The sequence below is a fragment of the Vibrio wakamikoensis genome, from assembly GCF_050337275.1.
Lineage (GTDB): Bacteria > Pseudomonadota > Gammaproteobacteria > Enterobacterales > Vibrionaceae > Vibrio > Vibrio chaetopteri.
This window is the reverse complement of record NZ_JAKJST010000013.1, coordinates 57,672-173,014: the sequence shown is the minus strand read 5'-3', so window position 1 is coordinate 173,014 and position 115,343 is coordinate 57,672. Positions and strand designations below refer to the sequence as shown.

Annotated in this window: 101 protein-coding genes and 2 tRNA genes (2 of these 103 cut by a window edge); 44 read left to right on the top strand and 59 right to left on the bottom strand. The window is 45.3% G+C overall.

The annotated features are described in order from the left end of the window. Window positions 1-67, top strand: partial view of an L-cystine transporter gene (locus L4C42_RS03870; protein WP_353496372.1) — the 3' end only. The gene continues 1,301 nt to the left of window position 1, outside the view; the window shows 67 of its 1,368 coding nt (coding positions 1,302-1,368); its start codon lies beyond the left edge, outside the window; its stop codon occupies window positions 65-67. Window positions 68-225: 158 nt separating this feature from the next. Beyond that, on the top strand, window positions 226-1,365 hold the full coding sequence (locus L4C42_RS03865) for a permease (RefSeq protein ID WP_429759388.1): 1,140 nt from the start codon (window positions 226-228) through the stop codon (window positions 1,363-1,365). Window positions 1,366-1,462: 97 nt separating this feature from the next. Here L4C42_RS03865 and L4C42_RS03860 read toward each other — a convergent pair whose 3' ends face one another. The 6 genes from L4C42_RS03860 to xylB form a co-directional block, all read right to left on the bottom strand. Next, the gene (locus L4C42_RS03860) at window positions 1,463-2,296 is read right to left on the bottom strand and encodes a carbohydrate ABC transporter permease (RefSeq protein ID WP_353496374.1); all 834 of its coding nucleotides are present in this window, start codon (window positions 2,294-2,296) and stop codon (window positions 1,463-1,465) included. Next, on the bottom strand, window positions 2,296-3,276 hold the full coding sequence (locus tag L4C42_RS03855) for a carbohydrate ABC transporter permease (RefSeq protein WP_353496375.1): 981 nt from the start codon (window positions 3,274-3,276) through the stop codon (window positions 2,296-2,298). Before L4C42_RS03855 ends, L4C42_RS03860 begins: the two co-directional genes overlap by 1 nt. A 59-nt stretch (window positions 3,277-3,335) precedes the next feature. Beyond that, entirely contained in the window at window positions 3,336-4,589 is a 1,254-nt protein-coding gene (locus tag L4C42_RS03850; protein ID WP_353496376.1) for an ABC transporter substrate-binding protein, read from the bottom strand. A 14-nt stretch (window positions 4,590-4,603) separates the two neighbouring features. After that, on the bottom strand, window positions 4,604-5,644 hold the full coding sequence (locus L4C42_RS03845) for an ABC transporter ATP-binding protein (protein ID WP_353498702.1): 1,041 nt from the start codon (window positions 5,642-5,644) through the stop codon (window positions 4,604-4,606). A gap of 115 nt (window positions 5,645-5,759) precedes the next feature. Next, the gene (locus L4C42_RS03840; RefSeq protein ID WP_353496377.1) at window positions 5,760-6,842 is read right to left on the bottom strand and encodes an ABC transporter ATP-binding protein; all 1,083 of its coding nucleotides are present in this window, start codon (window positions 6,840-6,842) and stop codon (window positions 5,760-5,762) included. Between the two features lie 546 nt (window positions 6,843-7,388). Next, the gene (xylB, locus tag L4C42_RS03835; RefSeq protein WP_353496378.1) at window positions 7,389-8,840 is read right to left on the bottom strand and encodes a xylulokinase; all 1,452 of its coding nucleotides are present in this window, start codon (window positions 8,838-8,840) and stop codon (window positions 7,389-7,391) included. Between the two features lie 231 nt (window positions 8,841-9,071). On the opposite strand from xylB, the gene L4C42_RS03830 reads away from it, so the two are divergent. After that, window positions 9,072-10,277: a XylR family transcriptional regulator gene (locus L4C42_RS03830; protein WP_353496379.1), complete on the top strand. Its 1,206-nt coding sequence runs from the start codon at window positions 9,072-9,074 to the stop codon at window positions 10,275-10,277. A gap of 111 nt (window positions 10,278-10,388) precedes the next feature. Here the strand turns inward: L4C42_RS03830 and L4C42_RS03825 are convergent, their stop codons facing one another. After that, a complete protein-coding gene (locus L4C42_RS03825) occupies window positions 10,389-12,782 on the bottom strand; it encodes a glycoside hydrolase family 3 N-terminal domain-containing protein (RefSeq protein ID WP_353496380.1) in 2,394 nt (797 codons plus the stop codon). A gap of 160 nt (window positions 12,783-12,942) precedes the next feature. Then, window positions 12,943-14,331, bottom strand: coding sequence for a glycoside-pentoside-hexuronide (GPH):cation symporter (locus tag L4C42_RS03820; RefSeq protein WP_353496381.1), 1,389 nt, complete (start codon window positions 14,329-14,331; stop codon window positions 12,943-12,945). 330 nt (window positions 14,332-14,661) lie between these two features. On the opposite strand from L4C42_RS03820, the gene xylA reads away from it, so the two are divergent. From xylA to L4C42_RS03805, 3 genes are all read left to right on the top strand, one after another. Then, window positions 14,662-15,981, top strand: coding sequence for a xylose isomerase (gene xylA, locus L4C42_RS03815; RefSeq protein ID WP_353496382.1), 1,320 nt, complete (start codon window positions 14,662-14,664; stop codon window positions 15,979-15,981). Window positions 15,982-16,068: 87 nt separating this feature from the next. Continuing rightward, the gene (locus L4C42_RS03810) at window positions 16,069-17,679 is read left to right on the top strand and encodes a glycoside hydrolase family 43 protein (RefSeq protein WP_353496383.1); all 1,611 of its coding nucleotides are present in this window, start codon (window positions 16,069-16,071) and stop codon (window positions 17,677-17,679) included. 63 nt (window positions 17,680-17,742) lie between these two features. Continuing rightward, a complete protein-coding gene (locus L4C42_RS03805) occupies window positions 17,743-18,747 on the top strand; it encodes a glycoside hydrolase family 43 protein (RefSeq protein WP_353496384.1) in 1,005 nt (334 codons plus the stop codon). Between the two features lie 136 nt (window positions 18,748-18,883). Here the strand turns inward: L4C42_RS03805 and L4C42_RS03800 are convergent, their stop codons facing one another. From L4C42_RS03800 to L4C42_RS03785, 4 genes are read right to left on the bottom strand one after another with little or no spacing between them, the layout of a single operon-like run. Then, window positions 18,884-20,674: an IlvD/Edd family dehydratase gene (locus tag L4C42_RS03800; RefSeq protein WP_353496385.1), complete on the bottom strand. Its 1,791-nt coding sequence runs from the start codon at window positions 20,672-20,674 to the stop codon at window positions 18,884-18,886. Next, window positions 20,661-22,271, bottom strand: a complete 1,611-nt coding sequence (locus tag L4C42_RS03795) for a glycoside hydrolase family 43 protein (protein ID WP_429759381.1) — start codon at window positions 22,269-22,271, stop codon at window positions 20,661-20,663. The genes L4C42_RS03800 and L4C42_RS03795 overlap by 14 nt, the downstream gene beginning before the upstream one ends. Window positions 22,272-22,281: 10 nt before the next feature. After that, window positions 22,282-23,670: a glycoside-pentoside-hexuronide (GPH):cation symporter gene (locus L4C42_RS03790; protein ID WP_418642147.1), complete on the bottom strand. Its 1,389-nt coding sequence runs from the start codon at window positions 23,668-23,670 to the stop codon at window positions 22,282-22,284. A 3-nt stretch (window positions 23,671-23,673) separates the two neighbouring features. Beyond that, window positions 23,674-24,588: a dihydrodipicolinate synthase family protein gene (locus L4C42_RS03785; protein ID WP_353496388.1), complete on the bottom strand. Its 915-nt coding sequence runs from the start codon at window positions 24,586-24,588 to the stop codon at window positions 23,674-23,676. A gap of 527 nt (window positions 24,589-25,115) precedes the next feature. On the opposite strand from L4C42_RS03785, the gene L4C42_RS03780 reads away from it, so the two are divergent. Next, window positions 25,116-25,319: a hypothetical protein gene (locus L4C42_RS03780; RefSeq protein ID WP_353496389.1), complete on the top strand. Its 204-nt coding sequence runs from the start codon at window positions 25,116-25,118 to the stop codon at window positions 25,317-25,319. A 318-nt stretch (window positions 25,320-25,637) separates the two neighbouring features. Here the strand turns inward: L4C42_RS03780 and L4C42_RS03775 are convergent, their stop codons facing one another. From L4C42_RS03775 to L4C42_RS03760, 4 genes are all read right to left on the bottom strand, one after another. Beyond that, window positions 25,638-25,859 (bottom strand): hypothetical protein, encoded by a 222-nt coding sequence (locus L4C42_RS03775; RefSeq protein ID WP_353496390.1) that lies wholly within the window; start codon window positions 25,857-25,859, stop codon window positions 25,638-25,640. A gap of 333 nt (window positions 25,860-26,192) precedes the next feature. Then, window positions 26,193-27,092 carry a LysR family transcriptional regulator gene (locus tag L4C42_RS03770; protein ID WP_429759378.1) on the bottom strand — a complete coding sequence of 300 codons (900 nt, stop codon included), beginning with the start codon at window positions 27,090-27,092 and terminating at the stop codon, window positions 26,193-26,195. A gap of 94 nt (window positions 27,093-27,186) precedes the next feature. Then, window positions 27,187-27,699 (bottom strand): hypothetical protein, encoded by a 513-nt coding sequence (locus L4C42_RS03765; protein WP_353496392.1) that lies wholly within the window; start codon window positions 27,697-27,699, stop codon window positions 27,187-27,189. Window positions 27,700-27,817: 118 nt separating this feature from the next. After that, on the bottom strand, window positions 27,818-28,816 hold the full coding sequence (locus tag L4C42_RS03760) for an AraC family transcriptional regulator (protein WP_418642146.1): 999 nt from the start codon (window positions 28,814-28,816) through the stop codon (window positions 27,818-27,820). A 109-nt stretch (window positions 28,817-28,925) separates the two neighbouring features. Here L4C42_RS03760 and L4C42_RS03755 point away from each other — a divergent pair, with 109 nt between their 5' ends. From L4C42_RS03755 to L4C42_RS03725, 7 genes are all read left to right on the top strand, one after another. After that, window positions 28,926-29,252, top strand: coding sequence for an MFS transporter (locus L4C42_RS03755; protein WP_353496394.1), 327 nt, complete (start codon window positions 28,926-28,928; stop codon window positions 29,250-29,252). A gap of 1 nt (window position 29,253) precedes the next feature. Further along, complete coding sequence (locus L4C42_RS03750; RefSeq protein ID WP_353496395.1) at window positions 29,254-30,477, top strand: HlyD family secretion protein; 1,224 nt, start codon at window positions 29,254-29,256, stop codon at window positions 30,475-30,477. A gap of 572 nt (window positions 30,478-31,049) precedes the next feature. Further along, window positions 31,050-32,330 (top strand): carbohydrate porin, encoded by a 1,281-nt coding sequence (locus L4C42_RS03745; protein ID WP_353496396.1) that lies wholly within the window; start codon window positions 31,050-31,052, stop codon window positions 32,328-32,330. Window positions 32,331-32,450: 120 nt separating this feature from the next. Beyond that, entirely contained in the window at window positions 32,451-34,484 is a 2,034-nt protein-coding gene (locus L4C42_RS03740; RefSeq protein ID WP_429759374.1) for a methyl-accepting chemotaxis protein, read from the top strand. Between the two features lie 244 nt (window positions 34,485-34,728). Then, window positions 34,729-35,748: a LacI family DNA-binding transcriptional regulator gene (locus L4C42_RS03735; protein ID WP_353496398.1), complete on the top strand. Its 1,020-nt coding sequence runs from the start codon at window positions 34,729-34,731 to the stop codon at window positions 35,746-35,748. A gap of 315 nt (window positions 35,749-36,063) precedes the next feature. After that, a complete protein-coding gene (locus tag L4C42_RS03730; RefSeq protein WP_429759371.1) occupies window positions 36,064-37,623 on the top strand; it encodes a cellulase family glycosylhydrolase in 1,560 nt (519 codons plus the stop codon). Window positions 37,624-37,749: 126 nt separating this feature from the next. Beyond that, window positions 37,750-38,793 (top strand): substrate-binding domain-containing protein, encoded by a 1,044-nt coding sequence (locus L4C42_RS03725; RefSeq protein ID WP_429759573.1) that lies wholly within the window; start codon window positions 37,750-37,752, stop codon window positions 38,791-38,793. A gap of 57 nt (window positions 38,794-38,850) precedes the next feature. On the opposite strand, the gene L4C42_RS03720 is transcribed toward L4C42_RS03725, so the two are convergent. Continuing rightward, window positions 38,851-41,925, bottom strand: coding sequence for a GH116 family glycosyl hydrolase (locus L4C42_RS03720; protein WP_429759369.1), 3,075 nt, complete (start codon window positions 41,923-41,925; stop codon window positions 38,851-38,853). 61 nt (window positions 41,926-41,986) lie between these two features. On the opposite strand from L4C42_RS03720, the gene L4C42_RS03715 reads away from it, so the two are divergent. Further along, window positions 41,987-42,931 carry an aldose 1-epimerase gene (locus L4C42_RS03715; RefSeq protein WP_353496403.1) on the top strand — a complete coding sequence of 315 codons (945 nt, stop codon included), beginning with the start codon at window positions 41,987-41,989 and terminating at the stop codon, window positions 42,929-42,931. Window positions 42,932-42,975: 44 nt separating this feature from the next. Here L4C42_RS03715 and L4C42_RS03710 read toward each other — a convergent pair whose 3' ends face one another. The 8 genes from L4C42_RS03710 to L4C42_RS03675 all read right to left on the bottom strand — a co-directional run bounded on the left by L4C42_RS03710 (window position 42,976) and on the right by L4C42_RS03675 (window position 52,657). Then, window positions 42,976-45,387, bottom strand: a complete 2,412-nt coding sequence (locus tag L4C42_RS03710; RefSeq protein WP_353496404.1) for a glycoside hydrolase family 94 protein — start codon at window positions 45,385-45,387, stop codon at window positions 42,976-42,978. A 72-nt stretch (window positions 45,388-45,459) separates the two neighbouring features. Beyond that, on the bottom strand, window positions 45,460-46,554 hold the full coding sequence (locus L4C42_RS03705; protein ID WP_353496405.1) for an ABC transporter ATP-binding protein: 1,095 nt from the start codon (window positions 46,552-46,554) through the stop codon (window positions 45,460-45,462). Then, the gene (locus tag L4C42_RS03700; RefSeq protein ID WP_353498703.1) at window positions 46,547-47,902 is read right to left on the bottom strand and encodes a GH1 family beta-glucosidase; all 1,356 of its coding nucleotides are present in this window, start codon (window positions 47,900-47,902) and stop codon (window positions 46,547-46,549) included. Before L4C42_RS03700 ends, L4C42_RS03705 begins: the two co-directional genes overlap by 8 nt. A 3-nt stretch (window positions 47,903-47,905) precedes the next feature. Beyond that, on the bottom strand, window positions 47,906-48,766 hold the full coding sequence (locus L4C42_RS03695) for a carbohydrate ABC transporter permease (protein WP_418642273.1): 861 nt from the start codon (window positions 48,764-48,766) through the stop codon (window positions 47,906-47,908). A gap of 34 nt (window positions 48,767-48,800) precedes the next feature. Beyond that, a complete protein-coding gene (locus L4C42_RS03690; RefSeq protein ID WP_042499607.1) occupies window positions 48,801-49,790 on the bottom strand; it encodes a carbohydrate ABC transporter permease in 990 nt (329 codons plus the stop codon). 64 nt (window positions 49,791-49,854) lie between these two features. Next, a complete protein-coding gene (locus tag L4C42_RS03685) occupies window positions 49,855-51,096 on the bottom strand; it encodes an ABC transporter substrate-binding protein (RefSeq protein WP_112461087.1) in 1,242 nt (413 codons plus the stop codon). Window positions 51,097-51,114: 18 nt separating this feature from the next. Next, complete coding sequence (locus L4C42_RS03680) at window positions 51,115-52,122, bottom strand: LacI family DNA-binding transcriptional regulator (RefSeq protein WP_353498704.1); 1,008 nt, start codon at window positions 52,120-52,122, stop codon at window positions 51,115-51,117. A 262-nt stretch (window positions 52,123-52,384) separates the two neighbouring features. Next, complete coding sequence (locus L4C42_RS03675; RefSeq protein WP_353496406.1) at window positions 52,385-52,657, bottom strand: hypothetical protein; 273 nt, start codon at window positions 52,655-52,657, stop codon at window positions 52,385-52,387. Window positions 52,658-53,037: 380 nt separating this feature from the next. On the opposite strand from L4C42_RS03675, the gene L4C42_RS03670 reads away from it, so the two are divergent. Both L4C42_RS03670 and L4C42_RS03665 read left to right on the top strand, forming a co-directional pair. Next, the gene (locus L4C42_RS03670) at window positions 53,038-55,329 is read left to right on the top strand and encodes a glycoside hydrolase family 9 protein (protein ID WP_429759364.1); all 2,292 of its coding nucleotides are present in this window, start codon (window positions 53,038-53,040) and stop codon (window positions 55,327-55,329) included. A 74-nt stretch (window positions 55,330-55,403) separates the two neighbouring features. Continuing rightward, a complete protein-coding gene (locus tag L4C42_RS03665) occupies window positions 55,404-56,192 on the top strand; it encodes a family 16 glycosylhydrolase (protein ID WP_353496408.1) in 789 nt (262 codons plus the stop codon). 91 nt (window positions 56,193-56,283) lie between these two features. Here the strand turns inward: L4C42_RS03665 and L4C42_RS03660 are convergent, their stop codons facing one another. The 4 genes from L4C42_RS03660 to L4C42_RS03645 form a co-directional block, all read right to left on the bottom strand. Continuing rightward, window positions 56,284-56,976, bottom strand: coding sequence for a hypothetical protein (locus L4C42_RS03660; RefSeq protein WP_353496409.1), 693 nt, complete (start codon window positions 56,974-56,976; stop codon window positions 56,284-56,286). 260 nt (window positions 56,977-57,236) lie between these two features. Beyond that, window positions 57,237-57,313 (bottom strand) — tRNA-Val (locus L4C42_RS03655). Between the two features lie 38 nt (window positions 57,314-57,351). Beyond that, a tRNA-Val gene (locus L4C42_RS03650) sits at window positions 57,352-57,428 on the bottom strand. Between the two features lie 180 nt (window positions 57,429-57,608). Beyond that, a complete protein-coding gene (locus tag L4C42_RS03645) occupies window positions 57,609-58,274 on the bottom strand; it encodes a DUF2726 domain-containing protein (protein ID WP_353496410.1) in 666 nt (221 codons plus the stop codon). 139 nt (window positions 58,275-58,413) lie between these two features. Between L4C42_RS03645 and L4C42_RS03640 the strand changes: the two genes are divergently transcribed. Continuing rightward, window positions 58,414-58,950 carry a lipocalin family protein gene (locus L4C42_RS03640; RefSeq protein WP_353496411.1) on the top strand — a complete coding sequence of 179 codons (537 nt, stop codon included), beginning with the start codon at window positions 58,414-58,416 and terminating at the stop codon, window positions 58,948-58,950. 10 nt (window positions 58,951-58,960) lie between these two features. Here L4C42_RS03640 and L4C42_RS03635 read toward each other — a convergent pair whose 3' ends face one another. Continuing rightward, window positions 58,961-59,722 carry an MBL fold metallo-hydrolase gene (locus L4C42_RS03635; protein WP_353496412.1) on the bottom strand — a complete coding sequence of 254 codons (762 nt, stop codon included), beginning with the start codon at window positions 59,720-59,722 and terminating at the stop codon, window positions 58,961-58,963. Between the two features lie 110 nt (window positions 59,723-59,832). On the opposite strand from L4C42_RS03635, the gene L4C42_RS03630 reads away from it, so the two are divergent. After that, complete coding sequence (locus tag L4C42_RS03630) at window positions 59,833-60,540, top strand: glycerophosphodiester phosphodiesterase family protein (RefSeq protein WP_353496413.1); 708 nt, start codon at window positions 59,833-59,835, stop codon at window positions 60,538-60,540. A 41-nt stretch (window positions 60,541-60,581) separates the two neighbouring features. On the opposite strand, the gene L4C42_RS03625 is transcribed toward L4C42_RS03630, so the two are convergent. Then, entirely contained in the window at window positions 60,582-61,499 is a 918-nt protein-coding gene (locus L4C42_RS03625) for a LysR family transcriptional regulator (RefSeq protein WP_353496414.1), read from the bottom strand. A gap of 102 nt (window positions 61,500-61,601) precedes the next feature. Here L4C42_RS03625 and L4C42_RS03620 point away from each other — a divergent pair, with 102 nt between their 5' ends. Further along, on the top strand, window positions 61,602-62,522 hold the full coding sequence (locus L4C42_RS03620) for a DMT family transporter (protein ID WP_353496415.1): 921 nt from the start codon (window positions 61,602-61,604) through the stop codon (window positions 62,520-62,522). A 116-nt stretch (window positions 62,523-62,638) separates the two neighbouring features. Continuing rightward, a complete protein-coding gene (locus L4C42_RS03615) occupies window positions 62,639-63,745 on the top strand; it encodes a M20/M25/M40 family metallo-hydrolase (protein ID WP_353496416.1) in 1,107 nt (368 codons plus the stop codon). A 55-nt stretch (window positions 63,746-63,800) separates the two neighbouring features. Here L4C42_RS03615 and L4C42_RS03610 read toward each other — a convergent pair whose 3' ends face one another. Genes L4C42_RS03610 through L4C42_RS03600 form a run of 3 tightly spaced genes read right to left on the bottom strand, consistent with a single transcriptional unit; the run spans window position 63,801 to window position 65,011 of the window. After that, window positions 63,801-64,154 (bottom strand): ribosome recycling factor family protein, encoded by a 354-nt coding sequence (locus L4C42_RS03610; protein ID WP_429759360.1) that lies wholly within the window; start codon window positions 64,152-64,154, stop codon window positions 63,801-63,803. Further along, window positions 64,133-64,570: a DUF3859 domain-containing protein gene (locus L4C42_RS03605; protein WP_353496418.1), complete on the bottom strand. Its 438-nt coding sequence runs from the start codon at window positions 64,568-64,570 to the stop codon at window positions 64,133-64,135. The genes L4C42_RS03610 and L4C42_RS03605 overlap by 22 nt, the downstream gene beginning before the upstream one ends. Before the next feature lie 39 nt (window positions 64,571-64,609). Further along, window positions 64,610-65,011, bottom strand: a complete 402-nt coding sequence (locus tag L4C42_RS03600) for an AAA family ATPase (RefSeq protein WP_353496419.1) — start codon at window positions 65,009-65,011, stop codon at window positions 64,610-64,612. Between the two features lie 142 nt (window positions 65,012-65,153). Between L4C42_RS03600 and metA the strand changes: the two genes are divergently transcribed. Beyond that, window positions 65,154-66,095, top strand: a complete 942-nt coding sequence (gene metA / locus L4C42_RS03595) for a homoserine O-acetyltransferase MetA (RefSeq protein ID WP_353496420.1) — start codon at window positions 65,154-65,156, stop codon at window positions 66,093-66,095. A gap of 46 nt (window positions 66,096-66,141) precedes the next feature. Here the strand turns inward: metA and L4C42_RS03590 are convergent, their stop codons facing one another. Further along, window positions 66,142-66,393, bottom strand: a complete 252-nt coding sequence (locus L4C42_RS03590; protein ID WP_042499564.1) for a DUF3081 domain-containing protein — start codon at window positions 66,391-66,393, stop codon at window positions 66,142-66,144. Window positions 66,394-66,489: 96 nt separating this feature from the next. Continuing rightward, window positions 66,490-68,169: an AMP-binding protein gene (locus L4C42_RS03585; protein WP_353496421.1), complete on the bottom strand. Its 1,680-nt coding sequence runs from the start codon at window positions 68,167-68,169 to the stop codon at window positions 66,490-66,492. A 223-nt stretch (window positions 68,170-68,392) separates the two neighbouring features. Here L4C42_RS03585 and pilW point away from each other — a divergent pair, with 223 nt between their 5' ends. Beyond that, window positions 68,393-69,118, top strand: coding sequence for a type IV pilus biogenesis/stability protein PilW (gene pilW, locus L4C42_RS03580; RefSeq protein ID WP_353496422.1), 726 nt, complete (start codon window positions 68,393-68,395; stop codon window positions 69,116-69,118). Between the two features lie 111 nt (window positions 69,119-69,229). On the opposite strand, the gene rlmF is transcribed toward pilW, so the two are convergent. The 4 genes from rlmF to L4C42_RS03560 form a co-directional block, all read right to left on the bottom strand. Then, on the bottom strand, window positions 69,230-70,285 hold the full coding sequence (rlmF, locus tag L4C42_RS03575; protein ID WP_353496423.1) for a 23S rRNA (adenine(1618)-N(6))-methyltransferase RlmF: 1,056 nt from the start codon (window positions 70,283-70,285) through the stop codon (window positions 69,230-69,232). Continuing rightward, complete coding sequence (locus L4C42_RS03570; RefSeq protein WP_353496424.1) at window positions 70,269-70,778, bottom strand: M48 metallopeptidase family protein; 510 nt, start codon at window positions 70,776-70,778, stop codon at window positions 70,269-70,271. Before L4C42_RS03570 ends, rlmF begins: the two co-directional genes overlap by 17 nt. A 170-nt stretch (window positions 70,779-70,948) precedes the next feature. Next, on the bottom strand, window positions 70,949-72,133 hold the full coding sequence (locus tag L4C42_RS03565; RefSeq protein ID WP_353496425.1) for a D-alanyl-D-alanine carboxypeptidase family protein: 1,185 nt from the start codon (window positions 72,131-72,133) through the stop codon (window positions 70,949-70,951). A 233-nt stretch (window positions 72,134-72,366) separates the two neighbouring features. Next, complete coding sequence (locus tag L4C42_RS03560; protein WP_353496426.1) at window positions 72,367-73,638, bottom strand: sensor domain-containing diguanylate cyclase; 1,272 nt, start codon at window positions 73,636-73,638, stop codon at window positions 72,367-72,369. A gap of 264 nt (window positions 73,639-73,902) precedes the next feature. Here L4C42_RS03560 and L4C42_RS03555 point away from each other — a divergent pair, with 264 nt between their 5' ends. The 7 genes from L4C42_RS03555 (at window position 73,903) to L4C42_RS03525 (ending at window position 79,859) form a co-directional block, all read left to right on the top strand. Then, complete coding sequence (locus tag L4C42_RS03555) at window positions 73,903-74,184, top strand: hypothetical protein (RefSeq protein WP_353496427.1); 282 nt, start codon at window positions 73,903-73,905, stop codon at window positions 74,182-74,184. Between the two features lie 137 nt (window positions 74,185-74,321). Then, a complete protein-coding gene (locus L4C42_RS03550) occupies window positions 74,322-74,552 on the top strand; it encodes a hypothetical protein (RefSeq protein ID WP_353496428.1) in 231 nt (76 codons plus the stop codon). Window positions 74,553-74,850: 298 nt separating this feature from the next. Beyond that, window positions 74,851-75,996: an ABC transporter substrate-binding protein gene (locus L4C42_RS03545; protein WP_418642272.1), complete on the top strand. Its 1,146-nt coding sequence runs from the start codon at window positions 74,851-74,853 to the stop codon at window positions 75,994-75,996. A 21-nt stretch (window positions 75,997-76,017) separates the two neighbouring features. Next, entirely contained in the window at window positions 76,018-77,712 is a 1,695-nt protein-coding gene (locus tag L4C42_RS03540) for an ABC transporter permease (RefSeq protein ID WP_353496429.1), read from the top strand. Next, window positions 77,678-78,325, top strand: a complete 648-nt coding sequence (locus tag L4C42_RS03535) for an ATP-binding cassette domain-containing protein (protein WP_353496430.1) — start codon at window positions 77,678-77,680, stop codon at window positions 78,323-78,325. The genes L4C42_RS03540 and L4C42_RS03535 overlap by 35 nt, the downstream gene beginning before the upstream one ends. Beyond that, window positions 78,318-78,923, top strand: a complete 606-nt coding sequence (locus tag L4C42_RS03530) for a CDP-alcohol phosphatidyltransferase family protein (protein WP_353496431.1) — start codon at window positions 78,318-78,320, stop codon at window positions 78,921-78,923. Before L4C42_RS03535 ends, L4C42_RS03530 begins: the two co-directional genes overlap by 8 nt. Before the next feature lie 180 nt (window positions 78,924-79,103). Beyond that, window positions 79,104-79,859 carry a hypothetical protein gene (locus L4C42_RS03525; protein ID WP_353496432.1) on the top strand — a complete coding sequence of 252 codons (756 nt, stop codon included), beginning with the start codon at window positions 79,104-79,106 and terminating at the stop codon, window positions 79,857-79,859. Window positions 79,860-79,970: 111 nt separating this feature from the next. Here L4C42_RS03525 and L4C42_RS03520 read toward each other — a convergent pair whose 3' ends face one another. Further along, a complete protein-coding gene (locus L4C42_RS03520) occupies window positions 79,971-80,921 on the bottom strand; it encodes a helix-turn-helix domain-containing protein (protein WP_353496433.1) in 951 nt (316 codons plus the stop codon). Between the two features lie 93 nt (window positions 80,922-81,014). On the opposite strand from L4C42_RS03520, the gene L4C42_RS03515 reads away from it, so the two are divergent. Both L4C42_RS03515 and L4C42_RS03510 read left to right on the top strand, forming a co-directional pair. After that, window positions 81,015-82,391: a serine hydrolase domain-containing protein gene (locus L4C42_RS03515; RefSeq protein WP_418642141.1), complete on the top strand. Its 1,377-nt coding sequence runs from the start codon at window positions 81,015-81,017 to the stop codon at window positions 82,389-82,391. A gap of 149 nt (window positions 82,392-82,540) precedes the next feature. After that, window positions 82,541-82,888, top strand: a complete 348-nt coding sequence (locus L4C42_RS03510; protein ID WP_353496435.1) for a YajD family HNH nuclease — start codon at window positions 82,541-82,543, stop codon at window positions 82,886-82,888. Between the two features lie 121 nt (window positions 82,889-83,009). On the opposite strand, the gene L4C42_RS03505 is transcribed toward L4C42_RS03510, so the two are convergent. Next, complete coding sequence (locus L4C42_RS03505; RefSeq protein ID WP_353496436.1) at window positions 83,010-83,777, bottom strand: ferredoxin reductase domain-containing protein; 768 nt, start codon at window positions 83,775-83,777, stop codon at window positions 83,010-83,012. A 142-nt stretch (window positions 83,778-83,919) separates the two neighbouring features. Between L4C42_RS03505 and L4C42_RS03500 the strand changes: the two genes are divergently transcribed. The 4 genes from L4C42_RS03500 to L4C42_RS03485 all read left to right on the top strand — a co-directional run bounded on the left by L4C42_RS03500 (window position 83,920) and on the right by L4C42_RS03485 (window position 87,963). Then, window positions 83,920-84,828: a LysR family transcriptional regulator gene (locus L4C42_RS03500; RefSeq protein WP_418642139.1), complete on the top strand. Its 909-nt coding sequence runs from the start codon at window positions 83,920-83,922 to the stop codon at window positions 84,826-84,828. Window positions 84,829-85,054: 226 nt separating this feature from the next. After that, entirely contained in the window at window positions 85,055-86,041 is a 987-nt protein-coding gene (locus L4C42_RS03495) for a putative oxygenase MesX (protein WP_429759351.1), read from the top strand. Between the two features lie 43 nt (window positions 86,042-86,084). Further along, window positions 86,085-87,095, top strand: coding sequence for a methionine synthase (locus tag L4C42_RS03490; RefSeq protein WP_353498706.1), 1,011 nt, complete (start codon window positions 86,085-86,087; stop codon window positions 87,093-87,095). Window positions 87,096-87,150: 55 nt separating this feature from the next. Further along, window positions 87,151-87,963, top strand: coding sequence for a sulfite exporter TauE/SafE family protein (locus L4C42_RS03485; RefSeq protein WP_353496439.1), 813 nt, complete (start codon window positions 87,151-87,153; stop codon window positions 87,961-87,963). Window positions 87,964-88,037: 74 nt separating this feature from the next. Here L4C42_RS03485 and dkgB read toward each other — a convergent pair whose 3' ends face one another. The 8 genes from dkgB to L4C42_RS03445 form a co-directional block, all read right to left on the bottom strand. Further along, on the bottom strand, window positions 88,038-88,844 hold the full coding sequence (dkgB, locus tag L4C42_RS03480) for a 2,5-didehydrogluconate reductase DkgB (RefSeq protein ID WP_429759349.1): 807 nt from the start codon (window positions 88,842-88,844) through the stop codon (window positions 88,038-88,040). A 152-nt stretch (window positions 88,845-88,996) separates the two neighbouring features. Next, window positions 88,997-89,356 (bottom strand): hypothetical protein, encoded by a 360-nt coding sequence (locus tag L4C42_RS03475; RefSeq protein WP_429759347.1) that lies wholly within the window; start codon window positions 89,354-89,356, stop codon window positions 88,997-88,999. A gap of 231 nt (window positions 89,357-89,587) precedes the next feature. Then, window positions 89,588-91,036 (bottom strand): decarboxylating NADP(+)-dependent phosphogluconate dehydrogenase, encoded by a 1,449-nt coding sequence (gene gnd / locus L4C42_RS03470; protein WP_353498707.1) that lies wholly within the window; start codon window positions 91,034-91,036, stop codon window positions 89,588-89,590. A gap of 95 nt (window positions 91,037-91,131) precedes the next feature. Next, complete coding sequence (gene zwf / locus L4C42_RS03465) at window positions 91,132-92,634, bottom strand: glucose-6-phosphate dehydrogenase (RefSeq protein WP_353496442.1); 1,503 nt, start codon at window positions 92,632-92,634, stop codon at window positions 91,132-91,134. A 160-nt stretch (window positions 92,635-92,794) separates the two neighbouring features. Beyond that, window positions 92,795-93,796 carry a LacI family DNA-binding transcriptional regulator gene (locus tag L4C42_RS03460; protein WP_353496443.1) on the bottom strand — a complete coding sequence of 334 codons (1,002 nt, stop codon included), beginning with the start codon at window positions 93,794-93,796 and terminating at the stop codon, window positions 92,795-92,797. A 190-nt stretch (window positions 93,797-93,986) separates the two neighbouring features. Continuing rightward, on the bottom strand, window positions 93,987-95,090 hold the full coding sequence (locus L4C42_RS03455) for a porin (RefSeq protein ID WP_429759344.1): 1,104 nt from the start codon (window positions 95,088-95,090) through the stop codon (window positions 93,987-93,989). Between the two features lie 146 nt (window positions 95,091-95,236). Continuing rightward, on the bottom strand, window positions 95,237-96,253 hold the full coding sequence (locus tag L4C42_RS03450) for a nuclear transport factor 2 family protein (RefSeq protein WP_353496445.1): 1,017 nt from the start codon (window positions 96,251-96,253) through the stop codon (window positions 95,237-95,239). 129 nt (window positions 96,254-96,382) lie between these two features. After that, window positions 96,383-97,678 carry an MFS transporter gene (locus L4C42_RS03445; RefSeq protein WP_353496446.1) on the bottom strand — a complete coding sequence of 432 codons (1,296 nt, stop codon included), beginning with the start codon at window positions 97,676-97,678 and terminating at the stop codon, window positions 96,383-96,385. 337 nt (window positions 97,679-98,015) lie between these two features. On the opposite strand from L4C42_RS03445, the gene L4C42_RS03440 reads away from it, so the two are divergent. Together L4C42_RS03440 and L4C42_RS03435 are read left to right on the top strand one after the other, a co-directional pair. Then, a complete protein-coding gene (locus tag L4C42_RS03440; protein WP_353496447.1) occupies window positions 98,016-99,557 on the top strand; it encodes a sodium:solute symporter family transporter in 1,542 nt (513 codons plus the stop codon). Window positions 99,558-99,571: 14 nt separating this feature from the next. After that, window positions 99,572-100,942 carry an L-serine ammonia-lyase gene (locus L4C42_RS03435; RefSeq protein ID WP_353496448.1) on the top strand — a complete coding sequence of 457 codons (1,371 nt, stop codon included), beginning with the start codon at window positions 99,572-99,574 and terminating at the stop codon, window positions 100,940-100,942. Window positions 100,943-100,994: 52 nt separating this feature from the next. On the opposite strand, the gene L4C42_RS03430 is transcribed toward L4C42_RS03435, so the two are convergent. The 5 genes from L4C42_RS03430 to L4C42_RS03410 form a co-directional block, all read right to left on the bottom strand. Continuing rightward, entirely contained in the window at window positions 100,995-101,468 is a 474-nt protein-coding gene (locus L4C42_RS03430) for a DUF2947 domain-containing protein (RefSeq protein ID WP_353496449.1), read from the bottom strand. Between the two features lie 8 nt (window positions 101,469-101,476). After that, window positions 101,477-102,067, bottom strand: a complete 591-nt coding sequence (locus L4C42_RS03425; protein WP_353496450.1) for an HD domain-containing protein — start codon at window positions 102,065-102,067, stop codon at window positions 101,477-101,479. Then, entirely contained in the window at window positions 102,064-102,642 is a 579-nt protein-coding gene (rimJ, locus tag L4C42_RS03420; protein WP_353496451.1) for a ribosomal protein S5-alanine N-acetyltransferase, read from the bottom strand. The genes L4C42_RS03425 and rimJ overlap by 4 nt, the downstream gene beginning before the upstream one ends. Next, a complete protein-coding gene (gene tyrR / locus L4C42_RS03415; RefSeq protein WP_353496452.1) occupies window positions 102,642-104,183 on the bottom strand; it encodes a transcriptional regulator TyrR in 1,542 nt (513 codons plus the stop codon). The genes rimJ and tyrR overlap by 1 nt, the downstream gene beginning before the upstream one ends. Window positions 104,184-104,303: 120 nt before the next feature. Continuing rightward, window positions 104,304-104,633 carry an STAS domain-containing protein gene (locus L4C42_RS03410; RefSeq protein ID WP_112461056.1) on the bottom strand — a complete coding sequence of 110 codons (330 nt, stop codon included), beginning with the start codon at window positions 104,631-104,633 and terminating at the stop codon, window positions 104,304-104,306. A 208-nt stretch (window positions 104,634-104,841) separates the two neighbouring features. Here L4C42_RS03410 and L4C42_RS03405 point away from each other — a divergent pair, with 208 nt between their 5' ends. Next, complete coding sequence (locus tag L4C42_RS03405) at window positions 104,842-105,687, top strand: DMT family transporter (protein ID WP_429759570.1); 846 nt, start codon at window positions 104,842-104,844, stop codon at window positions 105,685-105,687. Between the two features lie 33 nt (window positions 105,688-105,720). On the opposite strand, the gene glpD is transcribed toward L4C42_RS03405, so the two are convergent. After that, entirely contained in the window at window positions 105,721-107,253 is a 1,533-nt protein-coding gene (glpD, locus tag L4C42_RS03400; RefSeq protein WP_429759339.1) for a glycerol-3-phosphate dehydrogenase, read from the bottom strand. Between the two features lie 266 nt (window positions 107,254-107,519). Here glpD and glpK point away from each other — a divergent pair, with 266 nt between their 5' ends. From glpK to L4C42_RS03385, 3 genes are all read left to right on the top strand, one after another. Further along, a complete protein-coding gene (gene glpK, locus L4C42_RS03395) occupies window positions 107,520-109,010 on the top strand; it encodes a glycerol kinase GlpK (protein ID WP_429759337.1) in 1,491 nt (496 codons plus the stop codon). 194 nt (window positions 109,011-109,204) lie between these two features. Beyond that, window positions 109,205-109,651 carry a hypothetical protein gene (locus L4C42_RS03390; protein WP_429759335.1) on the top strand — a complete coding sequence of 149 codons (447 nt, stop codon included), beginning with the start codon at window positions 109,205-109,207 and terminating at the stop codon, window positions 109,649-109,651. A 141-nt stretch (window positions 109,652-109,792) separates the two neighbouring features. Then, entirely contained in the window at window positions 109,793-111,094 is a 1,302-nt protein-coding gene (locus L4C42_RS03385) for an alpha/beta fold hydrolase (protein WP_353496457.1), read from the top strand. 1 nt (window position 111,095) lies between these two features. Here the strand turns inward: L4C42_RS03385 and L4C42_RS03380 are convergent, their stop codons facing one another. Beyond that, the gene (locus tag L4C42_RS03380; protein WP_353496458.1) at window positions 111,096-111,992 is read right to left on the bottom strand and encodes a LysR substrate-binding domain-containing protein; all 897 of its coding nucleotides are present in this window, start codon (window positions 111,990-111,992) and stop codon (window positions 111,096-111,098) included. Window positions 111,993-112,096: 104 nt separating this feature from the next. Between L4C42_RS03380 and L4C42_RS03375 the strand changes: the two genes are divergently transcribed. Next, on the top strand, window positions 112,097-113,344 hold the full coding sequence (locus L4C42_RS03375; RefSeq protein WP_353496459.1) for a D-amino acid dehydrogenase: 1,248 nt from the start codon (window positions 112,097-112,099) through the stop codon (window positions 113,342-113,344). On the opposite strand, the gene L4C42_RS03370 is transcribed toward L4C42_RS03375, so the two are convergent. After that, window positions 113,341-114,006, bottom strand: a complete 666-nt coding sequence (locus L4C42_RS03370) for an HAD family hydrolase (RefSeq protein WP_353496460.1) — start codon at window positions 114,004-114,006, stop codon at window positions 113,341-113,343. The two genes, L4C42_RS03375 and L4C42_RS03370, sit on opposite strands and share 4 nt — an antisense overlap. Window positions 114,007-114,201: 195 nt before the next feature. Here L4C42_RS03370 and L4C42_RS03365 point away from each other — a divergent pair, with 195 nt between their 5' ends. Then, on the top strand, window positions 114,202-115,224 hold the full coding sequence (locus L4C42_RS03365; protein ID WP_353496461.1) for an AbrB family transcriptional regulator: 1,023 nt from the start codon (window positions 114,202-114,204) through the stop codon (window positions 115,222-115,224). Between the two features lie 27 nt (window positions 115,225-115,251). Here L4C42_RS03365 and L4C42_RS03360 read toward each other — a convergent pair whose 3' ends face one another. Beyond that, window positions 115,252-115,343: the 3' end of a PfkB family carbohydrate kinase gene (locus tag L4C42_RS03360; RefSeq protein ID WP_353496462.1), read on the bottom strand. Its footprint extends 1,030 nt past the window's final position; only the last 92 of its 1,122 coding nucleotides appear in the window; the start codon falls outside the window, past its right edge; it ends in the stop codon at window positions 115,252-115,254.

Sequence of the window (115,343 nt, the reverse complement as noted above, 5' to 3'; positions counted from 1 at the left end):
AGCGGGTACCATTACCAGCCGTCTACTCAAGAAAAAACAACCCTCGCTCGAGGAAGCCAACGCATAGTCTCACGACTCCTTCCAAACGAAACAGCGCCTTATGGCGCTGTTTTTGTATGAATTCAATAAGTTAAAATTAATTTCTAGTTTTATCGAAATAAAGCTTGATCTCAGCTCGGTTATTTCTATAATTCGAAACATATCGAATTATTCGGAGAAGCTAATATGAGCCCTGAATTCCTTTCAATGGCCAAAGAAACCGCCAACATGTTCGCCTTCTTAGCGACCGAGTTAATTATTCTATTTTTGGCTATCAGCTACATTGTTGGTGTTCTGCAAGAGTTCCTAACACCAGAAAAGATCCAATCTATTCTTAGCTCAAAGAATGGTAGAGGTTACTTTGTCGCTGCACTACTTGGTTCCATCACTCCATTTTGCTCGTGCTCTACGATTCCTTTCTTGAAAGGGTTGCTGCGCGCTCGCGCTGGATTTGGACCTATGATGGTGTTCTTGTTCGCCAGCCCACTGCTAAATCCAGTAATCATTGGCCTGTTTGTCGTAACATTCGGCATTAAAGTCGCCGTTTTTTACTTCGCGATAGCCATGTTTGTGTCGGCTACTGCTGGCTATGTACTAGAGAAGTTAGGTTTCGAGCGCTATGTAAAATCTGAGGCGTACGAAGCACAAACTGCAAGCTCATGTGGTACCTCTTGTGGTGACACTAAACCAGCTGCGACTCAAGAATCATCATGTGCAACGTCTACAAGCTGTGGCACTCCAAAGGTTGAGTCTTTGAAGCCAGCAGCAGCTAGCTGCGCGGCAGACAGCTCTTGCTCAACACCTGCACCGGCAACATCATGCTGTGGAGAAAAAGAGCCAGAACCAACTCTTGCTAGCATTAATGCAGACGGCAGCGCGTGTTGCGACACTACAGTAGCAACACCAAAAGAAGACAATCGTTGGGTTCGTATTTGGAAATCGACTTGGAAAGACTTTAAGCAAGTATTCCCATACCTAATGGTGGGCATTCTACTAGGGTCATTCATTTACGGCTTTATTCCAACAGACCTTATCGCACAATACGCTGGTGAAGGGGTTTGGTATGCGATTCCTATCGCGGCAGTCATTGGTATTCCACTGTACATTCGTGCTGAAGCAGTGATTCCTTTGAGTGCCGCACTAGTGCAGAAAGGTATGGCGCTAGGCTCAGTGATGGCTCTGATTATTGGTAGTGCGGGGGCAAGCCTGACTGAAGTTATCTTGCTTAAATCTATCTTCAAAAACCAGATGATTGCAGCATTCTTGGTGGTAATTTTAGGTATGGCGGTGAGTGCAGGTTACCTGTATAGCTTTATGTTTGGTTAATCGTACTAAAGATAAAAAAACTGCATGTAGCTGCAAAAGCTCTATTGCAAAAAAGACCTGTCTCGACAGGTCTTTTCGTTTACAAGCAATTACCGCATTAACCTTTGACAGCACCGGCAGTCAGTCCATCGATCAATCGACGTGACGCCATGATGAATAGGAACAGCAAAGGCAGTACTGCTATCGTTGCACCGAGAGAAACCGCACCCCATGGGACTTGCCCAGCAGTACCCTGCAAAGCACGAAGTGCTAGAGGGATTGTGAACATCTTCATGTCGTTCATAACGACTAAAGGCCCCATAAAGTTGTTCCACGAGCCGATAAACGTTATCAAACCTAAGGTGCCAAACGCCGGTTTAATCAATGGCACAATCACTCGATAGTAGATCTTAAACTCACCACAACCATCCATTCGCGCAGCTTCAACCAGCTCTTTAGGAATTGAGCTAGCAATAAACTGTCGCATCATGAAAATACCCATCGCACCGCACGCTGCTGGAACAATCAGTGCTTTCGGATCGTTCATCCAGCCGATAGTCGACATAATCATCGCGGTAGGAATCATACCTAGAAATGGGGGTAACAACATAGTGGCCATAATGCCGATAAACATTAGATTCTTAAACCGGAATTCAAACATGGCAAACGCATAGCCCGCCAACGAGCAAAACAGCAAGTTGAGTACGGTAACAACAACCGCAATGTACAAGCTCAGCCCCAAGTTGTGCCAAAAGTACGGTAGAAAGTCGACCAGAACTCTTAAGTTGTCGAGCAAATGCTCTCCAAACCAAATTGGTGGTGGTACTGACAAAATGCCACTGTTTGATTGAGAAGAGAAAATAAACATGAAGTAGAATGGCGCTAACATTATCAAGCCACCAAGTGCGACAATAATGTAAGCAATCAGTTTATCCTTTGACATATTCTTCATTATTGATTGTCTCCACCTAACAATTTGTTATTCACCCAAGTAAGTCCTGCGATCAACATAAACAGAATCCACGATATCGCTGACGCCGTACCAAAATCACTCTCTACGAACGCGGTTATATACATGTGCATAGCCGCTGTCTTACCCGCTTGATCGATGCCACCCGTACCTCCCGTAATAATGAACGGTTCTTCAAACAGTTGCAGGTTGCCGATGATAGTCAGCGTTACTGCAAAGAAAGCCATCGGCTTAAGCATCGGCAGCGTTATGTGCCAGAATTGCTGGTATCGACTTGCGCCGTCCACAGTAGCTGCTTCGTAAATGTCCTTTGGAATCGTTTGAAGCGCTGATAAGTAGAGCACTGTATTCCAACCAACAAAACGCCAGAACACCACAAATGAGATCATGTCTTTGGTGTATTCAGGACGATTCCAATCTATGTTCTGTGTTGGGAACAACCAAGACAGGACTTTAATATCACCGATGGTAAAGTTACCCAAAGAGGTAAGAACTTGGTTTATCATCCCAAAATCACGAGAAAACAGAGTGGTAAAAACTAGAGAAATCGCGACCGTCGATGTGATATAGGGAACAAAGTACACCCCGATCACTGTGTTACGCATTCGACTGAAGCTCGTGTGAATAAAGTAAGCTAAAGGAAGTGCGATTGCGTGCTGTGGAATACCTGATTTCAACGCAATAATGAATGTGTTGTAGACCGATTTCTGGAACCAGTCATCTTCGAGGGCAAACACATAGTTTTCCCAACCCACCCACTCCATTGAGGCGAGCCCCATTGCAGGCTCCCAGTAATGGAAAGAAAGGTACAATGAAAAAAGCAGTGGAAACAGTCCAAAAACTCCAAAGACAATGAAGAATGGGCTGACAAAAAGGTAAGGCGCAATTTTGTTGCCCTTTCGAAGCCAGAAGTTCCCATTTCGGGAGGTTCTAGCTTGGTTTGATTCAGCGATAGTACTCATTTTACTTATCCCAACTAACTATCGAGCCAGCGCCATATCGATGCTGGCTCTCATTACTCTTAACGGCGACGCGCGCGACGCTGAATTTGCTTCTCGGCTGCAGCTAACACTTCGTCGATGTCAGCATCGTGCTCAAGCACTCTTTCTAGGGCATCATCGATAACCTGACGCGCAACTGGGTCATATCGGTCAACACCGACTGCCGGAATGAGTTCCGCCGATTCTCTCCAAACATGACGCGCCTGTTGATCACCTAGGTACGCAAGTTTTTCATCGAAGAATGGGTTTTGGTGAGTCGACGTTAGTGCAGGGAATGCGTTTATTTCTTTGAACCCAATTAACTGAGCCTCTGGTGAAGTCGCCATAAACTCGATAAAGCGCCATGCTTCCTCTTTGTGTTTGGCTTTTTTAGGAATGCTGTAGAAAGAACCACCCCAACTTGCTAAGGCGTGATTTGGAAGCGCTGATGTACGCCATAAGCCTGACGCTTCGGGCGCAATGTAATCCTCTAGGTGACCGCCTAGCCAAGCCCCCATCATTTGCACCGTAATCGTGCCGCGGCGTAGACTCTCTGACCATTCATTCGACCAAGCACTTAACTCAGCATCAACACCCGCATCGCGTGCTTTTTTAGCTAAGCGAAATGCTTCTTTGAAGCGTTCTGAGTTAACCAGCACATTGTGGTCTGTATCAAAGTAGATCCCTTCTCCTGGTTTTAGGTCAGAACGAATATAGATATCTTTAATGTCATTGGCATTGGATAGTAGGTAGCTGCCTGTTTTCTCTTTGATCTTCACACCCGACTCAATAAACGAGTCCCAGCTTTTAAGTAGGTCTTCTTCTGACACACCGGCTTTATCAAGAATGTCTTGGCGGAAGAAGGTGGCACCCGGACCGATATCAGTAGGAACTCCAGCTAACTCTCCCCTCGAATTTGTTACCTGTGCAACGGAATAAGGGATGAGGTTTTGAGTAAACGTGCCTGCTTTGTAGTTATCGCTGTTTAAATCTTCAAGACCACCGGACTCGATAAAGCGTCCCACATACGCATTCTCGATACCCATTACATCTGGTAGGTTCGCCCCAGTAGCAAGTGCTGTTGTCATCAAGTTATGGTGATCATTGTAAGAAAGCACCACCAGCTTTACCTTGATGTCCGGGTTTGCCTTTTCAAACACAGGGATGGCAGCCTCTGCGACTTGGTTAAAGTTCGGGAAAGACGCGACTGTAATCTCTACTGGCTCAGCAAATACACTGGTAGAAAAGACGGCAGCAATAGAGAGTGATACCGCCTTTAAACTTATATTCTTCATGGGGGAATTCCTTTTTACTGTAAGGTGGTTTGTTCTTTGGAATCAAAGTAATGAACGTTGCGTTTATCGAAGTAGAGCGTCTGCTCACCATTAATTGGGTCTTCGGAATATTTTGTTTCCGCAATAAATCGTTTGTCACCGAAGCTACACCCGAGTTGAATCACGGAACCTAGTACCTCGTTTTCATTAACCTGGACTTTCATCTCAACACAATTGCTTTCGTCGATATCTGCTCGGTCTAGGCTAAAATCTTGAGCTCTGATACCCACCGATTTAACTGAGCTAGAGAGATCTGAAATACAGCTCTTGATATCGCTAGAATCTACATCGAATAAGTTGATCTCTGGGCTACCAATAAATCGAGCGACGAATTGGTTTTTTGGTGTTTTGAAGATCTCTTCCGGTGTACCTATCTGCTCAATGTGCCCGTTGTTCAATATCACCACGCGATCGGCAAGCGTCATCGCTTCGACTTGGTCATGAGTAACGTAGATAACGGTCGTTTTCACTTTTTCATGCAAGGCACGTATTTCTTTGCGCATTTGGCCACGCAGCTTAGCGTCAAGGTTGGAAAGTGGCTCATCAAACAGAAAGACTTTCGGGGTGCGCACCATCGCTCGTCCCATCGCCACTCGCTGCCTTTGTCCACCAGACAGCTCTTTTGGCTTGCGTTCCAACAAAGGAGTGAGCTCTAAAGCCTCGGCAACATCTTGGATCATTTGCTGTCGCTCTTCTTTTGGTACCTTCATGTTCTCTAAACTAAATCCGATGTTTTCACCCACCGTCATGTGGGGGTACAACGCATAGCTCTGAAACACCATTGCAATATTGCGCTCTATGGGGTGTAGTTCATTGACCAACAGCTCATCAATAAATACATCTCCATCCGTTATCTCTTCTAACCCCGCTAGCATTCTCAAAATGGTCGATTTACCACATCCTGATGGACCCAAAAGCACTAAGAACTCACCGTGTTTAATATCAAGGTCTATATTTTTAACGACTTGAGTTTCACCATAGTCCTTTACTAAATTTCTAAAAGTTACCGATGCCATCATGCCACCTAAATTAATTTGTTCATTTCAATATTCTTTACACATCAACAAAACCCTTCCTTACCATAGACATAGCCTTAGAAATAGATCGTTTTGTTTTTGCCATTCTGACAGGTTAGCCAATGGAAATATTGACACCTTGTTCATCGAATATATGTAGACGAGAATTGTCGATATACATTTCCACTCTTTCTCCCACAGTAATATCTGCACTGGAATCTAACTCTATTGTGATATCAATTCCATTTAGGCGACCATAGACTAGTTTGGTGGTTCCAAGTAGTTCGCTAGTTTCAACATCGATTTTAACCGACATTGAAGTGCTGGTCTTTTTTAGGCTAATGTCACTTGGTCTAATACCAAGCTTACCTTTCCCTGAAGTATTACCGACATTATTCTTTCTAACATCGAAGACTTGATTATTCAGAAGAATTCGGATTTCATCGTCATCACATTCAAGGTTCACAGGAACCATGTTCATGGTTGGACTACCAATAAAGCCCGCAACAAACTCATTTACTGGGTAGTGATAGATCTCTTTTGGCGTACCCACTTGCTCAATTAAACCATCACGTAAAATCACCACTTTGTCCGCTAGAGTCATCGCTTCAATTTGATCATGAGTCACATACACCGTGGTTTTTTTGTGTTTTCTGTGTAGCTGTTTTATCTCAGAACGCATGACGTTTCTGAGCTTTGCATCGAGGTTCGACAGGGGTTCATCGAACAGAAAAACCTCCGGCGTTCTTACCATCGCTCTACCCATAGCGACACGTTGACGCTGTCCACCGGACAGGGCACGAGGTTTTCTTTTCAGCAAAGGGGTAAGTTGTAGCATGTCGGCTACGACCCTCACCTGCTTATTGATTGCCTCTTTACTTTGGCCTTCCATCTTCAAGGAGAAACCAATATTGTCGAAAACCGTCATGTGCGGATACAAAGCATAGCTCTGAAACACCATGGCGATATTTCGCTCCTTTGGTGATAAATCATTTACCACCGAGTCACCGATGAGTATTTCCCCGGCGGAGATCTCCTCTAGCCCGGATAACATGCGTAGAGTCGTTGATTTTCCGCATCCCGAGGGGCCTAGAAAAACAACGAACTCTCCATCCTCAATGTACAAATTGAATTTCTTTACAATGTGAGCATTTCCCGAGTAAATCTTATCTACATTTTTAAATTGAATCGTTGCCATGGCCTACCCTGATATGTCAATCAAACACGCTTTGTTATCTTATATGTTCAATTTATACCCGCCTAAATACAATTATGTTTTTTACTTCTATTGTTAACGTATTTAACGAGTGAGAATTTGATCACGACTAATGCATCAGAGACATTATTGACTATAAAATTGGTGTGATCGGTGACACACTTACAAAATAAAGAAATACCAAAGTTAAATATGATAACCGCAGAGTAATTACTCTTAAGTTCACTATGAAGATTTTATTTATTGTGATTAATCTTTTAGGTAATGTGACAATTCTTGATCTGATTCACATAAATATCTGACAAGAATTTTCTAACCAAGTGACATTTATTTGGTTAAAGAGTACAGGTACAGTAGTCGCATGCAAGATTGGTAGGCGTGACGAAGCATACCTCGCTATATACTCTCTTCAACTAAATCTGGTATTTAGCAGTCGAATATACAAGTTCGAAGTATTACTGAGGAAATATCATTACTAATAAGGGCTTACACCGAATTGACCGGTCAAGCCCTCATATTATTCACTGATTAAAACAAGTCCTTCAGCTGTTGATATAGCGCTTGATAGACCAAACGTTTCTTTTTGTATTGTTCTACCGCTACTGAGTTTGGCTCATGTCTTTCAACCAGCTTTGGTGTCGGACAAATGTCATGCAGTGTTGCCCCTTCTAACGTGCCCAGAATCGCCAGTCTAGCCGCTCCTAGGGCTGGGCCTACATCACCACCTTCACGATAAACTAGTGGCATGTCTACGATATTGGCAAGCATTTGACGCCAATACTGACTGCGGGCTCCACCACCAATCAATGATACTTCTTCCGGTATATTCTTAGTCACATGCAACGCATCAAAGCCATCAGCGAAAGCAAAGCCTACCCCTTCCATTACGGCTTGCGCGAGCTCCAAACGAGTCGTTGTATGCGTCATTCCGAAGAATACACCTTTCGCATCTGGGTTGTTGTGCGGCGTTCTCTCGCCAGAAAGGTAAGGTAAAAATACGACTTCAGATTCCTTGTCCGCTGACTGCTCAACTTGCTCAATCATGTCACCGACATTGTCGAAGTTCGTGAGTTGGGCAACCCACTTCAGACACGATGCAGCGCTCAAAATGACTGACATTGTATGCCAGGTATTCGGCAAAGCATGACAAAAGCTGTGCAGCGCAGACTCAGGATTAGAAATAAAGCCATCACTCACAGCAAAATACACCCCTGATGTTCCAAGTGACAGCATGGCTTGTCCAGGCTGAGTTATCCCAACACCCACGGCTCCAGCAGCGTTGTCACCCCCACCCGCAATAACCGGAACTGACTGCATTCCCCACTGCTTGGCAATGGATTCTGATAAATAACCGGTGACGTCTTTACCTTCAAACAACGCCGGCATTTGCGCTAATGTTAACCCAGTGGCCTCGAGCATTTCAGTACTCCACGCTCTTAACTCAACATCAACCCAACCCGTGCCAGCAGCATCAGACAAATCGCTAGCAAAATCGCCCGTCATTTTAAATCGGAGATAATCCTTTGGAAGCAGCACCTTATCAACCTTTGCAAAAACCTCGGGCTCGTGATTTGCAACCCACTTCAACTTTGGTGCAGTAAAGCCAGGCATCATAATGTTGCCTGTAATCGTTCTAGAATCCGGCACCAAAGATTCAAGTTCATTACACTCTGCAGCGCAGCGGCCATCATTCCAAAGGATAGCGGGTCTCAGTACACCTCCATTCTTGTCGACAAGCGTTGCGCCGTGCATCTGACCAGAAAGGCCAATCGCTTTCACTCGGCTCAAATCAACAAGATCTCGTAAACCTTCAATGGACTCACAAGTCGCTTTCCACCAGCTTTGCGGATCCTGCTCAGACCAGAGTGGCTTAGGTCGAGACACATCGATCTCCACCGTTGTCGTTGCGAGGATTTCTCCTGACACCGTCATCACAATAGACTTTACACCCGACGTTCCTAAGTCGATTCCAATATACATACCCTCTCCCGCACTTTGTCATATTTGTTTGCAATAATTACGCTGCGCTCAGCGTCTGCCCTTGATACCCGGTAAACGCTATCAATCATAAGCTCATGGTCTGTTCAGACAATTACGTTTTTTAGTAGCGTATTTCACGGATTTCACGACTGCGCCCGTGATCACACCGTTTGGTTATTTAGGCTGATAGAATCCCTCATGGTTTTGGCTAGCACATAAAAAGACACAAACATGGATAAACATTTTCGAGTTACCCTACTTTTCAACGCCAACAAGGTTTACGACCGTGAAGTGATTGAGGGGATTGGAGAGTATTTGCAAGCATCACAGTGTGATTGGGATATTTTCTTAGAAGAAGAGTTCACTACCAGCTTGGATAACTTCCATAACTGGCAAGGTGATGGGGTTATCGCTGACTTTGACGACCCTAAAATCGTTGAGCTTCTCAAAGATTCGGACATTCCAATTGTCGGCGTTGGAGGCTCTTACGAAAACGAAGACGACTACCCCAATGTACCCTACGTGGCGACGGATAACGAAGCTTTGGTAGAGCTGGCATTCCAACATCTCAAAGAAAAGGGACTTGAAAACTTCGCGTTTTACGGCAAGCCACTTGATGAGAATACCCGTTGGGCGCTTGAGCGTGAGAAGGCCTTCTCTAATATCGTCAGTCGTGAGGGCTATCCTTGCTCCATTTACCGCGGCAATGAAACCAATCCAAGTACTTGGCAATACGACATGAACCGCTTGGCCGACTGGCTTCAGCGCTTGCCTACGCCTACAGGGATCATTGCGGTAACGGACTCCAGAGCGAGACACTTACTACAAGTCTGCCAACATCTAAACATTATGGTGCCTGACAAGGTCTCGGTCATTGGTATTGATAATGAAGAGTTAGCACGATACCTAACCAGAGTGTCTCTAAGCTCTGTTGGTCAAGGTACCAAGGAAATGGGTTATCGCGCAGCAAAAATGCTCCACAAGCTGCTCGAGTCAAAGCAACAAGAACCGAGAAACAGCTCTGTATTGAAACATGCGCGTGTGATGGTACCACCAACTCAAGTATTTGAACGTCAAAGCACCGACTTCCAAGCACTCAAAGACCCTTATGTTATTCAAGCGATGCACTTTATCCGCCACAACGCCTGTAAAGGCATCAAAGTCGACCAAGTGCTGAGCTACGTCGGGATTTCTCGCTCAAACATGGAAGCTCGATTTAAAGAAGAGTGCGGTCACTCCATTCACCAAGAGATTCATAACTCCAAGCTACGACGCGCTTCTAATCTATTGTCGAGCACCTCCTTACCCATAGTCGAAATCGCAGAACTATGTGGCTACCCGTCGCTCCAATATATGTATACCGTGTTTAAGAAAAACCTATCCCAAACACCAAAAGAATATCGCGAATCAGGTGGCATACAACCTTGCCCTGCATAGCCTGACTTAATAAGCTATATCAAAAAATCCCCCTTGCTAGCACCACACTAACAAGGGGGGATGTTTATTGAGTCATTTATTATTGTACGACCAAAAACTCAGCCACCAAGGCTAAGCCATGACCTCACTCTCTACCTGAGCAGAGCTCTCAACCTCGATATGGCCCTCACAAATCATTCTCCACGCCCTTGGTAAGACACGAGTTTCACCCTTCAGGGTGACGGTTTGCTTGAATAGAATGTCATCAGAAGATCGACCAATCATAATGTCAAAATCACCGGCTTCAACAATACGATTATGCTTGCTGTCCGTGAAGTTGAGCATGTCAACCGGGAGCGCAAACGTAACTTTCTTTGACTCGCCTGCCTTCAAAGATACCTTGCTAAAGCCTTTTAACTCCCTCACCGGGCGAACGAGCGAGCTATAAACATCACGTACATATAATTGAACGACTTCTGTGCCGTCTCTATCGCCAGTGTTCGTTAGGGTTAATGACACATCGATAGTGTCTTCATGTTCCACTACTGCATTGGCTACATTGAAGTTTGAGTACGTGAAGTCGGTATAACTTAACCCAAAACCAAAGTTGTATTTTGACCCGAAGTGATAAGCGATCGGTGTACCACCGCTCTTGAGTTTATGATTGTAGTAATACGGCACCGCACCAACAGACTTAGGAATCGATAGTGTTAGCTTGCCACTTGGGTTTACTGTACCAGTTAGTACATCAGCAATGGCATCTGCACCTTCTTGCCCAGGAGCCCAGCCGTAGACAATTGCCGCCGCTTCTTGCTCTGCGCGTCCTAGATTATATGGTCGTCCGCCAGTGACCAAAACGACCACTGGCTTGCCACTATCAAGCGCAGCGTCCACCAGAGATTGTTGAATGCCCGGCAGTGAAAGAGACTCTACATCGGAGCCTTCACCGACGGTTCCAGTTTGGAATAGACCCGCCAAATCACCGACACACACCACAGCCACGTCAGACTGAGCAATTGCACTTGCGGCATCACCAATCAAGCTTTCGTCCATACTAATCGGTGAAGTCTGCGTTTGTGATAGTGCCAAGTCAACATCACCGGGGAATACCGGAGCATTCGCGTGACGCTCCGTTAATATCTCACAGCCTTTTGCATAGAAAGTAGTGTTAAATCGCTCAGCGATTGCCTCACGAATGGTTTTTGCTACTTTTTCATCACTTTCCATACTCGACAGAATCAGGTGAACAGGGAAGCTGTACCCTCCCAAAAGAGCCAACTGGTCATCCGCGGTCGCACCGACAATCGCCACCTTTTTCTGTGTATCCAAAGGCAAAGTACCATCATTTTTTAGCAGAACAATTGACTCACTGGCCACTTGATACGCAAGTGCTTTGGACTTGGAGTTACTTAGAGGCTCATCGGGTTCTTCGCAGTAAGGGTTTTCAAACAGCCCTAACTCAAATTTCTTAGTTAGAATTCTTGAAACAATTTCGTCTAGCTTCGCTTGAGAAATAAGACCTTTATCCAAAGCAGCCTGAAGACGTGAAGCGCAAGCATCATCTGGTAGCTCGATGTCTAAACCGGCGTTAAATGCCAGCGCTGCCGCTTCCTCTTCCGTTGAGGCTACAGCATGATGAGCACGCAGCAAGTCGATGCCACCGTAATCAGCAACAATCAGTCCGTCAAAGCCCCATTGGTTGCGTAGCACTTCTGTCAGTAGATATTCTGATGAATGACAAGGCTCGCCATCGATATCATGATACGCAGGCATCACCGAACCTGCATTGGCAAGCTTTATTGCCATTTCGAATGGCAGCATAAAGGTGTCATTCAGTTCTTTTAAACCAAGATTAACCGGAGCATGATTGCGAGCACCCTCACTGAAGGAGTGACCAACGTAGTGTTTTAGCGTGGCTAGGACATCACGTTTTTCACCCTGAAGACCGCGCACATAGCTCGTTGCCATAACCCCCACGTGATAAGGATCTTCACCTAAAGTTTCTTCGGTGCGACCCCAACGAACATCCCGTGACACGTCTAGTACCGGAGCCAAACCTTGCTGAGCACCCGCCGCTCGGACTTGACGACCAATATCTTGCGCCATTTCCTCAATAAGCTTGTCATTCCATGTATGACCATAATTGAGCGACGATGGATAAAGTGTTGCCTCTTTCGACATTAGACCTACCAAACACTCTTCGTGCGAAATAGCAGGGATCCCAAGACGAGTTTCTTCAACAAGATATTTCTGTAATTTGTTCAATGCTGCGACACCAGCCTGAGGCGAAGTCACGTGTGTACCTAATGGTCGAGTAATTTGTCCCAAACCATGTTTCAGACGCTCTTTTACTGGCACACGAGTCTGCTCACTCGCCATCTCTAGTTCGCGGTCTTGATGGTCGCCGTCCTCTTTGAGGATTAACCACTGCGCCCCAAGTTGGGCAAGTTTTTCTTCATTGGTCATGCGGCTAAGTAAATCTTGGACGCGCTCAGTAACAGGCGCTGTACTCTCTTTATAGATCATCGGTGTCACCATTTTTTCTTAATCAGAGCAAGCTCGCTCTATATTCTTAGGTTCTTGTCGCCTTACAATTTGTCGCAAGGCGTTAATTCGGAGAAAAAGCCCCGCTTCAGCAGGGCTAAAACACTTCGTCAGGAGCGACATAGCGTTTTGGGGGTTCGTTTTAACCAAGTTCAGCATTGTGTGAAGCAGGCTTAACCTGTTCTTTTTGCTTAGCATCGAGCGTCAGCATCGCTTTGATTTGATCAAGTTTTGCATTGTCTAACTTGTAGAACATCATGAAGATGGCAACCGACGCATAGAACACTCCAGGGATAACCGTAAACAGTAAGTTGATAGCCATTACCGCACTCTCGGTCTGAGTCTCAGCGCCGCCAACATAACCCGAAGCCGCAAGCAACCAACCTACTGATGCTCCGCCCAGTGCAATACCGAGCTTGATAGCAAACAAATTCGTCGAAAACACCATGCCGCTGAGCGAACGATTACTTCTGGTTTTCTCATAATCGACGATATCTGACATCATGCTCCATAAGATCGGAGTTGTACTCATCTGTACCACACCCAATATGATGACCAATGCAAACACCATAAACACGTTTTGAGGATCAACTAAGAACAACACAGCAGATAGGAATCCTGACGCAACAATTAGCACGCGATAAATTTTAGGCTTATCTAAGTGGCCAAGTAGTGGAGCTGAAATCATGGCACCCGCAATGTTGGCTAGCATGCCTGCGACCATAAACATTGTTGCTAGATCAGGTCGACCCATCACAGTGTTGACGTAGTACATGGTAGACGCCCCTTTTAGCACCACACCGGTAAGGAGAATCACATTGACGATGAAAAGAATGCGCCATTGATTGTTCTTCATTAGAAGCTTAAGGTCATGAAGTACCGATTGCTGAGCCTCTTGGCTTGGAACGTAACGCTCTTTCGTATTAGCAAAGCTAAAAAAGAAAAGTCCAATTGCACCTAAGCCCATGATAGCCATTGCACCAAGGTAGCCCTTTTGCACGTCTCCTTGCCCAATGACATCGACCAGTGGTAACGCCAACATAGCAACAACCAAGCCACCTGCCGTACTCAATGCAAAACGATAAGACTGAAGTGACGTTCTCTCTTTAGGATCATTGCTTAATGCATTTGCCATTGCGCAATAAGGAACATTGATTGCGGTATACATGAGCGTGAGGAAAATATAGGACACGTAGGCATAAACTACCTTGCCTGTAGGTCCAAAATCAGGGGTAAAGAATGCTGCCATACAAGCGAGTCCAAATGGGATAGCCATCCACAATAGATATGGTCGATAGCGACCATGCTTTGAGCGGGTTCTATCCACAATTGAGCCCATAATTGGGTCGGTTACCGCATCAATAAAACGGACAAGAAGAAACATGGTTCCCATGTGTGCCGGTGATAGACCATAAATATCTGTATAAAAATAAGCCAAAAACAACATTACGGTCTGCCAAACAAAATTACATCCCGTATCGCCTAATCCATAAGCCACTTTTTCCCTTACGGACAACCTAACTGCGTTCATATTTAACTCCACCAAATTTCGCTTGGAAATTATTCTTCATGGTTAGAGGCGCTTAATCAACTTACCCTATTTGGTTATCAAATTACGATATTTCCCATCTGTGATGCTTATCTACAACCGCGACACCCGTGTAATTTTTAATTATTAATAATCAACAAGTTAAGTTCATTACGCATTTTCAACTCTATTTAATTAACGTCAATTTTGAGAACTAGAGCACATTTAATAAATAGGTGAATTTTGGTATCAAAAATCGTAATTGATGACCCTCTTGAAAAATAACAAGATGAATGCGAACAAAGTCCACAACCACGATTTGGAAATTAGGCTATGAGTGAATATTTCAAGAACATTAAGAAAATCAATTTTGAAGGTAAGGATACAACAAACCCTTTAGCATTCCGTCACTATGACCCGGATCGTATGATTCTGGGCAAGTCGATGAAAGACCACCTGAGGTTTGCAGCGTGCTATTGGCACAACTTCCGCTGGCCAGGTGCTGACATCTTTGGTGATGGTACTTTCAATCATGAGTGGTTAAAGGCTTCGGATCCAATGGAACAAGCTCGCATGAAAGCGGACGCAGCATTCGAGTTTTATACCAAGCTGAATGTGCCTTATTACTGCTTCCACGACACGGATATTGCGCCAGAGGGCAACTCACTAAAAGAGTACGTTAATAACTTCCAAACAATGGTTGACGTATTTGAGCAAAAGCAAGTAGAAACAGGCATGAAGCTACTTTGGGGTACGGCAAATGCGTTCTCTAATCCTCGTTACATGGCTGGTGCAGCAACGAACCCAGATCCTAAGGTATTCGCTTACGCTGCAACACAGATTTTCAATGCAATGAATGCAACTCATCGTCTGGGTGGTGAAAACTATGTATTGTGGGGCGGCCGTGAAGGCTACGAAACTCTGCTAAATACAGACCTTCGCCAAGAACGTGAGCAACTTGGCCGTCTAATGCAGATGGTCGTTGAGCATAAACACAAGATCGGTTTCAAAGGCGCAATTCTGATTGAACCAAAACCTCAAGAGCCGACGAAGCACCAATACGACTATGACACAGCAACAGTGTACGGCTTCCTAAAACAGTTTGGTCTAGAGAACGAGATCAAAGTAAATATCGAAGCAAACCACGCGACTCTAGCAGGTCATAGCTTCCACCACGAAGTGGCAACGGCTACGTCTTTAGGTCTGTTCGGCTCTATTGATGCGAACCGCGGTGATGCACAACTTGGGTGGGATACAGACCAGTTCCCTAACAGTGTTGAAGAAAACACATTGGTTATGTACGAAATCCTGAAAGCAGGTGGCTTCACTACCGGTGGCTTCAACTTCGATGCTCGCGTACGTCGTCCATCTACTGACCTAGAAGATTTCTTCCACGGCCATATTGGCGGTATGGATACGATGGCGCTAGCGCTAGAGCGCGCAGCAGACATGATTGAAAACGATGTGCTTTCTAAAAATATCGCGCAGCGTTACGCAAGCTGGAATGAAGACCTAGGCAAGAGAATCCTTGGTGGTGACCTAAATCTTGAACAGCTAGCGACACTTTCAGTTGAGAAAAACATCTCACCGGTTAAGGAGTCAGGTCGTCAAGAGTACCTAGAGAACATCGTTAACGGTTTCATCTATAAGTAGTCTCTCGTTATTGTTACTTCTCATTTGCCTAAGTTAATCGTCGATTAGCTTAGGCTTTTTTTTAGCTCACTGATTTGGAATATGACTATGCATCAAATTAATAATCCGGTTTTACGAGGCTTCAACCCTGATCCATCCATATTGCGTGTTGGTGACGACTACTACATCGCGACTTCGACCTTTGAGTGGTTTCCGGGTATCCAAATACACCACTCAAAGGATCTTGTGAACTGGAGTCTGGCCGGCCATGTTCTCACCCGAAAGTCACAATTAGACATGACGGGTATGGATAACTCTGAAGGGGTCTATGCGCCAACTCTGAGCTACTCTGATGGTAAGTTTTGGGTCTGTTATGCCAATGTACATTCTTGTAAGGGCGGTACTTGGATGGCAACACCAAGCTTTGTGGTCACAGCCGAAAGCATCGAGGGACCATGGAGTGAACCTATGTCGATTGGCAACTATGGCTTCGACCCCTCTTTGTTCCATGACGATGATGGCAAAAAATACATGCTAAATATGGTCTGGGATGGGCGTTCAAACACTAACTTCTTTGGTGGCATAGTCCTGCAAGAGTTCGATGCAGAGGAAGAAAAGTTAATAGGGTCGGTGCACAACATTTTCCCCGGCACACATTTGGGCTGTACGGAAGGCCCACAGATGCTAAAACGCAATGGCTACTACTATCTTATCACTGCAGAAGGTGGTACCGAACGCAATCATGCAGTCACTGTATGTCGCTCAAAAAACCTATTAGGTCCATACGAAGTGCATCCTAAGAACCCGATTCTAACGAGTCGCTTTCAAGAAGATGCCGAGTTATCGCGAGCGGGTCATGGCTTCCTAGTAGAGACACAAAACGGTGAATGGTACTTGAGCCATCTTTGTAGTCGACGAATCCAGAACCCAGAGGGTTATCAGTTCATCCCTAAATATGACAATGGCTTCTCTATTCTAGGAAGAGAAACAGCACTGCAAAAAGCCCACTGGCTGGACGACTGGCCATATGTCACATCTGGCAAGACACCTCTGATTACAGTAAAGGCGCCGGAATTGACGCCTTCCCTTTGGCCAGTCGAGCAAGAGAAAGACGACTTTGACGATAGTCAGTTAAACATTAACTTCCAAACACTCAGAGAGCCCCTAGATGAATCTTGGGGATCATTAACCGAGCGTCCAGGTTTTTTAAGATTGAAAGGTCGTCAATACCTCTATTCTCGTTATCAAAACAGCCTTATTGCGCGCCGCTTCCAAAGCCACTACGCACTGATTGAAACTAAGATGGAATTCGCTCCTACGTCCCCCTATCAGATGGCCGGGCTATGTGCTTACTACGCGAGAAACGGCCACTACTTTTTGAAAATGACCAAAGATGATATGGGGCAAAACGTACTACAGGTCGTTGGGAACATTAACGATCAGTATCAAGAATATGGTGAGCCTCTATCCATTAAAGATACCGACACCGTATACATGCGGCTAAGCCTCGAAAAACAATGGTATCAGTTCAGCTACTCCCTCGACGGCGAACGCTGGTCAAATCTCGGCGCCGCTTTGAACAGCACTCCGCTATCCGATGAAGGCGGCCCAGATATCTTCCGATTTACTGGAAGCTTTGCTGCACTATTTGCCTGTGATATCACCGGCCAAAATGCACCTGCCGACTTCGATTACTTTATTTATCGTGAGCTTGATTAAAGGTCTCGAAGAGAGTCTACAAGCACCGTAACTTTTTAAATTCATACCAATAGAGATAACGTTATGACCCATGCTACCGCTGAAAAAAAACCGACAAAAGCAATATCAGAGCCACTGGTAACGCATATCTATACTGCTGACCCTTCGGCGCATGTCTTTAACAATAAAATCTACATCTATCCTTCCCACGATGTAGAGAGCGAGATGCCGCAAAACGACGCAGGGGATCACTTTGATATGCGTGATTACCATGTCATTTCACTTGATGACGTGGGTGGAATCACCACAGACCATGGTAATGCCCTCGACATCAATGATGTTAAATGGGCTGAACGACAAATGTGGGCACCTGATGCTGCGCAAAAAGACGGCAAATACTACCTCTATTTTCCTGCTAAAAACTATCAAGGCGTGTTCCACATTGGTGTAGCGGTTAGTGATAGTCCAACCGGGCCATTCATCCCTGAAGATACCCATATCGAAGGCACCTTTAGTATTGATCCAGCCGTTTTCCAAGATGATGATGACCAATACTATATCTACTTTGGCGGGATCTCTGGCGGGCAACTTCAAAACTGGACTGAAGGTAAGTTTGGCGACGAGCAATACCCTTCACATGATCAAACAGCGCTTTGTCCATTAGTTGCTAAACTTGCTGGTTCAATGGTTGATTTGACAGAAACGCCTAGGGATCTGGTGATCATCGACGAAAATGGTGAACCTTTGTTAGCTGGTGATAACGAGCGTCGCTACTTCGAAGGCCCGTGGATGCATAAACACAATGGCAAGTACTACTTCTCATACTCAACTGGTGACACTCACAAAATCGTCTATGCGACCAGTGACTCGCCTTATGGTCCCTTCACCTATCAAGGCGTTATCCTAGAGCCAGTCGTCGGTTGGACTACACATCATTCCGTAGCCCAGTATCAAGGCAAATGGTATTTGTTTTATCACGATAGTTCGCTGTCAGGTGGTCAAACACATTTGCGCTGCATCAAGATGACAGAGCTTGTTCATGATGAAAATGGTCGCATTCAAACGATCTCACCTTACAAAGACCTCTAGTCGTTAATAAAAAGTGATAACGATTAAGCGGCGCCGCTTTTTTTGGTTTCGTTAACACTGGTCGTTTCGCTAAAATAAAAAAGCGCGTGAAACTCATTCACGCGCTTGTTCACTGTATTAGAGCTAACACAATACTCTAGTGATTGTGTCTTGGAAGCGTCTTAGACAACCTATCAAATTTAAGAGCACTATCGAACACCGCACCTTCATCCATTTGTGTTACCGATTGACGATAAATCTCTTGCCAAGGGGTCTGACTTGCAGGCACTGATGGTAGACCTCGTGATGCTTTTCTCTGCTGCCACTCTTGCTCAGAAACTAAGACGTTGCACCGGCCTTTATTGAGGTCAACTTGAATCCTATCCCCAGTATCAAGATAGGCTAATCCACCACCCGCTGCGCTTTCCGGAGACGCATGCAGAATCGAAGGGCTGTCTGAGGTACCAGATTGCCTGCCATCCCCCAAAGTCGGTAGGCTTTGAATACCACGCTCTAACAGATGCTTGGGTGGTTGCATGTTGACGACTTCAGCAGAGCCAGGCCAGCCAAGAGGTCCGCAGCCGCGAATGACCAATATGCAATTTTCATCGATATTCAGACTCGGATCATCGATACGTCTATGGTAGTCCTCGGAACCATCGAAGACGATGGCTCTCGCCTCAAACACGCCTTCCTTGCCAGGGACTTGCAGATACTTTTGTCTGAATTCATCCGTGATTACACTGGTTTTCATAATCGCGAAGTCAAACAAGTTGCCCTTCATTACGATAAAGCCAGCGTTGTGTTTCAGTGGCTCAGAATATGGATAAATCACCTTACGGTCATTCGTTTCTCGACCCTCAAGGTTTTGGCTGATCGTCCTGCCCGTAACCGTCAGCGCATTTCCATCAAGCTGGTCGTTTTGCAACAGCTCCCACATCACCGCAGGAACACCTCCTGCTCGATGAAACGCTTCACACAAATATTCCCCCGAAGGTTGCACGTTGGCGAGTAGCGGAATTTTATGTGAGTATTGTTCCCAATCCTCTGCGGTTATCTCAATTTGAGCATGTTTCGCCATCGCGACCAAATGCGGCTGAGCATTAGTAGAACCACCAATCGCAGAGTTCACTCGAATCGCATTCAAAAAGGCGGGTTTGGTCAAAATCTTCGACGGTCTTAAATCCTGATACGCCATCTCTACAATCTGCTTCCCAGTGTAATAGGCCATCTGTCCCCTTTCCCTATAAGCAGCAGGTATAGCTGCACTGCCGGGTAAAGTAAGACCTAGAGCTTCCGCCATCGCGTTCATCGTTGAGGCCGTGCCCATGGTATTGCAGTGACCAACTGAAGGCGCAGACTTCATAGCAAGATCCATAAACTGCTGCTCATCAATCTCCCCAGCAGCAAGCTTTCTACGCGATTGCCAAATGACTGTTCCCGAGCCTACTAACTTATCCTCATGGTGGCCATCTAGCATGGGACCACCGGAGAACACGATAGCGGGAATGTCTACCGTCGATGCTGCCATCACCGCTGAAGGCGTGGTTTTGTCACAGCCCGTGGTTAGCACGACTGCATCGATTGGGTAACCGTAAAGGATCTCCACTAATGAAAGATAAGCTAAGTTACGGTCAAGCGCTGCCGTTGGGCGCTTGCAGTTTTCAAATAGTGGATGTGTTGGGAATTCCAAAGGAATTCCCCCCGCCTCTCGAATGCCATCTTTAATGCGAGATGACAGCTCTAGCAACACGCGATTGCAAGGCGACATATCACTCCCTGATTGAGCAATACCTATGATGGGTTTACCCGAATGCAGCTCCTCAGGGGTCAATCCCGAGTTCATAAATCGCTCAGAGTAGAGCGCTGCTAAGTCAATGTGTTCTTCGTTGCAAAACCAATCTTGCGAACGAAAGCGCACATTGGGGCGATCGTTATTTCGGCTCATAGCTAAATTCCTCAAAATCAGCATGGCAGCCAAAGCCACTGATATCCGCGCAATGCAAACCGACAAAGGCGCCGGTAAAGAAGCCACGACCATCAATGTAATCATCAGATAGACGCCAAGCATCAAACACTACTGGCACGTCATGCCAATTTGTTCCGTCGAAAGAGTAGCTGTACTGATACGTCAATCCATTGACATTGACTCGCATCCAAATTGACGTCGTATCATGCGGTACGATAATTGGCTCATCGTACATATGGAAGCTCGCCGCTTGCTTGTCTACCTGCATAACACGAATACAGTTCTTCTTGAGTTCTTCGTCAAATTCAACCGCAAGGTAAGTCCAGTTGCTGGTGTTGTAGTAGCAACAAAGGCCTGCTGATTGCTGGAAGTTGGTAGAGTTAAACTCTAGCTTGGTAGAAGCGACAAACTCATGGTGTCGCCAACGAGTTGCCACCGTTGACTGCTCAAACAGAGATAACAGACTGTCGTTACCACGCAAACGCAGGTAGCCTTCGCGTTCATTTAGGCTGCCCAGTTTATCGCTAAACGGAATACGCAGCGTTTGCCAATGACCTTGTAGCGACTCACTGCTAAAGTCATCATAAATCGCTTCACTTTCAGCTTCGCTTGTAACGCCGAAGTCGGCTTCTGGTATCTCAAGTTTTGCAAAGTTACCACCGACCACCATCGGCCAGCCATCTTTCCACTCCAAACGGTCAATGCCCGTCTCACGGCCCATAGAACATGCTCCGCGCCCCCATCTTGCAAGTCTTGGACGGCCAGGGAACTTAAGTGGGCGACTCACTAGATAGGTGATATACCATTCGCCATCAGGAGTCTCTACCAATGACCCGTGACCTGCTTTTTGCAGTGGGTTGTTTGGTGTGTGCCACGTAGACATAAGGGCACCATGCGGAGACAGCTCATAAGATCCATAGATGTCTTTAGAGCGAGCAACTGTTACATGATGTTCAAAGCTCGTGCCACCCTCTGCAGTGATGAGATAGAAATAATCATCCTTTTTGTAGATGTGTGGTGCTTCCGTGTACTTGAGATCGGTGCCATCAAAGATTGAGCGTCGGTCTGTGACAAACTTATGTGTCTCTGGATCGTACTCTTGAATCACGATCTCGTTGATTGGGTCGCTGTGATTTCGTGGCCCCCAAGTTCGATAAACGTAGTACTTCTTACCATCTTCACCGTGGTGTAACGAAGGGTCAAAGCCACCATTACCCATCGGGATCGGGTCACTCCAAGGACCTTCGATATTGTCCGCGGTTACTAGATAGTTACGACCATTTTTCCATGGTGCATCGATGACTTTTACATCGGTATACAGTAGCCAGAATTTACCGTCAGCATAGCTAAGTGCCGGTGCCCAGATGCCGCCTGAATCAGGGTTACCTTTCATGTCCAACTTTTCTACCGTATCGAGCGGCATCGACGCCAGTTTCCAGTTTTTCAGATCCTTAGAGTGGAAAATACGCACGCCCGGAAACCACTCAAACGTTGATGTTGCGATGTAGTAGTCATCCCCTGCTCGGCAAATACATGGGTCTGGGTGAAAGCCTTTAAGAATTGGATTATTGATCATTGTGGGTTCCTTACTTAGCAACTGCAGGTGTGAGTTCTTCTTGGTCATTGTCTGTCGTCTGATTCTTGCGTTTCGCTTCAAGAGTCGCAGCGACCTCGTTAATTGTTTTGGTATCTAGTCTGTATATGGACAGCATGTAGTACATACCCGCGTAGAGAATTACTGGCGCGACACAGAACAAGAACTTAATAGTTTGTAGAATATTGTCTGGTTGAACATCGAGTGAGGCGTCATAACTCATCCATGCGAGAACCCAGCCGATTAACGCACCACCGATTGCCAATCCCATTTTTAGGCTGAACAGGTATGTCGCGAAGACCAGCCCATCTAGTCGACGGCCACTTCTTACTTCTTCATAGTCAATCACGTCAGAGGCCATTAGCCATTGCACCGGTGTTGTTGTGTTGAAGATAAATAGGTAAACAATGTTGATAGCAAACAGCATTACCGTGTATTCCGCTGGTGCAAAGTACAGTGCCAAGCTCAGAATTGAGTAAACGATGATAATGATCTTGAACGATTGGATTCGGTCATACTTAGCGAGTAAATGTGCCGATAGAAGCGATCCCAGCATCGCAGCAATACTTCCGTACAACAGGAACTGACTGGTCAGCTCTGGGCGCTCCATTACGTACTTAACAAAGTACAGCGTCACACCACCACGAATAACGTTTGAACACGTTGCCATGGATTTAAACAGACACATGATGCGCCATTCACGGTTAGCAAACAGTAACTTAAAGTCCTTAGAAACGTTAACTGAGCTTTCTTCATCAAACACGTTTCTTTCGCGTGTCGTCTTAAAGCTAATTGTCAGTAGGATGGCGCCAACGACACCCAAAATACACATTGCGCCAAAATAGCCTCGTTGTGCATCACCCTGACCGATAATGTCTACTAACGGTAGCGCAACACCGGAAATAACAAGGCCACCAGCCGCTGCACAGAAGAATCTAACTGATTGTAACGAGTGACGTTCTTGTGGATCATTGGTGATCGCTCCTGGCATCGCACAATATGGAACGTTGATAAAGGTATACACCAGCGTCAACGAGATATAGGTGATGCAGGCGTAGATAATCTTACCTGTCTCAGAGAAGTCCGGCGTATAGAAGGTCGCCATACTCGTAAGTGCAAACGGTATGGCACCCCACAATAGGAAAGGACGGAAGCGTCCAAACCTGGTGCGAGTTCTATCGACCAACGATCCCATTAGAGGGTCTGTAATCGCATCCAGAATACGAGAGACAAGAAACAATGTCCCCATTATCCCAGCAGGTATGCCGAAAACATCAGTGTAAAAGAACGCAAGAAGTATCATGGTTGCGTTCCAGATAAATCCACAAGCCGTATCACCCAAGCCGTAGCCGATTTTTTCTTTGAGGGAGATCTTTTCCATTTTTTACCCTTTGATGATGTTGGTGGTTTGCAATAGTTCACGAATGCGAACGGCAGCGCTGTCAGAGATTGAATCGCAAGGAGCCATCGTGCCTTGACTGAACTCGACCCCAACTAAGTTGATCGCTGCTTTGACGACTGGAAAGAATGGCGCCTGAATCTGGTACATCTCACTAAGCTCAGACACTCGACGATGCTGGTTCATAAACGTGTCCCAGTCTCCCTTTTGGAAGGCTTGATACACACCGCACGTCAGACTTGGCGCGAAATTGGAGGAAGAAGGAATCGCGCCGTCACCACCAATGAGCAAATTGTTAGCCAAATGCTCATCAAACCCAGACAAGATACGGAAGTTAGGATGTTTCGCCTTTACCTTCATCACATAGTTACGTGTGCTTACAATCTCATCAACGGTATCTTTGATGCCGATGATGTTCTCGACATCGTTCGCAAGGCGCTCAACAAGTTCTACCGATAGAAATTGAGATGTTAGCTTAGGGAAGTTATACAGAAATACTGGTGCATGTATCGACTCAGCGACGGAGCGGTAATAAAGGTAAAGCCCTTCATCACTGTATTTCACATATGACGGATTGACGACGATGACCGCATCTGCACCAGCCTCTTCCGCATGCTGTGCGAGTTCAATCGTTTCAGCAATCGAGTGAGCAGCCACACCAATCATGACGGGTTTACGCTTATTGGTATGTTGAATACAAAATTCAGCAATTTGCTTTCTCTGTTCCTTTGGCATCGCGCTAAACTCGCCAATGGTACCGAGAAATAGCATCCCGTTTACCTCAGACTCCACTATGTGATCGATTAATATAGCCATGTCTTTCGGTACAAACTGTCCCGTCGCATCGATGGCCGTTGGAACTGGAGGAATAACTCCTTCCCAGCTATTTTCCATTGTCATGTTTGACTCCGTGATTCACTTTACTTTTACAGTTAGTGACCAAACAAACGATTTTCTCAACATCGAAAACTAGACCTAGAGCTTGATATTAATCGTTGGTCACAGGGTGGTTACCGGTAACATCTGGAGCTACTATATTGATAATTTGCTCGGAGTAATGAGATTCGAATTTGATAAGCAAAAAAAAGAAAAGGCCAAACAAAAAAACGGTATGTGCAGACATACATTGTCGTTTTTCGGCTCACTTTAAGTGTTCAAATAAATTTCTATTCGTAGAAAGAGAGGTGCTGTCGATATGGAAGGGATACAGGTGCCTAGTAGTAATAGCGAGTTGTGAAGGCAAGGTAGTAAGGCAACGCTCACTTCTCTTCCCTAGCTCTAATGCTCCTCTTATCAGCTAATCTCTGAATTAACAGTTACGCCAAATTAAAGTTCAATGGAAGTAAATTACGGACATTGATCACACTTTTGTTTCATAGTATAGTTAATCCACTAACTTTGGTAACAAAATTACAAGAAATGTTAATATGTTGTCAGTGATTAAAAATTTATTTGTACCAACTAAAGACTATGCGGGTCGTAACATTGATTCAGTCATTGAAAGACTAGCAGCACAAACTCATACCGATATCCATGCTTGGTCATACCTTAATGAATCGGCCGTGTATGAAAATACAAGAACGGGTATGCGCGTTTATCGTCACGAGGTATCGAAACGTGCCGCGCAATAGCAAAGCAGTGACTTCATGTCATCTAGCTTTTATAGCAACACATATAACTAAGCCCGCTCAACATGAAGCGGGCTTTTAGAATTTGAGTTAACTTGAACGACTCACATTAACGCGCTATTTAACATGGTCGATCCCCCTCTCTCACCACCCACTTACCGTCAGAGGTACGCTTCACATCACTTGAACATTGCCATGAATGTCACGAATCGCTGACAAGAAATCTGGCAAGTTCAGACTTGAACTCATCCAACTTCGTTTGCGACCTTAAACCAAAAAAGTACACACGCGAGATGTATCAGTACTCGCGAATTCTTTCTGCTATTGATGCGCTCTCTTGCTCACTGGCTTTAAACATCTCATAACCAACGACTGCTTCCACATACCAACACCTGTCAAAGCAAGCGCTGGGATGAACCCCCATAGCGTCGCGGCCACATATGCTTCATTACTTGCTAACGGCGAGTAGAACGCAGCACCAACCAGTAGTGCTAATGCTATATGTGTCCATCTCAATACGATTCTTATGTTCTTACCATTCATAACGCTTTCCTTCGGCTCTGAGTTTCTAAGCACCAAGATAAAGTGATTATCTCGACGGCTCTTATACGTGCGACAAACGGTATTGACAGGTCGTGAGTTGCTCTACCAGAGGATAAATAGTGAATGGGAGTAATCAGAATAAAGAGATCAGGTTATTGGAAGTGGGTAGAAATGCCACACGGCTTTGTTGTTGATATCGGCCAAAGTGCATGCGCTAGTCAGCTGCTTTGTAGCGAGACTTCAGCATGACATCAAAATTAGTGAACGAATATCATGAAACTGATCGTAAGATTCTGATTTAGTTAATTATGCTTCGGAAACAAAGCCTGCTGGTTAATTAGAGCTCCCTAACTTATCAAGGACTAATCTGACATTCTCAATAAACAATCGAGACTTTTTAGGCAAGTACTCTCTACTGGGATAAATAGCGTAGATAGCAAATGAAAACTGTTGTGGCTCGATACACGCAAGAGCGAGCTTTCCTTGCTTTACTAGTTCTTCAGCTAGAAATTTGGGTAACCTAGCAATACCATGATTTGAAAGTGCGAGCTCTAAAGCAAGTTCAGGGCTGCCAACGTTGTACCTGGGCTTAAGTTCAATGATTTTAACTTCTCCTCCAATGGTAAGCTTCCAATTTTTTGTTGCATCCGGATCCGCCGAGGAGTAAATAATGCCCAGTCGATCGATATCGTCGGTGGTGCCAATTCTCCCGTTTTGCGCGAGGTACATTGGGCTAGCATAAAAATCCAACTCTACATCTCCAAGATATTGGCCAATCATCTCGCAGTCATTCGGCGTATCAATATGCAGCATGACATCATAGACTACTCTATTTAACTGAGCCTGCCTTCCTTCGCTTAACACCCAATTAACCGTCATTTGCGGAGCATTTTTCGATAGATCATTGACAACTGGCATAACCAACTTTGCCATTCCAAGCGAGGAAAATACCGTAAGCTCACCCGAGAATTCTGATTGATGACTGCGAATTTCTCGTGTCGCCTGTCCAATTTTGTTCACAATAGCTTGCGCATGTTTAAGAAACAACTCACCGCTTTGCGTCAATGTGATACCGTGCGAATCACGAATCAATAATTGAGATTGCAGCGACTTTTCCAGCGATTGAATTCGGCGACTTAAAGCCGAGGGGGATAAGCTTAGGTGGGTCGATGCTCGTGTATAACTTTTGTACTCTACGACGGTAACAAAGGCTTCTATATCATTGGTGTTCATTACAACCTCCCTGTTTATCTCTGCAGATTATCACAGTTTGGTTGCAAGCAAACTCACAGCACCGACCTATTAACGATTTGAAATATATTACCTTTTACTGATGAATTAAAGTTTGTTCACGACGCCAAATGAGGTAGTTATCTAAGCTTATTTCGTGTGCATTTTTTGAGTATGCAATGAGCAGTTGAAAGAAAACAAAATGTATACCAGGCCAAACGACGCCTGACATTATAAAAGTGAAGTTTAGAAAACAGGCAACATAGCAAATCAACACGCGATAATAACCAATGATCAGCAAAATACCGATGAACACTTCTAATACTGGGATAAGGATATTGAGCATCGGCGCTAGCGGTATAAACAAGCTTTCAACAAACCAAAGCCAGATGGATGCGCCCCACTCCCCTTTTGCGGCTTGAAATTGCACGATGCTGTGTTCGCTAAGCACAAAGTAATTGAAAAAGCCTACGATACTGAAATCAGAAGTTAGTTTATTGTAACCAGCGATAAACCATAGATATCCGTAGTAAACTCTAATCAAAGAAAAGACATAACCAATCGTCCGGTTATTGGTCAAATTTTGGTTTAGGGTGTCTATGTGTGCCATACATTCTCCATTGTCACACGATTTTGCAGTGACATCGATTATCACTAATCGCCGAATGTAGGAGAACAGAAAGTGATGCAACCTTGAATTGCGAATCCTGCAACCAAGCACCAAATCATCATTCAATTTGACCTAAAAACTGTTTCGGTGTTAACCCCCTTTGATTCTTAAACATTCTATTGAAACTCGCTACATTGTCATAGCCAATGGATTCAGCAACAAATTTGGGGGGATGACCCAACAACATTTGCTCGATAGCAAAATGACTTAAAACGTGACCGCTTAGCACTCTATAGCTCAAATCTCTCTTAGTTAGCTCCCTTTGTAGTTGCTGTATCGAACACCCTGCAAGCGTCGATACCCTAGAAATAGTAGGGAATCCATAGTGGCGACTGTACTTGATTAACTCTGATATCGTTTTGATACTGTCATCTGGGTTGGGCATATCAAGCAGGTTATCTAAATCGCTATAGGTCATTGCGAGATTAGAGCTCAGCCTCGATTGAGTTTGAAAGGGAAGAAATCGATAATGTGAAGGAAACCAAATCTCCGATTGAGCACTGCCCCATGTGACATCACAGCCGAAAATATCCTCATAGACAGCGCTGTTGTCACGATATCCGCAAAGAAACACCCTATGCGGTTTGTAATCTTCACCGAGGTAATATTGCATGATTTTGAGCAGAAAAAGGCAGTGACGAATGCTGTCATGAATCTGAGCAATATTGCTTAATGATGTGGTCGTGTATGTCCACTTTACGATGTTCCCCACGATTGCAGTACTCAAGTTCGCCCCCGAGTTGGTGCAAGGCATACCATTGCTTAAACGACGCAAACACATAGCGAAGTCAGTCGCGGAAAGTACCCACCTTCCCAGTGAACCCAATCTGTTTATCGGTAAATCAGCCATGGTATTGATGACAAAGTCATGGTCAGGCACAAGTGCGTCAAGCTCCTCATACAGCTTAGAAAGTTCGTTCAAAGGCACCAGTGACATTGAGTCTTTAAAAACTTGAGGCGGAATTGACAGTTGTTCTGGGGCAAGCCGATAACGATTTAGCACCTGTTTATAGAAATCGATAAAATCAAACGCTCTTACAAAGCACACCCTATTCATAACACTTTACATCAACATCTGTATACAATGAACATAAAATGTCACTAATCATTTATTGATGCAAGTATCAAAGCAGAATTCGCTCAAATTCATGACAAGAGGTAAAACCATGGTTTTACAGCAAAGTCCTTTATTCGTAGGAACCAGTGCTGACTTCGCTATACACATTGTGGCATTGGTTGCATTGCTTGCGTCTGTCGGAGCGGGTTTATATGGTTTTTGGCGAGTCCACGAACTCCCTATCGACAAAGCCCACCGACAAAATCACAACCAAGTGGGTCTTATCACAGTACTAACATGGATTGGGTTTATATGGCATTGGGTCTGGGTAGTCGCGGTTTTCCTCGCATTTATTGATCTAGAAAAAGCCGTAATTTCTATAAGAGATACGTGGCACGGAGCGTCAGACAACAAGTTGAACGATCGAGAGGTATAATATGTTAGAAGGTTTAGCTGTTTGGGCTCTATTCATCTATCTTTTGCGTTGGGCTGGCATGCCTTGGAATCGCTTTACTAAAGTTTTCGCTTATCTTGGCGGTACAAGCTGGTTAATGTTTGTCTGGGTTGGTTTACTTAACTACGCTCCAATGGATTTATCGGGAGGTGCGTTGGTTCAATCTCCTCATATCCAACTTCGACCAGATTCAACCAATGTGACAGGAAAAGTAACCTCAATAGAGGTCAAACCCAATCAAATAGTGAGCAAAGGTCAGTTGGTTTACACAATCGATGACACCTTGTATAAGTCGAAGCTGACTCATGCTGTGGCGGTCACGGAAGCGGCAAAATTAGCCGTTGAGCAAGCGTATAAAGATACTGATATAGCCCACGCATCCTATGGGACTGCCCAGCAGAAGATAATTACAGCCAGGGCACGAATAGATGGAGCTACAACCGATCTTGATTATCAAACCGCTATGCTGTCTCGCTACAAAAAGCAGAACAAAGCATCTAGTAATTCAATCACGCAAAGCGATATTGATAAGCAAGCTAGTCTAACCAAATACTCTGAGTTAGCTCTAGAGGCATATGAGGCTGAGCTGGCCGCTTTAGAAATCGAGAAATCTAAAGCACGCTTTAGTGTCGAAAAGGCACAATCCACTATTGAGGTGCGACTTGCCGAACTTGATAAATCGATTGAACTTCAAGACCAAGCCGCTTGGGATCTGAAAAGCACAAAAGTGCGAGCCCCGACCGATGGTTTTGTCACTAACTTTATTCTACGAGAAGGGCAACGGGTCTCGGTCTTACCCCGAATTCAAATGTACACGGATGAAAAGTATGTTTTGATGAGAGTGAATCATCAAGCTATTCGAAATATTGCTTTCGGCGCGCCAGCAGAGTTCTCTTCCTCAGTGTATCCAGGGAAAATATTCGCAGCGGAAGTAGAAGGGATTGTTGAGGCAACAGGTGAAGCGCAAAGCAATTTGTTTGGTTGGGATCAAAATGTAAACAATGTGGCACAGAAAAACCTTCATAACAAAACACATTTCGTCCGTTTAAAGATCGTCGAACCTGAAGGTTATGACATACCGGTGGGTTCCGTGGGGCATGCGTGGGTTAGTGGGCGTAAACCCGTCGCATTAATGAGTTTTTTAGATATGATTAGGGCAATCATAATTCGCATGAACTCACAGCTCTATTATTTTTACTCGGTTTGAAAAACTCACACCCCCTGACAAGCTAGTATCGACTTACCTGCTAGTGGCTATAAGCACATCTTTTGGCAATGGTGCGTACGACACAAGGAATTGCCATGATGCCATACGAATTAAGCGAGCTATACTCTTTGTGGAATCATTATATAATTTTCAATGAAGACTATTAATTAACGCATACCGTCACCCAAACCATGAAAATAAAATCTCATATAACCTCACTCACAAGATCATCATTTGATAATGATCATGATATATATTTCATATATTACATGATTTTGAAACCTTTCATAACCATCATCATTTAACACATAGCATCAATTTAAAAACCTGTGATTGGTCGCTTTCTAATCCATGAAACGAAACCGCATTCAAAAACATCCTCAACTTTTTATATGATAAATTACCACAATAAAATCAACAGGTTATGGTCAAATATCGAAAATCAATTTGTTTCATAGATTAATTGCCCCTAATTAGATGTGAAGCCAATCTATATTTTCATTCATTTCATTCCTTAAGATTATTGATAACAAAAACAACCAAGTATCAAAATAAACTTATAAGGAAATAGTATGTACCATCTTAGAAAACTTCCTGTTGCCGTAGCAGTGGCTGCATCTCTGGTCTCTTTTTCATCTTTTTCAGAAACTGAAAGTAACAATTCGGCTCAAATTGAAGAGCTTACAAAACGTATTCAAGAGCTGGAAACTAAAGTTCAAGAAACGGATTATATTTATGACCAACAGCCAGCCGTTCTCACTCCGGATTTTGAGCCACCTCAAGGCCTTATTTTCTCTGGTTATGCTCGTTATGGCATGCACTATTCAGATAGCGACTCAGCTTATATTGATGTCGGTAGTTCTGGTCGCTCAGTGGGTCGTCTTGGTAACGAAGCAAACGGTGGTGAAATCCAGTTTGCGTACGCTAAAAAAGCAGATAACGGCGCGGTATGGGACATTGTTGCCATGTTTGACCAATGGGGCAACCGCGCCTGGGGCTCAGAAGGTGGTGTGAACCTTAAGAAAATGTACGCAGGCGTAACTAATGTCTTCGAAAGCCAACCAGAGCTATACATGTGGGCTGGTCGTGACTTCCACCAACGTCCTCAACAGGGGCTAAACGACTACTTCTGGATGTCACATGATGGTCAAGGTGGTGGTTTCAACAACTTAAATCTTGGTGGTGTCAAACTTGATATGGGTATAGTGGGTCAGGTCGATTCTGAAACGGGCGCACTAGGCAACGACAACGGCAAGTACGCACTAACGTCAAAACTACACGGCATTGACTTAGGGATTGGCGCTCTGGATCTCTATGCTAACTACGGCTTTGCATCGAAGCAGGCGGATGTATCTGTTCAAGACAATAATTCTTGGCAACTGGGTGCGACGTTGGGTCTTGGTGCATCAAACAAGTTCGTTTTTAAGTATGCGGACAACTCAGACAACAGCGCTTTCGATTTGAACGATGATCTTAAAGTCATCTACGCGAGTTTAGAAGGTGGTATTAGCCCGACGGATGCATTTAAAGTGGATTACCTAGCCTCTTTTAAACAACTAAACGGTGAAGACACGTCGGATCGCAATGAATACTCTGTTATTGCTCGTCCTATGTACCAATGGGATGACGTTCATTCTACCTGGTTAGAAGCGGGTTATGCGATGGAAGATCACGATGACAACACTGAGAAAAAAGGTTGGAAAGTGACGCTCTCTCAAAACGTATCACTTGGTGGTTTGCCATGGAGCCGTCCAATGCTGCGCTTCTACGTAACAGCAGGCGACGTTAAAGCAACTGACGTTGAGAAAGTTGATACGTTAGCAGCTGGCGCAATGTTTGAAGCATGGTGGTAATTAACAACTAGGGTTCCCACTGTTTGGGCCTGACAAGTCAGGCCCTTTTTTCCCACTATTTGTCTGCACTACGAACTCCACATTCACACCATTTGTATTGACCACCTAGGAGTTTATTCGATGAAACTGTCATCAATCGTCACTCGAATTTACATTAGCTTCTTTATTCTTATCGCCATTATGATGGCTTCATCTTGGTATGCGATTCAGTCTACTTCGAAAATGACTGATCGAATTGAATCCATCACCCATGAATCAACGCCGCTCATGATGCATACATCGGCGTTAACGATCGCTTTCCTTGATATAAACCGAAGCCTCACCCGCTATTTAGCCGCAATGTATATCGACGAGCTTGCACCTTTAGCAGCGGACATCAATGACAAAAACGCCCACTATCACACCGAGGAACAGTGGATATTACAACACCTAAAGTCCAATACAAGTACCCAAGAAACACTCTCTATTATTAAGTCAGGAAGTGCTGAAGTACTGAAACAAATTGCGACTGTAACCAGCTTGTATGAACAGTTCCTCGACCTCAAGGATCAGGATGACTTCCAGCAATCTAAGTTTCAGCCGATTGTTAATCAACTGACATCTGATCTCGTCAGTGGATTATCCGATGCAAGCAATTCGAATGAGCGCGCTGCTATCCAAGGTCTACTATCACAACTGAGTGTGCTCAGCGTAGATGCCAACAAAGCCTTTTCAATGCAAGATATTGTCGAGCTCAATGCATCAAAGCGCAGCTTCTCCTCTCGGCAAGAGCGCTTTCAACAAGCCGTCGATGTGTTACAAACCGCTTCCCCTGCTCTTTCTCGCTCTACCGAACAAGCAACTAAACTATTCTCAACTCATCTATTTAGTAAATCTGGTGCAATGAGCCTGCATATTAAGGCTTACGACCTATTCGACCAACTATCGACACAAAGAGCACACTTAACTACATTAATCGACACTCACCTAACAGCCATTCAACAGCTCTCTGACTATGCAGACTCGAGCACAAAAACCGTAGAAACGGAGGCGATAACCAGTGCTCACCACGTGGTTTCTGTCTTGATTGGCGTGCTTATTTCGTCAATCCTCATTGCTCTTGTTATTGCCATTCGCCTTGCTACCTCAGTTAGGAGGCCAAGCAAACAAGTACAAAATGCACTAGAACACCTAGCACAAAAAGATCTCTCGGCAAAAGTAGAATGTCAGAGCCGCAACGAGTTTGGAAGCATTGCCAACAAAGTGAACCTGGTTTTAGAGCACTTATCTGATGTAATATTCCAATTGCGCAGCTCTGCAGATCAACTTAATCAAGCATCTATTGAGAACCAACAAACCAGTGACCAACTTACCGAAGACATAACGCGTCAGACGATGCAAACCACTCAAGTTGCGACCGCAATGAAGCAGATTGAATGTGCTGTCAAGGAAATTGCTCAATCTGCCAACGATACGCTTTCTACTGTAACAGAAGCAGTTGACCTATCTTCTCAAGGACAAAGTGCGATTAATGCCAATGCTAATCTGCTAGGCACTCTGTCCTCTCGACTTTCGGAGTCAACGGCGACGATAGAAGAGTTGGAACAAGAAGTTGCAAGTATCGAAACAATTTTGGAAGTCATCTCAGGGATTTCAGAGCAAACAAACCTACTGGCACTCAATGCCGCCATTGAAGCCGCTCGTGCGGGCGAACAAGGAAGAGGATTTTCAGTTGTGGCTGATGAAGTACGAGTACTGGCTGCAAAAACCACCAACTCGACCTTTGAAATTAAGCAGAAAATAGAGCAGCTACAAACCAGTGCTGAATTTGCGGTCTCACAAATCAACCTTTGTGCTCATGATATGAACCAATGTATCACTCAAGCAGGTAGTGTCGAACAGAATCTAAAGGGCATACACCTTCTACTTAACGACATTGAAAATCGCAGTACCAACATCGCTTCAGCAACAACGGAACATCAATCGGTTGCCAGTGAGGTAACAAGCAGTGTCAATGATATTTTCACGCTATCAGAATCGAGTGCTGACAAATTTAAATCCCTCACTCAACATGGGCTTAGTTTAGAACAAATGGCAGAAAAACAGTTAACACTCACCGCTAATTTCAAGCTTCCGCTAGATAAAAAATTAGTACCATTACCAGAATTGAAATAGTCAAGGAAAATACAAAAATACAGCGAGAAAGAATGAAACAAAAAACTGCCAATAGTTAGGATTAGTTACACAGCTTACATTCACTACACTTATGAAAGATCCATATGCTGGGTATATCAAGCTATCTTCATAAACACGAAATAGCTTGATACTCCGCACAAATCGAGTAAATCAAACTAACTAAAAATTGGGTAATAATATTAATATCACTTTATACCTTCGCTATGCTGCTTAAGCCATAATAATGAAAAAGAAAAAAAAATCCGCCACGGTTTACGATGTGGCTAAACTCGCCGGTGTGTCACCCAGTACTGTCTCACGCTTTCTTAACCGTACCACCTACGTATCAGATGAGAAAAGTGAACGCATTGAGGATGCGGTTAAAAAGACCGGATACAAGCCTAGTTTCCAAATGCAACAGGATTTGAGTCGACGTTCAATGACTATCGGCGTGTTAGTACAACACCCAGATAGCCCTTATACCTCTACTATCGTCAACGATATGGAGAAGACGCTGATAAGCAAAGGCTACTCTTTAGTTATGGCCTCTGGACACTGGCAAAACAAGCTGGAAAATCATGCGCTTGACTACTTAATTAAAAGCAATGTTGACGGCATAATTATTGTTACTGGGAACTTAGACAACCAAAAAATAATCTCGACAGCGAAGTCGATTCCTGTTGTTACGGTTGGTTACGATATTAAGGGAGACAGCATTTGTTCGCTTAACCTTGATAATGTCATGGGTGGTTACATCGCTACTCTTCATTTACTCCAGCAAGGCCACAAAAATATTGCTCATATCAAGGGATTATCATCACAACCTGATGCATCTGCACGTTTTGAAGGTTATAAACAGGCACTTAGTGAAGCCAGCATCCCGGTCAACTCCAAACTGGTCAAAAGAGGCGATTTTGGTATGGATTTGGGCTACAGTGCAACAAAAGAGTTAATCGACTCCAACATCTATTTTTCCGCAATTTTTGCAGCCAATGACCTTACCGCCTATGGTGCTATCAAGGCACTGCATGACAACGGCCTTAAGGTTCCTCAAGATGTTTCCGTGGTTGGTTTTGATGACTTACCGACTTCAAAATACTTTACGCCCGCTCTCACCACGCTAAGGCAGCCGATTGAAGAGATAGGAACTGTATGTGCAAACTCTATTCTGAGTATGGTTTTAAAAGGCCAATATGAAGCTAGAATGCCACCTATAGATTTAATAATTCGTCAGTCAACAAGCTCTATATTTAATAAAGGCTAGCTTATAAAACCAGAATAAAAGCCCACGTAACCATACGTTGGCTTTTATTTTTAAACCAACTATTACTAGCGTGCGTGATCTAAATCAAATAATAAAGTCAGATACATTCAACTAACGGTTCAAGCTCTCCAATACACATCCACACAAGTTCACAAAATTCCTACAAACGCATATTTATCATCTATTACAAACTTTAACCCTCTTCTTACCATTGCTATTTTTATTATTGAAAGAAACGCATCATTAATAAGGAAATCATTGGTTATGAAACGCACTAAATTATGTAATTTATCGATAGGAAAAAGAGTTCTTTCCTTGACGTTACTGGCAGCTTCCACTCAGTTGGCATATGCCGTTGAACCACTCACTGTTTCTGGCAACCAGGTGTTAGCTGGGGGCGTCGCTCAGAGCTTTGCTGGCCCAAGTTTATTCTGGAGCAACACCAATTGGGGTGCAGAGCGATTCTACACTGCCGCGGATGTTAAAGCTGCGAAGACAGAACTCGGGGCAACGTTAATCCGCGCTGCAATAGGCCATGGCGCAACCGGGGGTCTAGAAGATGACTGGAGTGGTAACATGGCAAGGCTCGAAACCGTTATCGAAGCCGCTATTGCTGAAGATATGTATGTCATCGTTGATTTCCACAGTCACTATGCTCATAACGACTGGGCTCGTGCTGAAGCGTTTTTTACCCACGTAGCAACCAAATATGGCCACCATGACAATATCATTTATGAGGTCTACAACGAGCCACTCCAAGTCAGCTGGAGCAATGATATTAAGCCATATGCCGAGTTCATCATCGACAAGATTCGAGCTATTGACCCTACGGGAATCATCGTCGTCGGCACGCCTAACTGGTCTCAAGATGTGGACATTGCCTCTTACGACCCTATTAATCGCCCTAACATTGCTTATACCATCCACTTTTACGCGGGCACCCACGGTCAATCTCTGAGAAACAAAGTGCTCACCGCCTTAAACAATGGCATTGCCCTATTTGCTACTGAGTGGGGCACCGTTAACGCAGATGGTGATGGTGCGGTCAATCAAGGTGAAACAGATGCCTGGATGGAGCTGTTCAAGACATACAACATTAGCCATGCGAACTGGTCGGTCAATGACAAAGCAGAAGGCGCATCTATGTTCACTCCTGGTGGTAGTTGGGGCAACTACACGGAATCGGGTTTGAAGGTAAAAGAGATCATTTCTAACTGGCCAACGAGTGCTGGAGGCGGTGGTGGCGAAAGCGATCTCACGGGTCCTTGTAGCGTAACTGCCCTTCCGGGTCGCATTGATGCGGAAAGTTTTTGCTATGCGAAAGGGTTAAAATTTGAACATACAACCGACGCAGGTGGAGGCCAAAACCTTGGCTTTACCGATGACGGTGATTGGATAACATTTGACATTGATGCTCCTAAGGCAGGCAAGTACGAAATCACTTACCGAGTCGCTTCTGAGCACGCAAATGCTGGTGTGATTCAGATAGAGCAAGGCGGTGGAAACGTAACGTATGGTGAAATTACGGTAAGTGGTACCGGTGGATGGCAAAGCTGGCAAAACATCACTCATACCATTTCACTGCCGGATTCAGGTCAACATACCGTGGCGCTATTCGTTAAAACTGGTGGTTGGAACTTAAATTGGTTCGAAATGAAACCAGTTGAAGGAGACGTTACTCCTCCTACCGGATCTTGTGACAACGTCACTACTCATCCAAACTGGCTTCACGCTGACTACGAAGGCGGTCCAAATACGCACTTGCTTGAAGGTGAAGAAATGGTTTATGAAGGCAGTAAGTATCGAGCCAATTGGTATACCAGTTCGATTCTAGGAAGCGACGCCTCTTGGTCACTGATTGGAAGCTGCCAATAACTAAACTGCGTTTTTAATTACATGAGCTGGCTCGGGTAGCCAGCTCAAATTGCTTTTTGTGAGCCATCCCCTTTTTAAACATCGATAACGTGCTAGTTTATTGTTTTAGTTGATTTTATAAATTGAATACCAAGCTCAAAACCTACCCTAAATGACATTGCGCTAGCCGCATCTGTCTCCATATCGACTTTGAATCGCTATATTCATCAGCGTGGCTTTGTGAGCCGTGATAAACAGCTCAGAATACAGAAAGCCATGGTCACACTAGGCTATCAGCCGAAGCCAACAAAAAACAAAGTGACCGACAAATTGAATTATCTGGTTGGGGTACTTTCGCCGTACGCGCTTTGCCCTCACAGCAACGCCATCTTGTCAGGTCTTGAGGGTGAGCTAGGCAAATATCAGCTCTCCCCTGTTGTTATGATAGGCAACTGGAACAACACACAAGAACAGACACGCACTAGGCAACTGATTCACCAAGGGGTGGATGCTCTTGTCGTTATTGGTAGTAGCTTAACCGCACCACAGCTTATCGAGATAGCTCTGCAACTTCCTATCATTACTATTGGAGGCCACGATATCAAACACCCAAACATTCACTGCATTAGCAATAGTGGATTAGTCGGGGGGGACATGGCGACAAACCACCTGTTAAGGCTCGGTCATACCGACATCGTCTACCTTTCAGGCTTAGTCTTTCACCCAGATTCTCAGCAGCGACTTCTCGGCTACAAGCAGGCACTTGATAAAGCCGGTATTGATTATTGCCCCGAGCGAGTCGTCAATGGGAAGTTCGATGTAGCCAGTGGACGCGATGCAGTGCGCAAGCTCCTTTGCCAAGGCGTGCAATTTACCGCCATTTTTGCTGCCAATGATCAAATGGCCTTTGGAGCGATCAGTACGCTCAAAGAGGCCGGTATACAGGTACCGCATCAAGTCTCCGTGGTCGGATTCGATGATCATGAAGTGTCTGCGGTATTTACCCCGGCGTTAACGACCCTTCGCCAACCGTCCCTCCAATTCGGTCGACTTGCGGCTACACGAGTTGCTAGCGCTCTTGGCCTCTTCGTTGAAGAAGAATATCAAACCAGCGAGGATGACTTTGTTCACTTGATCATCCGCGACTCCTGCGGTGAAAACAATAAAATTAAAGACGAAAAAAAGGGTTAGGATATCCTCCTAACCCTTTGTATAAATCTATTGATATCTTTTCTCTGCTTTCTGCAATTAGTATAAATAAGAGAAAATCATACCCGGTCTGAAGTAGCGCCCAGCGGTATATTTGAGCCCTGTATTGAGCAACCAAGTTTGTAGCTTGACCGCCTGTTCGTCAGGCATAGCTTCTGTAAACACGCTACGAAACTCAGCAAAGTCCGACGTCAAATCTGGATTTACTCTGCCATCAGCCAAAATACAATTTGTTGCTTTCAGACCTTGCAGCCATTGCTCAGCCGTGGATTCCGCTACGCCAAATTGCTCGACTAAATCAGACTGAGAAACAGCCACTGAGCAGTTAAACCCTTCTGGCGCGGCAAATGGGATCTTCGCGTAGTGGTAGAGCGCTGTATAGACAGAATCAATCAAAGCCTCAGCTTGCTGCTGTTTTCCTGCAAGTTTTAGCGCCGTTGCAGTACTGAACTGCACTCCAATCCAAACGTCTTGTGCCTGAAACGCATCATGGGGTGCGCCATCGCAAAGGGTCATGTTAGCCACACCCAACTTCGGACTATTCTCTTTGAAGTTTGTACGGTAGATGTAATCAAGGGTACGAGCGACTTTGTGATCTTCAAACAGCCCTTTATCACCAATCAGTTTCAAATAACTGTCAGCAAGCAAGGCATCGCCAAAGCTGTTATCTGAGTCAAGTAAGATGTCCTTGTACGCTGCGGTAAACACATCCGGAGCAAGCTCTAGTAAACGATGCTTTTTAGAGACTCGCTGCTCGAACATGCTCAGTTCAGATTCAAGGTCAACACTATCTAAGTAAGCGTTGATTACTTTTTTATCTTCAGTTTTATCGCCAGTTAGTGATAGGCCTAATGACTGTAAAGAGTCATTGGTTTCACCCGTTAAATGCTTGGCTTGTACAGGCGTTGCGAAGAAATGGTAATAGCCATTTCTTTCATCCCACAATGCGCGCTCCAACGTGTCTAACGCAGCAGACGAACGTTGTTGATACCAATCTGCTAAGTCCTTTTCATCCATCAATTTAGCCAGTTTACTGGCGGCTTTAAGTCCGGCAGACCACAAGCTAGCACAATAAATGGAGATGCCATGAGAGGCCAAGTTATCGAAGGTATCATCCGTACCACGCGTCAGCGGCAGTGTGTCACCCTCTTCAATGAGCGCCGTCAAATACTCAACGCTTTCCACAATGGCAGGCCAGCAGGCTTGAACGACCGACAAATCGTTAGAATGCACATAGTGACGGTAAACCATTAGAATGTATTTGGGTGCAAGATCTTTCCACTCTTTCACGTTATGCCAATCATAGGCGTCTGGCTGAATGTCGTAAGGACTACCTAAGTCATGGATAACCGCACCTTTGATCGCTCGCACGCCTTCATACTTGGTATCACATAACTCTGCGTTTGGCTTTTCGGCGTACTCCCAATAGCGACGCTTGGTTGGATCGGATGCCATAATTGCGTCAGCAAACTCGCGCATGACAACACCATCAAGCTCAGGCAGTAGATAAAGCAGAGAGAATGAGCCATAGAAATACACATCAAGAGAGTTAAAGAACGGATAGTCCACGCACTCTTTCACCAAAAACTTATCCTGACAATCCCACACTGTCGATTCTGCTAGAAACGACAGTGTATTCATTGCCATTGTAGTAAAGCGGGCTGCGCTCTCACTGCTTTCAAAGTTCGCTTGAGCTTCTTGGTAAAATGCCTCCTGCTGAGAGACAATTCGATGCTCGATATCGCTTAGTTTTGGCAGAGTATCTTTAAGTATTGACTGTGCAGGGTGTGATTCTTGGTAGAATTGAGCGTACGATTTTCTCGATTCCCATCCATCAAGGGAGATTTTGCTGTGATCCATGACCTGAACGAAACGAAGATCGACCGTTTGACCTGGCTCAAGCTCCACTTGAACACAAACCAGACCCTGTAAGCATTCACGGCCACTGTATATGCCTTTGTCGAACAACTGATTGGTTCGGCCAGTTTTTAAGCTGGTTTCCAGCGCTTTTTGGGATTGTGTGATATAGAGCGACGGTTTTATGGAGACGGTGACTTTGCCGCTTTTAAGTAAATCCGAGTCCGATTGAACACCAAAGCAAACTTCTCCCTCAATATCAGACGCATAAGGTGACTGACTTGTCTGTGCCACGCCCTTAAATACCGAATTATCCGTTGTAATGGTGACAGGACGGTGCGACTGATCGATTGGGTTTTGCGTAAGAGTACAAAATGAATCTTGCACACCATCGCGGCCTTTGCGGTAGGTAGAGCCAATAAGATTAGTGAGTGGCTGAACAATCGTCACTACTTTTGTTTCATTACTGCTGTTTTCTACTGAGAACAGATTCCAGTGCAGCGGCAACGAGCACAGTGTTTTGTCACCCTTAACAATAGGTGACACTACATTTCGAGTCAGTTTGATATCTTCAAACGACGAATACTGATACTGCGCAATGGGATACATGGCTTGGTAATGAATGTCTTCACGAGCCACACTTTCGATCGCCGACTGGCCAACCGCATTTAACGAGCGAAGCTGGGCTGTATTGTTGACCAAATGTCCATCAAAAAAATCAACAGCAACTCGCACCTGTGTCGAGACACTATTTGCATCAAGCTCCAAGTTATGCAGTGTTTTATCAGAGAACTCAACGTTCCATTTTAAAAAACCATCTTTATTTTCACTATAAAACGTAGCATCAATCAGAGAACGTTTAATTTCACTCTCTATATCTTTTCTTGAAATATCGGTCGCTATCTTTCCATTCAGCACAACCGGGTAATATTTAAGATATTGAATCAAACCATCCAAATCAGTTATTGCTAAATTTTCAACCGTCGGAATATCCATAACTGAAACGTGGAAATCGTTAAAGTTTAATTCCTCAGATTCAACATCGATAAAAATCCCCGGAACAAAGCTAAAGTTTGGTGTAGAACCAAGCGGCGTCAGCGTGAATGCGCTGCCAATCCCACCTACTGCCATTCCTGTGTTGTCTGGGGTTGTTGAGATAGGCACGTACCACGGTTGAATAAATTCAACCGCATTTCCCTTAGCACACAGTTCATTCACTGTGCCCTTGTAAGTAGTATTTTCTATATTAAGAATCATAACAATCCCTTATTGAATATCTTTTTTATTGTGATAGCATCAAATAAAAATGGAGTCGAAAATGTTTAAAATAACCCAAGATAAATTTGGCCACTTTGGTTCATTGCAAATTAAAAACTCAAAATGCGGTATAATATTGGAAATCATCCAAGACTTTGGCGCAGTAATAAATAAACTCATTATCAACAACAGTCCTTTCTCATTTATTCAGGGCTATCAGAGTGCGGAAGAATTAACCAAAACTCATCCGTTCTTTTCTCGTAGCGCCAAACTGTTTCCATTCCCAAACCGCCTAGAAAAGGGGCAATACTTATTCCAACAGCAAACATTTACCCTACCCGCTAACTTCCCTTGGTCTCAAGATGCTGTTCACGGGTTACTTTACAATCAACCATTCTCAATCCTTCATACCGATGCCAATGTTGACTATGCCGAAGTGACCCTTCGCTACAACACCGAGCACCTTTGTGCTGGTTTCCCACACAGCTTTCTATTAGATGTCATCTACCGTATCGATATTGATGGTGTCTTAACTTGCACCACCGAAATCACGAATACCGGCGTTAACTCTCTGCCCTATGGTGATGCATGGCACCCATATTTCTCTTTAGGCTGCGAGCGTGACCAAGTAAAACTAAACATGCCGTCTAGCCAAGAACTCGTTTCAGAATCGGGCCTTCCTACTGGTTCATTCAAACCATTTGACCAGTTTGCCCATGGCGCTTGGTTAGGCGACGCGGAGCTGAATCACTGTTTTCAGTTCGAGCTGTCACGCCCTATCGCTTTGTCTCTTGAGCGAGCAGATCAACGAGCCTCTATTCGTTACCAGCAAGACGCAAGCTACCCATTCATCCAACTCTATACACCCAACTCAGAGCCCACGTTGGCTATTGAACCCATGACTTGCCCGGCGAATGCGTTTAATAATCAAATCGGTCTTAAAGAGCTAAGTCCCAACCAGCTGGAGCGTTTTACTTGGCAATGTCAGATTAGCTATCAAGCCTAAACCACCATACCGTCATAAGGGGCGCTAAGCGCCCCTTTTTTTATTTAACCGAGTGTCACTTCGATTTGGTGTTCACCTTCTGCAAGCACCGGGATCTTGTTACCGTCAATCAGTTCGCCATTAACCTTCACTTTCGTAACCCCTTTCGAAACATGCTCTGGGTTAGTCACTTCAATGCAGTAAGTTGCTCCGCGGAACTGACGTTTCACTTTGAATCCAGGCCAGGCTTTCGGAATACATGGGTCGATGATTAGGCCATCGACATCTGGTCGAACGCCTAAAATCCACTGTGTACCCGCCACATAAGTCCAAGACGACGTACCCGACAACCAAGCATTTCTTCCTAAGCCAAATTGCTCATGCTCATCCCCTAAAATGTTCTGCGGATAGCAGTAGGGTTCAGATTCAAACACATCAATGTGATCGTTTTTCGATGCAGGGTTAATTTGACGATAGTATTCATAAGCTCTATCACCATTGCCCATTTTCGCTTCAGCGATCATGACCCATGGGTTAGAGTGCAAGAATATACCGCCATTCTCTTTCGCGCCCGGAGGATAAGTGGATACACCGCCCAATTTTGGATCAAACCCGTTGTAGCCCGGTGTCGACAACTTAATACCATTACGTGTATTGAGTTTTTGATACACGGAATCTAACGCTTGAGTCGCACGCTCTTCAGTAGCAAAACCTGAAATAACCGGCCAGCTTTGGCCATTAGTGTATATCTGCCCTTGCTGATTCACATGTGAGCCGATCGGCTCGCCTTTCTCATCAAAGTAACGAATGTACCAATGCCCATCCCAACCAAAGTCATTGACGATACGCTGCATCTCTTTATAGTACTCTTCAAAGCGCTGCTCTAACGCACTATCCGTACGCAGTTTGCAGAGGTCGAGCATATCCAGTAGCGCCTTACCGTACATATTGGCGATCATCATAGACTCAGCGCCCGTCGGCAAGTTCACCGTATCATTCCAGTCCGCAAAACCTAACAGCGGCAAACCATGCTGGCCACGATTGCTGTAAGTAAACTCAATCGCGCGACACAAGTGATTCCAAATGCTCGCCGACTCAATAGGGTTGCCGTGTTTATCTTTTTGATAATAAGGTAGCACCTTATCTAGGAACGCGGCATTACCGGTCTCTTTTACGTACTGAGTGACCGCAAAGATAATCCAGAGGTGATCATCACCGTAATAATCTGGACGGTCTTCTTCCTCCCGTGAGTCACCTGCATTCGCTTCCATGGTTGACGGGAAAAACTGGTGCATAGCCGAACCATCGGTGTTTTGTACTGTTAGCAATCGCTCAATCAACTCGCGAGCTTCTTCTGGCATATGTGAAATAACACCCAAGGTATCTTGAGAAGAATCCCTAAAGCCAATACCGCGCGCACCATAGCCCAGTTGATACAGCGACAAGTAACGCGACCAGTTTTTCGTGGTGTGACACTGACGCGGGTTGTGCACATTTAACATTGAGTTCATTGCCGGATCAGGCGTGTCGACGTGCAGTGTTGCTAAATACTGCTCCCAATGAGAAACCAACGCGTTAAACGCCTCATCGACCGTTTGGTGATCGCGATATTTAGCAAGCAGATCGGTCGCTTGTTCTAAACTTTCCATCTGAGTTAGCTGCACCACAGTGCGCTCTTGCTGTTCTGGCTCTAGCCAGCCTAATCTTAGGTTCAGTGCACCAATGTTGTCACCACGCAGACATTCAGAATTGTTCAGCTCTTGGTGATTTAACGCTTGCGGTGCTGCCCAACTTCCATAGCTCATATTGCCAAGAAATTGCTGACGATCACCATCAAATGAAGTCGCGATTCTGTCTGCCGTCATTAGGTTTACGGCAAAATCTCGCTTCATAAAGGCGTATTGTTCCAGCACAGTATGACCGCTCTGTTGCTTGTGCGCTTTCAGCGTCATGGTTTGTGGTACCCAGTCAGCATTAAGGAGCTGCTTTAAAGCATCAAAGTGAGTGAACTCATACACTGGAATCACATCTACATGCAGTGGTTTGTCAGAGATGTTGGTAACTTTAATATCCTGTAGCAAAACGGGATCGTTGTGCGGTACAAAGAACGTCGCTTCACAACGCACCCCATACCCTTCCGATACGATGGTGGTGTACGACAAGCCTGTATGGTTTTCATAACGCTCCAGAGGCTTGAGTGTCGGCGTGTAGAAAGGCGAGAAAATTTCTACATTACCATCAGCGTCTTGAACCTTAATATAGGTCGTAGACCCTTTAAAATCGGAGTTTGGCAGCTGGGCGATGTATTTGGTGACCCTGTTGAGTGCTGGGTCCCCCTTACACAGCAGCACTCCACCATTACTATCCACCAAGCCGCCAAAATTGAGCGTGCCCACATAATTACACCATTTAATCGGTGTGCACGGTGTCGTGGCGACATATTCCTTTGCTGCGTCATCAAAATATCCAAATTTCATCGTCGTGTTCCCTAACCCCTTAACTCTCAAAGGGGTTTATTCAAAGTTAAATTAAAATCGTTCGCTTGCGGACTAGTCGATGGCGAGTGAGTTTTCGCTTAAGGCATCGAACAAGTGGATTGCATCTAAATCCAGATAAAGAATGAGATCGTCAACGTCGACTTCTGCCGCTTGCGTTTCAACTACAAATGGCTGACCAGCCACTTCGGTCTTCAACAGGATGCTCGCGCCAAGTAGTTCCTTGTCTTTGATTGATACAGGGATTGGGAGCACACGGTCATGGTCGACTTGCTCAGGGCGAAGATAAAGATCTGTTGGACGTACACCAAAGTGCAGAGCAACATTTTTTGAAGCGTGCGCTTTAAAGCGTTCTGGCAGTGGAATATGTACATCACCAAGCTCAACGAAAAATTCGCCATCGATGTCGACAAGCTGTGCGTCGAGCATGTTCATTGATGGGTTCCCAATAAACTGAGCAACAAACTTGTTGGCTGGACGTTTAAAGACATCCGTTGGTGTGCCAACCTGTGCAACGTAGCCATCCTTCAGAATGACGATGCGATCAGCGAGCGTCATGGCTTCGATCTGGTCGTGAGTCACGTAAATGGTTGTGGTCTGTAGTTTACGATGCAGTTCTTTGATTTCTTCTCGCATTGTGCCGCGCAATTTGGCATCCAAGTTCGACAATGGCTCATCAAACAAAAATACCTTCGGTGTGCGTACCATCGCACGCCCCATCGCGACACGTTGACGTTGGCCGCCAGACAGTTCTTTCGGCTTACGATCGAGCAGTGGCGTTAGCTCTAGCATGGTCGCGGCTTTGCGAACTTCAACATCGATATCACGCTTAGCCATGCCCTTTAGTTTGAGAGCAAAAGCAATGTTTTCATACACTGTCATGTGGGGGTACAAAGCATAACTTTGGAACACCATCGCCAAGTCTCTGTCTTTTGCGTCCACTTTGTTCATGCGCTTGTCGCCCACAAAGATATCACCTGATGTGATGTCTTCTAAGCCAGCCAGCATTCTTAAAGTTGTTGATTTTCCGCAACCCGAAGGGCCAAGAAACACCACGAACTCACCGTCCTGGACGGTAAAGTCGAACTCTTTTACGACTTCTACGTCGCCGAATGATTTTTTGATATTACGAAATTCTACTTTAGCCATTTTTGTTCTCCTCAGAGCGCGCTAGAAGCATATTGCGATAGGCAATCGCACTCTGTTTCAGTGTTCTTTTTTGTGTTTGATAGTCGACATGTACAATGCCGAATCGCTGGACGTAACCGAACGCCCATTCAAAGTTGTCCATTAAGCTCCAAGCGAAGTAACCGTGGACGTTAACGCCGCTTTCTATCGCCTTATCTAGAGCAAGCAAGTGCTGTTGCAGGTAGCGTTGACGCTGTTCGTCATCCACCTTTCCTTCAATACACTCATCATTGCCTGCGGCGCCATTTTCAGTAATGTAGATCGGTGGCAGGTTTGGATAGCGTGACTTGATTCGAACTAACAGATCGGTCAGTCCCTGCGGGTAAATTTCCCAACCGATATCGGTGTGCTCTGATTCGGATTGAGGAACTGATTCGATATCGCCATTTTCATCAAAACGCACTACGCCACGTGAGTAGTAGTTAATACCGATGTAATCTACCGGTGCAGAAATAATCTCTAGATCCCCTTCTAGCACCATAGGTTTGTGGGCGTACTCGCGCTCTAGTACTAATTCGGGATAACTTCCCTTAAGCACCGGATCCATAAACCAGTGATAATTCGCGGCGTCTTTGTACATAGCCGCACCTTCGTCCTTTTCGCTTTCTGGATAGAACGGTGTGGCGTTGTAAACAATCCCATGCAATGAATCAGGCGCGTTTTCACGCAGTACTGGCATTGCTAGACCATGTGCCAGTAATAGGTGATGCGACGCTAAAAGCCCTTCAGACTCCCCGACTACGCCAGGTGCATGCATCCCCCAGCGATAACCAAGGAAAGCGGATACAAACGGTTCGTTTAGCGTGGTGTAGACATCGATCTTATTACCAAAGTAGCGACTTACTACCTCAGCATAGTGAGCAAACTTATACGCCGTTTCACGATTAAGCCATCCACCTCGGTCTTCTAAATATTGAGGCAAATCCCAGTGGTAAAGCGTGACGTAGACTTTCATACCGAGAGCATGACACTTGTCGATAATGCGCTCATAAAACGCTAAGCCTTGAACGTTGACCGCGTCTTCTTCAGGCAGGATACGCGGCCATGCAATTGACAGCCTGTAGGCGTCGACACCAAGAGAATGAATCATCTCGATATCTTGTTCCCACAGGTGGTAATGGTCACAAGCAATATCGCCATTGTCACCGTTGTCTACCTTGCCCGGTTGTCGGCAAAACGTGTCCCAAATCGAATCGCAGCGCCCGCCTTCTTTCGTCGCGCCCTCAATTTGATAAGAGGAGGTAGCAACACCAAAGACAAACTGTGGGTCACGCATTTTTGAGCCAAGTGGCAATTGAAACTGTGGCATCATTTACCCCTTAACTGCGCCAGATGTTAAGCCGCTAATCATCTGTTTAGAGGCAAACAGATAAGTCACAACCAGTGGAAGAATTGAGATAGTGGTACCAAGCATTACTGCGCCCCATGGGGTATTTGGTATGCCCTGCACACTTCTTAGTGCCTGAGTAATCACGTAGTTTTCAGGTGAGTTCAGAACTACCAAAGGCTGCATGAACATGTTCCAGAAGAAAACGAACTGAACAATCGCAAGTGTGGCAAGCGCGGGTTTCATCAGCGGTAGTACCACGCTCCAGTAAGTACGTAGTTCACCAGCACCATCTAGTTTGGCCGCTTCAAGAAGCTCACGTGGAATCGAGGCCACCACGTGCTGACGCATCAGGAAAATACCAAACGGCGTCGTGGTAAATGGAAGCCATACCGCAACATGGTTATCGAGCAATCCTAGAAACTTCACGATCATAAAGTAAGGAATCAAGCTCAATACTGGTGGAATCATCATCGAGCCTACCAGCATGCCAAATAAGATGTTCTTACCCTTGAACTTGTGAACCGCAAAAGCGTAACCACCCATGCTACAGAACAGCAGGGAAATGGTGGTACCTACAAAGGCCACGTAGACAGAGTTAAACATCGCCTGCCAGAAAGGCATGATTTCTTGTAGCTTCGCGTAGTTAATCGCCAAGCTATCTCCGATGGCAAAACTGATACCAGTTCCAAAGATTTCGCTGCGGTCACGTGTCGACAGTAGTGCCGACCAAATAAACGGGAACACGGTAATAATTGCAGAGACGATAAGTATCGCTGCAAGCAGCACCATTAACGCTTTCACCAGCAGCTCTACAGTGCGATCGCTCGGTTTTAGTTTTGCCATTACGGCATTCGAGTTATGCGTTAGAGTCGTCATATTAGTGCTCCCCTAAACCTTTCTTACCAAAGAATAAAAATTGAATTGTTGTACATCCGGCGATGAGCGCGAACAGTAGCCATGAAATTGCAGATGCTGTGCCCATTTCTAGCCATTCCCAACCCACTTTGTACAAGTACATAGAGATGGTTAGACCCGCCTGACCAGTACCGCCGCCACCGCGAGTCAGTACGAAAGGTTCTTCGAACAACTGCAAGTTACCGATGATGGTCATGGTGACAGCAAAAAAGACAAAAGGACGAATCATGGGTAGTGAAACATGCCAGAAGCGACGAAGCGCGTTAGCACCATCCATTCGTGCAGCTTCTAAGATATCTTTAGGGATCGTCATTAAACCTGTGGTGTAAAGAACGATGTTAAAACCGGTGTATTTCCAAAAAACCATGATGGCAATCGATGGTTTGATTAGCGTTGCATCGTCAAGCCAGCGGATAGGTTGATAGTCATTGACCCACGCAAATGCCCAACCAAGAACCGTGGTATCAGCCAAGTAAATCAACGTTTGGTTGATGATGCCTGAGCTTGGCGAATACATATTGAAGAAGATAAGTGACGCGGCGACTGTTGATGTGATGAAAGGCAAAAAGTACGCAGACGTCAGCCAATGGCGAAGTCTGTCGCCAAGGGAGACCAAAATATAAGCCACTGGAATCGCGACTAAGTGCTGCGCCACACCAGAAGTGATTGCTAGCCAAAATGTGTTCTTAAGGGAGCGCCACAACCACGGGTCGGTAAGCGCAATGTGGTAGTTTTCTAGTCCCACGAAGTTCATCGCGCCAAGACCTTCTACTGGGTTCCATTCGTGAAAAGAAAGGAACACTGAAAATAGAAGTGGAAAAATACCAAATACAGAAAAAATAATTAGGAACGGCAACAAAAACCCATAGGGGGCTAATGCCTTGGCATTAATACGAGCAATAATACTCTGCCTTGATGTTGCTTCCATGACGTTGCTCGCTGAATGACTCATAGTAACGACCTCTTAAAGAAGGAAGCGCGCTAGCACGCTTCCTTAAATCAAACTCAAAAACGGATTAAAGGTTACGCGTTCTGCGTTTAATTAGGCGCTCAGCCTCGGCCAATGCAGTTTTGATGTCTTTATCTTCATCCAATACTTCCATCAGTGCATTTTCTAGAACGATTGAGCGAGCAACGTGGTCACCTTTCGCTGGTGCAACCGGTTTGATGTTGTTCGCTACTTCAGCAAATAGCTGACGCGCTTTTTGACCACCAAGGAACTCAACTTCTTGGTCAAACAGTTTGTCGTCGTAAGTCGTTACGTTAGCTGGGAACGCAGCAATCGTCTCAAAGTGCTTAAGCTGTGAGTCACGATCTGCTGTCATGAATTCGATCAGCTTCCAAGCTTCATCTTGGTGCTGTGACTGAGTAGGGATAGAAAGGAAAGAGCCGCCCCAGCTGCCGTAGATGCCATCAGGTAGATTTGATACTGCCCACTTACCTTTTGTTTCTGGTGCAATCCAGTTATTCAAGTGACCAAGCAGCCATGCACCCGACTGTTGAGTCGCAAACGTGCCATTTCTAAAACCTTCATACCACTCGTTTGACCATGCCAAAATGCGGCCATCTAGACCTTTTTCACGAATTTTCTTCGCGACTTCAAAAGCGTGTACAAAACGCTCAGAGGTAACGACTGGCTGACCGTCTTTATCGAAGTAAAGACCTTCGCCTTCAGGTACTGTGGTGTAGATGATTGCTTGTGCAACATCCGCTGCAGAGGCGATCAGTTGAACGTTTTGTTGCTTCAGTTTTTCACCTGCAGCAATGTAAGAGTCCCAATCTTTGATGGCATCTTTCACGTCGATACCCGCTTTTTCAAATAGATCTGTACGGTAATACATAACGCCAGGGCCTAGATCCACTGGAATGCCGTACATGTTGCCATCAGAGCCCTTACCTTGCGCCCATGCGTAGGGAGCAAAACGCTCAGCGTATTTATCTGCACCGTATTTTTCAGAAAGGTTGACCAAACCACCAGACGCTACAAATGGACCAATTTTCTCTACATCAACAACGATGACGTCACCCGCACCTGAGCCCGTCGCTAGGTTAGTTGTCAGTTTAGTGTGATGGTCACCATGGTTGTTCATCAAGTAATCAACCTTGATGTCATTTTCCTTTTCAAACTCAGGTAGCAGAACTTTCAAGCTGCTGTCAAAATCTGGAAAACCATCAAAACGAATCGCTTCTTCTGCATTAACAGCGGTAATTGTTCCAAGCGAAATCGCACTATAAAGTACTAAACTCTTTAATTTCATGTTATATCCTTAATAGAATTATAGGGTAGTAAGTAGATCCTTAACTGAATTTCTAACCACTAGTGAAGGGAGTAGTTTAAAATTAACGTCGCACTTATTATTCCCCAATTTTTGAATAACAAGCTGTACAGCTTCCAAACTCATTTGTTCAATTGGGAAGTTCATTGTCGTTAATTTTGGCGTTAAATAACGAGCGAACAAAATGTCATCAAATCCAATGAGTGACACTTGTTCTGGCACTGAATATCCTTGCTCTGCCAGCACCTCATACGCACCTAAAGCCATATGATCATTAGTAGCAAATACTGCGGTAAAGTGGCATTTCCTCCTTATTATTTTTTCCATTGCACTGGCACCACTTTCTTCGGTAAATGACGCTTCGGCAACAAGCACTTCATCATATTCAATACCTGCGTCAAACAGTGCATTTCTATAACCTTGCAGACGTCCTCTAGCATCGGATTTATCTAAAGGACCTGTAATACAAACAATATCCGTGTGACCCATTTTAAGGAGATATTGTGTTGCTATTTTTCCACCAAGTTCATTGTCGATGGTGATACAACTTGATTTCATTTCCGGAATGAATCGATTGATAATCACAAGCGGAATACCTGACTCTTCAATTTGAATTAAGTAGTCATCGGGAACATTTTGCGCATGAACAATCAACGCATCGACTCGGCGGCTAATTAAAAACTCAATCGACTCTTTTTGACTCGCTTCCGTATTCGAACCCGCACTGACGACGACATGATAGCCAAAGCGTCTAAGGTGCTCTTCCATGTTGTGAAGTATCCCAGAATAAAACGGGCCGCCCAGTTCCGGTACCATGATACCGACACTTCCGGTGCGACTAAACGCAAGCGCTTGGGCGATTGAGTTGGGTTTATAAGCCAGCTCTTTAATGGCTTTTTCAACCTTCAGCTTTTTGTCGTGACTCACTCGGCTGGTACCGTTGATGACTCGTGATACTGTCGCCTGAGATACACCTGCTAACTCTGAAACATCTTTGATAGTCGCCAAAATAACCTCGATACGCCCCTGCATGAAACCGTTTTCAAGCTGAGTATTTCTTATATGAGGTCCGTTAAGCGTGATATAACTCACATGGAATTGAAGGGAAATTTTTGAAATTGCTGAATATTGAGTGCAATGGCAAGTTTTTCATTGGCCATGAAACTCTTTCATGAAATCAAATTTGGAAATAGTGACCTAAGTAGTAAAGATGCCCATGCAAACACCAAAGAAGCGTGTGCATGGGCTGTAATGATAAGAATGATCTTGTCTATAATCCTAGCTTTTGTCGAGCCACCTGATACTCATCTTCAATAGTATCAATGACATACTGACTTGGCGCTCTGTCAGAGACGTATCTCGCGCGTACTTCTATGTTCTCAAGTTGTGCGCTCCGCCAGTTTTCTAGCGCCTGTTCTATATCGCTTTTTGACATACTACTTTTGATCGATTGTATGGTCATATAATCCAGCGCATCCTGGCTAGTGGCTGTAAATGAAACCGCTGATGCAATAATGGTCAACGTAATTAACTTTGCTCTCATAACAATATTCCTTAACCTTATAAAAGACGAATAAGACACGTTGAAACACGAAACCGGTTTCAAGAAAATATGCCCTAACATCGACATTAACTAATAAGAAAATGTCAATACAATAGTAGTACAGAACTGTGAAATATCCATTTTCGTGACGATGTTCACGTTAATTTCTTATGAGTAATTGTTTAGGCTAACCTTGCTAGGTCGAGATGCGCTTTCATGGCTACATAAATATTTTCATGAAAACAATTCACCAGCACGATAGCCGTTGTATATTTGTTCACAGTTATAATGCTAAGCATTTATTTAAATTCAATTTTCCACCAATCTTCCTTGCCTTAAGCACTACCCAATATATGGTTAGACAAAATAATGGAGGACATATGACAAAACTAAACAAGATAAGTGCTGTTATTCTTTGTGCCGCATTTCATTCTTCAGCCGCGCTGAGTGATGAGATGATTCGTAATGGTAATTTTAGTAGTGCTCTCGACGGTTGGTGGACCGCAGGTGCAAGCGCAACGCCAAAGGATGGCTTCGTTTGCATGGATATAAAGAGTACAGGTAGTGACGCTTGGAGCGTGATCTTAGGTCACGCCGGAGTGGGTTTGGAACAGGGCGAGAAGTACTCCATTCGCTTTGATGCCTACGCTAGTGTCGATACCCAAATGAAAACCCTGATACAACATGAAGGTCCTCCTTATACTCATTACTTCCTCACAGAAACCGTACTTTCCACCAAACCGGAGTCGTATCAGTATGAGTTTACACATCAGCTTGATAGTGATGCTGGAGGCGAATTCCAATTCCAAATGGGCGCACAGAAAACAGGCTCTGTGTGTGTGGCCAATGTCTCAATCGAAGGAAAGCCCTATTTTGAGGTGTCTAAGACCTCGCCCATCCGCACTAATCAAGTCGGCTTTTATCCTCAAGCGGATAAGCTTATCTTTATCACTTCTGACTCCAAGCAACCTTTACGCTGGACGCTTAAAAATGCTCAAGGCATCAACATCGATCTCGGTCGAACATCAGTCTTTGGTTTAAACCCAGCCTCTGGTGAGCATCTTCATCAAATCGACCTATCAAACCTAACCACTGAACAAACCGGACTGACGATCTCGGTTGATGGCGAAGACAGCTATCCATTTAGCATCCAAAAGAACCTTTACCAGTCGCTTAAACACGATGCTTTCTCCTACTTCTATCAAAACCGAAGTGGTATTGAGATCCAAAAAGAATATGTTCAAAGAGCCGATTTAGCGAGGCCAGCGGGGCATACTAACGACCGCGTAACCTGCTTTGATAAAGAGGATGCGTGGGGAAATCAGTGGCCAGGTTGTGAGCTTTCTATCGACGTGACCGGAGGTTGGTATGATGCGGGCGATCACGGAAAATATACGGTTAATGGCGGAATCACTACATGGACACTACTCAACCTATATGAACGCGGGTTATGGCTCGACAATGCCAAGCTTCCGTTTAGCGGCGAAGAGGTAAAGATCCCCGAAGCCTCGCAAGCTGTTAATCCAGTGCTGTCGGAAGCGCGCTGGAACGTTGAGTTCATGCTGGCAATGCAAGTACCCGAAGGACAAAATGTTAGCGTTCCTATTGGCGATCAATCTGCTAGTAAAGCACTTGAGCTGACCGCCATTGATGCTTCTCATCTGGCGTTTCATAAAGTCGCCGACGAAGTGTGGACTGGTATGCCATTACCACCGCACAAAGACGATAAAAAGCGCTATGTCGGCCAGCCAAGTACGGCTGCGACTCTTAACCTTGCGGCGATTGGCGCTCAATGTGGACGATTATGGAAAGATATCGATCCTAGCTTCGCCAAACGTTGTCTAACCGCTGCCGAAAAAGCGTGGACAGCAGCTTTAGCGCATCCGGACATTTTTGCCTACGACAACTTCACCGGCTCAGGCCCATATGATGACTTGGTTTTGAGTGATGAGTTCTATTGGGCGGCGAGTGAACTGTTCATTACCACGGGTAACGCTCAATATCGCGACTTCTTGAAAAGCTCTCCACACTATCTAGAGACACCAAAAGGTAACATTGCCACCGACGGCGATATTTTCTGGCAATACACTGCGCCACTCGGCACCATCAGCCTTGCCGTTGTTCCTAATAACCTAGGGAAAGAAGCGATTTCACAAGCTAGAACTAACATCATTCAAACGGCCTCTAACTACGAAGCACAAGTGACTAAAGAGGGTTACCACATTCCTTACTCTGTCGAAGAGTACCCTTGGGGGTCAAACTCAAACTTGGTTAACCGAAGCTTATTCTTAGTATATGCCAATGACTTCAGTGGCGAAGTGAAGTTTCTAAAGGCAGCAGCGAACGCGATGGATTACATACTGGGGGCCAACCCGATGAACATTTCCTATGTTACCGGTTATGGCAGCCACGCGGCGCAAAATCCTCACCACCGTTTTTGGGCAAAGGCGGCAGATGAAAACTCTCCGGCTCCTGCACCTGGTGCTTTAATTGGTGGGCCTAACTCGATCAGCTTTTCCGACCCCATTGCGGCAACAATGAAAGGACAATGCATCGGACAAACCTGCTATCGAGATAACATTGGTGCATGGTCACTCAATGAAATCACCATTAACTGGAATGCTCCGCTGGTTTGGGTTGCGTCAGCTTTGGACGAGGGAAATCTGCACTAATACTGAGCTTTTTTGAATCAATCCAAATGGCCAGCCTCTAGGCTGGCCTATTGTCTACTTTTAAGAGGTTCATAATGACCACAATGTTAAAACTCGTTTGGCTTATCCCTGCGATACTGATCACCGCTTGCAGTTCAGAGAGCAAAACACCGCCGCAAGTCAACGAGGGCACTTCCCCCTCCTTCAATACTGCAGATCAACCTTTGTATGGCGCTGAGGTGTTTAGTCACGACAAAGTACTGTTTGGAAAGTTCGTTATCCGCATGAAAATGGTCTCTAGTCCCGGCGTCATTTCATCGTTCTTTACCTATGACAACGAAAGCTGGGCAGGGGGGATACCTTGGCGTGAAATCGATATTGAGTCGGTAGGAAAACGAAAGGATTTGCTGCAAACCAACTTAATCACTGGTGAAGCAAGCCATCGTATCCACTCAGAACAGCTCCACACTGTTGATGATATCGATGAATTTCATGAACATACTCTTATCTGGACACCGGACGAAATTACCTGGCAAGTTGATGGCGTGACCATACATCAAGAGCTGGCTTCGCAGTCTCTGCAAGTTCAAGACATGCGTGATACTCCACAAAGCTATCGCATGAACCTTTGGGTTGCAGATTCCATCGATTGGGCCGGGCGATTCAATATAGACAACCTACCGCTGGAGCAAACCATCGATTGGATTAAGTACTACGCCTATGACAATGGGGAATTTACTCTTGAGTGGCGTGATGACTTTACTTACTTCGATAGCAACCGCTGGGGTAAAGGAGATTGGAGCTTCGCTGAAAACCTCGCGAACTTTAGGCCAGACAACGCAGTCATTGTAGACGATGCCCTGGTATTACGATTGACCCGCTAGGTTATTTCATTTCAACCAAAATATTCCATGTAACTAAATCAAAAAGCCCGTGACAAAAACGGGCTCTTTTGATTACGCGCAGAAAATACAATTAGCTCGGACGGCTCATCTTAACGCGCTGTTTCACTCGGTCAATGCGCTCTTTGTTGATGCGTTCTTTTAACTGAGGCTTAATATCTGCTACTGGAACAGCCTTCCATTCACCCTCATGATAGACAACGATATAAGATGCACGACTGATTTCCTCACGTACCACCCACTTACCGTCATCGATACGTTTCACATCGCCACGAACATTCCCATCGGGTCCTCGGACAGTCCAAATGCCATTGTCATTTTTGCTACCGGTAATCGTATGCTCCGTGTGCAGCGAAGAGATAGTAATCACATCATCTTGAACCAAGATTTCACCAATACGAACGCCATTATAAGTAATGGAGTACAGAGTCTCACCTTCTGTTTCACGCTCTTTGACCGTAGAGATCTTCGCATCTGGGTTAACCGGTGTTTCATATTCCGGTAAGTGCACAGGGACATCTTGGTCTAAATCTGGGATATACACATAGCCGAAGTCAAAGCCTAAACCTGGCTCTGTTGGCTCAGAGTCCTCTGGTACACTATTACCATAGCCTGGATCCACATTTTCAAAACCCAGGTCGCCATCAAACTCAGGCAGTGGTTCTGTCGGCGATGAGCTTCCACCACTTGATGAGCAGCCTGCAAGTAAAGCGACAGCAAGTGCAGAGCAAAGTAGTTTAGATTTTCGAATCGAGGTAAATTTCATGATGTTTTGCCTTCATGTTTTAAGATGAGCAAAGCTTAAACGCCTCGACCTATTCAAACTATAGGGCAAGAAGTAATTCTGATATTTATGTACTGAATATCGAAAACTCTTAGGTGTTAAAAAGTTAGCGGTTTGAATCAGGAGAAAGGCAGCATGTTAGTCATCATTGGGTAGCAGGCATGAGATTGTGAGACAATGGAGAAAAGTCATAACGTGCAGATACAAAAAAGCCCGCTTCAAAAGCGGGCTTTTTCGAAATTTGGTGGGTCCGGGCGAACTCGAATCGCCGACCCCCGCCATGTCAAGGCGGTACTCTAACCAACTGAGCTACGGACCCAAATTTTGTTCCATTCTGAATAAGCATTCAGAGAAGGATGGTGGGTCCGGGCGAATTCGAATCGCCGACCCCTACCATGTCAAGGTAGTACTCTAACCAACTGAGCTACGGACCCATCTCTCTGGAACGAGAAGGATATTAACCAGACTACCTTAGCTCTGCAAGCACATTTTTGTATTTTTGATGCCGTTTGGTCTAATCGCCATCAAATCGACTCTTTTTTATGCGTCAGAGCCTAAAAAATGTGAAGGCTATCAGCTCTTTGGCGAATAATTATAATCAACAAACTAACGAATTATGCCGATTGCTCGTCGTCGAACACCACATTATAGTTCTCTGTGTACTGACACAGCGGTTGGCGGCTACATGTGAAAAAGCGTCGACCTTTGAACTCCCCTTGCATGGCGGTCTTAATTGTCATTGGACTGCCACAACGCTTACAGAAGCGAACCTCTTTGTCTGGTTCTATCAAATCAATATGGGCAGCCAGTAAACGGCGAATTTTACCTACTTGATAGCTAAGCTTTACCGAAGCACCAATCAGCGGAACGTTCGCCGATTTACACACTTGCATGATCAGTCGCTGACGCTCAATTTTTCCTTTATGTAGCTTCTGACCATTATCATATTCTATGATCACGCGTGGTTGCATCGTTCTTGGGTCACAGACGACGAAATCAAAATAGCTTTTGGCGATCACGTTATTTGCGATAAACCACTGCTTCTTGCTTTTCATTTGCTGCGGTGTCACAACATTTGCCATGCTAACTTTAGTCAGTATCACCCCATGATCGCCCACGGCTTCTTTTAACGCATTATAAAACGCCGTTTGTGCTGAAGATAAAATGGGACCTTTCACTTTGTATTGATACGATTTGGTATCTTCCTGTTTTACAAAGTATTTCAGCGCTACCATGGAAAAACCCACCAGCAAAGCAAAGACGATAAAAATCTCAAACATGTTTTTAGCAATACCCAATGGCTAAGTAGACAATACTTGCTCAGATTAAGCGCAATACCTAATAGATGCAATCTTTGTAGTCTTACCGACACAAAATGACGTATATTCAATAAGTAACCAAACTATTAGAGGTTTTAGGATGAAACTGCTACGTCAATGTTTGCTGATTTCCATCAGCGTGGTACTCCTTGGCTGTACCGGCATGCCAGAAAGTGTTAAACCCGTCTCCAACTTTGAACTAAACCGTTACCTCGGCAAATGGTATGAAGTCGCGAGGCTAGACCACAGCTTTGAGCGTGGTTTAGATAATGTATCTGCCACCTACTCGCTCAATGAAGACGGCAGTGTAAAAGTACTCAATCGAGGTTGGGATACAGAGGATTTGGAATGGTCTGAGGCCGAAGGTAAAGCTAAGTTTGTTGAATCTGAAGACATTGCTCACCTAAAAGTATCCTTCTTTGGGCCTTTCTATGGCAGTTATGTTGTCTACTACCTAGAACCTGACTATTCAGTCGCATTGGTAAGCGGTTATAACTCGGATTATTTTTGGATCCTTTCTCGAACACCATCGATTGAATCTAAGCAGCTTGAGAAGTATGTTGAGCGCGCGAACATCGCTGGATTTGATACTGAGAACTTAATCTTCCCAAAACACGACAAAGCTCAAGTGAATTAACGCTTGCTCGCTAACCCCTAGCGAGCAAAGATTTTACCAAGCTTTTAAGTTTAATCTTCGTCACGCGCCAATGAGTGACCGGTCTTCTTGGTGCTGTTTCGAGGATATGTTGCTTAGCCTTTTCATCAAACGAGACGGGACCACGATGAGCAAGTAACACCCGCTCAGCATTGAGCTTGTATATTTTATCAATCGAATTTCGATATTGATTGGGATGAAATACAGGAAAAGGCGCAATTAAACGCTGCTTGACCTCCACCATAAGATCCGCCACATAAACCGTCGACTGCTTGGCATTGTAAACAGAAATGTCGCGATCTGTATGGCCTGGTGTTGTGAGTACCTGCCAATCGTCAAAATACGGTAAAGTATCACCATCGCCCACGGCATGATCGACTTTGAGTTTGCGTTGATACCATAAGTTGCGCTTGGGCTTACCCATTCGATTCGCCATATACCGGGCCAAAATCAAATCCGTTAGGTGCATAGCCACACCATCAATGCCCGCATACCAAGCTTTTGGCTGCTCACTGGAGACAATGTCCGCTCCAGTCAACGCTTTCAACCTATGAGCCGCTCCGGCGTGATCCGGGTGCATATGCGTGACGACGATGGCTTTGAGATCAGAAACAGGACGATTCAGTTCGTCCCGAATATAGCGTAAAATCGTGCCGACATCGGCTCGGCTTGCGCCGTCCAGTAACAGCAATTTATCTGGATACTCAGCGAGATAAATCTGTTGGATATAACCTGAAATCTGATGGATTTTCATAAGCCTTGCTAACTGGTCAGACAACCTTGATGCAAGATAACCTGATATTAACAACATTGCAACAAACCCTATTATATATAGCGATAGACGTCGCTTTCTGAGGTTCATTTATGAGTGTAATTTATGTTGGTCATAGAGGTGTAGCAGGGACTCACCCAGAGAACACCATGGTCAGTATTCAACAGGCGCACGCGCTAGGATTGCAATGGATTGAAGTGGATATTCAACCAACCAAAGACGATGTTTTAGTGGTCTGTCACGACCATACAGTGAACCGCTGCAGTAACGGAAAGGGGCGCATTGACGAGCAAACTATCGAGCAGCTCAGTAAGCTTGATTTTGGTGCTTGGAAGTCAGAAGCGTTTGAGCAAGAACGCATCATGACACTAGTACAGTTGCTCGATTTTTGTCACCAGCACAATATGTGCATCAACCTTGAGGTCAAGATCGATAGCCACGACGCCAACCATGTTGTCTCTTTGCTCAAATCGGTACTGGATATCCATTCTATAGATAGAGAATGTCTTATTATCTCCAGCTTCAGCGCTGAAGTAATGCAAGTACTGTTCGAAGCAAAATTGGGAACACGTCTTGGTGTGCTTGCCAAACGATTGAACCGCAAAGCCATTGCCAGCATTCAAAACGTCAACGCATTCAGTTGCCACTTAGACTACAAATGGCTAACCGCTAACCACCTTAATATGCTGCGTGAACTTGAAGTAGAAATTTGGTGCTATACAGTAAACAACCCAAAATCGTTCAAATACTTAGATAAAGTAGACGCCATCTTTACTGACTATCCAACGCGCTTTATTTAATCGAGATCCTGCGGAGCTTAACTTACCGCTCCCCGGTCAATCTAAGGCTCTGGGTTTAGTGATGCGACCATAAAGTCGATAAACGCGCGTCTTCGAGCCGGCATGAATTTCGACTGAGGAAACTGCAACGTGATCTCACCTTGATAGCGTGAGATTACTCGCCATTCTGGAAGCACTTGAATGACTTCACCGTTTTGAATCGCCTCTTCAACCACAAATTCTGGGAATATGCCTATTCCCAACCCTTGCTTAACTGCGTTAAGGCGAATTTCTGAATGGTTGACCGAGTATGGTCCTTCTACCTCGACTTTGACATCCTCTCCACCCTTTGAAAAACGCCAAACATTGTCATTTGGCTGCTCATTAAGGTACAGGCAATCATGCTGCGATAAGTTGTCTGGATGAAAAGGAATACCATGCGATTGCAAATAGCTTCGACTGGCGCACAACACTGCATTAGTATGCCCTAGCGACTTCGCAACCAGGTTTTCCCTCGGGAAGTGAGTCAGTTCAAACACAAAGTCAAGGTTATGCCCAAACGGGTCAACAAACTCATCACTGACCATCAAACGTAGTTTGGCTTTTGGGTATTTGGCTAAAAATTCAAGCATCAGTGGTTGTAAGATACGGCGGCTAAACGCTTTAGGCGCTGCAATGCGCAACTCGCCTGTCACCTCACCTAACTCTTGGCTCGTCACGTGAACTATATCGTCAGCTGAATCAATGATCTTCTGACTGAATTCGTAAACCACTTTGCCCATTTCCGTTGTCACTTGCTTTCTCGTCGTGCGCTCTAGCAAATCTGCATTTAAAGCGGCCTCTAGGCGACTGATCTGACGGCTAACACCTGATGGGGTTACTCTCAATCTTTGCGACGCTGCTGTAAAGCTACCTGAATCAACAACCGTGACGAACGCCACGATGTCCGGCAGTAATGCCATGAGCTTATTTGTGTCCATTAGTCACAAGTCCTATGAAGTTTGGAAGTATTATCACGCCTATATTCATAAGCTAGCATAGTAGAACATATACTTGCATTGAACTTTATTACAACGACGCATATGGAAACAAATTTCGCTAACAAGATCTCATTTCATTGGGCAATCATAGGATTACTCGTAGTTTCAATCGTTTGGGGCACAAGCTACGGTGTGTCCAAACAAATATTGAATCAACTCACTGTGGTCGAACTGCTTTTGATTCGGTTTGTTATTAGCTGCGCCGTCCTGCTGAGCGTTATCTATTTCAAGCAACAAATCAGAATGTTCACTTCGCAGTGGCGTCGCTACCTACAAGTCGGCATTTCCACTGGGCTTATCTTAAGCTGCATTTTCTTAACCGAAACATGGGCGGTTAAACTGGTTCAAGCTGGGCAAGTCGCTGTATTGATTAGTCTATGCGTGCTCTTTACACCATTACTCGAAACTGCATGGCTCAAAGTCAAACTTCCCAAAGGAATCATGCTGTTTTGCAGTATAGGTTTTACTGGCCTGGTGATGATAGCAAGCCCTAGTGAGCTGAGCATAGATCTTGGGGTTGGTTTGGTGATCATCGCAGCCCTACTTCGAGCCGTGATGGTCGTTACGTGCCGTAAAGCATTTACTAAAACACCATTGCAAATAGAAATTATCACCCTAATTCAACTGTCAGTAGTTACGCTTATCAGTTTCTGTCTCGTCCTATTAGATTCAGAGAGACCCGCACTGATAAGAACTCTACAAACACTCAATAGTCAGGATTGGGCGAGCCTACTCTATCTAGCGCTTTGTTGCACATTACTGGCGTTCTTTGTACAAAATTACGCAGTGAAACACTTGCCAGCTAGTCAGGCATCATTACTTATGGGTACTGAGCCAATGTTTGGTTTGCTGTTTGCTAGCCTGTTCCTAAGTGAAACCATGACCCCAGTGCAATGGTTAGGGTGCTTCATTGTCATAACCACTACGATTGCAGCTTGTTACAAATTTTCAGCACAAAAATAGTCCAAAAGACAGTCAGATTGACTGCAAGGCGACACTTTTATTGATTTACCTCAGGTCTTAGGATGTTCAGTAACGTGTAAAGTGGTCTTCCCTGTTTCATAACGTGAAGTGACCCCATGACTCAAGTAAATACAGAGCGCCTCGTAAACCATTTTTGTGAACTAGTAAAAATCGACAGTGAATCTGGCAACGAAAAAGCCGTTGCTGAAGCGATTGCTGAGCAACTTGGTGAGCTAGGCTTTGTGGTAAGCAAATTGCCAGTACCAGAGCAATACACCAATGGCTTTAACGTCTACGGACGCTTAGAGGGCAAACAAGAAGGCAGCATCGTCTTCAGTGCTCACATGGACACAGTCACACCGGGCATCGGTATCGAGCCTATCATCGAAGATGGCATCATCCGCTCAAAAGGCGACACGATCCTTGGTGGTGATGACAAGTCAGGTATCGCGGCAGTGATGGAAGCCGTTCGTTGCTTACAGGAGCAAAACCGCGAACACAAAACGATTGAAGTTGCATTCACGGTTCATGAAGAAGGTGGTCTGTTTGGATCTGAGCATTTCGACATGTCTTACATTCAATCGAAAAACGCTATCGTATTGGATACAGGCGGTCCTATCGGCACTATCGTTACTGGTGCACCTGGTCAGCAAAAAATCGTCGCTAAGATCAAAGGTCGTCCAGCTCACGCAGGTCTTGCGCCAGAAGAAGGCATCAGTGCCGCTATGGTTGCAGCGGACGCTATCGCTAACATGAAATTACTGCGCATCGACGAGCAGACCACAGCAAACATCGGTTCAGTACACGGCGGTCAAGCAACAAACATTGTTATGCCTGAGCTAACAGTCGTTGCAGAAGCGCGCTCTCTAAATAGCGACAAACTTACTGCTCAAGTTAACCACATGGTTGAGACATTCCAAGCATCAGCAGAGAAGTTTGGTGCAGAGGTGGAGATTGAGTCAACTCGCGCTTACGACGCGTTTGTTATCGCTGAAGATGATGCTCACGTTCTGAAAATCAAAGAAGTGTTTGCGTCAAACGGTGTTGAAGCAAACACTAAGCATACAGGCGGTGGCAGCGATGCTAACAACTTCAACGAGAAAGGTTTAACGACAGTAAACCTATCTACAGGTATGTCTAAAGTGCACACCACAGAAGAGTTCATCGCTGTTGATGACATGGTGAAGATCACCGACTTTGTGATTAGCTACGTAACCGCTTAATCATACAGTAAAAATAGAAGCCGCCTCTGCTCACAGCGAAGCGGCTTTTTTATCATCACAAATCTTCAAATTCATCAATCGCAGCGCGAGCCTCTGCCAGCGTGCACCCAGATTGATACATCAAATCAGCGACCGTGATCTCAGGCTCCCGCTCAAGGACTTCTTGAATGGGTGACTTGTAGCCATCTAGCACTTTATTTATCGCAACAGAAATCCAGCCGACATTGGCCTCGATGGAAAATTTCAATAATGCAGAAGGCTCTCCGCTCAGTGTCCAGTTGCGTGAGCGTCTAATACGTTTTAGCGTACAGCCATACTTCACAGCACAGGCCATGACGATAGCTTTATCTTCAACGCGGTGAACAAAGCTATTCAGCTTTACCGACACTAAAAACCGCGACGTTTCCAAAACTGACCTTCATCTCTTGCTGTGACTTTAAAGGTTTTTTCTGCGATGGTTTTACCCTGCATCTCGATCACCATGCGCCAATCGCCTAAGTTACTCTCAAAGCCATTGATAGGATCAAGTAACTGAATAGTATCGCCAAGGTAGAAGTCCCAGTCATTGCTACCGACGTGTTCATCGCCATCAAAAGGCGCTAACACCTGCCCTTTTTTACTCAGCACGCCAGGGTGATAGATACAATATCGAACCTTCTCCCCTTTGGCCTTTTTGATGTTCACAATAAAGCCAAACTCAATATGCTCATCCGCAGGTACGATAGTTGTGAATTCTTGAATTTTAGGGAGATCTTTGGAGCCTGAATCCCAAGTGGAGTAAATGCCATAAGAGGTCATTTCTACGACAGGTGAACGCTTCGCCATGGTAAATTTTCTTTTATTTTTCTGTTCTAATGGTTGGGGTTAATCTTGCCAGCGTTTTTGCATAGACGCTATGACATCATCACTAACACCATGAATATTTAGATACCGACCTCGGCAAACGATGATCTCTAGTTCAGCCTTATAACGCTTAGCGAGTATTTTGTAAGCTTTCATCTCCCACAAGCGAACAAACGTATTGGCGACCACCACGTCTTGATTGTCCGCAAGCGCAGATTCCACTTGTTTTTGGCACCAATCATGGGCGTCGGCGATTTTGCTCACATCATAATGATACTCGCCATCAGCATTCAAAAAATACATATCGGCCTCGTAGTGAGCCGCATTGAACGTCTTGGCTAAGGTACTTTTCCCAGAACCAGGTAAGCCACGAATGAGCGTTAGTTTCAAACTCGTTTCCGCTATCAGTTTATGCAAAGGCATTATTGTACCTTGTCTTGGCATCATTAGTAGCGCACTTGCACACTAACGTAAGCTAAAATTAATTATCGACAAGAAATAACGTTTGCGTTAATTTAGATGTATAGACGTCCAGAAGACCAAAACAGAGCTTAGGGAGAAAGCTGTGCCAATTAAGATCCCCGATCAACTGCCTGCATCAAATGTATTGCAACAAGAGAACATCTTTGTAATGTCGGAAACACGTGCGGCGACTCAAGAAATTCGCCCACTTAAAGTGTTGATCCTCAATTTGATGCCAAAGAAAATTGAAACTGAAACTCAGTTTTTGAGGCTACTCTCTAATAGCCCACTGCAAGTTGATGTAGAGCTACTGCGCATTGATGATCGCCCAAGTAAAAATACGCCAACGGAACACCTAGACACCTTCTATCGTCAGTTCGAAACCATCAAAAACCGCAACTTTGATGGACTGATTATTACTGGTGCACCACTCGGTCTCGTACAGTTTGAAGATGTGATTTATTGGGAGCATCTACAAACCATCATGAACTGGGCAAGCAAACACGTCACGTCAACACTTTACGTGTGTTGGGCGGCACAAGCGGGCTTGAAGCTACTGTTTGATCTTCCAAAGCGCACGCGAAAAGAAAAGCTATCCGGTGTATATCACCATGAAATCCACGATCCACACCACCCTATCCTTCGCGGTTTTGACGACACCTTTTTAGCACCGCACTCCCGATACGCTGACTTCTCACCGGAGTATCTAGACTCACACACGGATCTCGATATTCTTGCAACCTCTGATGTCGCTGGTGTGTATCTTGCGGCCACGAAAGATAAGCGAAATGTATTCGTAACAGGTCACCCTGAGTATGATTCTCATACGCTACATAATGAATATGTGAGAGATTTGGGGGAAGGTATGGAGCCAGCTATTCCAATTAACTACTACCCTAACAACAACCCAGACAATAAGCCGATTGCTAGCTGGCGTAGCCATGGTCATTTGCTGTTTGCGAACTGGCTTAACTACTGTGTTTACCAGCAAACACCTTACGATCTTGACCACTTTAGTGAAGCTGCATTTACAAAAGACGAATAGCCTTCATCTGCAATGCCTCCCTTTAAGGAGGGAGGCATTAGGTATTTCACTTCGCTAACATCGCGACTTTCTTTAAAAAACTATCACGTAAGTGCTCTTGGTCGTATTCAAGGTGATAGGTATTGTGAAAACCCACTTTAAGTTCCACACCATTACCCCGCATATAAACGTTGTACCCATCGTAATCGGAATAGGCTTCAACGCCTTCGTAAATTTTGCCAAATTCGGTGTCTGTACCGTTCTCCATCACCGCGTCATACGCTCGAAGAATTTTGTTGGGATCAAGTTCGTTTCTCATCGCTATCTCCTTCAAACAAAAAAAGCCACATTTAAAGTGTGGCTTAGTAGTGCGTATTGCGCCAGTTTGGTGGCTAATTGATCTGAAAATTCAGTTCTACTGATCGCGTAGCTCGCGCCTTAAAATCTTGCCTACGTTGGTTTTTGGCAGCTCATCCTTAAATTCAATAAAGGTTGGAATCTTATAGCCGGTCAAATGTTTACGGCAGTGCTGCTTAATTTCATCCGCAGTCACGTTGCCGTTAGCAACGACAAACAGCTTCACCCGCTCGCCGGCAATATCATCTGGAATACCGACCGCAGCCGCCTCAGTCACTTTCGGATGTAGGGTTGCAACTTCTTCAACTTCTGTTGGGAACACATTGAAGCCAGACACGAGAATCATGTCTTTTTTGCGATCTTCAATGTAGAAAATGCCTTCCTCATCCATTCGGCCAATATCACCAGAATAGAGCCAACCGTCTTCTGCGAGGATCGCTTGGGTTTCAGCGTCTTGCTTCCAGTAGCCTTTCATCACCTGTGGGCCGCGAATTTGTATTTCACCCACTTGATTCACTCCAAGCGCCTGACCCTGATCATCAACAATACGCAGTTCAGTACTTGGCAACGGCACTCCAACCGCTGCCACGTAGGCTTGTTGAGTATGTACACCGCCCGCTACGACAGGTGAACATTCTGTCAGACCATAGCCCTCAATGATTGGCATTCCCGTGATTCTTTGCCATTCCTCTGCAACATGCTTTTGAGTCGCCATGCCGCCAGCAATGGTGAATTCTGCGTTAGAAAAATCGAGCGTTTTAAACTTCTCATGCTTGTTAAGCGCCGCAAGCAAGGTATTCAAACCAAAGATCATGGTAAACGGATACTTGCTCAAGTCATTGACAAAGCTGTTTAGATCACGAGGGTTAGTGATCAATAGATTGCTTGCCCCCATGTACATCATCAGCATCATGCTGACCGAGTTAGCAAAAATATGATAAAGCGGTAATGGTGTCACTGCGCGCTCTTGCTCTTTCGCAGTGCGCGGACCAAAATGTCCAAAAACCTGAAGCACATTGGCAATAATGTTGCGGTGTGTCAGCATCGCGCCTTTAGCGAGCCCAGTTGTCCCACCTGTATATTGCAAGTACGCCAAATCATCACGGGTTAATTCTGGCGCAACAAAGGTCATTTGTTTGCCATCAGTCAATGCACGACGAAGGGAGATAGCACCTGGTAAGTTGTATTTAGGAACCATCTTTTTTACATACTTAACGACAAAATTCACCAAGGTGCGCTTATGAGGCGCTAGTGCATCACCGATACTGGTTAAAATCACGTGCTTGATGCTGGTCTTTTCAATCACTTGTTGCAAGCTATTGCCAAAGTTGGTTACCGCAACAATGATGGTGGCGCCTGAGTCACGAAGCTGGTGTTCAAGCTCACGCGGTGTGTACAGCGGATTGACGTTCACTACCACAAGACCTGCTTTTAGCGCACCCAAGATAGCAATAGGATATTGCAGAAGGTTTGGCATCATCAGTGCAATGCGATCGCCCTTTTTAGCGTGAAGCTCCGTTTGCAAATAGGCCGCAAATGCTTCGCTCTTTTCATTCAATTCACGATACGTTAGAGAATGCCCCATGTTCACAAATGCAGTGTTATCGGCAAACTTCTCAAAAGGCGCTTTAAACATCTCATTGATGTTGGTGTACTGGTCAACATCAACAAATTCAGGCACATCACTTGGGTAAGTCTTTAGCCAAGGTTTATGTCCGTTTCGGTTCGCATTGCTCATCAAATTCATACCTTCATAGTTAGACCTAGCTACTTTATCTAAGAAGGGGTGACGACTAAAGAATTGAGTGATTATTCTAATTTGATCGCTTGTTTTATAAGCAATTATGTCATTCAGAGATCAGAGTTTGTGCTGTGTGTCGCAGCAACATACCTTCACCTCCCCGAGAGTTCAGCCCCGCTTTTAGAATAATCACAACTATCAATTTATGAGCTAGAAACGAATGAAACTCAGTTTGGCAATGCTATCTACGCTTTTTATTTTGTTTACATCAGGGTGCGTGACTGTTAGTGAAGAGTCTAAGGTGACAGCAGCCCCAATGGATGCCGCCGAAACGCGCATTGAACTTGGGCTTGCGTACATGAAAAGAGAGCAATACAGCCGTGCCAAACAAGACTTCGAAAAAGCGCTGGAGTTCGCTCCTAAGTACTACCGAACTCACCTTTCTATGGCTTATTATTTCGAGGCTGTAGGTCAGTTTGAACAAGCCAGCGATGCTTATCAAACCGCGCTACAAGTCGCGCCAAGTAATGGTGAAGTCTACCACAACTACGGTACTTTTCTTTGTAAACGCGGTAAATACGATCTAGCTGAAACAATGCTAGTCGCAGCCACAGAGCAGCCAAATTACTACCAAATCGCCGAAAGTTACGAGAACGCGGGCTTGTGTGCCCTCAAAGCAGAACGGTCAAATGAAGCAAGAAGGTTTTTTGAAAAATCATTAGAGCATGACCCTTATCGGCCCAACGCGACTATTCAGCTTGCAGCCATTGAAGTTAATGCCGGCGATTACAGCAAGGCGCGCGCGAGACTTTTAAAGTTCCATCATAGATTTGGATTTCAAAAACCGAGCTTGACCGTGCTTCGTAATTTAGAGCGAAAGGTTGGGAATGTGGTTATGGCTGAGAAATATCAAGCGCTGTTAGATGACTTAACAAATGATAGTTAACGGGCGTGGAGTTGGCTCGCACAAACTGAGGACAACACTCGCTGACAACGATCCTCGCTTTCACGAGGATGACGCTGCCTTATGTAACCAATAGCATCAATGAATAGCTACTTACAACAAATGCCCACTCACAGCCAGACGTTGCTCGTGACTCATAAACGACCATGCCAAAAAACGGCTTTTCTTCTGGCCTTGAGCCATTTCTTGGATCAGGACATGTGTCGCACCCAACTTTTCTAGGCGTTTTTGTAATGGACGAATATTGTCCTTCTTGGAAAGAAGGGTCGAGAACCAAATTACTTGATGTGCGAACTTCTTACTCTCGTTTGCCATATTCAGAACAAATGCTTCCTCACCACCTGGACACCAAAGCTCCGCATTCTGGCCGCCAAAATTGAGCCCTTCACTCTTTTTAGCTGGCTGACTCTTTTCCTGAGACAGATCGCCACGCTGTTCTCTATTTTTCGCTAGATTGGCATTCTTGCGCTCAGTCCCCTTCTGGGCATCTTCCGCAGACTTATGGAATGGAGGATTGCAGGTTGTCGCGACGAACACATCACCATGTTGAATCACGCCTTCGAAAATATGTTCACTTTGGCTTTGGTGTCTTAACTCAATTTTTCTCGTCAGTTTACCATTGAGTGTGACATTGTTTTTTGCGCTTTCTAGCGAGCCTTCATCGACATCGCTTCCTACCCAGTTCCAGTGGTATTGCGTCGCACCAACAATCGGATAAATACAGTTTGCGCCAACACCTATATCCAAAGCTGTCACTTTAAGCCGTGCCCTTGCTGGACGTTCTTGCATTAGGTCGTATTGGAGCCATTCGTTGAGTCGGTGAATGTAGTCTGCACGTCCTGGGATTGGTGGACACAAATATCCATTTGGAATATCCCAGTGGCTTAAACCGTAATACGTTTTTAGCAGCGCCCGATTGAGCACTTTTACTGACTCGGGATTAGAAAACGCAATGCTCATATCGCCATGTGGGTTTTTCACCACATGGTCTGCCAATCCAGGTTCCGCTTCAATCAGGCGCTTAAAGTCATAACGGCCTTGGTGTTTGTTGTTTGCATGAAGCCCACTCGCACTTCGCTTGTCGACAACCATTGTCGAGGACTTATCTTGCTTACGAGGTCGTTGGTTAGATTTATTTTGACGAGTCATTGAGAAGTTCTTTATAGATCATAAAAAGGCGCGCATCGAACTCAAGCTGATGGTAGTCAGGTTCCATATGACAACATAGTTGATAAAACGCTTTATCGTGGTTCTTTTCTTTGATGTGGGCGAGTTCATGAACCACCAGCATACGCAGCAGAGGCTCTGGTGCATCTTTAAACACGCTAGCGATGCGGATCTCGTTCTTTGCTTTAAGTTTGCCACCATGTGCGCGAGAGATATAGGTATGCAGACCAAGCGCATTGTTGATGAGATGGATCTTATTGTCCCAAATGACTTTCGAGATAGGCGGCGTTTTTTTCATGTAACGCTGCTTAATGTCCATAGTGTAATCGAAGAGTGCTTTTTCGCTCTTAATTTGATGACGTTGTGGAAAGCGGTTTTCAAACCATTGAATAAAACGCCCCGACGACACCATACCATCGATCTGCTCGACAAGGTGTTGAGGATAACCTGAGATGTACTTGAGATATGGGCTCATAACCATTGCGGTGTTGCTATCAAAGAGCACGCTATTCTAGCGAGGCTAAGAGTTGAAATAAAGAACATATGTAATTGGTCACGAACATTAATGTCGAAACACGCTGCGAATAGATCCCCGCCTGCGCGGGGATGACGGACTTTATAATGCTTACGTCCTATTTGTCTGGACTACTGCTCCCAAAGATCCTTAGCATCAGTGAATAGCGACTTAAACCAAAGAACAACCGTATCCCACACACGCTTGAAGATAGAGCCTTGTTCCACCGTCGATTTAGCGACTAAAGGTTCCGTGGCAATGTCATCGCTACCTACTTTCCAAGTGACACTGCCGATAATGTCTCCTTGATTGATTGGCGCGATTAGAGGGGCAAATACCTCGACCTCCTTAGAAACGCCACGGCTATTCCCTCGAAGGTAGGTGGCGTAGACGTCTTGTTCAAAGCCTAAAGGAATCGCACTACTTGCTCCCTTCCAGACTTTTGCCGTCACTTCAATCGCATCCGATTCTGCGAGCTGGTCAGTCTCATAGAAGCGGAAACCGTAGTTAAGCAACTGCCTTGATGCTTCAACACGAGTCTGAGCGCTTGGGGTACCCATCACTACCGAGATAAGTCGCATTTGTCCTTGGGTTGCAGAGCTGACCAAACTGTATCCTGCTTCGGAGGTATAACCGGTTTTCCCACCATCCACATTGAGTGAGTTGTCCCAAAGCAATCTATTTCGGTTGTACTGCTTAATGTCTGCCCATACAAATCGCTTCTCGGAGTAGATCTTATAGACCTCTGGCACATCCTCGATAATACGCCTCATCAATATCGCCATATCTTGCGGGGTGGTGTGGATGCCTTGTCCATCCAAACCGTGTGCGTTGATAAACTGAGAACTATTCATTCCTAAGTTAATAGCCCACTGATTCATCAGTGCCACAAAGCCATTTTCAGTCCCAGCAATATGCTCTGCTAAAGCAACCGCTGCATCGTTACCCGATTGAACAATCAACCCTCGCATCAAATCGGCAACCGTTACATCATCACCTGGCTTAATGAACATCTTTGAAGAGTCTGGAAACTTAACTGACCAAGCATTTTCACTAACACCAACCTTGCTATCCCATGCTGTTCGACCAGATGCTATCTCCATACCGACGACATAAGCCGTCATCAGCTTGGTTAAACTCGCCGGTGCGAGTGCAGCATCTTGATTGCCTCCAACGATGATCTCTCCCGACTGATAGTCCATTAGGACATAGCCTTTGGCATTCAATGAAGGTGGGTTCGGTGTGACCAACGCGAAAGCCGTCGCCGATGAGCAAAGCGCTAACGACGCAAGCAAAACAGACATTGGTTTTCTCATCTCACGGACTCCTTATAGTGTGAGTACTTCGCCGTCTCTGCTGGCTTGAAAGGTCAAGCCTCGCCGCCAAATTGGTGGATAAGAATGCAGCAGGATGCGAAGCTAAAAATTGATAACCTCTACCCACAAATTAGAATAAAAACGGCAACTTGGCTTAGTTTTTTTGTAAGAAATTCTGCATCTAGAGAATAAAGTGCAGTTTAAGGAGAGACACCACTATTCGTAGTCTTGCTTCAGTCGCTATCTATATCGAGAAAATAACAAGCGGACCCTTCGCGCGTTTTAGCGACGTACATCGCTTTGTCCGCAACACTCACTGCACGGACACAATTGAGTTCTTGGCTATCACAAAGGGTTGCGCCCAAGCTGACATTAATAGGAATAAGTTCAGACTCACCGATATCAATAGGGTGTGAGGTGACTTGTAGAATATGATGGGCAATGCTTAACACATGTTCACGACTGTTAAGTCCTGGCAATACTATTAAAAACTCATCACCGCCCAAACGGCCGACCAAGTCGGATTGCCGAGTAAAGTCTTGCAATCGCTTAGCGAACTCGGTCAGTATTTTGTCACCCACTACATGACCATGCTGGTCGTTTAAAGATTTAAAGTTATCAATATCTACATACATGAAAGCTATTTTCTCGCCCTTTTTACGGCACTCACCTGCTAGCTGCTTGAGTTGAGACTCTAACAATCGCCTGTTTGCCAGATTGGTGAGTGGGTCGAGGTTTTGCGCTTCAATAGCTTTGAGCTGTTGCTCTTTACGCTCGGAAATATCTCGCACAATCGCTATCAAGTACTGCTGTCCATCAAAGTCAACCATATTCACGCTGGCTTCAATAGGGATCTCTTTTCCATCCTTACGTCTGTGTGTCGCCTCAATGCACGCCTCTCCGTTTAGTCGCATCCGGCTAACGTGCTCGCTCCACGTCGTCTCCTCGCAAAAACGAGGGTTAATATCAATCACCGATAGCTGAAGCAGCTCTTCTTTACTGTAACCAAGTCTCTTATACGCAAGCTCGTTACAATTAAGAATGTGGCCATATTCCATTTCTGCAACATAGATTGCATCTGAGCCCTTTTTGACCATATGGTTCAAGAGTAATTCCGCCGCATGAGACTTCCTCATCGCTGACATATCAACGATCTGAGACACAAAATGATGCACCCTTCCGACTTCATTAACATCAGCAGCAATGTTGAGCTGAGCAACAAGGGTGTAGCCTTTTTTGTGGCGATAACGTTTCTCAATCTGTATTGGAGTGAAAGGCTCTCGACTCAATTGGCTACGAATGCGCTGATTAAGCGCTAAATCATCAGGGTGAGTCATCATCACATCGTTAGACATTAATTCATTGCGTGAATAACCAAGAAATTGGCAAAGTGCAGGGTTAGTATAGAGTAAACGGCCTTTTGGGCAGGTAATGGCGGTTGGAATCGGCGTCACGTCGAACAAACGCGATATAGACTCATCGAGTCTCGCAATAGGCTTGTCCATAAGCTCCCTCCTTACCGCACGTGGACTACAATCATAGTAGCCGAATTGTGCTTTCCTAAACGACAATCGTGTAGCTCCACATCTTTAATCCATTACATATTGCATCAGTTTCAAAAGCTTCTCCCACTCAACAAAGCCGTTATTAACTAAATACTCAAAATTGAGACAATCTCAAACAACTGTTAGTTTTAACTCCAAAGGAGAATATTTTCATCAGTGTCGATCGCCTATGATGTCGCTATCATTTCTTCTCGGTTACTCTGTATGAGTCGCAAACCAACCCTAGCAGAAGCGACACAGCTTCTGATTCAACAAGTCAAAGATGAACTGCCTTTGTATGATCAAGACACCTTCGTTTGTGGACCCAACAATACCTGTATTGGGTGCCCTAAAAAGTTATTGGAGTTGGTGGAAACCGATGTCAGTTATTGGGAAAGTGCATTGGTGCGCAGCATAGCACCAAACTTTGAGCAGTTTCGCCGCTTCGCTAAACTTTGCACTAGCGTAAGACGCGGCCTCGTGCGCAATGGAATTGTCGAGAAATAATCACTCCGACACATCAGATACTATCCACTGAAATTTTTTCTCTCTAGCTCTGGTCTTATATTTCTGCTTCATCGTATCAAGTTCGGTAACGCCAAAACCAGTTTCGTCTCATTGAATCAAGGCAAGGAGCACAGAGTATGTCAACTAAGGTCAAACTTTATTCCGGGGAGAGCCGCTCACCACTCTGTCAAGCCAGCCTTGAGTTTTATCAACTCAGCATGCTACTCGACGAGCTTTCATCTGAGACTGAAGTGCAGGAGTGTGACTACGCACGCGTTGATGTTTATGAAGGCGGACATTTAGTACGTTCTTATCGTACTTGTTCAAAAACGCGAGTCGAACGTCTTTTACACCATCATTGGCAATAGGGCACCTAGTGCCATCTCATTGTTTCCCAGCGACAAGTCATTACAAAAAAGCCTTGCTGCTTATTGTTATAATGTTTTTTAACAAATCTTGAAATTTTGCATATCATGCAACGGTCTCGTTCGTTGAATCTAATTTTGTGATAGCCCTATTGTTCGAGCAAAGGGTATTGATAAACGTGCTCTAACCTTTACTATCATTTACTTACACCTAAATGGTTTGTTCCATTTTTTGGCAAGGTTAGCCACACACTATAAAGATACGGACACCAGCATGAAAAATTCTATGTTCAACACGTCAATGTTTTCTTCCGCCGCGTTAATTGCCGTAGCGCTCAGCACATCCAGCGCTTTCGCTGAAGAAAAATCTTGGGAAAACATCGTCAAACAAGCGGAAGGTCAATCCGTTTACTTCCACGCTTGGGGAGGAAGCCAAGAAATCAACCGCTACCTTCAGTGGGCAGGTAAAGAACTAAAGGCTCAATATGGCGTAGATTTCAATCACGTCAAAGTTACCGATATCTCAGAAACGGGTTCACGTTTATTAGCAGAAAAAGCAGCCGGTAAGAGCGACGGTGGCAGTGTCGATATGGTGTGGATTAACGGCGAAAACTTTAAATCTATGAAAGATAATGCCTTACTTTACGGCCCATTTGTATCCACGCTACCAAACTGGCAGTACGTAGACAAATCCCTCCCTGTCGATAGCGATTTCTCTGAACCGACTGAAGGGTTGGAAGCCCCTTGGGGTGTCGGCCAGCTGGTTTTCATCCACGACACGCAAAGCCTGAATAACCCACCAGTGTCTTATTCCGAAATGCTCAATTATGCTAAGGCATTTCCGAACAAGTTAAGCTACCCTAAACCACCTGAGTTTCATGGCACCAGTTTTCTAAAATCGCTATTAATCGAGCTCACCGACAACGATCCATCCTTGGCTAAGCCGGTTTCAGAGGCGGATTTCGAGATTGTCACCCAGCCGCTTTGGAACTATCTAGACGAATTTCATAAAGTCGCTTGGCGCGGTGGTAAGCAGTTCCCTGCAGGCACAGCAGAAACCATTCAATTGCTTGATGATGGTCAGTTAGATCTTGCTCTCACATTTAACCCTAACGCTGTTTTTTCCGCTCAAGCTAGCGGGAATCTAAGCGATACGACAAGTGCTTATGCAATGGAAAGTGGCGCTTTATCCAACATCCATTTCCTTGCGATACCATGGAATGCCAATGCCAAAGAAGGGGCGTTGGTGGCGATTAACTTCTTATTGAGTCCTGAAGCGCAATCTCGTAAAGGCGACATCAACATTTGGGGCGATCCATCTGTCCTCAATAAACAGTACCTAAAAGGAAGCGCCGCTAAGACTCAACAATTTAAGTCAGTAGCAGAGCCTCATCCGAGCTGGCAAAGCGCACTTGAGCAAGAGTGGCTCAAACGTTACGGCAGCTAACGGAAGATTAAGTTAACGATTATGCTAAGGCTGTTGTACGCCATCTTGGTTGTTGTCTGCATTCTCCCTACCATACCCGGTTTGGCGGGTGTGGTAGTGACCTCGCTCGGTTATATTCCTCCGCTCAACCAGAATGAGTTTACCTTTACCGGATTTGAGAGTGTTTTCGCGTGGCAAGGTGTCGAGAAGTCCATCACACTCACTTTCACCACTGCTATTGTGAGCAGCTATTTAGCTTGTTTCCTCTCTTTTTCCATTATCGCAGCAAGTTGGAACAGCCGTTGGTGGAAGAAGATTGAACTGGCGCTATCGCCACTTCTAGCACTGCCGCACGTCGCGTTTGCTATCGGCTTTGCATTTCTGTTCGCACCAACAGGATTTGGAGCACGCATACTTGTCGAGATCTTTGGAATTAGCAGCCAATCTGCGCCTTGGTTGGTAAAAGATCCCTACGGTATCGGCCTGACCTTGATGCTTGCCATCAAAGAGGTTCCCTTTCTTCTTTTGATGAGTATTCCTATATTGCGCCAACTGAAGGTGTGTGAATCATTGAAGATCGCCTCATCGCTTGGTTACTCCGAAGCCGCTGCATGGTGGAAAATCATCCTGCCTCAATGGTTTGCCAAAATTCGTTTTCCAATGCTCGCTGTCATCGCGTATAGCTTGTCTGTAGTGGATGTAGCCTTGATTATTGGTCCGACTAACCCGCCCACGTTTGCTGTTCTTGTATGGCAGTGGTTTAACGATCCCGACCTCAACCTACTTCCAAGAGCCAGTGCAGGTGCCGTGATTCTGTTTGTCATTGCGTCACTGCTGATAGGGTTGGCTAGACTGGTCGAGTTTATCGTCGTCAGATACGCTAATCGCTGGCAATACTCTGGACGTTACGCGATTCGTCTTCCAGGAAAGTCACTGTTTGTGGTTATTGTTGGCATCGTCACCGTTATGATACCGCTCACCATCCTTTGGACCTTTGCTCAACGCTGGCGCTTCCCTGATCTATTGCCATCTCGTTATACCATGAGGTTTTGGGAGTACGAATGGGAAGGAATGACCAGCGTAGTCAGCCAAAGTATGACGATCGCTATAATATCAGCGTCTATTGCACTAATACTTGCCATCGTTGGTCACGAGTATCGAAACAAGTATCGACTGCAAGTACCCGGCTACGTTATTGCGATTCCAATGCTACTTCCACAGCTTAGTATTTTGTTTGGCTTGCAAGTAGCGACCTTGATGCTCAATGACAACGCTTATCTATTGTGGGTGTGTTGGTCTCACGTATTTTTCGCCTTTCCATTTGTTTATTTATCCTTAGATGGACCTTGGCGAGGGTTCAACGACCAGCTTACAAAAGCGTCCATGAGTCTGGGTAAAAGTCCACTCTACACTTGGTTTCACGTCAAACTGCCATTATTGCTTCCTGCCATAATTTTTGCTTGGGCGATTGGTATTAGCGTGAGTCTAGCTCAGTATTTACCAACACTAGTGCTCGGTGCAGGGCGTGTAGCGACCATTACAACCGAAGCCGTTGCTCTCTCAAGCGGATTCGATAGACGTGTCACTGCGATATATGCCCTATTCCAAGCTCTACTGCCTCTGCTCTTTTTCACCATTGCGGTGCTGGTTAATCGCCTTCACACCCGATATCGCCGAATTAAAATTAAAGGATTGTTAGTTAATGACGCTCTTGCTAGAAAACCTCGCCATCCGTAAGTGTGATGGTGAGGTGCTGTTTTCTAATTGCAACTTCTCTATCGACTCAGGAGCTATTCTGACTTTGATGGGACCTAGTGGCTGTGGTAAGTCGACCTTGCTTGATGTCGTCGCCGGTCACCTTGCTCCTGAATTCACATACTCTGGAAAGATCCAACTCAACGGACAGCGAATCGACACCTTGCCTCCTCACAAACGTCGCGTCGGCATACTGTTCCAAGACGATTTGCTGTTTCCTCATCTTAATGTGTGGGAGAACCTAGCGTTTGCTCTGCCTAATCAGATCAAAGGTTCAAATCGTAAGGATCAAGCGATGGAAGCACTGAGTAAAGTCAAGCTTTCTAAGCTTGCCGAGCAATACCCCGAGCAACTCTCCGGAGGTCAACGAGCGCGAATCAGCTTAACCCGTATGCTACTAGCAAAGCCCGAGGTTGCTTTATTAGATGAACCATTTAGCAAGCTTGATAAGGAGCTGCGCGTGCAATTTCGAGACTGGGTAATGGATCAGTTAAAACAAGCCAACGTCCCTACTCTAATGGTGACGCACGATGAAGATGATATCCCTCAAGGGAGCCAAGTGCTTAAATGGCCATGGGAGATTACTCATGCTTGATCGTTTAAGTATCAAAGTCATTCGTTGGCCATTATCGCAATCGGCGAGAGTATTAAATAAGGCTGGCGTTACCGCAAATCAAACTACGTTGTTCGGCTTTGCTCTTGGCTGCCTAGCCTTCCCTGCTCTTGCTTTTGAGCAATATTCACTCGCGCTTGCCCTCATTATTCTTAATCGTGTTTGCGATGGCTTAGACGGTGCGCTTGCGAGAATTCAAGGAATCAGTGATGCCGGAGGCTTTCTCGATATCAGTCTCGACTTCTTGTTTTATTCGCTGATTCCGTTTGGTTTTGTCATCGCGAATCCTGAACAAAATGCTATCGCTGGAGCGTTTTTGATATTTTCATTCATTGGCACGGGTACCAGTTTCTTAGCATTTGCGGTGATGGCAGGAAAGCGAGGTATTGAAAACCCGATTTATAAGCATAAATCGCTTTACTACATGAGTGGATTGACCGAAGGAACAGAAACCATCGGCTGTTTTGTGCTGCTTTGTTTATTCCCACAGCATTTTTCGGCTATTGCATTCGTCTTTGGTACTGCTTGTTGGTTTACCACGTTTACACGTATTTATTCTGGATTCCATACATTACGGTAGAGCCTATCGCAATGTATCAGTCGAGGTATTAGAGCGTCAGAGTTTCTCTGGCGCCCACCTTAGGCACTAAAGCAATTCAAGTAAGCACAATTTCTCTCTCATTCTCAATGGCAGAAATTGACCTATTTAACAATAGTCACATACTCTATAGTCCCGCCCTTAATACAATAAGGGTGCTACATGAGAACTTTAACTAAAAAAATCGTCTTAACATCAATGTGTTGCATGAGTGTCCATGCAACTTTTGCAAATGAGACAGAAGCGAAAATCGATCCTTCGGATATTACTGCGGTCAATACCTCCGGCTACTTGGGTCTCAATAATCAGGGCGATCTCAAGTTATCTACTTCGATAAGTTTAACTAATGGTGGCAGCTCAAGTATGTCCATGGGTACACTCGAGGCCAGTATTGATAATCAAGGAAACTATAAAGACAGTCGCCTCCAGTATTTCCAGGTTTTTAGCACCACTAATAGCGTTGCGCCTAAAGTGGCCGCATCGATCGATATTATCGATAATCAAAACTTCACAACAGGTGCATTAGGTGCCGTTTCAATGGTTAATCCTGGTGTCAAAAACTTAATGGGTTTTGCTCGTGTCGGCTTACTCGGCGGTAAATACGATTCAGATTTCACGCGTATGATGGGAGAATCCGATGAAGGTATCGTTGGTGGTATGGCTGCTATTTACCTAAGTTATAAGACCGGAGAAGATGGCACGTATATAATGCTCAATCCTGAATACACGTATCTAGACGGTAGCATTGACACATCCATTGTCAAAACGTCCCTCATTCTTGGCACGCCAATTTCTAGTGACGGGAAAAATTGGGCACAATTCAAAATAGAAAACTCAAGTGGGCATATGACTTCTTCCAGTCAAAAAATCGACATCAATGACACCGTTACTTGGGCATTTTTCAAAGCTTATTTCTAATCTCTGTTTGGCAGATTTCATCGTAAAATTTGGTTGAAGCATAGCGATAACATGGACGTTTCGTTTGTAGCCCCATCAATCATTCTATTCACGACATCCCTATCTTACTCATCAAAGTTTTCTTTTTCTAAACTGCGAAGGCGTGCAATCATTCCACGATTTGAAGGCTCGATTAAAGTTTGATAAATCATTGTACCCACAACGCCAAGCGACATCTTGAGGCATCAACCGCTCTACGACTAGCAAGCGCTTTGCATGTTGATTTCTCACTTCATCTCTCAAGGCCTTAAATGATGTTCCATTGAGCTCTAGCCGGCGATGCAGTGTTCTAGTAGAGAGCCCTATCAAATGACCGAACCATTGAACGGTAAAACAGGGTAATACCGCATAGGTGGCAGATAGCCTTCGTATCCGAGTTATCCAGTCTAAGTCTCTTCCATCATCTCGAACAGGTGTAAAGTTGCTGCTCAACGGCACTTGAATAGCACCATTGGGATGATTAAATGAATAGATATTGTTATCAACGGCGTTGTTGTCAGCTAAGTGAGCGGGAAAGCTCATAAATACACGCTTGGGCACCCACGCTTCGTTTATAAATTGGCGGCACAGTGACACGAGTGCAAACGTTCGAAACCACTCTGATTGATCATATCCCACCGATTTTGAAGAGTACGCACTCCGATGACACAGAAACCATAACCCATCTATTTTTTCTGTCCAAACAACCACATGGCTGTTTAACTGGGGCATAATATCGATCAGCTTATGCATGCAAGCTTCGATATCACCACACTCACTGATTTCTCTATCTAGAGCTGGAGAAATATCAACAAGTGACAGTGACTTCCCGACTTCATAACCAAGATTTTTTTGTGTCATGCGGTTCATTTCCAACAGAAAATTCATCACTTGGTCTGATGGCAACCAAAGCGAATCCATGACCCCATCAATCGGTATGTTGTGTTTATCTGCTGTCTCTGTCCAGTAGATACCATGTTTATCAAAATACTCGATAAAGGGACGTAAGTTTTCCGAAAGCGTCGTATTAATTTGATTGTGCATTCCGTCAACTCTCCTCGATGGCAGTAAATGACCTATATCCAATAGTACTCCAACATTATAGTAGCGGCATACTAATTACTCAGGAACATGAAGATGAAAGTTAAACCAATCGTACTTGCACTGACCGCTGCTATCACATTATCGAATACTGTACTGGCGAATGAAAACACGACAACATTAAACCCAGTCGAGGCAGCCCTTCAGGTCGAAGGAGCACTTGTTACCGTTCCTGTAAAAGAGGCTAAAAGTGCTGCAACGCCTGCGTTCACTGAAGCAGCTCGAAACGAGTTTAATAACTTCCACTGGCAAATGGGTGGCGACCACGCTCTTTACTACAACATGCACATGAGTGAGTTCATGCCAACCGCGTTCGCCGCACCAAGCGAACACTACAAACCGTTAGTTAAAGACATTCAAAGTCAACTTGGCGACCTAAAAGTTAACACAGAAACCAAAGGTGAATTGACCATGGACGAGTACCTTGCTGATGAGCAATTCCGTACTCAGGGCTTCATGCTCATCCACCATGGTAAGATCGTATACGAGGCATACCCAGGCATGAAACCTACAGATTCGCATATCTGGGCATCAGCAGCGAAAACCACAGTCGGAACCGTCGTCGCGATGTTGGTAGAAGAAGGTAAAATTGATCCCGAAGTGAGCATCACAAAATACGTACCCGAACTAAAGGGAACAAATTGGGACACGATCACTGTTCACAATGTATTAAACATGGCGACCGGCCTAGATAATGAAGAGACTCTTCAATCTATCCTTAATCCTGACTCAGATGTCGTGCGCTTTTTCGCCGCTTCGTTTAACTCTCCCAGAGCTAAAACGGGTGAGCTCGAAAGTTGGATGAATGTCGCCAAGGGTGCACAAAAGCTCGAAGGTGAAGAACCGGGTGACCATTTCCGTTATGCGTCTATCAACACTATGGTTCTCACCAAGATGGTAGAAAATGTTGAGAATAAAACATGGACTCGTGTATTCGAAGATCGTGTTTGGTCGAAAGTAAATGCTCGCCAATCAATGAAATTCAATCTAACACCTGATGGGATGGCTATCGCAGTAGGACTGGTTTCTACCACGGTCGAAGATATGGCGAGATGGGGTACCTTATTTACACCAAGCTGGAGCGCCGTGGCAGACGAACCTGTTGTTTCACAAGCCGTGATTGATCGTATTCGTAGCAGTGGCGACAAAAAAGCATTTGTTGGCACAGAAAAAGAAACCTCATCTATCCATGCTTACAATGAGAAAGCCGATTACAATGCTTATCAGTTCGACTTTATTTTCGATGATGGTGCGATGTCTAAGAGCGGTAACTTAGGCCAATTTATTTACATTGACCCTGCACGTGATTTTGTTGGCGTCATGTTCTCAACGAACCCATACCATTCTGGTTTCGGTGAGAATAAAGGGCCTGCACTTATGCGCGCAGCTGCGAAAACCCTTGCTGACAAATAGATAGCTTATTTGTTATCACCCGATTAAGACAGATTCTGTTGTTTCTCTCACTACTCTTCATAGGCTCTAGAAGCAAGCTTTAGTGGTTCAATCAAAACACTATGGTATTATTTGAACTATTAAGCCTAGTACTGTTATGAGAGTGAAGTATGTCGTCAGATTTTTATGGAAGCAGCGCTGCCTACGCGCGCAAAGAAAGTGATTACCGCGAAAAAGCGCTCAAGCTCTACCCTTGGGTGTGTGGCAGTTGCGCGCGCGAGTTTGTGTACTCCAATCTACGAGAACTAACTGTTCACCACAAAGATCACGATCATACTAACAACCCTGAAGACGGCAGCAACTGGGAGTTGCTGTGCCTTTACTGTCATGATCACGAGCATTCAAAGTACACCGAACACGATTTGTACGGTAGTGAGGTGAAACCGGGAGAGGACAATCATCAGGCGGCGACGCACAATCCATTTGCCGGTCTTGCGAATATGATGAAGAAGAAGTAGTGGCTCATGTAAACAAAAAGAAAGAGGCGCAGTCCTCTTTCTTTTCGTCATGATCTTTATAGTAAATAGGCTCTATCCAAATCTATTCATGCCCGCCTTTGTTGCTCCCCTATTCTTCGTACTAGAGTCTCGGTGCAAATTCAAATACGTCTGAGTAACAACTCGCCTCTTCCAAGCCGTTAGATTTAAGCTGGTCAATTGTGCCGTAAACCATTTTTTCCGAGCCACACAAATAAACACTGGCATCTTTAAGATCTGAAAAATCTTGTTGTATCACTTCATAGAGAAAGCCCACCCTTCCCGTCCAGCCTAACTGTGCAGATTCTAAAATCTCGGTGAATCTCAAATTTTTATATTGCGTTGCCCAATCATGAAACAGTTCTAAAAGGAAGAAGTCCTCGCGGCTGCGATTAGTCCAATAGATATCAATAGGTGTTTCGGGACTTTTATGTAAAATTTCTTCGGTTATACATTTAATTTTCGATATTCCTGAACCCGCCGCCACCAGCAGATGAGGCGTGTCGAGTTCGGTCTGTAGAAACGCTTTTCCCATAGCCAGCATGATGCTTACTGGCTTTTGGTTAGTTTTCAGTGCAGCCAAACAGTCAATAACTTTACCAGAGAACTCGCTAGTACATTGTATAATCAAGCACACCCGATTTGGCTGTTCAGGATCTAGTCGGCTGGAGATGGTGTAAGAAAGCCATAGCGGTTTATCATCTTGATTCACATCAAGTTCAAGCTTCAAGTATTGCCCCGCTCGGTAGTCTAGCGATGTTTCCTTTGGCGCGAGAAGTTCAATTAAGTAGGTGTGCTTATTCAATGGCACAATATCCGTCACACTGACTGAGTGACGCGCAATGGGGAGCTCTGTAGTTTCATTGTTCATAATTCTCTGTCCTAGAAATCACTTTCCTTGAAAGCTTGTCCGTTAAAGTAAGCCATTCGATTAACGGACAGACTAGAGCAGTTTTCAGATGATCAAAAGTGATATAATATAAACAATCGATTACTTTTATTCATAATAAAATATGCTAGAACGTATTCATCTTAAAATTATTCATGCCGTCCATCAGCACGGCTCACTGACTTCCGCTGCAAAAGAACTCTGTGTCACACAGTCCGCATTAAGTCATACAATGCGTAAACTGGAAGCCAATCTCGGGACAGAAGTTTGGGTACGTGATGGGAGAAGCCTAAGACTGACCCAAGCCGGCCAATACCTCCTCAACATTGCCAATCGCGCACTTCCTCTCTTAGTAAGTGCTGAAGAACGACTCAAACAAATCGCTTTGGGCGAACGAGGCACATTGAGGATTGGTATGGAGTGCCACCCCTGCTATCAGTGGCTTCTCAAAGTAGTATCGCCTTTCTTAGAGACGTGGTCAGACGTAGATGTCGATGTCATACAGAAATTCCAATTCGGTGGCGTTGGCGCGTTATTGGATTATGAAATTGACCTTCTGGTAATTCCGGATCCGTACTACAAGTCTGGCCTAGTTTTTGAACCCGTATTTGATTACGAACAAGTGCTTGTTGTGCCCACTGATCACGCGTTAACTTCCCTTCCGTATGCGACAGCTGAAGATCTTCGTGACCAAGTATTATTTACCTACCCAGTCGAAAAAGATCGCCTTGATGTTTACGCTCAGTTCCTTAACCCGGCTCAAGTTGTCCCGAAACAACACAAAACCGTTGAAACCACCGATATCATGTTGCAAATGGTTGCATTTGGGCGCGGTGTAGCGGCACTACCACGCTGGCTCGCAGAAGAGTATTGCAAAAAACTGCCATTGTCGGTTGTTCGCTTAGGGGAAAATGGTATCGCCAAACAGATTTATCTAGGTCGTCGTGAAGGCGACAGCAACATCGACTACCTTACTGCCTTCATAAAAACGGCGCGCAGTTATAACCATCCGACGGGCAAAATTGATAAATAAGTTAATACCCATCGTCTACCACTAATCCCTCTCAATGGCGCACATTAAAGTGTTCTAACACGTTAAGGTGCGCCATTTTGCTAACTGGTCACCACTACCCGCGACAATCCATGAGCAACACTCATGGATTAATAAAATTAAATCAATATTCATCATAGTTAATTCAACCTAGTATTGACCTAAGACATTTTCCCAAGCTTTTATCAACTTTGGGTATTAGGCAATTATGAGTAGCGTTTTCATTTATTCCATTCAATCTGTTCGATTTGATGAACACTATTCACCATCGAGCAATACACGTCTTACGACAAACTTTGCTAACTTGGCTCGCGGGGAAGCTCGCCAAGAAAACCTTCGTAAAGCAATCAACATGATTAATAACTGTTTCAACAGTCTGGCACATTGGGACAACCCAAATAAAAACCATTATTCCGATGAGCTTGATATTGTGCACGTCGATATTGACGTTGAGGGTAATGGTGAAACCTTTCCCACTATCGAGGTGTTAACAACCTACATTGTCGATAACCATACGAATAAACGCATTGAAGGTATTGTGGGGAATAACTTTTCTTCCTACATCCGTGACTACGATTTCAGTGTGGTATTGCGCAACCACAACCAAGGTCAAGATCACTTTTCTGTACCCGCTAATTATGGTGAATTACACGGCAAAATGTTCCAAGACTTTATAAGCTCCAACGCTTACAAAGAAAACTTCAGTAAGCCCCCCGTGATTTGTTTGAGTGTATCAGACAACAAAACCTATCATCGCACGAGTAATCAACATCCTGTTCTTGGTGTTGAGTACAAGCCCAATGAGTCTTTATTGACAGAGCAATACTTCAAAACAATGGGCATGGATGTGCGCTATTTCATGCCGCCAAACAGTGTCGCTCCGTATGCGTTCTTCTTCTTTGGTGATTTGTTGAATGACTACAGCACGCTCGAATTGATCAGCACGCTGAGCACCATGGAAACCTTCCAGAAAATATATCGCCCAGAGATCTATAACTCAAATGCCGTTGCGGGCGAAGTGTACAAGCCGAGCCTTAAAAACCTAGATTGCTCCTTAACACAAGTGGTTTACGACCGAGGGGAACCTAATCGCCTAGCTGTTGAACAAGGTAAGTGGTGTGAAGAGCACTATATTCAAAGGCACCAACTGACTCTAGAAAAATGGGTGGCCAACTTTGCTGAGCCTGCACTCTAACTTTATGGTATAGAAAGAATTGATGATGAAATAACTATTCCCAATCTCAACCGCCGGAAGCCTACCAAAACCAACTTGGTTGGCTGAACCTGAAACACTTTGGTCACCTTGGAAGTTAGAGGGAGACGAGCTGATTACCGGTAAACAAGATGCGCTGCGCGTCACACTCCAAGAGCAAGAAACATCAGGTATTGATATCGTCAGCGATGGCGAACAAAGCCGCCAGCACTTCGTCACCACCTTTATTGAAAATTTGAGTGGTGTTGATTTTGAAAACAAGAAAACAGTGAGAATCCGTCACCGATACGATGCCAGTGTGCCTGGCGTTGTCGGCTCCGTGAGCCGCCAAAAGCCGGTCTTTGTAGACGATGCCAAGTTTTTGCGCACACAGACAGATCAACCGATAAAGTGGGCTTTACCTGGGCCGATGACAATGGTGGACACACTTTATGATGATTATTACCAAGATCGTAGAACGCTTGCTTTTGAGTTTGCCAAAGCGCTAAACGAAGAGGCCAAAGAGCTGGAAGCCGCTGGCGTTAATATAATTCAGTTTGATGAGCCGGCTTTTAATGTCTTTCTCGATGAGGTTAATGATTGGGGCATACAAGCACTAGAAAAAGCCTGTGAAGGCTTAAAATGCGAAACTGCGGTTCACATCTGCTTTGGCTATGGAATCAAAGCCAACACTGATTGGAAAAAAACACTAGGCACAGAATGGCGCCACTATGAAAGAACATTTCCAGCGCTCCAAAAATCGACTATCGATATTATCTCTTTAGAGTGTCATAACGGTCGAGTGCCATTTGAAGTCCTTGAACTCCTAAAAGGCAAAAAAGTGATGGTCGGTGCCATTGATGTGGCCACGAATAACATTGAAACGCCCGAAGAAGTCGCGGCAACGATTCGCGAAGCGCTAAAGTATGTTGATGCCGATAAGCTATTGCCTTGCACCAACTGTGGCATGGCGCCTCTTTCAAGAGATGTGGCAAGAAACAAGCTACAGGCTTTAGCAGCTGGTGCTGAAATAGTCCTAAAAGAGCTCTGCGCTTAACATCTCGTTTGTTGGTTTTTATTTGTAATCATTTTAACGTTATCGATTTTTGAATATGATTGAGTTTCTAAGCAACAATATTTCAACACTTATAGCTCTAATTGCAACGGGCGCATTTGCAGGCGTCTTAGCGGGATTGTTAGGGGTGGGCGGAGGCATCGTTATCGTACCCGTCTTGTTCTTCATTTTTCAGAGTTTTGGTGTATCGCCAGAATCCGCGATGGTCGTGGCAACAGCGACCTCTTTGGCCACGATTATTCCAACTTCAATCAGTTCTATCCGCTCCCACAAGCGAAAAGACAATGTCGACTTCGATCTTTTAAAGCACTGGGCGATGTTTATTTTTATTGGGGTTTTGGCTGGAAGCTGGCTGGTAACGCGCATGAACGGCACGTGGCTTGGCGCAATAGCAAGCATGTCTGCTCTTAATATGCTATTTCGAACGGGTAAGTCAGCGATGTTTCAATCATTACCCGGTAAAGGCGGACAAGTGGCTATGGGCACTTCTGTCGGCTTTTTTAGCTCAATGGTTGGCATCGGTGGTGGCACTATATCCGTTCCGCTTCTGACACTTTACAATTACCCCGCTCACAAAGCCGTTGGCACAGCAGCTGCTATCGGATTAATTATTTCTCTACCTGGCGCTGTCACTATGCTTATTTTAGGTCAATCACCTGCCGACGCCCCGGTAGGGACATTTGGTCTTGTCAACCTATTGGCGTTCCTATGCATTGTGCCTCTGACAGTCTTGTTTGCACCCATAGGGGCTTCTCTAGCCTCGAAACTGGACGCGAATAAGCTCAAAAAAGTGTTTGCTGTCGTACTGCTAATTACCGGAGTACGTATGCTAGTGCAATTGCTTTTGTAGGTACGGCGGTCATAAAAAACGTCAGGCAAATACCTGACGTTTTTCTTTCATCCTTCGCAGCTAACTCACCAAATCTAGTCCCAATCTGGTGCGAAATCTGGGTTTGCCAAACGATGACCTCGATCGAGATGGGCAATGGTCTCCATATCTTCATCGGTTAGCATCACATCCACGTAGCCAAGATTGCTCTCGATGTTAGCCTTCTTAGTCGATGATGGAATGGTCACGAAGCCCGATTTCGCCATCCACGCTAACACAACTTGTGCAGGTGTCGACTGATGTTTCTCTGCAATGTGTTTAATTGAGCCGTCCTTCAGTACGTCACCGTATGCAAATGGCATATAGCCGGTTACGATGAGACGGTGCTGCTGACAAAAATCGACAACCTGACGGTTCTGCAGATAAGGGTGAACCTCAACTTGGTTGGTGTAGAGAACGCCCTCGCCTAAAATAGCAATCGCCTGCTGCATTTGCACGACGGTAAAGTTAGATACGCCAATATGACGAGCAAGACCCGTATCCTGCGCGTGTTTAAGTTCCTGTAGATACTCTTCCATTGGGACTGCATCGTCTTTTAGAGGCCAGTGGATCAATAGCAAATCAACCTGCTCTAGCTGCAAGTCTTTTAGACTCTCATCAAGGCTTGGAATGAAAGACGCTTTCCCCAGCTTGTCCATCCAGATTTTGGTGGTGACATACAGCTCTTCACGCGCAATACCCGAATCCGCAATAGCCTGACCTACTTCTTTTTCGTTACCGTAGATCTGCGCGGTATCAATGTGACGATATCCCGCCTCTAACGCCATTTTTACCGAATTGTAGGCATCCTCGCCTTTCAAACGAAATGTACCAGCACCAAGCGTTGGAATTGAAAGGGACATGATTTCTCCTTAGTTTTGATTGTTATCCATTCAGTCTACCAAGTTGCCGGATGACAATTTATTACCAAAGTCACAAATGTCTTTTGTCTTATTTGCAAAAGTCCCTCTTACTTAATCTCATACTGTAAATGAGAGAAGTACTGATAAAAGGCCTACAGGCTTAGCTGATGCGTTTCAGCAATCAACTCATTTTGATAACGCCGTGAATCCCCATTATCACTTGAAAACTTAAGTAATACCCGCGTGATCCCATTGCAATAGTGAACTAATGCGCTGTCTGCACCTTGTTGATGAGTATCTGTATATCGATAGTAAATATCCTTGTCGCTCGCCTGCTTTGACAATCGCTCTAAGATCGAGTGGTTATCTAGTTTTGGCCCAAAGTAAGCAACACTTGGCTTACCATCTAGAGGTGGAAGCTCAATAAGGTCAACGTCCGTAAGTTGTGGAGCCTGCGTCACTATGTCAAATAACGCAGCGTCAGCAGAGAGAATATTGAGATATGAGCTCATGGCGTTTCCTTCTTAAGTAGTCCTTTTGATAACTGTCCAATGTTATCTATGAAAGTCGTTCCATTATGACAGACGGTCACCTTTGTCGTGCGTTAGAAGGTATCTTATTTTCGAATAGGTCTCGCAGTGATGCGAGAACACTGTGACCTGCTTCTGTTTCTTGCCATTGGACGAAAAAAAGCCTCGCTAAATAGCGAGGCTTAATATTCGTTGTTCTAGATGTCGAACGGATTACACGTCGTAAGTTGTAGACGCTGTATCGCCGCCTGTACCAGTCCAGTTAGTGTGGAAGAACTCACCACGTGGACGGTCAGTACGCTCGTAAGTGTGAGCACCGAAGTAGTCACGTTGAGCTTGAAGCAAGTTCGCTGGCAAACGCGCTGTTGTGTAGCCGTCTAGGAAAGACAGTGCCGAAATCGTACATGGCATTGGAATGCCTGCTTCTAGAGATTTCGCTGCTACTTTACGCCATGCCGCTAGGCTGCCTTTCAGGATGTTTTTGAAGTACTCATCAGAACCTAGGAACGCGATATCTGGGTTCGCTTCGTATGCATCACGGATGTTACCTAGGAACGCGCTGCGGATGATACAACCACCACGCCACATTAGTGCTACGTTACCGTAGTTTAGATCCCAACCATTCTCGTTTGACGCTTCACGCATTAGCATGAAACCTTGAGCGTAAGAGATGATCTTTGATGCTAGTAGTGCTTGACGAAGTGCATCAACCCACTCTTGCTTGTCACCTTCTACTGGTGTGATTGTCTTACCGAATAGAGACTCAGCTTCAACGCGTTGGTCTTTAAGAGCAGACAGACAGCGAGAGAAAACAGACTCAGAGATAAGCGTTAGTGGAATACCTAGGTCTAGTGCGTTGATACCTGTCCATTTACCTGTGCCTTTTTGGCCGGCAGTATCAAGGATTTTCTCTACTAGTGGCTCACCGTCTTCATCTTTGTAACCAAGGATGTCAGCCGTGATTTCTACTAAGTAGCTGTCTAGTTCTGTCTTGTTCCAATCTGCGAATACAGCCTGCATTTCGTCAGCAGACATGCCTAGACCATCTTTCATGAACTGGTACGCTTCAGTGATCAGCTGCATGTCACCGTATTCGATGCCGTTGTGTACCATTTTAACGAAGTGACCTGCACCATCGTTACCAACCCAGTCACAGCAAGGCTCACCAGCGTCAGTTTTTGCAGAGATACCTTGGAAGATAGGCTTAACCGCTTCCCAAGCTTCAGCCGCGCCGCCTGGCATGATTGAAGGACCAAAACGAGCGCCTTCTTCACCACCAGAAACACCTGTACCAATGAAGTGAATGCCTTTCTCACGACACTCAGCAACGCGACGGTTCGTATCTGGGTAGTTTGTGTTACCGCCATCAATGATGATGTCGCCTTTGTCTAGTAGGGGTACTAGTGCTTCGATGAACTTATCGACAACGTCACCAGCACGTACCATTAGCATCACTTTACGTGGCGATTCTAGCTTCTCAACTAGCTCTTCTAGTGAGTATGCGCCAACAATGTTGGTACCTTTCGCTGGGCCTTCTAGGAACTCGTCAACTTTTGCAGCAGTACGGTTGTGAGCCACAACTTTAAAGCCATGGTCATTCATGTTTAGGATAAGGTTCTGACCCATTACCGCCAGACCAATTACACCAATATCACCTTTCATCATTCTCTCCATCAATTCGGCAACTTAACTTGCTGCTTTGAAATTTTTGGTCGCGCCAAGTTGTGCAGCTCTCCTAGCGCGACATAATTCTTTGATTACAGTTCGCAGTAATCTGTGTCAGTCAGGTTCTTACAAGGGAAGCGCCATGCGCGACCGTCGTTTTGAAGCAGCTGATCACACTCTTTAGGACCCCAAGTACCACATGCATAGCCAAAGAGCGCTTGTGGATCTTGTTTGAAGTCCAGAATTGGTTGTACAAACTCCCAACATGCCTCAACCGCATCACTTCGAGCGAACAGCGTAGCATCACCATTTAGCGCATCAAGAAGAAGACGTTCGTATGCTGTAAGCATTTGTGTTTCTTGCAATGACGCGTAGTGGAAGTTCATCTTCACTTCTTTGGCATTGAAACCTGCGCCTGGCTCTTTTAAGCCAAAGCTCATTTGAATGCCTTCATCCGGCTGAATACGAATGATCAGTTTGTTTTCTGGCGCATCTTTACCAAACACTGGGTGCGGCGTTTGTTTAAAGTGAATCACAACTTCAGTCACACGTGTTGGCAAACGTTTACCTGTGCGCACATAAAAAGGCACGCCATTCCAACGCCAGTTGTCGATAAACATCTTCAAACCAACGTAGGTTTCCGTACGCGAGTCATCCGCTACGCCATGTTCATCACGATAGCTAGGCAGGAACTGCCCGCGAACGTTTGATTCTGTGTATTGACCCAATACAAGGTTGTTTCGCAAATCGTCATCAGATAGCGGACGCAGACATTGCAGCACTTTAACCACTTCGTTGCGAATCGCGTCAGCATTAATTTGTGCCGGAGATTCCATGCCTACCATTGCTAGTACTTGTAGCAAGTGGTTTTGGAACATATCGCGCACCGCGCCAGAGCCATCGTAATAGCCACCACGCTCTTCAACACCGAGGAATTCCGCGCCAGTGATTTCGACGTAGTCGACATACTGGTGGTTCCAAAGCGGTTCAAACATCGCATTTGAGAAACGCAGAACAAGTAGGTTCTGAACCGTTTCTTTACCAAGGTAGTGGTCGATACGATAGATTTGGTGCTCTTGGAAGTGCTCGTGGATCTCTTTGTCGAGTTTACGTGCAGACGCCAAGTCATAGCCAAATGGCTTTTCGATAATGAGGCGTTTCCAGCCTTGGCTTTCATCATTAAGGCCGTGAGCAGCTAGGCTCGCAGGGATAATGCTGTAAAGGCTTGGCGGCGTCGCCAAATAGAATAGCGTGTTACGTTGTTCAAAACCGTATTGGTTAGCAACGTCATCAAGGCGGGTTGCGAGTTTCGCGTAGTCTTGAGTATCTGAGGTATCAATCGCTTGATAATGAAGATGGTTACAAAATGCTTCGAGCGTTTCTGGCTCGGTCTTTTCCATCTCTTGCAAAGAAGTTTTCAACTTCTCGCGATAAGACTCATCACTGTACTGAGTACGGCTGACACCAAGAATAGCAAATGATTTTGGTAGCTGGTCGCTAGCGTACAAATGGTAAAGAGCAGGGATCAACTTACGGTACGTAAGGTCGCCTGAAGCACCAAAAATCACGATGCTACTGTTTTCAGGTATTACCATCTTTTTTCCTTAGACAATGGGGCAATTGTTTAGCGGACGCAATGTTAACAGCGTGCTAGATAAAAAGAAAATAAGTTTTGCCTATCCAAAGGATAGGCAAATTCACTCGAATGATAAGGTCTGACCACGTCTAGTATAGACGCAGATAAACAAAGCGAGGTTACTTGGTACTATTTCGCTCAATAAAGCGCACCGGCACCATCAAACGCACTAAGCTAGAGTCTTTCTCTTTTATCTGATTTGAAATGATTTTTACCGACTCGCGAGCAAGACGGGCGAAGTCTTGACGGAAGGTAGACAGCTGATAGCTTAGCCATGTTGCTTGAGGAATATCATCAAAGCCAATGACCTGCACATCATTTGGCACATCTAGATTGAACTCAAAACGGGCGATATCCATAAAGGCCATTGCTAAATTGTCAGTTGCACAGAATACGGCTTGAGGCGGCTTCCCAGCGCTCAGCAGTGTGCGGATCTCGTCAAGCGAGCCACTATAGTCATAGTTTGCTTCAATGACTCTCGGTGACTTACCGGTTAACGTTTGAAACTCGTCGCAAAAGCCATTGACGCGCTCTTGGTTCGTAAAAGTCGGTACTTCACCAGTTAAATACACCACATCATTGAGTGCGCTATCAGCAAACTTTTGAGCCGCAATTTGACCTGCCGAGTAGTTATCACTAATCACGTAGCTACTCTTAGTCCCTTCGACCACTCTCGCGTACTGAACGATAGGAATATTAAACTCTTCACACTCTTCATACAGCGCGGTATTGAACGTTGCCGATGCGGCGATCACCCCATCGACACGATACTGGAAAATATTAGGAATCGAATGACTATCACCATCGACTTGCCAGGGTATCAACACCGCTGAGTAGCCCAGCTTTTGCAGTTCACTACTGATAAGCTGTAACGTTTTCATATGGATTGGATAGTCTGCATCGGGGAAAACTAAACCAATCAGCTTGGATTGATTCGTTGTTAAGCTGCGCGCGAAAGCGTTTGGACGGTAGTTCAGCGCTTTAGCTGCTTCAAATACCTTTTGTTTCGTTTTTTCAGATACCGAACTGCCCTCGACAAACACTCGAGAGACCGTAGACTGCGAAACGCCGGCCAATTTAGCGACGTCTTTGGATGTGACCGTTTGTTTTGGGATATTCATTTATAGTAATCATTCACCTAACCGATGGCGCACAATGTATCATAAAAATGGTACGTATGCATAAACAGAAAAGCCTTACATCGTTTAAATGTAAGGCTTTAGCCGTTAACAATAATCTAAAATGGGTTGTACCCATCAACCCGCAACAATTACCTGTTCCCAAATTGCTACAGGTTGAGGGAACACTTCATTAGAAGTAGTAACGAATACCCGCAGAGAATTGGTTGTCGCGGTTATCGTAGTGATCTTGCACATATTGGTCGTTACCTTGATCAAACTGGTATTCTGCCCAAAGAAGGAAGGTATTCTTGGTGAAGTGATACTCTAAGCCAGGAATAACCGTTTGACGCTCATACCCGCTACCATTGTCATCAGTGCTGGCCAAGTAGTTAAGGTTAAGTGTTGGGCGCAGACCATTATCAAAGTGATAGTATGTGTAAAGCTCAGCACCGCGTGAGTCATAGAACTCGGCGTTGTCATTGACTTCCCAGTTTGAACCTTGGCTGTATGTCGCACCAACATAGAAACCACCTAGCGAGTAGTTTGCACCCAACAGCGCGATACGTTGGATGTCACCATCACTGATATTCGATGCATTTTCGATATCCGTGAGCTCATTCTGGTGATAAGCCAGACCAAGCGTCAACCCATTCCCAAATGCATAAGATGTCGACGCTCCTATACCATTTTTCAGCGTAGCGGTTGCGCTGCCAGCAAGTGCCACATCGTTTCGTGTGGTTTGGTAGGTAAAGCCATATTTCCAATCACCACCGACGTTGTTACGGTAAGTGATAGAGTTTTCCGCGCGGCCCGTACCAGAGGCAATACCCCAGTCCGCCAAGTTGTAATAACCCGTACCGCGAGAGCCATACGTACGACCCAAGTCGGTGTACCAAGCTACATCGTAGAATGTACTCCACTGTTTAGTACCAGCGGCAATCTTACCCCACTTCTCGTGTTCTAAACCTGCGTATAGTAGACGGCTATAGATATCATTGGCAGTCGACGAAGAGTTGTAGCCCCACTCTGCATGACCAAAGCCTTGCCACCCGTTATCTAGTTGCTTAACACCTTTAAAGCCGAAACGGGAACTACCACTGTTGAACTCATCACTGCGCGCTTCATAGTCACCTGCGCTGTTATTAAAATCACGCGCTTTGTTTTGGTAACGAACTTCAAAACGGCCATCAATTGTTAAGGTGTCACCATTGTCATTGGTAAAAGTGTGTGCGGCCATCGCAGACGTAGAAGTCAGTGCGGTTAATACAAGTACACTTAATGCAGACTTTTTCATTTGCTTCCTACTTTACAGGCAATAGAAAGCCTCCGTGCCTAACAGCCCGTTAAAAATAATCATCAGGGAATATGATGCCACGTCCTGTGGCATCAGTTGGGAGCTGGCTTGAGGTTGAGAGGACACTCAAGCCGTAGGTTTTGCTTTTATAGAGAAGGGTTAAGGATGCTTGAAGTACGCTCGAACACGTCTAGACCTTGCTGTTTTAGCCAGTAAGGTAGATCGATCAGTACCCAGTTCTCAGATAGCTTGTCGCCATCACGGTAGTAAACGTCCACTACTTGCATGTCCGCACGAACTTCGCCGCCAGTCATACCGAGGAAACCACCGATTGGCGTGTTAGATAGGTTTGGCCAGCCGAAGAAGCAAGAGAAGCTACCCTCTGCGAAACGACATACGTGGCCGTTAAACTTCTTGTCTTTTAGGTTGTTACGGAACGGCAGTTGGTGCTGCTGTTGGTAACGTGGAATCGTGTAAGATGCGCCGATACCACATGGGCCGTACCAGATCATATCTTCAGACCAGCTCTTCGCTAGAACTTCTGGCGGACAACCCATTGCACCGCTATCGTTAAGTGCGGATAGATCATCAACCATCTTGTTCACTAGTGCGAGTGTCGCCACACCCTCTTCTGGTGCTGCATCTTCAAACAGTAGACCGTCGTGATTGCGAGGGCCAGGGTAAGTAAAGTGCTTACCTGTTGACGGTGGAAGTGGGTAGCAGCCTGCTTGATCCATCACACCTAGTAGGTCTAGGAAAAGACCGGTTTTAGTAATTTTGCCGTTCTCTACGCAGTTGAATTCAGCGTAACGGATGTTCATGATTTTGCCTGTTGGACGCATACCTAGGTATTCAGCGTCGAATAGACCCATGAAGTGACCCATGCTCATCACCCAGATCTCGCCAGAGGTGACTTCGTTCTCACCACCGATAAAGATATCTTGGCGACGCTGCATGCGAGTCATAGATTTCATCAAAGGAGCCCAGAAAACGTCAGCCGCTGCTTGTGCACCCTCTTGCTCACGGAACGGGTAAACACCGCGCCATAGGTAATCTTCTGAAGTGTGAGCTTTTAGTACTTCTGCAACATTTTCATGCGTTGCGTTTTCCATTGCGTCGAAGTAGTTACGAACAACGCGTTTTGCTTCTTGATAGTTAGACATAATCATCTCTCTTATTAATGATGAGTCAGTTTCGGAACAGGACTCGTAATATATGTTAGGTGGTCAGCAAGTAATTGCGGTATTGGAGAGCCTCTACCCGCCGACCTTGTTCTTTCCAGCCAGTACTTTTTAAGCGCTCGCTTGTTGTACTTTTTTCTCTTTGTGGAACACGCCGCCTTTTAGAGTCTCTGGCAGAGTTAGCCATAGTAGACCTGCGATGATCCATACGATTGGTGAGCCCCACATTGCAGTTTGTAGGTCGGTACGTTCTTGGATAAAGATAAGTACCATTGGCGCCCACATACCCAGGATACGACCACCGTGGAACAGTGCTGCACCGTAGCTGCGAAGGTGTGCAGGGAATAGCTCCGAGAAGTAACCACCCCATACGGCCGAGGAAGACAGGCCAAAGTTGTAGATTAGGCCAAGGATAGCCAACATGTTTAGGCCACCAATCACCATGTCACCAGGTGCGATGAAGAAAATCGACACCATGATACCGGCTAGAATGAAACCAAATGCGTTCACTTTGCGACCGAATTTGTCTGCTGCCCAACCCCAGAACCAAGCTCCAAATAGAGAGCCAAATGCTGAGATAGAGAAAATAAGACCGATAGTGGCACCATCAAACATGCGAACTTCGCGTAGATAAGTCGTTACAAAACCACCGAAGAATTGGAAACCGTAGAAGTTAAGACCAGCAAGCAGCAAACAAGTGATAGTAATGGTACGGTTTTGTTTGTTTAACATCTCGCCCCAAGAACCTTTCTTCGCAGGAACATTGCCCTTTTCTGCTTCAGCTTGTTCTTCTTCACCGTAAGCGATCACTTTTTTATCGCTTGGCAATACAAATAGCATCACAACTGCCGCCACTAAAGGAGGAATACCACCCACCCACATTAGGCTTTCCCATGGAGCATCGATACTTGAGATGAATGCTGCATACGCACCCATTACCATCAATGCAACAGAGAACATTGATGAAGCAAATGCCGTCAACTTACCACGCACTGTCGGTGTAAATAGCCCAATCATCAGTGATACCGCCACTGTGAAATAGCCACCAAGTGATAGACCGATGATGAAACGCATCGCAGCCCAAGTCGCGTAGTCAGTGAACATCATATTGATGATGGTCGCTCCGCCATTTAGAGCTGTAATGGCAATCAAGGTATTCTTTTTACCAAATCGAGTGGCGAACCAAGCACAGCTTAGTGCGCCGATTAATGCACCTACCGACTGCCAAGTATAGAACTGAGCGGTATCTGATAGGCTAATGCCGTCGTACGCTTCAACGATGTAGGGGCGTACGTAGTCAATAATTACAAAGTTATAACAGTAAAAGAAGTAACCCACTAAGATAGCAAGATAGGCTGCTACCCTTTGGAACATTGGTACTTCACTCATGTGTTTTTTAGCGGTCATAGCCGTTAAACCCCTATTTTAATTAGGTATCTTATTTTGATGGGCGATTACAGTTTGGAATAGACTCTCTTAACTGTCCCCCTCCTGCGAGACGAATATTACTTTTTTTGCCGCTAAAAGATCCGTGATCCATATCAAAAACCAATGAATACGCACCCAAAGTGTATTTTTTGGTGATGATGATCACACAAACCATCAAAATCCGAAGGAACGCTGCTAATTTAATCGATTTAGTAGATAAATCTCACATTTATTGACCCAAAACCGTATCACTCACCTACAATCACGATAGAATCTCCGTGAATTCGAAGTAATAGATGTTTTGGAATACGCAATAATGGTTACGTACTCAAGTTTCATTGTAATCGCTCTTTATATTACAACTACTTTATTTATCAGCTACTTAGTAAATAAACGACTGAAGACCGGTGGAGATTTTTCAACAGGGGGACGTCAATTCGGTTGGTTTACTGCAGGCGTATCCATACTCGCGACTTATATAAGCGCGATGACGTTTATTGGTATGCCCGGATGGGTATATGGCACAGGGATGGAAGCAATGGCCATCCACCTTAACTACCCTTTAGTGATATTTTTTGCCGTGGTGTTCTTCGTGCCTGTCTTCTACAAGCTCAAGCTCACATCAATCTATGAATATTTGGAGATGCGCTTCGGTATTTACGCTAGAACCATCAATTCTATCGTGTTTTTGATGGTTCAATGTATTTCTGCTGGGGTGATTTTGTATGCTGTATCGCTGATTTTGGTTCAAGTGATGCCAATTACTATTATCCAAGCCATTCTGTGTATTAGCATATTTACCGCGATTTATACCTATGCCGGTGGTATCTCCACAGTAATTTGGACTGATATGCTTCAATCACTGATCTTGGTGATAGGCACTATCGCAATCTTCGTGATCCTGATCTTTGATATAGATAGTAGCGTCAAATCAACACCTGAAATGCTGAATGTAATCAACTTGAGTCTGGATCCAAGTGTCGATACCACCCTTTGGGCAGGACTGGTCGCCGTAGCGTTTTTACACTTAAGTGTTTATGGCACCAACCAGTTGATCATTCAGCGTACGTTAGCAACCAAATGCGTCAACACTGCACAAAAATCCATGCTGCTTTGCGGTTATGGCGCATTTTTCATCTATCTATTATTTGCGATTCTAGGTGTGCTGCTCAACCTCTTCTATGATGGACAAGCATTCGATAATCAGAATGAAGTCATCTTGGATTTTGTATTTAACCACACTAACCCCATTGTGGTTGGATTGATCATTTCTGCTCTAGCCGCCGCAGCAATGTCAACGCTAGACTCAACGTACAACTCGATGGCGACGGTCGCGACATTTGATATCTACAAACGCTTTATTAATACCGATGCAACTGATGCTCATTACGAGGGAACCGCGCGCAAAATGAGTTTGGTCGCAGCAGCTTCTGTCGTGATTCCGGCAATTTTGGCCGTATCAAATGAATCAGTATTGAAAACAATCGCTAGTCTGACCTCAATTTTTGTAGGTATTCGTTTAGGCTCTTTTGTGTTAGGAATAGCATCTAGTAAAGCCAACGAAAAAGGCATTATTCTCGGAAGCATTGTTAGCATGGTCGCTGTGTTTGCCGCTAAAGGAATGGACATCGCGTGGCCGTGGTTTGCACCAATAGGGACATTGGTATTTTTGGTCGTAGGATTGGCCACTAGCTATAAATGGGGCGAAATAACGCCCGAGCAGCTAGACTTTATTCATAAACAGAAGCACTTGATCGCTAAGCCGAAAGCCAGTCATTACGGGCTATTTGCCTTCGCGGCGTTCACGGTGGTTATTTGTCTCTATATCCCTGACTGGCTCGGTTCAGTACTGCTGTAAAAAGGTAATAGAATATGTTGTCCATTTTCGACATCTACAAAGTTGGCGTCGGCCCTTCAAGCTCACACACGAATGGTCCAATGATCGCTGGTTATCAGTTCACAACATTAATTGCAGATCAACTCGATCGCGTTCGAAGAGTTCAAATCGACCTCTATGGTTCGCTCTCTTTAACGGGCATTGGTCACCATACTGATCGAGCCACTATCCTTGGCCTACTTGGCAACAAACCGGACACTATCAAGATTTCAAGTGCTAACCAAGCCATGAAGAAAGCCATTAATGATGGCACACTGCCTCTCGCTGGTACGCACAACATCGGATTCAACTACAAAACCGACATGCTGTTTCATGAAGAAAACCTCCCTCTCCATGAAAACGGCATGACGATCTCCGCGTTTGATAGCGAAGGTAATCGTGTTGGTTTCGAAACTTATTACTCAATCGGTGGCGGTTTCATCGCAACGGAATATGAGCTACAACATGGCAAAGACGAGCAAGAAGTCAGCGTTGAGTATCCATTCACCAACGCAGATGAAATGTTAGCGCTTGCCGAGAAGAGCGGCATGAGTCTTGGCGGTATGGTGCTTCGTAACGAACTCGCGTTTAAAGACATCGAATATATAAACGCAAAAACGGAACAAATTTGGCGTGTAATGACACGCTGTATGGAACGTGGCTTTGAAACAGAAGGTATTTTAGACGGTGGTCTAAACGTCACACGCCGCGCACCTAATCTTCTTAAGAAGCTCGAAGCGAACGCCGCAATAGAAAACGATCCAATGGAAATCATGGATTGGATTAACTTGTTCGCTTTTGCTGTCAGCGAAGAGAACGCGGCAGGTGGTCAGGTAGTTACCTCTCCGACTAACGGCGCTGCCGGCGTCATCCCAGCGGTTCTGATGTACTACCACAGATTCATCAAAGAGCTCGACACCAAACAGCTTAAAGACTTCCTTGCTGTGTCTGGTGCTATTGGCATCTTGTACAAAACCAATGCCTCTATCTCTGGTGCTGAAGTGGGCTGTCAGGGTGAAGTTGGTGTGTCCTCTTCAATGGCAGCGGCAGGCCTAACAGCACTTCGCGGTGGCAGCAACGAGCAAATGTGTATCGCGGCAGAAATCGCAATGGAGCACTCGCTCGGTATGACTTGTGACCCTATCGGTGGTTTGGTTCAAGTTCCATGTATTGAACGAAACGCCATGGGTGCGGTGAAAGCCATTAACGCTTCACGTATGGCGCTTAAGCGCACAAGCAAGTGCTTAATCTCTCTGGATAAAGTCATTGATACCATGTACCAGACGGGTAAAGATATGAATAAGAAGTATCGTGAAACCTCTCAAGGTGGTTTAGCACTGATTCACCTTGCTCCACCTTGTGAATAAACTTTGTTTGCAAAAACAGCAGCCGATGGCTGCTGCTTTTATTGAGAACATCTTACTTGCGCTTGCCGAGTTTCACGGTGCCGTTGGTTGAGAACCACAGAGCTTCAGAGCGGCGTCGGCCTAGCAGGATTGGACCGTCATCGTAAAATAGAAAGTTTTTCCAATAACGTTTAAAGGTCGACCATTTCGTTTCAATTACGTTGTACTTTTCGTAGCAGAAGTAAACGGTAACGTCATCTTGCCAGTCGATAAACTGCGCTACTGCTTCTGGCAGATCGTTTTCATCCGCTTCCCACGCCTGCATCCAATCAACTTCATCCCACCAGTTATTGTCTTTCATCGGCCAGTCTTGGCTACTGAGACGCTCTGCATCCGGACTTTGCGCGCTGATGTTTTCTTTCCAAAACTGCGCAGCTCGTGCTTGCGTCATCGGTTTGATTTGCGGCCAATCAACTTCTGGTACTGGCATTGATTGATGAGTAAAAATCCATTTTCTTTGGTATTCATCCAAAGTTGTGTACGACATTCAGTTTCCTAATTCTTTAACCAGCCATTTTCAACGGCTTCTTCAATGAGCGATTTTGCTTTATCCCAAAGCACTTGTGAACCTTTTTCTATCTTTTGATTCACCTGAATCGCTTGAGTCTCCGTTACTTTGTTCTCAATCCAACTTTGTCCCTGATTGTGATAGTTAAGCAACATCGGTATTAGTCTATCTAGCGCTTTAGCGAACTTGGCTTCCGAAGATTCAGCTTGTTCAAACTCACGCCAAATAGTAAACAGCTCTTCACCTTGATCTTCAGGTAGCATGCCAAACAAACGCTCGGCCGCTTCAAGCTCTTTTTGCTCTTGCAATTGAGATGCCTGGACATCGTAGACAAAGGTATCTCCAGCATCAATTTCGACAATATCGTGCAAAAGCAGCATCTTAATGACTTTTGTTATATCCACTGGCTCATTGGCATGCTCTTGAAACAGCAACGCCATCATGGCGACATGCCAACTGTGCTCCGCACTATTTTCAAAACGGCTTTCTGCACTGCGAATACGGGTACGGCGCAAGACAGACTTCAACCTGTCTAACTCCATCAATAAGTTCAGTTGCTGCTCTAGTCTATCGCTCATGATTCCTTCCAATTTGGATTATGAAGCGCCGTCAGTATGTGATCTTCCCACTGGCCATTGATCAGCAAATAATCTTTAGCAAACCCTTCTCGCTCAAATCCCATATGCTGCAACACGGCTTCACTTCGCTTATTGTGAGGCATATAGCTGGCAGCTATGCGATGCATATTTTGAAACTCAAACATGTAAGGGATGGCCATAGACAAGGCGCGGCGCATGTACCCTTGCCCTTGCGCATCTTGAGCCAGAGAGTAGCCTAAATTGCATGAATGGAAGGGAAAGCGAACTAAATTGCTAAACGAAACCGTCCCCTTCATTTCTTTGGTGTCTGCATCAAATACCAGACAGTAATAAGCCAAACCTAATCGGTGCAACTCTTCCAGTTTGAGCAGTTTATTCGCCCAAGTATCCACTTGGAAGAAACCGGGTTCACGCTTTGGCTCCCATGGCTCTAAAAATTCACGATTGTCACGAAAATACTGAGCCACGGTGTAAGCGTCTGAGGGCGCTGAACTTCGAACCAGCACATTGCCCTCACAGCGATGCAATTGCACCGCTGAGCTTCTGTCTTCCATTAATTCTTCCTGATGTTGTAATCGCGCAGCTTGTTAGCAATTGAGGTGTGAGAAACATTCAATCGCTTGGCAAGCTTACGGCTGGATGGAAACGACTGATAAAGCTTTTCGAGTACCTTTGACTCGTAGTCTTTCATAATGTCATCCAACGAGCCATCAATGTTCAGATTCACATTTCCTGCACTCACCGCTTCCAGTTTCGGTAAGTTGAAATCTTCTAACTTCAGTCTTGCACCACTCGCTTGGGTGAGTGCGCGCAACACCATATTATCAAGCTGTCTCATGTTGCCAGGCCAAGGGTAATTGCTGAGCGCATCCAGAAGTTCATCGTCAGCTTCTGGTTTGGTGATGCCCAGTTTAGCGCTGTGCTTGGCAACGAACAGCTCAAGCAGTGGGGCGATGTCGCTCGCTCGCTCTCTAAGCGGCGGTATCGTCAACGTCAGTACATTGAGTCGATAATAAAGGTCTTCCCTAAATGCGCCCTGCTCTGCCAAATCCGCTAAGTTGTGACGAGTTGAAGCAATGATTTTGACATCGACATGCACTTCGTGTTCTTCACCGACACGGCGGAAAGTGCCGTCTTGCAAGAAGCGCAATAGCTTGATTTGTAGGTGCGGACTCATCTCACCAATTTCATCAAGTAACACAGTGCCGCCATTAGCCTGCTCAAAAATACCTTTATGGCCGTGTTGGTGATTAAACGAGCCTGGCGCATGGCCAAACAGCTCTGTTTCCGCCACATCATCCGGCATAGAGGCACAACTAAGTACCAAAAATGGCTGAGAAGCGCGATGAGAGCGGTTATGACACGCCTTCGCTAACATCTCTTTGCCTGTACCAGTCTCACCTTCAATCAGAAGTGGCTGGTCAAGCATGGCAAGCTTTTTCGCTTGGCTCATTAGTGCTTTGTGACGATTTGAGAGACCAACAAAGTGCTCAAAGCCTAACGTGTTACTGTCCGCCAACGACTCAGTTGTCATGGCGTGAGTGGTGGGATGAATACTCATTACAGCACTGGCGAGCACCGTTTCATTCGACTCACCAGTAATATAAACCGGCAAGATCTCCATGGTATAATCCAAGCCGTCGATGACAATCGCTTGTTTTTGTCTAGTGATATCGCCTTCGATCCATTTGGCAAAGTTAAAGCTTGGCAATACATGGGAGATAAGCTGACCCATGGCCTCATCTTCACTCTTTGCGAGTAGTTTGAGCGCCGCATGGTTTGCCATATCGATGGCGCCCTTAAGATCAATGGAAAGTACCGGATATGGTAAATTAGTCAGCAAAGACACCAACTCGGTGTTGTGTCGCTCACTAGGCATAAACTGGATTTTTCGTACGTCTTTCACCCCTGAAATACGGCGGATTTCCGCCATCAGGTCGCGAAAAGTTTCAAAGTCTATATCGGGGCAATTGAGATAAATGATGCCCGTGATATCGATTTCGATACCACGTAAGTCGATACTATTGGATGCCAAGATATCGAGCAGCTCTCGAGTTAACCCGAGTCTGTCTTCGCAAAGGACTTCTAAACGCACTTTGTGTTCCTGTAGAAAGTGTCACGAATTGTTGACACTAAGTGTGTATGACTCAGCGAGAGTCGTCAACAAAAACAGAAAGTTGCATGAGCGAAATGCGTTGTTTTTAAGCGTAAAAAGTTAACCAGCCAAAATAGCTTGCTCTAAATCACTGTATACCTTAACGATTTGATCGACTTTAGTAACTTTGAAAAGCTGCAATACCGGCGCACTCTCTGTAACGACAGAAATGTCCGATTGTTGGTGGTGCTTCTTAAATGCCATCAGTACCCCAAGGGCACTACTGTCCATAAAACTCACATGGGTCAAGTCGAGTAATATGGGTTTATCGCCTGTCTCTGGCATATCATCAATAAAATCACGAAACTGGGTGACCAGTTTGGCGTCAAACCTAGCGGACTCGACCTCGATTACGGTCAGCGAGTCATTGCTGTACGTTGCAAAAGTCATAAACACCTCTCGCCAAGATGTGTGCGGTACATTTAGTCTAATTTTTATTTATCTTCACTTATGAATATAGTCGCAATTCATTATTCGTACAGCATTCGACAACAAACAGTCCTTGTCGTCAATATTGATGTAGCTAAGACACGTTTTTTGGCGCAGAATACACAAAAAACATAAAGACCATACGATTTTGAACTATCTCGCTTAATTAATTTTAGTTTTCACTACACTGCTTGCTGGTGCCGGATGGGTATTCTCTAAAGAAGCCATTGTCGGATTGCCACCTTTCGGCTTTATTGGGTTGCGCTTTGTCTTTGCGTCGCTATTACTTCTGCCATTTTGTCTAAAAGCGCTTAAAGCGGCTCCTCTCGCCGACTGCTTACGAGCCCTCAGCGTCGGTGGATTTTTAGGCTGCGCCATTTTTAGCTGGATCTATGCGATTTCTATTAGTGACACGCTAGGTGAAGGCGCGTTTATCATGAGCCTTTCTATGCTCATCGTGCCGATCGTGGCTTGGATGCTGTTCAAAACTAAACCTATCCGTGCGTTTTGGCTATCACTACCTATCGCCATGGTTGGTTTATTCTTATTATCGTGGAAAGGAAGTTGGACATTTGATGCGAGCCAACTGTGGTTTTTGATTTCCGCCATCGGACTTGCGGTGCATTTTAACTTCAACAGCAAGTATTCAGTTCGGCTCTCACCGATCCTACTTGCTACGTTACAGTTATTTTCTACCGGCGTGCTTGGTCTGATCCTGTCCTACTTTACCGAGACTTGGCCAAGTGAAATTTCGACAACGACTTGGAAATGGTTTGGGCTTAGTGTCGTCCTAGCGACAAGCCTGCGTTACTTAATGCAGACCACAGGTCAGAAGCTGGCCAACCCAACCAACGCAGCGCTGCTGATGCTATTAGAGCCCATTTGGACGCTGATTTTGAGCGTGATGATATATCACGAGCCTATGCCGTTTAACAAAATACTTGGCTGTTCACTACTACTTGGCTCGCTCATTTTTTATCGACTCAGTTCTATGATTCGCTTGCGAAAACGCTAACCAAAAAAAAGCGCGCCTTGGCGCGCTCACCGTCTACTCTCCCGCACATTTCAGTATTGTAAGTCTTCGCGCAGAGATACATGTTGCGATGTACGCTGCAAGCTTCTCAGTTTGCAGTTCCGAGAACTCTAGTCCTAGCTTAGTTCTTCGCCACAATACATCATCACAGCAGGTTGCCCATTCATTTTGCATCAGGTAATCAACTTCCGCTTGATAGAGTCCATGACCAAAATGTTCACCAAGCGCTTCATTTTCCGAAGCCCCAGCAACAATTTTCTCCAAGCTTGTACCGTAAGCCCGTACCCAGCGATTGATAAGATCAACATCAAGCCACGGATAGCGTTTCGCGGTTTTTTTCGCTAAGGCTTCTCTGGTAGAGAAGTTTCCGCCCGGCAGTATCGCCTCTTTTGTCCAAGGCGAGCCCATATGCGGGAAGAATGGCGCTAGCTTATCCACCGCCGCCTGTCCAAGTTTACGATACGTTGTGAGCTTGCCGCCAAAAATCGATAGCAATGGAGCGTCATCAAGCTCATCATCGAGCTCAATCGTGTAATCACGAGTTACCGCTTGCGGATCATCTGATTCATCTTCGCACAGTGGTCTTACACCAGACCAATCCGACACTATGTCTTGTTTGTTGATTTTTGTTTTGAAGTGTTGGTTCACTATTTCACACAAATAGTCCGTTTCGCTGTCATCAATCACCACCTTGCTCGGGTCGCCTTGATAATCCACATCCGTCGTACCAACCACAGAGTATTTATCCATATAAGGGATGACGAAAACAATACGCTTGTCCTCGTTTTGCAAAATGTAGGCGTGATCGCCTTGGTACATGCGGGGAACAACAATGTGACTCCCTTTGACCAATCGGATGCTTCTTGGAGATGGTAAAGCCAGTTGGTCATCAAAAAAGCGGTCAACCCACGGGCCAGCTGCGTTAACTAAGGCTTTAGCTCGTAACAACTGAGTTTCTCCAGTTAGATCATTACTGGTTTCAACAAGCCAGCCGTCTGCCAATCTGCGGGCTCCTGTGCATTTGGTTTGCGTCAATATCTCGGCTCCTTTCTCCGTTGCCAGCATGGCGTTAGCGACAACCAAACGCGCATCATCAACCGCACAGTCAGAGTACTCAAAACCAATTTTCATCTCTGGTAGAAGTGGACTTTCATCGCCAGAAAATTTAACGCTATTGCTGCCAAGTAAAGACACTCGTTTTCCTAAGTGATCGTAAAGGAAAAGCCCAGCGCGTATCATCCACGCTGGACGCAGATGAGGGCGATGAGGTAACTGGAAGCGCAATGGGGCAACTAAGTGGGGAGCGTTTTTCAACAGCACTTCTCTTTCAGCTAATGCTTCTGACACCAAACGAAACTCGTAATGTTCAAGGTATCTAAGCCCACCATGAATGAGTTTACTGCTGGCTGATGACGTAGCCGAAGCAAGATCGTTCATCTCAACCAGAGCGACATCCAATCCGCGCCCCGCTGCATCTGCAGCCACAGCCACACCATTAATACCGCCGCCTATAACTATTACGTCGTAATTGTTGTTCGATTCACCCATCCCCGATTGCCTCCGTTAGCTTCGCCATTCAATGAGCACATACGAACAATATAATGTTCGAAAACGAACAATGCGAGCATTTTGATAGCAAAATGTTAAATTTGTTCATTTCTATCACTTTGCTCACACATTCTTCGTCCTGCTTTGAATATTATTATCAACACCACTATTATCATCCAATATTGTTCTCTGTATCGCTTTCGACTCATGGTCGAAAACGAACAGATTCTTTCATTAACACTCATCGATAGATAGACGGATACTCTATGAATAACAAAAACGTCATCATCGCTCTCGACCAAGGCACCACCAGCTCACGAGCGATCGTCTTTGATCATGACGCCAATGTCATCACAACTTCTCAACGCGAATTCACTCAAATCTACCCGCAACTAGGTTGGGTTGAGCATGACCCCATGGAAATTTGGGCAACACAACGCTCATCGCTGACCGAAGCCCTTGCCCAAGCAGATATTGGCAGTGATCAAGTCGCCGCAATTGGCATTACCAATCAAAGAGAAACCACTATCGTCTGGGATAAAAACTCCGGACAACCCATCTACAACGCTATCGTTTGGCAATGTCGCCGCACTGCTGATTACTGTGACAAACTCAAAGCCAATGGCCACGAGCAAATGATTCAAGACAAAACGGGCTTAGTCGTGGATGCGTATTTCTCCGCATCAAAAGTGGCGTGGATACTGGACAACGTAGAAGGTGCGCGCGAAAAGGCCGATAACGATGAACTGCTCTTCGGTACGGTCGATACCTGGTTAGTTTGGAAACTTACCCACGGTAAAGCGCATGTGACTGACGTGAGTAACGCTTCAAGAACCATGCTATTCAACATTCATACCCTAGACTGGGATGAAGAATTACTCGACCTCTTTGATATTCCGCGAACCATGTTGCCAAGTGTAAAGTCATCGAGCGAAATCTACGGCCATACACAAATAGGCGGTGGCAGCCATGCTATTGCCATTAGTGGTATCGCCGGGGACCAACAAGCTGCGCTGTTTGGCCAGCAATGTGTCAAAAAAGGCATGGTGAAGAACACCTATGGCACGGGTTGCTTTTTGCTGATGAACACTGGGAGCAAGCCAGTTAAATCTCAACATGGTCTACTCACTACAGTAGGCTATCAAATCGGCGATGAAGTCACGTATGCCCTTGAAGGCAGCGTATTTATGGGTGGTGCAACAATTCAATGGCTGCGAGACGAGTTAGGGTTGATTCGTGATGCCAAAGACACGGCGTATTTTGCCCAGCAAGTGGACAGCTCAAACGGTGTTTATTTAGTGCCAGCATTTGTCGGGCTGGGTGCGCCTTATTGGGATCCTCATGCGAGAGGCAGCTTAGTTGGCTTAACCCGAGGGACTAATCGCAATCACATTATTCGCGCAGCACTGGAAGCTATAGCTTATCAAAGTAAAGATGTGTTACTGGCAATGGAAGAAGACTCAGGCATCAAACTCAATCAAATACGAGTCGATGGCGGCGCTGTCGCCAATGATTTTTTGATGCAATTTCAATCCGACATCATGGGTAGCAAAGTGGTTCGTCCAATGGTTCGTGAGTCAACAGCTCTGGGAGCTGCCATGCTTGCTGGACTCGCCGTTGGCTATTGGAACAACCAAGAAGAACTCGCTGATAAAAAGGAGATCGAGCGAACCTTTAGTCCTGAATTAGAACGCGAAAAACGTGAGACCCTTTACGACGGTTGGTTGACGGCTATTGGGCGAACGAAAACTCATTAGGCTTAGCCCTACAATAATAACGCACCGCCTGGTGCGTTTTTTTACGCCTCTGCACCTGATTCAATGCCTATCTTCGAACCAAAGATGCATAAACAACAGTTGCAATCGCAACTATTGCAATGTAGTATACCTGCTATTAAATGATGACCATGGTCATCACTTTCTATTCAACAGTTATAAGTGGGACGATTGGCATGAAAAAAACGCTATCAATAATACACCGCACTGCGGCTTTAACGGCCTTTCTTTTGATTTCGTCATTTTTTCTAAGCACGGTTATGGTCGAAATCTTTGGTGGATACAACGCCATTCTAACGGTTAAGACCTACATTTGTTACGCGGTGTGGCTACTCATCCCAGCTATGGCGACAGCTGGAATTACTGGTACGAAACTGGCTCCAAAAGCAACAAAAGGACTCGTTGGTGCCAAGAAAAAGCGTATGCCGTTTGTTGCGGCTAATGGTCTTCTGATTTTACTTCCTGCCGCTATCTATCTTCAGCACCTAGCGAGTATCGGAAGTTTCAATACAACCTTCTACGTGATACAGGCAATCGAACTTTTAGCAGGTCTTACCAATCTTACACTCATGGGGCTCAACATTCGTGACGGAGTGAAGATGACTCGCGCTCGTTCGGCATAACTATCTGAAAAGAAACTAGAGAATCGGCACTAAACGGTGGTGTTTTCACACGAAAACCGCTAAGTTCAGCGAGCGCTGTCAGAGTAACAGCGCGTCGATTCTATTGTTAAATGTACTGTTATTCTTCACGGATGCTTGAATATGACCCAAACTTCTCCTGCTTTTATTGATGGCGGTTTAAAATATACCCCTCACTACTTTACGGTTCCTCTCGACTACCAAGACTCTGCAAAAGGTTCGTTGCAACTCTTCGCGAGAGAAGTCACTCTCGCCAAAGACAACGCCAAAAAGCCCTGGCTGGTCTTTTTTCAAGGCGGCCCTGGCTTTCCATCTCCGCGCCCCAATGGTCAGAGCGGCTGGCTAAAACGGGCTTTGCAGGACTATCGCGTATTGCTGCTTGACCAGCGGGGCACAGGGAACAGTAGTGTTGTTAGTCACCAGACCTTGGCACACCTTTCTCCAAGTGACCAAGCTGACTATTTAAGCTATTTCCGTGCAGATAACATCGTTCGGGATGCTGAATTTATTCGTCAGGCTTTTGGAGTTACCCAATGGTCTATCTTAGGGCAAAGCTTTGGCGGTTTTTGCTCTCTGACCTACCTGTCACTGTTTCCGGACAGTCTGAGCCGTGCCTACATAACTGGCGGCGTACCCTCAATAGAACGACATCCTGACGATGTCTACAACGCTACGTTCAAGCGTACCAAAGAGAAAAACCAACAGTTTTTCCATCAGTTCCCACATGCCCAATCGCTCTGCAAAAAAATTGCTAACCATCTGGCGACAAACAAGGTGACTTTACCGAATGGGCAGGTTTTCACCGTGGAACAATTTCAGCAAATCGGGATTAATTTTGGAGTCAGCGATACCTTCCTTCCAACCTATTACTCTCTTGAAAATGCGTTCATTGAAGTGGATGGAAAGCCAACATTACGTTACGAATTCCTGAATGAAATGCTGGCGCAACAGGCATTTCAAACCAACCCTATTTATGCGCTTTTGCACGAGTCCATTTATTGCCAAGGCTTTGCATCAAATTGGTCTGCTGATCGCGTTAGGCAACAGCACGATGAGTTTAATTGCCAACCGGGCGACGACTGTTTCTATTTCACCGGCGAAATGGTATTCCCGTGGATGTTTGAGCAATACCAATGCTTAGAACCCCTTAAAGATGCCGCCAACCTACTCGCAGAAAAAGCGGATTGGGGCTCGCTATACAATGCAGAAGTATTGGCAAACAACCGAGTTCCCGTAAGTTGCGCCGTGTACGCTGACGATATGTTTGTTGAGATGGATATCAGCCGGGAAACACTCGCTAAAATCCCCAATTCAAAAGCTTGGATCACCAACGAATATGAACATAACGGGTTGCGAGCAGATGGCGAGCGCATTCTAGACAAGTTGATCGAAATGGGTGATCACATCCATTACTGTCAGCAATAGGCTAGTTCAACGTCGACTGGCTCTGTTCTTTAAGCCAGTCTTTGAATAATCTTGTATACGGGTCGTCGAATTGGGTAATGATAAAGTACCCAGCATGAGCCGCTATCGGTGCAAAAGGGGCGATCAGTCGTCCCTGTTCGATCTCATTCCCTAGTAACGCTTGTCTCGCTAACGCAACGCCTACACCCGCCTCCGCTGCTGACATGGCCATATCGGTTCGATTGAAAAAGTGTCCTTTGTTGGTCTCGATGTCCAGTCTTTGTTCAGAAGCCCAGTATTGCCATTCATAGTCCTTTGGCACTCCCTGCCACGGCATTATGTCGTGGAGTAATGTCACCTGCTGCCATGCCTCGCTCCCTTGCTGCAGCCCTGGGTATTTAGCCAGATAATCGCGACTCAACACAGGAATTAGCCACTCCTCCATCAGCAGTTCAGCCTCTGAACGCTTATAGGGCATCGGCCCATAATCAATAGCGATATCAAAGTCCCGATTGTCGCTGTCCACCAGCGCCCCTTCTGCTAAGGTATGGGTCTGGACGTCTGGATAGCGACGATGAAAGTCCTCGAGTCTGGGCACTAACCACTTAAAAGCAAACGAGGGAGTTAATTTGAGCCTGATCTGTTTACGTTCAGAAACACGAGTTAGTTGGAATACATTTTCCTCAATAGCGGCTAAGTGATGACTTGTGGCTTCCACTAACCGATTACCCTGCTCCGTTAATCGTATTCCACGAGCATGGCGTTCAAATACACTAAAACCTAACTTATCCTCTACCTGTTGCAATTGCTGACTTACTGCACCGACTGTTAGATTGAGTTGCTTTGCTGCACTGGTAATACTGGTATGTCGAGCAACAACACAAACTAAGTTCACCCCATTTAACAATGCTGACTTCATTTCGAGCCTTTAATATTTCTAAAATCTGCTATTAATTCTTATCGATTGTTAACCAAATGTAAATTAACCATTCTAGGTAAAATTTAAAAGTGCGAGAAGCGATAGTGAAAGTCATTGTATTGGGAAGCGGAGTCATTGGACTCACTAGTGCGTGGTATTTGTCTCAGGCAGGCTTTGAGGTAACGGTTGTCGACAGGCAGTCTAGAGCTGGCGAGGAAACCAGTTTCGCCAATGCAGGACAAATTTCCTATGGGTATTCTTCACCTTGGGCTGCACCAGGTATTCCCTCCAAGGCCATTAAATGGCTATTTGAGCAACACGCGCCACTTAAGATAAAACCGAGTTTGAGCCCAGAGCTTTTTCGCTGGGCAACCCAGATGCTGATCAACTGTCAGCTGGGCAGGTACAAACTGAATAAATCCCGAATGCTGACCATTGCCAATCGAAGCCGTCGATGTCTGGCGCAGCTAAATCAAGACCACACTCTCCAATACCAAGGGCGAACACAAGGAACATTACAAATTTTCCGCTCTCAACAGCAACTTGATGCCATTGAGAAAGACATAGCGCTATTGACTGAAAGCGGAACTCGATTCCAGCTGTTTGATACCCAGCAGTGCTTGAAACAAGAGCCGGGGCTCGCAAATATGCTTGGGGATTTGGTTGGCGGACTTTACTTGCCCGACGATGAGACGGGCGACTGTTACCTTTTCTGCCAGCAACTGCAGAAGATGGCGGAGCAATCAGGTGTTAAATTCCTATTCGATACCCACATCAACACCCTAATAACTGAGCAGCGCCGTGTCGTCGGTGTCACCACCTCAAACGGTACCATCACTGGAGAGCACTTTGTGGTGGCACTCGGCAGTTACTCAAAGGCTCTACTGCAACCCCATGGTATTGATCTGCCCATTTATCCGGTCAAAGGCTACTCATTAACTTTACCAATCATCGAACCAAGCCACGCGCCGTCGTCGACCATCATGGATGAGACCTTTAAAGTAGCCGTCACCCGTTTTGATGACCGAATTCGCGTTGCGGGCACTGCAGAGTTAGCCGGATTTGATCCCGCACTTCCCGACAAACGTTTAGCGACTCTAAACCACGTAGTCAGCGACTTGTTTCCTCAAGGCGTAGATTTGGCGAGCGCAGATTACTGGACAGGGTTTCGCCCGATGACGCCAGACGGAACGCCAATCATCGGTAAAACTCCGCTGACCAACCTTTATACGAATACCGGACATGGCACATTAGGTTGGACGATGGCCTGTGGTTCCGCCGATATTCTCACCGAGCTGATTGCTTCAAATGGAAAACAAGAATTACCCGAACTGAGCATCGAGCGATATTAGCGGGTTAGGTAACTACCTGACAGCTCTTGGTATACCTCAAATAGTGAGGTTCTAGTTTGCACATTCAGTGCTTTAACATCCTCACATGGTGCAACCAAGTCTGGCACTTGGTAAGTATGCATAGCTGCCGCCACGGCGGCTTTGACGCCGTTATTGGAATCTTCAAACGCCAAACAATGCTCTGAAGCAACGCCAAGTCGCTTAGCCGCTAAGTGGTAGATTTCTGGATCTGGTTTGCCACGCGTCACCTCACATCCAGTCGCTAAACAGTTAAAGTAGCCGTCCAAGCCCGCGAGCTTAAGTTTCTTTTCAGCGACATCACGATGAGTAGAGGTCGCAACAGCAATTGGAATGTTCTTGGAGGCTAACCAATCTAGCAGCTCAATAACGCCGTGCTTTTTGGGAATTGCTTGATGGAATACAACGCTTGTGTAACGCTGGCGCCACTCTTCATTGATCACTTTATAGTCAATAATTCCAGCATATGCCTCGCCTAATTTGGCGTGAATGGTTTTTGAATTACAGCCGATAATCGACAAATACTTCTCTTCAAGAAATGGCACCCCTAACGCTTCACAAGCTTTCTCAAAGATACCTTTGCAGACGTTTTCTGTATCCAACAGCAATCCGTCCATGTCGAAAATCGCAGCTTTAAAATTCATTTCTCTCTCTTTTTCCAATGCATCCAAATAAGGCCAACACCTTTATCTGAGCGCATTGTGCCGTATCCGAGTGAATATTGCCAAGTAAATAGCGGCACAGATTCGTGTAAGGATATAACCAAGTATCCTCGCTGCACGCATGGACTTCAGTATATAATCGACATGAAAAAGGCACATTGAATCAAAGGAATAGTTATGGCGGTATGGAAAACCATCTTGATAGGTTTGGCTGGAGCATTGCTCGCGAGCCCTATCCCACTGCCATTGTCTGAACTGTTCGCTGCAGCGTTTGCAACCATCGTTTACCTGCGGTGCAGTCATCAAAACATCAAGCTTCCCGACTTCATTCTCACTCTCATCCAATTGATACTTGGTCTGAGTATTGGAATCACGGTTCCCGTCGCTGAGCTAACTGGTTCATTCTCCCTGCCGCTGTTTTTTGGTTTGGTGCTATGCATGCTTTCACAAACAACCGTAAACTTTCTCTGGCTTTACAAACGAGAAAAATGGACACCTTTTGAATCCTTGCTCGGCGCAATCCCAGGCGCCATGGCTGCAATATTGGTAATAAGTGAGGGGCAAGAAAAACCGTCTCCTAAAATTGTTTTTTCGCATTCTATTCGCCTATTGCTACTGGTGGTATTGGCGGGAGTCATCGCTTCAACAGGCGAAGACAGTGCCTCAACACTTAGCCAATCATTTAGCATTGCTCTGATTGGACATCTCGCGTTTCTCGCTGTCACAAGCTTTTTAATCGGTAAACTATTGGGAAAATTTGGGATACCTGCGCCCTATTTGTTGACCAGCCTAATCACGGCAGCGATCTATCATAGCGCGCTGCCAACACTCAATTTAAACGTTCCAGAGTCTCTGATTATGTTTGCTACCGCTATATTGGGCGTACTGATTGGGGGGCGTTTGGCACCAACAACGTGGCGAGAAGCGCTGAGCTATTCTAAGGCAGGATTTATTGTGACGTTACTAGGTGTGAGTGTCACATTATGCTTTGCTGCCGCTTTCCACACCTTTACGGGCGTAGATTGGCAGGTGCTATTGCTTGCTTGGGTACCAGGGAGTGTGGAAGCGATGACCGCCGTGGCGCTGTTATTGGGGCTTGAGCCTGCCTTTGTCGCGATAAACCATGTTATGCGGTTGATGATGTTGTACATGATGCCCGCTGCGTTAAAATCCCCTCTGATACGTCTAAGTAGAATGTAGCCAACAGCGGGTCTACTATGAAATAGTCTAGTCGTAATAAAGACCTAAATCTGCATCCTTTTCAAACGTTCGTGTGGCTCGAGGCTGCGTAGTTTGTCGTCCTTGTCGCTGCAAATAAG

Coding starts and splice junctions, on each gene's coding strand:
- L4C42_RS03525 (WP_353496432.1), top strand. CDS start 79,104: ATGAGAACTTTAACTAAAAAAATCGTCTTAACATCAATGTGTTGCATG.
- L4C42_RS03750 (WP_353496395.1), top strand. CDS start 29,254: ATGTTAGAAGGTTTAGCTGTTTGGGCTCTATTCATCTATCTTTTGCGT.
- L4C42_RS03720 (WP_429759369.1), bottom strand. CDS start 41,925: ATGATTCTTAATATAGAAAATACTACTTACAAGGGCACAGTGAATGAA.
- L4C42_RS03765 (WP_353496392.1), bottom strand. CDS start 27,699: ATGGCACACATAGACACCCTAAACCAAAATTTGACCAATAACCGGACG.
- gnd (WP_353498707.1), bottom strand. CDS start 91,036: ATGAAAGGTGATATTGGTGTAATTGGTCTGGCGGTAATGGGTCAGAAC.
- L4C42_RS03685 (WP_112461087.1), bottom strand. CDS start 51,096: ATGAAATTAAAGAGTTTAGTACTTTATAGTGCGATTTCGCTTGGAACA.
- glpK (WP_429759337.1), top strand. CDS start 107,520: ATGAATAACAAAAACGTCATCATCGCTCTCGACCAAGGCACCACCAGC.
- L4C42_RS03810 (WP_353496383.1), top strand. CDS start 16,069: ATGCATCAAATTAATAATCCGGTTTTACGAGGCTTCAACCCTGATCCA.
- pilW (WP_353496422.1), top strand. CDS start 68,393: ATGAAACTCAGTTTGGCAATGCTATCTACGCTTTTTATTTTGTTTACA.
- L4C42_RS03715 (WP_353496403.1), top strand. CDS start 41,987: ATGTTTAAAATAACCCAAGATAAATTTGGCCACTTTGGTTCATTGCAA.
- L4C42_RS03555 (WP_353496427.1), top strand. CDS start 73,903: ATGAGTCGCAAACCAACCCTAGCAGAAGCGACACAGCTTCTGATTCAA.
- L4C42_RS03760 (WP_418642146.1), bottom strand. CDS start 28,816: ATGAATAGGGTGTGCTTTGTAAGAGCGTTTGATTTTATCGATTTCTAT.
- L4C42_RS03855 (WP_353496375.1), bottom strand. CDS start 3,276: ATGAGTACTATCGCTGAATCAAACCAAGCTAGAACCTCCCGAAATGGG.
- L4C42_RS03550 (WP_353496428.1), top strand. CDS start 74,322: ATGTCAACTAAGGTCAAACTTTATTCCGGGGAGAGCCGCTCACCACTC.
- L4C42_RS03380 (WP_353496458.1), bottom strand. CDS start 111,992: ATGAAGTCAGCATTGTTAAATGGGGTGAACTTAGTTTGTGTTGTTGCT.
- rlmF (WP_353496423.1), bottom strand. CDS start 70,285: ATGACTCGTCAAAATAAATCTAACCAACGACCTCGTAAGCAAGATAAG.
- L4C42_RS03850 (WP_353496376.1), bottom strand. CDS start 4,589: ATGAAGAATATAAGTTTAAAGGCGGTATCACTCTCTATTGCTGCCGTC.
- L4C42_RS03775 (WP_353496390.1), bottom strand. CDS start 25,859: ATGAATGGTAAGAACATAAGAATCGTATTGAGATGGACACATATAGCA.
- L4C42_RS03505 (WP_353496436.1), bottom strand. CDS start 83,777: ATGAACAATGAAACTACAGAGCTCCCCATTGCGCGTCACTCAGTCAGT.
- L4C42_RS03475 (WP_429759347.1), bottom strand. CDS start 89,356: ATGAGCTCATATCTCAATATTCTCTCTGCTGACGCTGCGTTATTTGAC.
- L4C42_RS03365 (WP_353496461.1), top strand. CDS start 114,202: ATGGCGGTATGGAAAACCATCTTGATAGGTTTGGCTGGAGCATTGCTC.
- L4C42_RS03695 (WP_418642273.1), bottom strand. CDS start 48,766: ATGGCAAAACTAAAACCGAGCGATCGCACTGTAGAGCTGCTGGTGAAA.
- L4C42_RS03785 (WP_353496388.1), bottom strand. CDS start 24,588: ATGACAATGGAAAATAGCTGGGAAGGAGTTATTCCTCCAGTTCCAACG.
- L4C42_RS03755 (WP_353496394.1), top strand. CDS start 28,926: ATGGTTTTACAGCAAAGTCCTTTATTCGTAGGAACCAGTGCTGACTTC.
- L4C42_RS03600 (WP_353496419.1), bottom strand. CDS start 65,011: ATGCCTTTGCATAAACTGATAGCGGAAACGAGTTTGAAACTAACGCTC.
- L4C42_RS03570 (WP_353496424.1), bottom strand. CDS start 70,778: ATGAGCCCATATCTCAAGTACATCTCAGGTTATCCTCAACACCTTGTC.
- L4C42_RS03590 (WP_042499564.1), bottom strand. CDS start 66,393: ATGAGAAACGAACTTGATCCCAACAAAATTCTTCGAGCGTATGACGCG.
- L4C42_RS03535 (WP_353496430.1), top strand. CDS start 77,678: ATGACGCTCTTGCTAGAAAACCTCGCCATCCGTAAGTGTGATGGTGAG.
- L4C42_RS03560 (WP_353496426.1), bottom strand. CDS start 73,638: ATGGACAAGCCTATTGCGAGACTCGATGAGTCTATATCGCGTTTGTTC.
- L4C42_RS03485 (WP_353496439.1), top strand. CDS start 87,151: ATGATTGAGTTTCTAAGCAACAATATTTCAACACTTATAGCTCTAATT.
- L4C42_RS03530 (WP_353496431.1), top strand. CDS start 78,318: ATGCTTGATCGTTTAAGTATCAAAGTCATTCGTTGGCCATTATCGCAA.
- L4C42_RS03820 (WP_353496381.1), bottom strand. CDS start 14,331: ATGAACGCAGTTAGGTTGTCCGTAAGGGAAAAAGTGGCTTATGGATTA.
- L4C42_RS03625 (WP_353496414.1), bottom strand. CDS start 61,499: ATGGACACAAATAAGCTCATGGCATTACTGCCGGACATCGTGGCGTTC.
- L4C42_RS03665 (WP_353496408.1), top strand. CDS start 55,404: ATGACCACAATGTTAAAACTCGTTTGGCTTATCCCTGCGATACTGATC.
- L4C42_RS03740 (WP_429759374.1), top strand. CDS start 32,451: ATGAAACTGTCATCAATCGTCACTCGAATTTACATTAGCTTCTTTATT.
- L4C42_RS03510 (WP_353496435.1), top strand. CDS start 82,541: ATGTCGTCAGATTTTTATGGAAGCAGCGCTGCCTACGCGCGCAAAGAA.
- L4C42_RS03735 (WP_353496398.1), top strand. CDS start 34,729: ATGAAAAAGAAAAAAAAATCCGCCACGGTTTACGATGTGGCTAAACTC.
- L4C42_RS03675 (WP_353496406.1), bottom strand. CDS start 52,657: ATGAGAGCAAAGTTAATTACGTTGACCATTATTGCATCAGCGGTTTCA.
- L4C42_RS03390 (WP_429759335.1), top strand. CDS start 109,205: ATGAAAAAAACGCTATCAATAATACACCGCACTGCGGCTTTAACGGCC.
- L4C42_RS03645 (WP_353496410.1), bottom strand. CDS start 58,274: ATGTTTGAGATTTTTATCGTCTTTGCTTTGCTGGTGGGTTTTTCCATG.
- L4C42_RS03520 (WP_353496433.1), bottom strand. CDS start 80,921: ATGCACAATCAAATTAATACGACGCTTTCGGAAAACTTACGTCCCTTT.
- L4C42_RS03800 (WP_353496385.1), bottom strand. CDS start 20,674: ATGAGCCGAAATAACGATCGCCCCAATGTGCGCTTTCGTTCGCAAGAT.
- L4C42_RS03430 (WP_353496449.1), bottom strand. CDS start 101,468: ATGTCGTACACAACTTTGGATGAATACCAAAGAAAATGGATTTTTACT.
- dkgB (WP_429759349.1), bottom strand. CDS start 88,844: ATGTCCCTTTCAATTCCAACGCTTGGTGCTGGTACATTTCGTTTGAAA.
- rimJ (WP_353496451.1), bottom strand. CDS start 102,642: ATGGAAGACAGAAGCTCAGCGGTGCAATTGCATCGCTGTGAGGGCAAT.
- xylA (WP_353496382.1), top strand. CDS start 14,662: ATGAGTGAATATTTCAAGAACATTAAGAAAATCAATTTTGAAGGTAAG.
- L4C42_RS03565 (WP_353496425.1), bottom strand. CDS start 72,133: ATGAGAAAACCAATGTCTGTTTTGCTTGCGTCGTTAGCGCTTTGCTCA.
- L4C42_RS03705 (WP_353496405.1), bottom strand. CDS start 46,554: ATGGCTAAAGTAGAATTTCGTAATATCAAAAAATCATTCGGCGACGTA.
- L4C42_RS03830 (WP_353496379.1), top strand. CDS start 9,072: ATGGATAAACATTTTCGAGTTACCCTACTTTTCAACGCCAACAAGGTT.
- L4C42_RS03410 (WP_112461056.1), bottom strand. CDS start 104,633: ATGACTTTTGCAACGTACAGCAATGACTCGCTGACCGTAATCGAGGTC.
- L4C42_RS03425 (WP_353496450.1), bottom strand. CDS start 102,067: ATGAGCGATAGACTAGAGCAGCAACTGAACTTATTGATGGAGTTAGAC.
- glpD (WP_429759339.1), bottom strand. CDS start 107,253: ATGGGTGAATCGAACAACAATTACGACGTAATAGTTATAGGCGGCGGT.
- L4C42_RS03710 (WP_353496404.1), bottom strand. CDS start 45,387: ATGAAATTTGGATATTTTGATGACGCAGCAAAGGAATATGTCGCCACG.
- L4C42_RS03440 (WP_353496447.1), top strand. CDS start 98,016: ATGGTTACGTACTCAAGTTTCATTGTAATCGCTCTTTATATTACAACT.
- L4C42_RS03670 (WP_429759364.1), top strand. CDS start 53,038: ATGACAAAACTAAACAAGATAAGTGCTGTTATTCTTTGTGCCGCATTT.
- L4C42_RS03660 (WP_353496409.1), bottom strand. CDS start 56,976: ATGAAATTTACCTCGATTCGAAAATCTAAACTACTTTGCTCTGCACTT.
- L4C42_RS03780 (WP_353496389.1), top strand. CDS start 25,116: ATGTTGTCAGTGATTAAAAATTTATTTGTACCAACTAAAGACTATGCG.
- L4C42_RS03435 (WP_353496448.1), top strand. CDS start 99,572: ATGTTGTCCATTTTCGACATCTACAAAGTTGGCGTCGGCCCTTCAAGC.
- L4C42_RS03585 (WP_353496421.1), bottom strand. CDS start 68,169: ATGAGCAATGCGAACCGAAACGGACATAAACCTTGGCTAAAGACTTAC.
- L4C42_RS03805 (WP_353496384.1), top strand. CDS start 17,743: ATGACCCATGCTACCGCTGAAAAAAAACCGACAAAAGCAATATCAGAG.
- L4C42_RS03845 (WP_353498702.1), bottom strand. CDS start 5,644: ATGGCATCGGTAACTTTTAGAAATTTAGTAAAGGACTATGGTGAAACT.
- L4C42_RS03615 (WP_353496416.1), top strand. CDS start 62,639: ATGACTCAAGTAAATACAGAGCGCCTCGTAAACCATTTTTGTGAACTA.
- L4C42_RS03865 (WP_429759388.1), top strand. CDS start 226: ATGAGCCCTGAATTCCTTTCAATGGCCAAAGAAACCGCCAACATGTTC.
- L4C42_RS03690 (WP_042499607.1), bottom strand. CDS start 49,790: ATGAGTCATTCAGCGAGCAACGTCATGGAAGCAACATCAAGGCAGAGT.
- L4C42_RS03385 (WP_353496457.1), top strand. CDS start 109,793: ATGACCCAAACTTCTCCTGCTTTTATTGATGGCGGTTTAAAATATACC.
- L4C42_RS03860 (WP_353496374.1), bottom strand. CDS start 2,296: ATGAAGAATATGTCAAAGGATAAACTGATTGCTTACATTATTGTCGCA.
- L4C42_RS03605 (WP_353496418.1), bottom strand. CDS start 64,570: ATGGCGAAGCGTTCACCTGTCGTAGAAATGACCTCTTATGGCATTTAC.
- xylB (WP_353496378.1), bottom strand. CDS start 8,840: ATGTATATTGGAATCGACTTAGGAACGTCGGGTGTAAAGTCTATTGTG.
- L4C42_RS03635 (WP_353496412.1), bottom strand. CDS start 59,722: ATGAAAATCCATCAGATTTCAGGTTATATCCAACAGATTTATCTCGCT.
- L4C42_RS03630 (WP_353496413.1), top strand. CDS start 59,833: ATGAGTGTAATTTATGTTGGTCATAGAGGTGTAGCAGGGACTCACCCA.
- L4C42_RS03745 (WP_353496396.1), top strand. CDS start 31,050: ATGTACCATCTTAGAAAACTTCCTGTTGCCGTAGCAGTGGCTGCATCT.
- L4C42_RS03455 (WP_429759344.1), bottom strand. CDS start 95,090: ATGAAAAAGTCTGCATTAAGTGTACTTGTATTAACCGCACTGACTTCT.
- L4C42_RS03840 (WP_353496377.1), bottom strand. CDS start 6,842: ATGGCAACGATTCAATTTAAAAATGTAGATAAGATTTACTCGGGAAAT.
- L4C42_RS03495 (WP_429759351.1), top strand. CDS start 85,055: ATGAGTAGCGTTTTCATTTATTCCATTCAATCTGTTCGATTTGATGAA.
- L4C42_RS03500 (WP_418642139.1), top strand. CDS start 83,920: ATGCTAGAACGTATTCATCTTAAAATTATTCATGCCGTCCATCAGCAC.
- L4C42_RS03515 (WP_418642141.1), top strand. CDS start 81,015: ATGAAAGTTAAACCAATCGTACTTGCACTGACCGCTGCTATCACATTA.
- L4C42_RS03700 (WP_353498703.1), bottom strand. CDS start 47,902: ATGCCACAGTTTCAATTGCCACTTGGCTCAAAAATGCGTGACCCACAG.
- L4C42_RS03770 (WP_429759378.1), bottom strand. CDS start 27,092: ATGAACACCAATGATATAGAAGCCTTTGTTACCGTCGTAGAGTACAAA.
- L4C42_RS03640 (WP_353496411.1), top strand. CDS start 58,414: ATGAAACTGCTACGTCAATGTTTGCTGATTTCCATCAGCGTGGTACTC.
- zwf (WP_353496442.1), bottom strand. CDS start 92,634: ATGGTAATACCTGAAAACAGTAGCATCGTGATTTTTGGTGCTTCAGGC.
- L4C42_RS03370 (WP_353496460.1), bottom strand. CDS start 114,006: ATGAATTTTAAAGCTGCGATTTTCGACATGGACGGATTGCTGTTGGAT.
- L4C42_RS03545 (WP_418642272.1), top strand. CDS start 74,851: ATGTTTTCTTCCGCCGCGTTAATTGCCGTAGCGCTCAGCACATCCAGC.
- L4C42_RS03795 (WP_429759381.1), bottom strand. CDS start 22,271: ATGATCAATAATCCAATTCTTAAAGGCTTTCACCCAGACCCATGTATT.
- L4C42_RS03825 (WP_353496380.1), bottom strand. CDS start 12,782: ATGATCTATAAAGAGAGTACAGCGCCTGTTACTGAGCGCGTCCAAGAT.
- L4C42_RS03790 (WP_418642147.1), bottom strand. CDS start 23,670: ATGGAAAAGATCTCCCTCAAAGAAAAAATCGGCTACGGCTTGGGTGAT.
- L4C42_RS03445 (WP_353496446.1), bottom strand. CDS start 97,678: ATGACCGCTAAAAAACACATGAGTGAAGTACCAATGTTCCAAAGGGTA.
- L4C42_RS03450 (WP_353496445.1), bottom strand. CDS start 96,253: ATGTCTAACTATCAAGAAGCAAAACGCGTTGTTCGTAACTACTTCGAC.
- L4C42_RS03620 (WP_353496415.1), top strand. CDS start 61,602: ATGGAAACAAATTTCGCTAACAAGATCTCATTTCATTGGGCAATCATA.
- L4C42_RS03460 (WP_353496443.1), bottom strand. CDS start 93,796: ATGAATATCCCAAAACAAACGGTCACATCCAAAGACGTCGCTAAATTG.
- L4C42_RS03540 (WP_353496429.1), top strand. CDS start 76,018: ATGCTAAGGCTGTTGTACGCCATCTTGGTTGTTGTCTGCATTCTCCCT.